Genomic DNA, 115,343 nt, shown 5'->3' on the forward strand with positions numbered 1-115,343 from the left:
CTCAAAAATCCCATGTCGATCACTCCAAATCCCCCCAACCAAAACCGTCGGGGAAGTGTGTTCACATGGGTCAATTCTCAGTGACAATTTATGGGGCTACCGGGTCAGTTCTCAGTGACAATCAACACGATGGTCAAAAACGGCGTGTGCAAACGGTGGAGGAGCAAGAATTCCCGCAATTTTATCACCGCAGGCCAGCCCAGGACCCCAAGGATCAGGAAACACCGGCTGATGATGGCGAGGTCGTAGAGCGCGACGCAGCCGCTGTGCCCGCCCCTCAAGCCGCGCCCGAGAAGCCCGCCCTGGAAGAAGGCCACCATGTCTTTGCCGAAAATCGCAAGGGCGTGAGCTACAGCAAGCTATTCGGCCCTTACCTTGATGGCGCGCGCCGGATCATCGTCACTGATCCCTATATCCGTCTGCGCTATCAGGTGCGCAACATGATGGAGTTCGTTGAAATGGTCATCCAGCGCAAAGCGCCAGAGGATCAAGTCGCCATTCATCTGGTCACCGCACCCAATGAGGGCGAGATCCAGATGCAACGGGAACTGTTGGAAAGCATCTCGGGCGCGATCATCGGCACCGGAGTGGAGTTTACCTGGGCCTTTGACACATCCGGCTCCGCGCACGCCCGCGATATTATCACCGATACCGGTTGGAAGATCGTTCTCGATCGCGGCCTCGACATCTTCCAGCCGCCCATGCGTCGCGAGGGCTTCAACCTCGGCGATCGATTGCAGGAACACCGCATGGCGAAGGGCTTCTACGTGACCTATGTGCGGCAATAGGAACGCAGTATATCATTCTCAACACATGGTCTTTGCAAGCGGCCTCTATCTCAGGTGGGTACGGATTGTTCAGAAGACACAGGTATTTACCAAACCACTAAATGGTGGCACAGCCAACATATTAATCATTTTCGGCCCATAGCAGACATCTGGCTGCGGATCGCCGCGCTGCGTTTGCAACCCGCATTGTCGCCATTCGCTGCAAGTGCAACACTTGAGGCTCGTTCAATATGACAGAGAAGACTTTGCCAGTTTACTTTATAGCTAACGGAGAAGCGCAACTGAGTCCGATAAAGATAGGGCGCACTAATTCACTGAAGCGCAGGATAACCGAACTCCAAACCGGTAACCCCGTTCAGCTTAGGTTACTTGGATATATTGAATCCGAAGACGAGGTTTCGCTCGAAGCAAAGTTGCATCGAAAATTTTGTCAAGAGCGCGGATCTGGAGAGTGGTTTAACATTGAAGCAGAGGAAATCGTACCATTTCTGTTAGCCGCAGGTACCGCAGCTTACGTGCCGCCAGAAGATGCCGTTTTTGAATTCGAGAGTAATGATCGCACTGGTGTTCCATGCTTTGTGAGGGGAGCCGCATGGCTGGACCTTGAGGTCGATGAGCTATGTCCTTCTTGCGGCTGCTTTGGTGGTATCCATTATCAAGGTGGGCCAGCGGGTGATATCTGTCTGCGTTGTGGTTACATGCCTGCTCATCACGAGCCTTCGACCGATAGCGGTCATTCATTACGGGCCAGAATGTTTTTTTGCAGAACTTCGCCAAAGCAGAAATTTGCCTGTTATAATAGCACATAGGCCAAAGGGCTGTAGGGCTCGCCTCCTTTGGAAAAGCAAAAAATGGAACTGAGCAGACAAAGCCCATTTCACATCGGAAGTATCCAGAAAACATAGCTAAACCAAACAGCAATGTTTGAACTTTTTTCCACTGCCACAGGGGCAACGATCATTCCGTCCAGTTTTTCGTTTTCTCATTCGGACCGATAGGTTTTCGAACTTTTGGAGAGGAGCAGCATTGGAAGTGATCGCCTCAAGTCCAAAGTCGAATACGTGGGGCGCACGAACTTTTGCCCCAAATCTCGGCTTCCCAGTCGTCGGTTCCAGTAGCAACCCAAACCAATTTCCCGCCCTCTGAGCATACTTCCGATACAGCATGTGTGAGCTCAGTTTGTCTGACGCTTCCTGGTTTGGAGCGGAATTCACATGTATACTAAGACCAGCGTCTCTGTGCTCAAGGGGGATAGTCAAGTCATGATGGCCACCAGTTCGCCCTGCATCCCTGATCATAAGATCAAGCGCAGAACTCATTCTTCGAACCGAGTCTTCGCCCATCTCCAGAATTGCCAAACCCATGCCAACTGAGAACTGATTGGGGTCATGCTCGACCTCCGCAACTAATTTGCCCAGCCGAGTGTTTTGAAGCTTTGTGAGAATACCCTTAGGTGTGTCTTCCCCCGGCAAACCTTCCCTCCGGACGGTCATTGCGGCGTCAAGCTCACTTGCAACGCTGTCGTCCAGCAGCATCATACTTAAATCACTGTCGATCCACAGGCTTTGACGCAGATAGTACCCAAAGGCAGCCAATTCGTTGGTAACAAGTATTTTTTCACCGAACTGTGCTCTCAAGGTAATGTAGCTGAGAAACCGTAGTGGAGATGGCAGCATTTCGGTCACCACATCGATCAGGAAAAGATCGCAAACCAACGGGGCTCCAATCATGGGGTCAGTCGTTGTATTGAGAAAAGCCCGCGCTTGCATAGCCAATGCCGGATAGTGGTCCGCCAAGACGCACACAGGATAAACGCGCTCAATATTCGAAAGATCAGGTTCCCTTCCATCTGAACAGACATATCGAATGCCTTCTTTCGGAACTGCCTTCGCACAAGTGACTGCTTGATCGTAAGCCTTTTGTACGGCCCGGCCAAAATCATCTTTTAGTTTTTCAAGCTTGCCTTTTCTCGCTGGAAGGGTGAGGCGCTGAGATTTTGCCTGAAAGATCAGAGCGTACTCACCAAAAACCACTAAACAATCCATTTCGCCGATACGCTTCTTTCCTTCGTATACGTCTACGTTGGAAAACACGGAATTGCTTCCAAAGATCGAAATGAGCCGTTCTGTTAGAAATGCCTCCGTGAATTCACCTCGGTTTTTGGAAGCCGACGGAAAGTACTCTTTGTCTTCCGAAAACCAATAGAATGGACTGTCGTAGGTAGCCTCCACAAGCGGATAGTATTGGAACAAATACAGATCGCCGTTCGGAGCTTGCACGATAGGTGTTACTGCTACCTCATTGAAGTCATCAATTTGCAAGTATTCCCTGTGACCTCTTTCGGATTGGTAAGTGAAAGCATGAAGAAACTCGAAGACGTCGTCCTTATTTTTTCCACATCGAGATGCAATGTCATCAATATCGAGCCGAAAGCCCTCCAAAACAGTCCATTTTGACGGATCTTTCTTCCTCATTTCCTCAATAGCGGTTGTTAGAATTTGGTTTTGGGACGCGAAGAGCGCGCGGCAGATGTCACGCGCATCGATAGGTGCATAACCTCTTTTCTCAGCGAGCCAGTCACCGTCTGCAGCGTAGCGCTCAAAAGCCATATCACGAAACTGAAAAACGTAAGCAGACTCCGCCGCATAAAAGACCGCTTCCCGAAGCGCTTCACCGGTAGAAGTCGGGTCAAATCCAGATTGGACAGCTTCGATTGACAAGTCTGCGTAAGCATCGGCCGACAATCGGTCGTGGTATTCAGCCAGAAGGCTATCCGATGACTGGATTAAAGCTGTAAATGTTGCCGGGTCAGGGATTGACCAATCGAGTTCTGCTTTGACCATGCAGCCAATAAGGGCATTGATTTCATTACGTATCAGCCTTTCGAAGGAGTGCATTTTTTCAAAGTGCTTTCCCGAAACATCCTTTCTATAGCGGATGACGTTGTCCCGGAAGCAAAGATAAGCAACTGCATGCACATAGCCCGCGCTCGTGCATAGCTGCACCAGGTCGTCAAATATCTCCCGCTCAGTTCGGGGCTCTATTTTCATGTGTGCTCCACAAGGTTATCAATAAAGTATGCTTACGGATACCTTACTGGCGGATCGTGGACCATGCGTCCATATAAATGAGACCCAAAGGTTGGCGGAGCTCAATTCCATGGTCCGCTCTCGACAATTGGCAGCGATCCGTTTGTAGGCGCAGCGAAGGTCCGGTTTCCGCCCTAAGACCTTCTTTGGGCGAGTGCCGCCTAAGTATTCGCAATGGCCGCGAACCTTAGAAATGCCCGCGGCGCGGACCAGCACGGCTGGCGGCCTTCTCTGTTCTTCAGCTGCCTACTTGAGAGAGCCAGTTTTGATTTTTGTTCTCACGTATGGAGGCGTAGCCTATCGGCACTGCCATCATTTTGAACAGCAAGATCACGATCCGGAACGCCGCGAGAACGGGAGCAGTTAATTACCAAAAGGAGGTTTAGCTATGGCGAAGTTCTCAAAAGGCGACCGTGTTAGCTGGAATTCCGAGGCCGGGCGGGTCAGCGGTCGGATCATCGAAGTTCACGAAACGGACTTCGAATATAAGGGGCATCATCGACGAGCATCGAAAGAAGAACCGCAGTATGAGATCGAAAGCGACAAGACCGATCATATCGCGGCCCACAAGGAAGGCGCCCTACGAAAGCTAAAGTCGTGAGTGGCTTCGCAACAATTGGCCATTCAAATCGTCCGCCGCATGTCGTAATCGAAATGCTGCAGGAGGCCGGAATTCGTCTCGTGGTCGACGTGCGATCTTTCCCGAAGTCCCGAAGCAACCCCGACTACAACGATGACCGATTTCCTGAGCTACTGACTGACTATCAGATCGGTTATCGTCATATGCTGGCTTTGGGAGGTCGACGACCAAAACAGCCTCATGTCGAGAGCCACTTAAATGCTTTCTGGCGCGTGCGGAGCTTTCATAACTACGCTGACTATGCCCTCAGCCCCGAGTTTGGTGAGGCATTTAGAGAACTCGTAGCACTTGGTCAATCGCAGTCGTTGGCCATGATGTGCTCAGAAGCCGTCTGGTGGCGATGCCATCGCAGAATCATCACGGATTGGCTTTTGTTACACGGCGAAGAAGTGTGTCACCTCATGGCGCCAGGGCGCATCGATACCGCTCAGGCCACGGACGGAGCAAAGCTGTCTGAAGATGGTTCGGTCATATATCCAGGTAGCGCGTAAAGCGTCGATTGTATCAATGGCATGGTGGCTGTAGCTAAACGTTCAGGCGCAGCGGCAAAGATCATCTCTTTGACGAACTGGTTCTTTGCCTGTTCTCCGAAATAGGTTTGCACAACGTGCCCTCTCTTGAGGCAGATTGACAGCCCCGTTCTGCGCGATAAGCTTTGGGCATGGTTACGCATGAGAATCATTTTCGGTTTTTGCTTCTGAACCGCCCCCGTCCCCGGGTGGCGCACGCTTAGGCGTTCTTAATACCCCCGGGGCCTTCTCAGATACATCCTTGAGACTGCGATCCTTTGCGGGGGACCATCATGCTTTTCACCAACCCCATGGATCGGCCGACCGCCGATCTTTTAAATCCTTCGTTCAAATGCCCTTCCTTAAAGGGTCGGTTCCATCTGACCCGCTCCGACTGGATCGGGGTTGAGCGGCTATTGAGCCTTGGACTAACGGCCGAGTGTCCGAACCCGACGCTCATCGAAGGGTTTCTGCGCCACAAGCTTCGTCTTGCACGCGCCGCGCCTGAGCCCGCGCCCTCAAACCTCGTCATTGCTGGCAGACGCGTTGTCTTCATGACCAGCGGCGGCAAAGCTCGCAGCGGCATCCTGACGCTGGTGCCCCACGTTCAGCGAGGGGGCATTCCCGTGACCTCTTTTTTGGGGGCGACGATGCTGGGCATGCAGAAACTGCAGAAGACACCGCTTCTGCGGGAAGACGGCTGGGTCGACACGCTTGTGGTGCTGGACGTGCAAGGTGCTTGAGCGCCCGACACCTCGATCCTCAGAAATCCGCACACCTCAAAGGAGAGATAGATGTCCATCCAAACAAAGTCGCGGCGCATCAGGCGCCCGAAGATCGTTCTCAGCAAAACGCGGCTGGCAGAGCTGGAAGCCCTGTCAGAACGCATGATGCGACGCGATCCCGATCTGGCCGAACTGCTGATCGAAGAATTAAGTCGCGCGCGCGTGGTTACACCGTCTCGACTGCGGAGGGATGTGGTCGATCTCGGGCGCCAGTTCACCTACCACGATGAAACCGCGGGCAAGGACCATACGGTCACTCTTGTGCTGCCGCCCGAGGCGGATATTTCCGCAGGCCGCATCTCTATTTTGACCCCAATCGGCGTGGCGTTGATCGGCCTTGTCGAAGGGGCGGCTTTCCATTGGGAAACTCGCGATGGGCAACGGCGGGAACTGAAGGTCCTCAAAGTGTTCACCGACGACCAGAACTCGTTGCAGGAAGCCTGAGATGCGACGCTTCGACATGAGAACCTGCAAAAACCATGCACAACCCGGGGGGTGCGCTTTAATGCTGTGATCGGCATGGCGCACCGTCCGGGGTTGGAGCCGCCGATCGATCGGCACCATTTCTACTGGTCGGAGACATGCCATGACCTTTCATCTTCCATCTAAATGCCCCTCTTGTTCCGCCGCTATTCCTCGTGCGGCAGCCGGACGTTGCCCAAGTTGTCGTTATCCTTTCGCGCGCGCTTTGCCGTGCAACACTGTCCGCTGCCGGCGTTGTAATGCGCCAATCCCCTTACAAGGTGCCACGGCGCTCACCTGTGCAACATGTCGTGGCCGCCGCCCATCCCGCCTTGCAGCATAGCAGTCGGCGTCTACCATCGGATTCAAACTTTTAAGAAAGAAAGTCCTATGCGTCCGTTCCTTAAAGTCTTGAGCTACTTTGCCTCGGTGCTCCCCGCGAGCGCTTTGACGATGAAAGCGGCCAGCCGAATTGACCCGCGAGGTGCTTTTGGGTGCTTCTGAGGCTAAAGGTCGCAAGGCCATTCTGTGAGCTTGATAAGTCGCGCAGGCTGGCCCATGTAGAGGGTATGACCATGTTCAGTTTTCATACGAGGTTCCTGCTCAACGCAGGGAATACACTGAACCGCCTGTAGCCCCGGGCGGAGCAGCGCAATGGAGCGCGTTCCAACCACGGGGTTTGCTCGATCTGAAAATATATCGATGCGACGGAAACCTATGATTTCGGCCAGCCCGACGCGCATGCGGCGCGCTGGCACGAAGGCGTGGGCGACCGTCCGGGTTCAACCTTCTCGTTGAGGAGCCTGACATGTACGCCTACCTTCTGAACACCTCACCCTACATACGGCAGCCGCACCAGCCTCGCCAACCCCTGCGGTCCGAGCCAGCTCGGCCTGGCAAGCTGCGCCGCTGGCTGAACTCCGTTGTCAAACATTGGCAGCGACAGCGGACCATCGCGGCGCTGCAAGAACTCGATGATCGGATTCTCCGCGATATCGGCCTGTATCGCGGTGAGATTTCACACATCGTCCGAGAAATGGAAGCTGATGCGTCAGCGCGGCGAACCGCTGGTTCGGCGCGACCAGAGCGCGTTTGAACGCGCCTCTTTCTCGCATCTTGCGTCGGGGCCCAGACCAGGGGTCCCGGCACGTTCCTCGTTCGATGGCATGAAAGGACCAAGGCCATGATGCTTTGCAAAGCAGATTTCGAAGAATTGTTTCCCGAACTCAGGCGCGTGAAAAAAGAGGAGACTCCCGGCCCGTCGATGGAATGTGTCTCCCGATGGGAGGACGATGGCGGTGCCCCCGTCAGCGTGCGCCCACCGGGCCGCGAACATAGCCGCAGTCAGTTCGCCAACCCGATGTTCGCAGTTCTCCTCGGCATGGCGGCCATTCACTCGGCTATGCAACTGGGGAAGATTGCCATGCCTCCTCGGCCTCAGGAGCTGCCCTCGGTCATTCGATGACCCCGCAAAGCGAAGCCCCTGCCCCTTAACTGCGCGGGGCCCGCGTAGAGGTTTGCACCCCTTTTAAAAGTCCCGGCTTCGGCCGGGGCTTTTTCGTTCCCCTTCGTTCTTGAGGAAAGCGCTACAGCCATGACGCATAGGTTTTTCACCCAGATCGCACCGGTCAAAGCCCTGTTTGGCGCGACAGCTTTGCTGATCGCAGGCAATAGCCTGTTGGGTGTAGTCCTGCCGCTGCGGATGTCGATGGTCGGCTATTCCGTGGCACTAACCGGTGTGGTCATGGCCGCCTACTACTTGGGACTCGCGTTCGGTGGACTTAATGCCAAGCGTGTCATCTTGCGGATCGGCCATATCCGCGCATTTTCCGCCTTCGCTGCGCTGACGGCGGCGGTTTGTCTGTCCTACGGGTTTTTCGAATTTGCCACGGCATGGGCCGTGTTGCGTGTCATCAACGGCATCTGCATTGCCGGCATGACGACTTCCATCGAAAGCTGGCTGAACGATCGCAGCAATAACGAGACCCGCGGGCGCGTTCTGGGGTCCTATATGCTCGTTCTCTATCTGGCGATCGCTACAGGGCAGACCTTGATCAATACCGGGACCGTGGGCGCCAGTGATCACCTGATGATCTCCTCTTGCCTTATTGGTCTTTCGCTGATCCCAATCGCCATGACACGATTGGGCGAACCCGACTTGAACGCCTCGCAACCTCTGGCTCTTCGTCAGTTGTTCGCCGCATCTCGAGTAGGCGTAGTCGGTGCTGGTGTGGCGGGTATGCTTGTAGGATCCTTTTATGCGCTTGGCATGGTCTTTGCCCGGCAGATTGGGTTGACCGTACCAGATGCAGCCCTGTTCATGAGCACGGTTGTGCTTGGCGGTCTGAGCTTTCAGCTTCCCGTGGGGATGTTGGCTGATCGGTTTGACAGGCGGATTGTCATGTCATGCCTATTGCTGGTCGTTGGGATCTCATGGGGGCTGCTGTCGCAAGCTCTGGCGTATGACCTTTCCTTTCCGCTACTGATCTCCGTAACGCTCGCCTTCGGCGGCGCAATCAGCAGTATCTATCCCCTATGTGTTGCGCAGACCTTCGACCGATTGCAAAAACGCGTCTACGTGGCGGCTTCGGGGCGTTTGCTGATGGTCTATTCAATCGGGGCCACGATTGGGCCCCTCTTAGCCTCGGCATTGATGTCGGTATATGGGCCCGCCTCTTTTTTCCTGTTCGAATCCGGCGTAGCCATATGCTACGCGGTATTCGTCTTATTGACCATGCGGACAGGCCGCGCATTGCCCGTGGAAGGGCGAGAGAAGTTCGTGCCCTTGCCAGATATCTCCCCCGCGGCGGTCGCACTCGACCCGCGCACCCCTGAAGACTGAGTAGGCTGAAGCCACTTCGATCCAGCAAGGTCAACGAATTCGCGAACGGCCCTTAGCTGACATTGACTGAACCTTGCGTCGCCGCGCCGCAGCTTCCCCGAAGCGGACACTAAAACAGTTGCGCAGCATTTTGATCCGTTCAATGGCTGCTATGCGGACAAAGCAGACATCTTCTGACTTGCTATGACTAGCAGGACATTTACCTTCGCAAACACAGGTATGGGAGAATGAAACTGTGCAGAAAATAGCGACATCCAATCCGAATTTCATGATCCAACACGCTTCTCCGGATGATGCGGGGCTTGTTGTCGAATACATGAAAAAACTGGGCGCCTATCAAAAGATGTCGGACAAGATCACGGCAACTGAGCCTCAGATCAAACGGCTTCTGAATGAAAAACTGGGCGAGGCGCTGTTTGGATACTACAAGGGCGAAATTGCGGGCTTTGCCTATTTTTGCCAGAAATCATCTGCATTTACTGGACGGTCAGGAATCTATATCGATGGATTCTTCGTGGATACGAAAGTCCGCCATCAGGGTCTTGGCAAGATCATTATGGGGTATCTTTGCTCTCTTGCCCTCGAGAGAAACTGCGAGATGATGGAATGGGGGGTTCTGGACTGGAACAAACCCACCATCGAATTCTACAGAAGCCTTGGCGCCTATAGCGTAGACGAGATGACGATTTTCAGGTTTACGCCGGACGATCTGAAATCAAATGCTCTGGCATTCGAGGGCAAGCCATAACCATCTGTGATAGACGGTTTGGGCTCAGAGCAGACCTTAGCTATGATGAACGCGCGAGGCGGCTCAGCGGACAAAGCTGCCAAAGCTAAGATTTTCCCTATAGGTGCGCAGGTAGATCAAGCCCTATCATCGACCATTCGACCTTTGACTGACACCAGCTCTCATGTGTTGGTCGAACATAGGATTGATCGTCAATCACACCAGCTTTCACAAAAACGGTTTGGGGAAGGTGTTTAGATGTTCCGAATAGTGGAGCACCGCATCCGAGGCAAAAGTTGGGTTAACTCTCTTCCCGCGTCCGAAACCTTAGTAAACGAACCAATTCTACCGGACAGGACTTGAAAGCCGCTTGCTTCGAAAGGGACGGCGACACTGAAGGCAGCGCCAGTGAATTTACGACAATCCGTGCAGTGGCAATAGCTGCCCGTTCCCAATGGACGGCCACATATCAGTCGTGCCTCGCCACAGAGGCAGGTAGCCGTAATTTTATTTGCCATATTACCCTCAAGCCTTCAGGACTTTACCAATATCTCACAGGCCTTCCTCTGCTACTATGGGCTCAAGCCGGACTTCTACTGCGCGCGCGAGCAACGTAAGCAGTGAAGGATGCAGCGGGTGTCCGGTCTGCAACCGTTACTGGACATTCGAACGCGGCGAGGCGGGTGACTGGTCTCAGTCCATGCCGTATCTGTCCCCTATCAGCGCCGTCGACCAAGGCCTGACCAAATCTGCAGATGAACGCGGCAAGGCTACTAATGATTGCACCCCTTAGCCATTTCAAGCAATAGCTTCAGTCCGATCTCAAGCCTGTACCCGATGTGAAAGAAAATCCCTGTAACGTAATCCACTACGTTGAAACCACTGAATTTTTGTGGCTAACTGAACCGACTGCAATCGTAGCATTTTCTGGATAAGCTTTGCAGAACATTATTCGGAAAATAAATTTAAGATAAACAAAAATAGAAGATTTTTATGAATTTCCCCTCAAAAGAATTAGATCAGCTCACGATTGAAGAGGTTGCCAGTATACATGTGGGTACAACTTCACCAATCATGACCAAAAGTCATCGAGTTCTGTCGACGTTGGGTGTAATAGTTGGTGAAATGCGACACGCTAATACGATGAATAACTCGAATATCTTTGTTCCTTTACTCTGTTCATTCTCCATATTGGATCAAATTGGTACTTGCTATCAAGATCCAACCAAGTCCCAGCCTCCATCAAACGTATCTGGGGTTAAGAAATCTCTCCATAATTTTTGCAGTCACGATTATCGCAGTGCTGAAGTGGCAGGGTTATATGCTTTTAGAAATGGACTAATGCATGACGCTTCTTTTACGAGTTGCGACAGAAACGGAAATTGGTAATACTTCAGGTTTGATGCAAATCTTCAGAAGGTGATCGAGCCTGCATCGCGCCAATGGAATGGCCTCGCCAGTGACCTTTCTCATCAAACTACCACCTATGTTAACGGGCAAGAACTTCAAAACATGGTGCAAGTTGCTGTGTCTGGTCTGGCGAGCACATTGCGTTCCAACCCTTCCAACATTGCGATCACGGCGAGCAGAGAGGAATTGATTCACAAGTACCTGCTTTGGATGAAGCGTTCAACTGGTCAGATTTGAAAATATTTCTAATTATATTCCTTCTGGCTCCGAATGTATAATATTGAATGACAGAGAGGTCCGAGAAATGCATTTATGGGCCTGATATACTGGCGCCGCGGAGCCATGTCCGCTTTCCTGTTTAATGCTTCCGTCTGGCCAGGACGCAGCGAATGTCCTGTGTGGATGGCTCCTGCATAGCAAGACATTTTTGATCTGATTTGTGCATTTGTCAGAAGCAGTCATGTGTCCGGCCTGTTTGCGCGGTTTTGACCGCTGGCCCTGATGGGTTCCGCAAACCAAGTTCCTTACAGCTTAGCGGGCTATGACGCCCGGGACATTCGGCGGAGTGTCTTGGTTTTGGCGGCAGACTTATGCACCATCATCTCGCAGGTCTTGCTAACTCGTTGTTCCTTTCTTCTCAGACTGCCGCACGGGGGCTGTAGGGTTCGTCGCGGGTTAGGACAGCCCAGACGATTCGGGCGGTCTTATTGGCCATGGCGACAGTTGCGACACGGGCGGGTTTGCGTTCGAGCAGCAACGTCAGCCACTTGCTGGCACGTTCGGGGTGGGACCGTGTTTGTCGGACCGGTGATGTCATGCCGACGACGAGCAAAGAGCGTAAATACTGGTCGCCCATCTTGGTGATCCGCCCCAGCTTTTCCTTGCCTCCGCTGGATTTATTTGCAGGCGTCAAGCCCAGCCAGGCGGCGAACTCCCGGCCATTGCGGAACTGGTGCCCGTCGCCGATGCTGGCGATGATCGCAGAAGCCGTCACCGCGCCGACGCCGGGTATCGTGCGTAACAAACGGACACGCGCATCTTCTTTAGCCACTTGCTTGAGGCGCTCTTCATACCATCGGATCCGTTTATGCAATGCCATCAACTGTTCTGACAGGTTGCGGATCACCTCATTGGCGATATCTGGCAAATCGAGCACTTCACCCAGTGTGATATCCTCAGCAAACCCAATCACGCGGGCCAGCCCTCTGGGGATGTAGATGCCGAACTCGGCAACCAGTCCTCGCAAGCCGTTGATCAACTGCGTTCTTTGACGAACCAAAAGGTCGCGCGCCCGATGCAGCGACAGCAGGGCTTGTTGCTCAACCGTTTTAATCGCCACAAAACGCATGGTTGGACGTGTCACCGCTTCGCAGATTGCCTCCGCATCAATGGCATCAGATTTCCCACGTTTGACATAGGGCTTCACATACATCGGTGGGATCAAACGCACCTCGTGGCCTAAGGCCGTCAATTCGCGGGCCCAATGATGGGCGCTGCTGCAAGACTCCATGCCGATCAGGTAGGGGTTCAACTTAGCAAAGAACGGCAGAAACTGTGCCCGTCTCAGGGGCTTGTTGAACAACACAACCTCGTTCTCTGCGATACCATGGACTTGGAAAACGTTCTTGGCCAGGTCAACGCCGATTGTGGTAACTTGCATGGGGTGGCTCTTCTCAAAGCAGATTTAGACACCTGCATTATGGCGCATTGCGACGCCGGTTGAAGCAGGAGCCATCCACCCCATCAGCTCTCCGCCCTACCTGTCGCTCATTACCGATCGAGGCAGGCTGGGTCAGGGGTAGGCGCGCCAACTGAGGGGCGAGAGTGCATTCGTTGCGCAATGACCTACGCGCGGGCCGAGATAGAGGTTGTGCCTCAAGTAGCGGGTGGCAAGGCGTTTACCGATGAACTGGAATGTCATCGATCGGTATATCGCGCCGCCTTCAACGGACCTTTCAGCAAAGGCAGCTGCTGCACTTGACTGGGCTTCCTGCGGCAAACTCATGGATTTTCCGAAATTCTTCGCCGCAGGTTTGACGTATCGAAATCCGGCTCATACGTAGCGAAGATGAGGAACCACGAATACCCATCGCCCCTCCATGACACGCCTCGCCTGCGCGAACCTGCGTTTGCGTTCCACTCTCGGCTGGCCGCAGCCGGTGGTGTGAGTGCGGTCGATTTCGGCCAGGATGTCGATCTGCCGTTCGCACAGGTCGTGAAAGGCGTCCCGGATGCTCTGACGCAGCTTGAACAATTGTCCGGCAACGGTCAGGGAGCCCTCTCGTCCTGGACACCTGTTGCCATCGCAGGTCGCCGCCGCAGCATCAACGGCCATCAGTTTCCCGTCAGGCCGCTGTTGACGTCGGAAGTGCGCGGTTGCCCGGCATGCCTTCGCGAGGATATTGAGGGGTCTTCTCTTTCCCGGCATCAGGCGATGACATTTCAGGCACACTGGCTGATCCATCACGTTTCTCTATGCCTGAAGCATCAGTGCAGCCTCGTTCCTCTCTGGAAAGACACCGCACCGACCCTTCGCTACGATACGGCAATGCAGTTTCGGGAAATCGCGGATCAGATTGTATCCGGCGAGATGGATGGAGGGGCGCGTGCGCCGACCGAGTTCGAGATCTGGTTCGACCAACGCCTTGCCGGCGAGCCGCATAAGGAAACGTGGCTCGACGCGCATCCACTTCATGCCGCGTCGGTGTTCTGCCGCCTGCTCGGATATGCGCTTCTCCCGCTCCATGACCTCAAGCCGCGAGATGTAACGCCGAAATGGGAGCATCTCACGTATGACGCGGGTTTCGCCGTGGCTTCCCGGGGTGAGGCAGAGATCCTGGCTCACCTCAAACAGCTGAACGCCCTCGCAGAACCTCGGCTGGGGCCGAAAGCGGTGTTCCCGATGCTCTACGATCGTCTCTCACGCGAACACCGGGACGACCCCGATTTCAGCCCTTATCGCGATCTCATGTCTCGGCATCTGATGGACAGCTGGCCGCTGGGACCTGGTGACGACCTCCTCGGAGAGCCAGTGGGAATCCGGCGGCTACATTCTGTCCGCACGGCATCCGAAGAAACTGGCATCGATATGCGTCGTCTCCGTAAAATGCTGCAAGCTGCAAACATGATCGATCCGGATCTTCCTGACACTTGGGCGACCTTCGATGCAGAAGAAGCTGAGGATCTGTTGGCATCGTTGGTCAGCTTCGTGTCGGCGAAGGAATTCGCCGAGATGCATGGCATCAGTCGATCCCAGTTCGACCTTCTCGTCGAGGATGGTCTCCTGAAGCCTGCCCTGACTGATGCGCAATCGAAGCACATATGGGATCCGCGGGATGGACGGGGCTTTATCGATGGCCTCCTCACCGGGGCAGAGATCATCCAGCAAGCGCAACATGGATGGACTACGGTCGCGAAGTCGGCCCAGCGTCTTAAACTCAGGCCGGCAGAAATCATCCAGGCGATCCGGGAGGGACGGGTCCAGCGCGTGGCGCGCAACGTCCAATTCCACGGCTACGGCTCTGTCCACGTTTACCACCAAGAAGTCGCGCAGGTGCTGGGCAGCGATGAACCTGCCGCCCTGTCTCTCGAGCTGTTCACGAAGTCGATCGGTCTCGCTCGGCCAGTGTACCTCAATCGACTGGTCAAGGACGGCCATGTGCCGTCTACCAAAATGCGCAATCCGCGGACCAAAGCGATGCAACGCTACATCACCGAGAAGGATGCCGCCGTCTTCCATACACGTTTTGTGACGCTCCGCACGCTTGCGAAGGCTCAGGGCGTAACATGGCAAAGCCTGGCTCCGAAACTGCGCGACGCAGGCGTGCTGCCGTTCAGCCCGGAGGGCGTAGACTACGGCTACTTGTACCTCAAGTCCGAGGTCGAGAGAGCTCTGAGCATCTGATCCAGACGAGCAAGCCTGAAATGAAAAGGGCGGCGCACATCGCGCCGCCCTTTTCATATTCAGGGTCGAAAATCAGCCTTTATCCATCGCCGATTCAAAAACGCAGCTTTTGTCGCAAAACCCAACAATGGATGTCGGACGACAAACATGCCTACAGCTCCCCCAAATCACCCACACTTACTATGCCCACAGCTCCCACAAGTCATGCACCCTTCGACCATCCGCATATCGAACTGACCGCAAGACGGGCAGGACTTGCCACGCGGCGCATCGAGGCCGACGACCTTCGCCTGCGGGTCGGTCTTCAGGCCCATGCCCTCGCCCGCGATGAAGCCGGTGGCGATCATGTGGCGCTCGATCACGCCGCCGATGGCCGCAAGGATGGAGGGGATGTACTTGCCCTGCATCCAAGCCCCACCGCGCGGGTCGAAGACCGCCTTGAGTTCCTCAACCACAAAGGACACGTCACCGCCACGGCGGAACACGGCAGAGACCATCCGCGTCAGCGCCACGGTCCAGGCGAAATGCTCCATGTTCTTGGAGTTGATGAACACCTCGAAGGGGCGACGGTGGCCGTTCAGCACGATGTCGTTGATCGTGATGTAAAGCGCATGTTCACTATCGGGCCATTTGACCTTGTAGGTGTTGCCCTCCAGTTCCGCCGGACGGTCCAGCGGGTCGGACATATAGACGATCTCGCCGCCTTCGCTAACCTGATCGGGGCTATCGGCGGGGGCCTTGTCGGTCTTCTCCGACGAGACGCTCAGAACCGAACCGGTCACGTCATTGGGGCGGTAGGTGGTGCAGCCTTTGCAGCCCGTATCCCACGCCTGCATATAGACGTCCTTGAAGGCATCGAAGGAGATATCCTCGGGGCAGTTGATGGTCTTGGAGATCGAACTGTCGATCCATTTCTGCGCCGCGGCCTGCATCTTGACGTGGTCGGCGGGTGGCAGGGTCTGGGCGTTGACGAAATAGTCGGGCAGTGGCGTGTCGCCCTTCAACTCGCGCCACATCTGCACGGCGTAGTCGACAACCTCTTCCTCGGTCCGGCTGCCGTCTTTCTGCAGCACCTTGCGGGTGTAGGCGTAAGCAAAGACCGGCTCGATCCCCGAGCTTACATTGCCCGCGTAAAGGCTGATCGTGCCGGTGGGCGCGATGGAGGTCAGAAGCGCATTGCGGATGCCGTGCTCGCGGATCGCATCGCGCACATCGTCGTCCATCTGCATCATGGTGCCGGAGGCCAGGAATTTTTCCGCGTCAAAGAGGGGGAAGGCCCCCTTTTCTTTCGCCAACTCGACGCTCGCCAAATAAGAGGCACGCGCGATGGCCTTGAGCCATGCCTCGGTCTGGGCCGCTGCCTCATCAGAGCCGTAGCGCAGGCCGACCATCAACAGCGCATCGGCAAGCCCGGTGACACCCAGACCAATGCGGCGCTTGTTCTGCGCCTCAGCGGCTTGTTCGGGCAGCGGGAAGTTCGACACGTCGACGACGTTGTCCATCATGCGGACGGCGGTGGCGACCAACTCGCTCATCGCGTCTTGGTCAAGATGGGCGGCGTCCTCGAAAGGCTGCGCGACCAGACGCGCGAGGTTGATCGAGCCAAGCAAACAGGCGCCATAGGGCGGCAGCGGCTGCTCGCCACAGGGGTTGGTGGCGGCAATGGTCTCGCAATAGTTCAGGTTGTTGGCGGCATTGATGCGGTCGATAAAGATCACGCCCGGCTCGGCGTAGTCATAGGTCGCCTGCATGATCTTGTTCCACAGGTCGCGCGCTTGCACGGTCTTATAGACCTTGCCGCCGAAAACGAGGTCCCACGAACCGTCGGCCTTGACGGCCTCCATGAAGGGGTCGGTGACCAGCACGGACATGTTGAACATGCGCAAACGCGCGGGGTCGGATTTGGCGGCGATGAAATCCTCTACATCCGGGTGGTCGCAGCGCATGGTCGCCATCATCGCGCCGCGGCGCGAGCCTGCGGACATGATGGTGCGGCACATTGCGTCCCAGACATCCATGAAGGACAGCGGCCCCGAGGCATCCGCCGAGACGCCCAGCACATCCGCGCCGCGTGGCCGGATGGTGGAGAAATCATAGCCGATTCCCCCGCCCTGCTGCATGGTCAATGCAGCCTCTTTCAGCATGTCGAAGATACCGGACATGCTGTCAGGCACGGTGCCCATGACGAAGCAGTTGAACAGGGTCACGCGGCGCGCGGTGCCCGCGCCTGCGGTGATGCGGCCAGCGGGGAGGTATTTGAAATCCTCCAGCGCGTTGAAAAACCTGTCTTCCCAAACATCCGCCTTCGATTCGACCTGCGCGAGGTCGCGAGCGATGCGGCGCCATGTGTCCTCTACCGTGACGTCCTTGGCGGTGCCATCGGCCCCTTTAAAACGGTATTTCATATCCCAGATTTGTTCGGCGATCGGGGCGGTAAAGCGGGACATACAACGGTTCCTTTGAGTCGTGAGGGCAGCACGAATGCGACTTAAGAGTTGGCATCGATACAACATGAAGGGCCGATTTCTCAACGCCCAAAATGCACATCTACGGGAATTTATTCTTCAGCCTACCACAATACCTTGCTAGCTCCGAAGGAGAAACTACTATATAGAGGCGCATTCTCGGGCAGCACTGCGGGGGAACTTTTGGATAACTATATCAATCTAATCAAACTTTCGGTCGGCACCGAAGGCGTCGAGGGCCTCGCCAAATGGCAGGCGCGCAAGGACGTGCGGACCAAGGACGGTCTGCCGCGCCATGTCACGCGGATGTGGCCCAAGCGCGAGGCCGAGATTCTCAACGGCGGCTCGATCTATTGGGTCATCAAGGGCGTCATCCAAGCCCGCCAGCGCATTATCCGGCTAGAGGAGATCACCCGCGCCGACGGCATCCGCCGCTGCGCCATCGTCCTCGACCCTGAGATCATCCGCACCCAAAACAGCCTGCGCCGCGCTTTCCAAGGCTGGCGCTACCTCAAACCCGAGGACGCCCCGCCCGACCTGCCCGAAGGCCGCGAGGCAGAGGCCGACCTGCCCGTGGAGCTGAACCGCGCCCTGGCCGAGATCGGCGTGCTCTGAGCCTCACGCGGCGTAGAGCGCTTCAATCTGGTCGCCGTAGAGTTCGTAGATTTTGGCCCGGCGCACCTTCATCGTCGCTGTCACCTCTCCGTCGTCGTGATCAAGCTCCTTGCGCATCAGCCAGACCTTCTTGACCTGCTCGACCCGTGCCAGATCGCGGTTCTGCTTGGCCACCTCCGCGTCGATCAATTCTTGCACCTTGGGATGCTCGGCGAGCGAGCGGAAGGTGGTATAGGCAATCCCCTGCCCCTCGGCCCAGAGCCGCACGGTGTCCATGTCGATCTGCACCAGCGCCGTCACATAGGGCCGCTTGTCGGCCACGGCCACGACCTCCTTGATGAAGGGGCTGGCCTTGATGACATTCTCGATATGCGCAGGCGCGAGGTTCTTGCCCGCCGCGTTGATCATGATGTCCTTTTTGCGGTCGATCAGGGTGATTGAGCCATCGGCCTCCTCGCGCCCCACATCGCCTGTGTGCAGCCAGCCTTCCTGAATGGTTTCGGCGGTGGCCTTGGGGTTCTTGTAATAGCCCTTGAAAATGGTCCCGCCCGAGAACAGCACCTCGCCATCCTCGGCGATGCGGGTGCGCACGCCACTGACCGGGAAGCCGATGCGCCCGTCGCATTGCCCCCATGAGCGCTGGATCGTGCCCACGCCCGAGGTTTCGGACATGCCCCATGCCTCGCGGATATTGACCCCGATGCCGCGCATGAATCCCAGCAGTTCGGCGCTGATCGGAGCGGCGGCAGAGATCGCAAATGTGGTGCGCCCCAGTCCCAGATAGCTGCGGATATGGCGGTAAACGAGCGTGTCCCAAAAGGCATGGGCCATGCGGTCCCCCGCGCTCCATTTGTCGCGCCGGATCATGCCGCGCCGCTGTGCGCCTTTCAGCGCCATCAGCGTCATCGGCCCTTTGATCCGCCCCGCGGTCTGCGCCTGCACCAGCACCCCCGCCTGCATCTTTTCCCAAATTCGCGGCACGCCAAAAAAGACCTGCGGCGCTACTTCGCGCAGATCAAGGGTGATGGTCCGAAGGCTCTCCCCGAAGTTCATCACGAATTGCTGCGCCAGCCCGTTGATCACCGTCACCGCCTGTTCGGCGATGTGGCACAGCGGCAGATAGCTCAGCACATCCGTCCCCGGCGGGTAGTCCCCGAAAACGTCACGCGCCACGCCGACGCCCGCGTGGATATTGCCATAGGAAATCTCCGCCGCCTTCGGCAGCCCGGTGGAGCCGGAGGTGAAAACCATCATCGCCGTGTCGTCGGGCTCGATCCCCGCCTGACGCGCGCGCAGATCGTCGGCGAGACCCGAAAGCCGCGCCCGGCCCCGCTCCAATAGCTCGTCGAAACTGATCAGCCCCAGCAGATCCTCGCCCCGCGTGCCCTTGGGATTGAAGATCACCAACTGCCGCAGCTGCGGCACCCGGTCGCCCAGTTCCTTGATCTTGTCCAGCTGCTCCTGATCTTCGATGAACAGCGCCGTGGTATCCGAGGCATTTACCAGATGCTCCAGTTCCGCCGCCGGACTGGTAGGATACATGCCCACCACGACCCCCGCCGCCGCGTTGATGCCGAACTGCGCCTGCACCCATTCGCTGCGGTTCTCGCTGAGAATGCCGACATGATCGCCCGCCTGCAGCCCCAGATCGACCAGCCCTGCGGCGGTGGCCTGCATGATCTCTTGCAAGCCCGCCCAAGTGATCTCGTTCCAGATGCCGAATTCCTTTTGCCGCATCGCCACGCCCGTGGGGCGGTTCTTGGCATGGTTGTGCACCATGCGGACCAGCGGCGCGAAGTCGCCCTTGAACTCGTCGAATGCCATGGCGGACCTCCCTAGCTGAGCCAGCGTTTGCGGCGCTTGTAATGTTTCACATCGCGGAAGGACTGCCGCGCGCCGCTCTCCTCACCCATGCCGAGGTAGAAAGACTGGATGTCCTTATCGCCGCGCAGCTTCTCCACGTCGCCCTCCATGACGATCTGACCGCTCTCCATGATGTAGCCGTAGTCGGCGACCGAAAAGGCCACCCCGGCGTTCTGCTCCACCAGCAGGATCGCGGTGCCGTCCTCTTGGTTCAGCCGTTTGATCGTGTCGAAAATCTCGGCCACCACCTTAGGCGCGAGGCCAAGCGAGGGCTCGTCCATTAAGATCAACTCAGGCCGCGCGATCATCGCCCGGCCAAAGGCCAGCATCTGCTGCTCCCCGCCCGAGAGATAGCCCGCGATCTGGCGGCGCCGTTCTTTCAACCGGGGGAAGAAGGCATAGACCTTGTCATAGTCCGGCTTCGCCTGCCGCCGGTCCAGCGCGTAGGAGGCGGCAATCAGGTTGTCCTCCACCGTCATCTCGCTGAAGATCCGCCGCCCCTCGCGCACGTGGAACAGCCCCTGCTGCACCAGACGGTCGGGTTGGATCGTCATGATCGACTGACCTTTGAAGCTGATCCGCCCCTCGCCGACCTCACCGTTCTCCAGCGCCAGCAGGTTGCTCGCCGCCTTCAGCGTGGTGGTTTTGCCCGCGCCATTGGTGCCCAGAAGCGTGACGATCTTGCCGTCGGGCACTTCCAGCGACAGCCCGCGCAGCGCCTGCACCGTGTGGTGGTAGGTCACTTCGATGTTCTCGATGGTCAACACGGGCGCCTCCTTTTTCTAGGGTTTGGGGCGCCCGCCGGACGCCCCGCGCTTATCAAACGGTGAACCAATCGGATTTGGGCGTGAACAGCCCATCCTCGGGGTTGTAGCCATAGACCCGGCCCGTCCCGATGGCGTTGTTTTCCATGCTCACCGGCCCGCCAAAGAAGCCACCCGAATCCCAGTCCGAGATTCCCGCCAGCTTCTCGGCGATATTGTCCGGCGTCAGTTCCAGCCCGGCCTCGGCGGTGTCGCGGAAGGCTTTCATGGCGATCTCCAGCCCGCACATGGTCTGGATCGCCCATGTCGACATGTAGTTCTCCAGCGGCGTGCCCGCGAACATCTGCTTGCTGAGTTCGGCATACTGCTGGTAGCGCGGCGCGTCTTCGCGGTCATAGAAATAGCGGTAGGGCATGACGCCTTCATAGCCCGCAAGGAAGGGCCCCGCTTCAGCGGTGATGCGGTCGGCAATCAGCTTTTCCATGCCCCAGAAAGTGCCTTTGAACTTGACCGGCAGACCAAACTGCCGCGCCCCGCCGATCAGCTGCGGCCAAACGCCGGTGACATAGCCCTGAAGGATGCAGTGATCCGCACCCGACTGCGCCAGTTTGGTGACATGCGTGGGGATATCCGCGCCTTCGGCCTTGGTGCTTTCCTCCAGCACGACTTCAAGGCCCAGTTCCTCGGCTGTCTTGCGGCCATGCTCAATCGGATCGCGCCCGAACTCGGTGTTGGAGAAGATGAAGGCGACCTTCTGCCCGCCCTCGTTCTTGATATTCTGCAGCAGGATGTCGAACTGGCTCTGATAGGTCGGGCCCGAGAGATACTGGTAGGGGTGGGTCGCCGGGTCTGCCAGTTCCGAGGCGAAAGAGGTCGAGCCCATGATGCGGGCGTTCTCGCCCTTGAGCTCGGGCGCGATCAGCTTCATCGCGCCGGTGCTGTCGGCAAAATAGCCGATCATGTTCTTGCCTTCAGAGGCCAGCGCCCGCTGGTAGTTGTTGAGCGCATTCTGCGGGACATAGCCCGAATCCTCGGTGACGAAGCGGATCGGCACGCCGGCCACGCCGCCCTCGTCGTTGAACAGCTTGGTCGCCATGGCGAAGGCGGGCGCGACAAGCTGGCCCGCGGTGGCGAAAGGCCCCGTAAGCGGCAGCGATGCGCCCAGCACGTATTCCTTGGGCTGGGCGCGCAGGATCATCGGCGTGCCCATGGCCGCCGTCGCGGCGGCCGTGGTGGCGAGGAAGGATCGGCGGTTCATGGTCATCTGGTCTTCTCCCTGGTGTGGCCTTGTGAATTCTTACCCGCGCGCAAACGGCCAACGGTTTGCGGCGCGCAGGATACGGTCGACGATCTGGTTGATGCCCAAGGGTTCCTTGAGCAGGAACAACACCAGCAGCACGCCAAAGGCGATCTGCTGCAAGGGCGCGCGCAATTGCCCCGCGCCGGCGCTGTCACCGGCCAGCGCGCCAAAGAGCACTTTGATAAGTTCGGGCACCATCACCACGATGATGACCCCGAAAACCGGCCCCATCGTGCGCCCCATGCCACCGATGATCAGCGCCGCCACAAGGTTCAGCGACAGCGCCAGTTCGAACTGTTCGGGCAGGATGCGGGCGTAGAAATAGGCGAAAAGCGCCCCCGCTAGGCCACAATACGCAGCCGAGAGGGCAAAGCTCATCAACTTGTAGCGCAAAAGCGAGATGCCGAGGATCTCGGCGGAATAGTCGCGGTCGCGAATGGCGATGAAGGCCCGGCCCACACGGGTGCGGATCAGGTTCTGCGCCGCCAGCAGCGACACCAACCCCACCGCCGCGATCAGGCCGAACATCTCGCGCTTTGTATCCAGCTCCCAGCCCAGCAGATTGGGCACATTGGTGTTGATCCCCACCATGCCGCCAGTCCAGGGGGCAAAGAGGTCTTCTTCGATCAAAAAGATCACGATGAAATTCGCCGCAAGCGTCGCCACGGCGAGGTAGAGCCCCTTCACCCGCAAGCTCGGCAGGCCGACCAACACGCCGACCGCCGCCGCCAGCGCCACGGCAAGCGGGACAGAAACAAAGGGCATCAACCCCGCCGGGATCACCCCGGCGCCGAGGTTACCGAAGATCGTCACCGCATAGGCACCGATGGCGACGAAGGCGCCATGGCCCAGCGAGACCAGCCCGGTATAGCCAGTCAGGATGTTGATCCCCACCACAGCGATCAGCAGGATGCCCATCTGGCTGGCGATCAGGATCAGGTAGTCGTTGCCGAACAGGGTGAAAAGCGCCAGCGCAAGGATCGATCCGTAAACGAAGGCCTGTTTGTAGCGGTTGTTCAGCACCCGCTCATCGGCGGCATAGCTGGATTTGAGATTTGCGTTGATCATATCCGCTCGACCTCTTTCTGCCCCATCAGGCCGTGCGGGCGCCAGATCAGCACCACCAGCACGGTGACGTAGGGCACGATCTCGGCCCAGCCGCCGCCCATCTGCCACTGGGTCATCGCCTCAAGCACGCCAACGACCATCGCCGCGATCAGCACGCCGACATAGCTGTCGAGCCCGCCCATCAGAACGATCGCCAGCACCGAAAAACCAAACAGGCCAAGGCTCGGCGAAATGCCGTTGCGAGTGGCGAGGATTGCCCCCGCTATGGCCCCGGTGGTGCTGGCCAGCACCCAAGCGCGGGAGAAGACCTTGGGCACTGAAATACCCATGGAATAGGCGGTCGACTGGTCCTCGGCGGTGGCGCGGATGGCGATGCCGCCCTTGGTGAACTTCACGAAGGCGACGATGCCACCGAAAAGCAGCAGAGCCACGACCATGTTCACCAGATCAGTGCCAAAGAGGAAGATCATCGTGCCGAACAACTCAAACCGGATCGGCATGTTGGGCGCGATGTAGGGCACGCTTGCCGCATCCGCCGTCCAGATCAACTGCGCCGCCCCCGACAGGATCGAAATCAGCCCCACCGTGACCATGATCATCGCAAAAATCGATTGCCCCATCAGCGGGCGCATCAACACCCGCTCAATGATCCGGCCCAGAATGGCGTTGCAGACCAGCGCCCCCGCCAACCCCAACAGGATGCGCGGCAGGTTCGCCACCCAGTCCAGCACCGCCGCCACGGGCGAGAACATCGGCAATTCGCCCCGCATCTCGACCATCCAGCCCGGTTGCCACGAGGCCAGCCATGCAGGCGCCCAAGGCTGTCCCGGCACAATCACCGCAAAGGTGAAATAGAAATAGGCCCCGAACATGATCAGGTAGCCGTGGGCGAAGTTGACCACCTTTGTGGCCTTGTAAACGCTGACGATCCCGACGGCGATCAGCGCATAAATCGCCCCCGCCATCAGCCCGTTGATCGCAAATTGAACAAACTGCCCCATTAGAACGCCTCCCCGTGCCGGACTCCGGAATTTTCAAAAAATTCCGGCCCGATTTCTTTGAAAGAAATCGTCATGCCGCTGCCCCCAGATAGGCTTCGATCACTGCCGGGTCTTTGGAAACCTCTTCTGGCGTGCCACTGGCGATCTGCTGACCGAAGTTCAGCACCACGATGCGCGAGCAGATATCCATCACCATATGCATGTCATGTTCGACCAGTAGGATCGTGGTGCCGAACTGCTCCTGCACGTCGAGGATAAAACGCGCCATATCCGCTGTTTCTTCGCGATTCATGCCCGCCACCGGCTCATCCAGCAGCAAGACCTTCGGCCGCATCGCCAGCGCGCGGCCCACTTCAACCCGCTTTTGCAGACCATAAGGCAGCATGGTGATCGGGTATTTGCGGATGTGGTCGATCTCAAGGAAATCGATGACCTGCTCTTCGATCTCGCGGCGCAGCTCCAACTCGGCCTTCTGCGCCGCGCCGAAATAGCGCAGCGCTTGCCAAACGTTGGTCTTGAGCCGCGTGTGGCCGCCCAGCTTGATGTTGTCGAGCACGGTCATCCCGCGAAACAGCGCGATATTCTGGAAGGTCCGCGCCAGCCCCAGCCCTGCGCGCCTGTCGGGGCTGAGCGTGGTGATATCCTGCCCGTCAAAAGACACACGCCCCCGGTCGGGCTTGTAAAACCCTGATATCGCATTGAAAAGCGAGGTCTTGCCCGCGCCGTTGGGGCCAATGACACCGGTGATCTCTCCGGCCCCGGCTTCGAAATTCACCCCCTGCAGCGCCTTGATGCCGCCAAAGGACAGATGCAAATCCTCAATCTTCAGCAATCGCCCACTCCCATGCGGCGACGGCTGCGGCCCCTCGCAAGGGGCGCGTGACATCCGATCATTGACGGATCCTCCCTATGTCCCGATCCCTGCCCCTTTTTGGCGGAGCTTGTGGTATCGGCCTGTTGACACTTTCACCCTATCCGAAGCGCGACATCTCGCAAGTCTCTTGATAAGGCGCGCGGCAAAGCGCCCCCGAGCCGGAGCGACTCGGAAGGTGCAATGCTATGGAAGGGAAGGGAAAAACCCGTGGCCGTGACGCTACGTCAGGTCAATTGCGCGATCAGGGATTTCAGCGCTTTGCGGCTGTGATCCTCTAGGGGCGCCATGCGCGAGCGCCAGAGTGTGGCCTGCGATTGCAGGATCAAACCGTCACTGAGGATCTTGAGGTGATTGGCGCGCAGCGTCTCGCCGCTGGAGGTGATATCGGCAATCGCCTCGGCGGTTTCATTCAGCACCGTGCCCTCGGTCGCGCCTTGGCTGTCGACCAGCGCGTAATCGGCCACACCGTGGGTGCGCAGGAACTCCCGCACCAACCGGTGGTATTTCGTAGCGATGCGCAGGCGGAAGCCATGTTCAGCACGGAAGGCCGCAGCGGCGGCATCCAGATCATCCAGCGTATCGACATCGACCCAAGCCTGCGGCACCGCGATGATCAGGTCGGCATGGCCAAAGTTCAATTCCTCCAGCGGCTCGACCAGCTGATCCCAAAGCGCCAGCTTCTCTTGCACCAGATCGGTGCCGGTCACGCCAAGGTGGATGCGCCCCGCCGACAGTTCGCGGGGGATTTCTCCGGCTGAGAGCAGGACCAGAGAGACATCCTCGATCCCCTCAACCTTGCCCGCATATTCGCGGTCGGAGCCGGTGCGTTGCAAGCTCACGCCGCGCGCGCCGAACCATTCAAAGGTCTTTTCCATCAGCCGCCCTTTGGACGGCACACCAAGTTTCAGCGTCATTGCCCGGCCTCCAGTTCCAGCATCAGACCGGGGCGCATCACACCGCCCACCGCCGGGATTTCATCGCCCTGCCCCAACCGCCGGGTCAGCGCGTCATAGCGCCCGCCAGAGGCGATGCTGGGCAGATCGGGGCGCGCCTCGGCCTTAAACGCAAAAACGAAACCGTCGTAATATTCCATCGAAGACCGCCCGTGGCTGGCCTCGAACAGCAGCGCATCGGTGTCGATCCCGCGCGCGCGCATCGCTTCGGCACGGGCGGCAACGCGGGCCACTGCATCGCCGATGGCGGGCATGTCGACGGCCAGATCACGCAGGCGGCTGAGCGCGTTGGGCAGGGTTTCTTTGATCTCTAGCAGCGCCTCAAACAGATCGACTTGCTGGGCGGAAATCGGAGCGGTCTTGGCATCCTCGCGCAGCGCCGCAACACGCGCTTCGATCTCTGCCTGCGACCGCAGACCGACCTTGGGGGCATCGCAGACCGCCTCTGCCTTGGCCAGCAACGCTTTGCGTCCGGCAGGCACAGGGGTGCGCCCCGCGTAGCGGTCCAGCAGCGCGCGAAAGCGGCGCGGGCGCCAGATGTGACGCATCAATGCCTGTTTGCGCGCGGGCGAGGTATCAAGCCCCTGAACCGCCGCCATCAACACGCCAATATCCCCCGTCACCGGGCGCACCGGCAGCCCCTGCATCGCCTCGGCGATCAGGGCGAAGACTTCGGCATCTGCCGCCGCAGGGTCGGCGCGATCAAAGACCTCAAAGCCAACTTGGATATATTCGTTGGCCCGGTTCGGGTCATGCTCTTGTCGCCGAAAGACCTCTCCCGAATAGGTATAGCGCGCAGGCTCGGCCCCATGGGCCATATGCATCTGCACCACGGGCACGGTGAAGTCGGGGCGCAGCATCTGCTCTCCGCGCAGCGCGTCCGAGGTGACATAGGCGCGCGCGCGGATATCCTCGCCGTAGAGGTCCAGCAGCGTGTCGGCAGGTTGCAGGATCGGCGGCTCGACGAGCACAGCGCCCTGCGCGTCGAAAATCGCGCGTAGCGACGCGGCCCGCGCCAGCGTTTCGGAACGTGTGGGCATCAGCTTGTCCGATCCAGAATATCGCGGACCGCTTTGATCAGATCAGCGCGGGGCACTTCATATTGGTTCTTGCGCTCTTTCCACTCATCATGGCTCGCCTCTTGCGCAAGCTGCGCGCCCAGCACCATGTCCTTGATCTGCACCACGCCGCGGTCTTTCTCGTCACCGCCTTCGATGACCACAACCGGGCTTTGCCGCTTGTCGGCGTATTTCATCTGGTTGCCGAAGTTCTTGGGGTTGCCCAGATACACCTCTGCCCGGATGCCCGCCTGCCGCAACTCGGCGACCATCGCCTGATAATCGGCCATGCGGTCGCGGTCCATCACGGTGACGACGACGGGGCCTTCAGGTACCATTCTTCGTTCGGCCCGCATAGCTAAAGCGGCCAGCAGCCGGTCAACGCCAATAGAGACGCCCGTCGCAGGCACTTCCTGCCCCGTGAAACGCTTCACTAGCCCGTCATAGCGCCCGCCGCCCGCGACCGAGCCAAAGTTCCGCGCGCGGCCTTTTTCGTCTTTGATCTCAAAGGTCAGTTCGGCCTCGAACACCGGCCCGGTGTAGTAGCCGAGGCCGCGTACGACCGAAGGATCAATCTCAACCCGGTCAGGGCCATAGCCACCCGCTGCCAAAAGGTCAGAGATCAGTTCAAGTTCATCCACGCCCTGCACACCGACATCGGAGCCCGCGACCAACTCACGCAGCCGCGCCACCGTCTCGGCACCTGTATCGCGTTTGGCCTGCATGAAGCCCATGACCACATCGGCCTGCGCGTCTTCCAACCCGGCGCCTTTGGTGAAATCGCCGCTGTCGTCTTTGCGGCCTTCGCCCAGCAGGGCCCGCACGCCCTCTGGCCCCAGCCGGTCCAACTTGTCGATGGCCCGCAGCACGATGCCGCGTTCGGTGTCTTTGTCGTCTCCGGCAAGGCCCGCAACTTCCAGCACCCCATTCAGCACCTTGCGGTTATTAACCCGCACGACATAGTCGCCGCGTGCGATCCCCACTTCTTCCAGACAATCGGCCAGCATCGCGCAGATCTCGGCGTCTGCCGCCACCGAAGGCGCACCCACGGTATCCGCATCGCACTGATAAAACTGACGAAACCGCCCCGGTCCCGGCTTTTCATTGCGCCAGACCGGCCCCATCGCATAGCGGCGGTAGGGCATCGGCAGATCGTTGCGGTGCTGGGCATAGACCCGCGCCAAGGGCGCTGTCAGATCATAGCGCAGCGCCAACCAATCACCGGGCTTGTCGCCTTCGGAATCTTCCTGCCACGCGAAAACGCCTTCGTTCGGGCGGTCCACATCGGGGAGAAATTTGCCAAGCGCCTCAACCGTCTCCACGCCCGAGCTTTCGAGCGCGTCAAAACCATAGCGGTGATAGACGGCGGCGATCTTGCTGAGCATCTCGGCCCGATGGGTCACCTCGGTCCCGAAATAATCGCGGAACCCCTTGGGGGTTTGCGCCTTGGGACGGGGGGTTTTCTTGGGCTTTGCCATGGCAAGGATCCTCGGTGCATCAATTGGCCTCGCGTCTAGCCCAAGCCCCCCGCAAGAGCAAGCAACGCGGCATCCCGCCCCTGTCCCGCGCCGCGCGACCGTGCTAGATCGCGCAAAAAGGATGCGCGTCATGACAGAACAGACCCCAGACCAAACGGCAGACCATATCAGCCGCCTCGAAGAGCAGATCGCCCATCTGACCCGCGCGGTCGACGATATGTCAGAGATCGTCACCCGTCAGGAGGATGAGATCGTCACCCTGAACCGCCGCGTGCATATGTTGATGCAGCGCGAGGGGGAACGGGATGCCTCAGGCGGCGGTGCGGTCGTCATGGGCGATGAACGGCCCCCGCATTACTGAGCCGCAGTTTCGCTCAATTCGCTGATTTCATTGCCACGGCGGCCACCGCCCCGTCATGCACCAACACCTCAGACCAACGTGCGGTCTGGCCCAAACGCTCATAGGCGTTGACGAAAAACACCGTTTTGTCGAGCGTACCAATCCGCTTGCCGCAGGGTTTGCCCTTGCCCACGCCACAGACACTGCCCTTGATCGCCTCATAGGCTGCGTCGGTCTCAGCGATGGGCAGGTTTTCCCCACCCGGGCCATAGTGCAACTGCTCATAGACCGAGGGTGTGCCGAACAAGACATTGGCCGCCGTCAACTGGCGCGCGCAATCATCCGCAAAACCGGTGATATAGAAACTGCGCGCCCCCGCGCTGCCGGGTTGCGAATCGAACAGCCGATAGCCCCGCGCCGCAGGTTCTTCGACCATCTTGCCCAAATCCTGCTCTTGCACATCACAGACGCGGGCGACCTCCCCAAAAGGCAAGGCGGTGCCAAAGCCGATCTCTGCAACCTGAGGCGCCGGCGCGGAGGGCGCCATGCCGCAGGCCGAGGGAAGCGCCGCCATGATCAAAAGGCCGATGCGTCGTTTCATGCTGTGCTCCCCGTTGCTTGTCAGGCAGTTAGCGCAACCACCGCTTGCCGTCCACTGACGGGCGGAAAAAGGGCGGGCCTGCGCAGAGGGGCGAGGGGCGAGGTCAGATTTCCTCGACCTCCATCACCCCGTCAAGCGAACGGATCGCGCCCTTGATCTGCGGTGTCACCGGGAACTCGCGCCCCAGATCAACCTCGACCTCGCCGGGCAGGCTTGGGTCCATTAGGCAGAACTGCACCGGGCCCTTCCCCGCCGCTTTGACCGCTTGGCGCGCGCCGTCGAGCACATCGGCCACCGATTGAATGGCCCCCGGCCCATCGATGAAAACGCGCAGCCCCATGCTGCCCGCATCCGCAACCGCCGCGTCGATCGGGCCGATGCCGCGTGCCAAAAGCTTCAACTGGTCGCTTTCCATCGTGGCCTCGACGGTGACGACGACCTTGGAGCCGACCTCCAGATGATCGCGCGACGCCTCCAGCACGTCAGAGAAGATCGTCACCTCGTAGCCGCCTGTGGTGTCCGAAAGCTGCGCAAAGGCAAAGCGATTGCCCCGCGCCGACTTGCGCTCTTGCCGTCCGGCGACCACGCCCGCCAGCCGCGCGTTCATCGCGCCGCGGGTGCTGACCTTTTCGTTCAATTCGTCCAGCGTGAGGAAGGGCAAGCCCGCCTCGCGCGCCCATTTGCGTTTCAGCGGCGGCATGTAGTCATCAAGCGGATGGCCCGAAAGATAAAAGCCCACCGCCTTGAATTCTTCGGCCAACCGCTCCGCCGATTGCCAGTCGTCGCAGGGCAGCATCCGCGGTTCAGGCAGATCATCGCCCGCCTCACCAAAGAGCGACACCTGACTGCTGGCCTTCTGCTCATGGATCGCCGCCGAATAGCTGACCAGCCCGTCGAGCGATTGAAACACCCGCCGCCGGTTGCTGTCGAGCTGATCGAAGGCGCCCGAGCGCACCAGCATCTCAAGTGGGCGCTTGCCCACGCGCTTGAGGTCCACCCGACGGGCGAGGTCAAAGAGCGTGGCAAAGGGCTTATCGACGCCGTCGACCTTGCGCCCCTCGGTCACCAGCCGCATCGCCTCAAGCCCGACGTTCTTCAGCGCGCCAAGCGCATAGACCAGCGCACCATCGACCACTTTGAAGGTCGCATCCGAGCGGTTCACACAGGGCGGCACCCACGGCAGTTCCAGCCGTTTGCGCACTTCCTCGAAGTACACCGCCAGCTTGTCGGTCAGGTGGATGTCGCAGTTCATCACCCCGGCCATGAACTCGACCGGGTGGTTCGCTTTCAGCCAAGCCGTTTGGTAGCTGACCACCGCATAGGCCGCGGCGTGGGATTTGTTGAAACCGTAGTTGGCGAATTTTTCCAGAAGGTCGAAAACCTCTGCCGCCTTCTTTTTATCGACCCCATTGGCCATCGCACCCTTTTCGAACTTGGGGCGTTCCTTGGCCATTTCCTCGGCGATTTTCTTACCCATCGCACGGCGCAACAGGTCCGCGCCGCCAAGCGAGTAGCCCGCCATGACCTGCGCGATCTGCATCACCTGTTCTTGGTAAACGATAATGCCTTGGGTCTCTTCAAGGATGTAGTCGATCGACGGGTGCACGGATTCTAGCTCGCGCTGGCCATTCTTGACCTCGCAATAGACCGGAATGTTCTCCATCGGGCCGGGACGGTAAAGCGCCACGAGCGCCACGATGTCTTCGATACAGGTCGGCTTCATACGCTTGAGCGCATCCATCATGCCGCTGGATTCCACCTGAAAGACCGCGACCGTCTTGGCGCTAGAATAGAGCTTGTAAGTCGCTTTATCATCGAGCGGGATCGTGGCCACGTCATCAACGTGGCCCTCTGGCGGCTCATAGATCTGGCGCCCGTCCGCGGCGATATGCAGATGCCGCCCGCCCGCCTTGATCTGATCGAGCGCGTTCTGGATGACGGTCAGGGTCTTCAGGCCCAGAAAGTCGAACTTCACCAGACCGGCCTGTTCGACCCATTTCATATTGAACTGCGTCGCTGGCATGTCCGAGCGCGGGTCTTGGTAGAGCGGCACCAGATGATCCAGCGGCCGGTCACCGATGACCACCCCCGCCGCGTGGGTCGAGGCGTTCCTGAGCAGCCCTTCGACCTGCTGGCCATAGGTCAGCAAGCGGTCCACGACCTCTTCGTTCTTGGCCTCTTCGCGCAGGCGTGGCTCATCCGCCAGCGCCTTTTCGATGGAGACGGGTTTCACCCCTTCCACCGGGATCATCTTCGACAGCCGGTCGACCTGCCCGTAGGGCATCTGCAACACGCGACCGATGTCGCGCACCGCCGCCTTGGACAAAAGCGCACCGAAGGTGATGATCTGCCCCACCTTGTCGCGGCCATATTTCTCTTGCACGTAGCGGATCACCTCTTCGCGGCGGTCCATGCAAAAGTCGATGTCGAAGTCGGGCATGGAGACCCGCTCGGGATTGAGGAAACGTTCGAACAGCAGCGAATAGCGCAGGGGGTCGAGGTCGGTGATGGTCAGCGCATAGGCCACGAGTGACCCCGCACCCGAGCCCCGCCCCGGCCCCACGGGAATGTCATTGTCCTTGGCCCATTGGATGAAGTCGGCAACGATCAGGAAGTAGCCGGGGAACCCCATGCCTTCGATGATGCCCAGCTCGAAATCGAGGCGCTTTTGGTAGTCCTCCACGCTGACCGCATGGGGGATCACCGCCAGACGCGCCTGTAGCCCCTCGTTGGCCATGCGGCGCAGTTCGGCCACCTCGTCGTCGGCGAACTTCGGCAGGATCGGGTCGCGGCGGTAGGCCATGAAGGCGCAGCGTTTGGCGATCTCGACGGTGTTGCTCAGCGCTTCGGGCAGATCGGCGAAAAGCGTCGCCATCTCGGCCTGCGACTTGAAGTAATGCTGCGCGGTCAGGCGGCGGCGGGGCTGGCTTTGGTCAACATAGGCACCCTCGGCGATGCAGATCAGCGCGTCATGGGCCTCATACATATCCGGTTTTGGGAAATAGACATCGTTGGTCGCCACCAGCGGGATATCCATCGCATAGGCCATCTCGATAAAGCCACGCTCTGTCAGACGCTCAGGCTCGGGCTGGCCGCCGTCTTCGGGGTGGCGCTGCAACTCGACATAAAGCCGGTCGCCAAAGGCACCCTGCAGCCGGGCCATCAACGCCTCCGCCGCCGGGCGCTGGCCGCCTTGCAAAAGCATCCCCACCGGCCCCATAGGGCCACCCGTCAAGCAGATGAGATCGGCGCTCAGCGCCTCAAGCTCCGCCAGCGTCACCTCGGCCACCGCGCCCCCCTTGTCGAGGTAGAGGCAGGAGTTCAGCTTCATCAGGTTTTCATAGCCCAATTCGCTCTGCGCCAGCAGGACCACCGGCGCAGGCGGGCGCGGTTTCTCACCCGGCTGCACCTCGACATAGGCGATATCGACCTGACAGCCGATGATCGGCTGCACGCCCGCGCCCGCCATGGCGACAGAGAATTCGAGGGCGGCGAACATGTTGTTGGTGTCGGTCAGCGCCAGCGCGGGCATGCCCGCATCGCGGCACATGCCGGGCAGTTTTTTCAACCGCAGCGCGCCCTCCAGCAAGGAATACTCGGAATGGCTACGCAGGTGAATGAATCGGGGATCATTGGACATGGCGCATTTTTACGCCACCCACCCCAAAGGCACCAGCACCGGATCGCACCCAGCGCATTTTTCGCCCAAGGTATTTTTTCTTGCCAAAACGCCCCCCGTCCCGCTAGCCTGACCTCTACCTCGCCCGCGCCCGGTTCTACGCCGCATCGAACCCCGCGCAACGATATGGGCCACTTTGTACCGCGGCGGATGAGAACCAATGGACATCACTTTTCTTCTCAATGGAGAAGTCGTGTCACTCTCCAACGTGTCCCCGACCACCACCCTGCTCGACTGGCTGCGCGAAGAGCGTGGCCTGACCGGCACCAAGGAGGGCTGTAACGAGGGCGACTGCGGAGCCTGCTCGGTGATGATCACCGATGAAAACGGCAGCCGCGCGCTCAATGGCTGTATCCTGTTTCTGCCACAGGTGAACGGCAAGGCCGTCACCACGGTCGAGGGCATGGCGAGCGCCGATGGCACGCTTCACCCAGTGCAGGAGACGATGATAGAGCATCACGGCAGCCAATGCGGGTTCTGCACGCCGGGCTTCGTGGTGTCGATGGCCACGGCGCATCTTAATGGAGCGACGGATCATGACGTGCAACTGGCTGGCAACCTTTGCCGCTGCACCGGCTACGCCCCGATTATCCGCGCGGCCGAGGCCGCCGCAGGCGCGCCGGTGCCCGCCCATCTGCGCAGCCTCAAGGACAAACTGGCCCAAGACATCCCGGCGCCCGCCAAAGCCGATGGCGCGCCGCATGTGCAGCCCGAAAACAGTGATGCGTTGGCCGCTTGGTATCTCGACAATCCCGATGCCACGCTGATCGCCGGAGCGACGGACGTGGGTCTTTGGGTCACCAAAGGGTTCCGCGATCTGGGCGCCGTCGCCTTCCTCAACCGCTGCGCCGATCTGCGCGGCATCACCGAGGACGAGACCGGCCTGCGGATCGGTGCGATGACCACGCTGACCGAGGTGGAGGCAAAGCTTGCCCCTCTGCACCCCAGCTTAGGCACCATGCTGCGCCGCTATGGCTCGACGCAGGTGCGCAACGCAGCGACGCTGGGCGGCAATATCGCCAATGGCTCGCCCATCGGGGACGGCCCGCCCGCGCTGATTGCGCTTGGGGCGACCCTGCAGCTGAGGCGCGGTGATGCGCGACGCGAAATAGCGCTTGAGGATTTCTTTCTCGACTACGGCAAACAAAACCGCGCGGCCGGAGAATTTGTCGAAGCCATCCTCATCCCCCGCCAACATGACACCCTGCGCTGCTACAAACTGTCGAAGCGCTTTGATCAAGATATCTCTGCAGTCTGCGGCTGTATTTCGATCACCGGCAACGGGACCGAAATCCTCACCGCGCGCATCGCCTTTGGCGGCATGGCGGCAACACCGAAACGCGCCACTGCGGCTGAGGCGGCGCTGGTCGGCCAACCGTGGAGCGAAGACACCATCCGCAAGGCGATGGCAGCGATCACCGACGATTTCACCCCTCTTTCGGACATGCGCGCCTCTGCCAGCTACCGGATGGAGGCGGCGCAAAACATGCTGCTGCGCTATTTCCACGACGCCAACGGTCAAGCCACCAACCTACAGGAGGTCTCGGCATGAGCGTTGCAAAGTCCCTTCCCCATGACGCCGCAAAGCTCCATGTCACCGGTGCCGCGCGCTATGTCGACGACATCCCCACCCCGCGCGGCACGCTGCATCTGGCCTTTGGCCTCAGCCCCGTCGCGGCGGGCGAATTGACGGCGCTTGACCTCGACGCCGTGCGGTCTGCGCCCGGCGTGGTCAAAGTGCTGACCGCCGATGATCTCGTCCATGACTGCGACACCTCACCGTCGAACCATGACGAGCCGCTTTTGGCGACGGGCGAAATCCATTTCGCGGGCCAGCCGCTCTATCTGGTCGTGGCTACCAACCATCTCGCTGCCCGTCGCGCCGCGCAACTGGGCAAGCCACAGATCACCCCGCGTGATCTGATTTTGACCGTTGAGCAGGCGCTCGCCGCCGACAGCCGGTTCGAAGACGGCCCCCGCATCTACCAGAAGGGCAATGCCGAGGCCGCGCTCTCCAAGGCCAGCCGCCGCCTCTCGGGCCAGATCGAGATGGGCGGGCAGGAGCATTTCTATCTTGAAGGTCAGGCCGCCATGGCCCTGCCGCAGGACAATGGCGACATGCTGGTGCATTCCTCAACCCAGCACCCGACCGAAATTCAGCACAAGGTGGCCCATGCCATTGGCCGCCCGATGCATGCCGTGCGGGTTGAGACGCGGCGCATGGGCGGCGGTTTCGGCGGCAAGGAAAGCCAAGGCAACGCGCTGGCGATTGCCTGTTCTGTCGCCGCATCTCTGACCGGCAAACCCTGCAAAATGCGCTATGATCGCGATGACGATATGATCATCACCGGCAAGCGGCATGATTTCCGCATCGCTTACGACGCAGGCTTTGACGAGACCGGCCGCATCACCGCGCTGGACGTGACCCATTACACCCGCTGCGGCTGGTCGATGGACCTCAGCCTGCCCGTGGCCGACCGCGCCATGCTGCATGCCGACAACGCTTACCATTTGCACGACATCCGCATCACCTCGCACCGCTTGCGCACCAATACCGCCAGCGCCACGGCGTTTCGGGGTTTCGGCGGGCCACAAGGGGTGGTCGGGATCGAGCGGGTCATGGACCATATCGCTCATGAACTGGGCCTCGACCCGCTCGCCGTGCGCCGGGCGAATTACTACACCGACAACGCCCACCGCCCGACCGAGGTGGAGGCCACCGGCACCGCGATCGACAACCGCACCCCACCGGATGCAGAGGCCGATCTATCCTCTCGCGGCGCACCCCCTGCGCCGACAGGCAAACCCGCGATCCCTGAAACCCCATCGGACGTGCAGACCACGCCCTATCAGCAGCCGGTGACCGATTGCATCATCAACGCACTGACCGACCGACTGGTTGAGAGTGCCGACTACAACGCCCGCCGCGCCGCCATCGCCGAATGGAACGCTGCAAACCCGCTTCTGAAACGCGGCATTGCGATCACGCCGGTGAAATTCGGCATCTCCTTCACGCTCACGCACCTCAACCAAGCCGGGGCGCTGGTCCATGTCTATCAGGATGGCTCAATCCACCTGAACCACGGCGGCACCGAGATGGGGCAAGGGCTGTTCCAGAAGGTCGCGCAAGTCGCCGCGTCGCGCTTTGGCGTCTCGCCCGAGGTGGTCAAGATCACCGCCACAGACACCGCCAAAGTGCCCAACACCTCGGCAACGGCGGCGTCTTCGGGGTCTGACCTTAACGGCATGGCCGCTCAAAACGCCTGCGACACGATCCGCGACCGCATGGCCGAGCATCTGGCTGAACGCTACCAGACGACGCCGCATCAGGTGAAATTCACCGACGGCATGGTGCGCATCGGCGGCGAAGAGATCACCTTCGCCGCCGCCGCCGCTTCGGCCTATGAAAACCGCGTCAGCCTGTCGGCCACCGGCTTCTACAAAACCCCCGACATCGAATGGGACCGCATCGCCGGACGCGGGCGGCCGTTCTACTACTTCGCCTATGGCGCGGCCTGCACCGAGGTGGTGATCGACACGCTGACCGGCGAGAACCGCATCCTGCGCGCAGACCTATTGCATGACGCGGGCGCCTCGCTGAACCCCGCGCTGGACATCGGTCAGATTGAGGGCGGATACGTTCAAGGCGCAGGCTGGCTTACGACCGAAGAACTGGTCTGGGACGAGACCGGCACCCTGCGCACCCATGCCCCCTCGACCTACAAGATCCCCGCCTGCTCCGACCGGCCACCGATCTTCAACGTCGACCTATGGGACCAGCCGAACCCGGCGCAGACAGTCTACCGCTCCAAAGCAGTAGGCGAGCCGCCCTTCATGCTGGGCATCTCGGCCTTCATGGCGCTCTCGGATGCGGTATCGGCCTGCGGCGACAACTACGGCGACCTGCAAGCGCCCGCCACCGCCGAGGCCGTGCTCGCCGCCGTTGGAAGGGCACGGAAATGACCGCGATCTACGTCGAGGTCACCGCCACGCGCGGATCAGCCCCGCGCGATGCGGGCACGGCGATGAAGGTCACGCCCGACACCATAGACGGGACCATCGGCGGCGGCGCGTTGGAGCACCAGGCGATTGCCCATGCCCGTCGCCTGCTGGCCGAAGGGCGTTTCGAGGACAGCCAAACCCTGCCCCTCGGCCCCGGCCTTGGCCAATGCTGCGGCGGCGCGGTCAGCCTGCGTTACACCGCCGCGCCGCGACCGCTCGACAATCCCACGCCGCTGGCGCTGAACACCGCTCTTAACAGTGACGTACCACTCTGGCTCTGGGGTGCGGGGCATGTGGGCCGCGCGGTGGTGGCCGCCTGCCCAGCCAACGCTTTTGCCATCACATGGATCGACAGCGCGCCAGACCGTTTCCCCAAAAACGTGCCGCCCCATGTCACCGCCACCCCTGCCGCCGACATGCCGCGCCTTGCCGCACATGCACCGCAAAACGCGCACCACCTGATCTTTACCTATTCCCATGACATCGACCTCGCCCTCTGTGCGGCTTTGCTGAAACGCGGGGCGGAAACTGTCGGCCTGATCGGCTCTGACACAAAAAAGTCACGGTTTTCCCGCCGCTTGCGCGACATGGGGCTGGATCCCTCTGGCATCATCTGCCCAATTGGCGATAAATCGCTTGGCAAGCTGCCCGCCCAGATTGCACATGGTGCGTTGATCGCTCTCATCGCCCGGACCCAGACAAAGGTTTCCGCATGACTGATAAACTTCTTGACCTCTCTGGGTTGACCAAGGCCTACCCCGGCGTCGTCGCGAACGATGACGTGTCCCTGCGGATCGCTCCGGGTGAGGTTCACGCCCTGCTGGGCGAGAATGGTGCGGGCAAGTCTACGCTGGTCAAAATGATCTACGGGCTGGTCAAACCTGACGCGGGCCAGATGCTGATGCGGGGGGAGAGCTTTGCCCCCACCGATCCCCATGCGGCACGACAGGCGGGCGTCGGCATGGTGTTTCAACATTTCTCGCTTTTCGATGCGCTCAGCGTGGCGGAAAACATCGCGCTCGGCATGGAAAACCCGCCGCGCATGCGTGAACTCAGCCAGCAGATCCGCGATGTGTCGGACACCTACGGCCTGCCGCTGGCCCCGGACCGCATCGTCGGCGATCTATCGGCGGGGGAACGTCAGCGGGTTGAGATCATCCGCTGCCTGCTGCAGGAACCTAAACTGCTGATCATGGACGAGCCGACATCGGTTCTGACCCCGCAAGAGGTTGAAATCCTGTTCAAGACCCTGCGCAAGCTCAGCGCAGAGGGCACCGCGATCCTTTATATCTCGCACAAGCTCGAAGAAATCCGCAGCCTTTGCGACAGCGCGACGATCCTGCGTTTGGGCAAGGTTGTTGGCCATTGCACCCCGCGCGAGACCTCGGCGCGCGACATGGCTGAAATGATGGTCGGCTCGGCGCTGAAAACGCCCACGCGCGACAGCAAGGCGCCGGGCGAAGTGACGCTGACGCTGAACAAACTGTCGGCCCGGTCGCCCCATGCTTTCGGCATGCCGCTGCGCGAAATCTCGGTTGAGGTGCGGCGTGGTGAGGTGCTGGGCATCGGTGGTGTTGCGGGCAATGGGCAGGACGAATTGCTCAACGCGCTCTCGGGTGAAACGCTGGTCGGCGCGGGCATGATCACCTTTGACGGGCGCGATATTGGCCTTCTTGGCCCCACCGCGCGCCGGGCTCTCGGCGTGTTGACCGCGCCCGAAGAACGGCTCGGGCACGCCGCCGTTCCGGATATGTCGCTAACTGAAAACGCGATGCTGACCGGTGCCGCCCGCGAAGGGCTGGAGCGTGGTGGCATGCTTGACTGGGGCAAGGCGCGCAGCTTTGCCGAAAAAATCATCAAAACATTCGACGTGCGCACCCCCGGCCCCGGCAATGCGGCGCGCTCGCTCTCGGGGGGGAACCTGCAAAAGTTCGTTATTGGCCGCGAGGTGTTGCAACGGCCCGAGCTGCTGGTGGTGAACCAGCCGACATGGGGTGTTGATGCCTCTGCCGCCGCCGCGATCCGGCAGGCGCTTTTGGACCTCGCCTCCGGCGGGACCGCCGTGATCGTCATTAGCCAAGACCTTGATGAGCTGATGGAGATTTCCGACAATTTCGCCGCCCTGAACGAAGGCCGCCTGTCGCCAACGCGCCCTGCGCAGGGGCTGACGGTCGATGAGATTGGCCTGATGATGGGCGGCGCGCATGGCATGGAGGTGGCGCATGTTTGACGCAGCCTCCGCAACTTTCACTCTGACCATTGGGGGTGATCTGTGATCCGCCTTGAAAAGCGCCCGCAGCCCAGTCGGGCCCTTTCCCTGTCGACGCCGATCATGGCGGTGCTGGCGACATTCGTTTTTGGCGGGCTCTTGTTCGCCGTGCTGGGCAAAGACCCGGTTGAGGCGCTTCAGACCATTTTCTGGCAGCCGATCTTTGGCGAATATGCCTTTTATTACCGCCCGCAACTGCTGATCAAAGGCGCGCCCTTGGTGTTGATCGCCATTGGCCTCAGCCTAGGGTTCAAGGCTGGCATCTGGAACATCGGGGCCGAGGGGCAGTACATCATGGGCGCCATCTTTGGCGCGGCTGCGGGGCTGGCGTTCTACCCCGCAGAGGGCTGGTACATCTTCCCGCTGATGGTGGTCGCGGGTGCCTTTGGCGGATGGCTTTGGGCGATGATCCCGGCCATTCTCAAGGTGCGTTTCGGCACCAATGAAATCCTCGTCTCGCTGATGTTGGTCTATGTCGCCGAACAGTTCCTCGCCTCTATGTCATTGGGATTGCTGAAGAACCCAGAAGGCTACGGCTTTCCCGGCTCGCGCAACCTACAACAATATGCGCCCGCACATAACGCCGAACTCTTCGCCGGGTCGGGCATGCATTGGGGCGTGGTCGCGGCGCTGATCGCGGTGATCTTTGCCTATGTTCTATTGACGAAACACCGCTTGGGCTTTGCCATCCGTGTCACCGGCGAAGCGCCCCGCGCAGCGCGCTTTTCCGGCGTGAACCCGGCGCGGCTGGTGCTGTTTTGCCTTGGCACTTCCGGCCTGCTCGCCGGTCTTGCGGGGATGTTCGAAGTCTCCGGACCCTCGGGACAAATCACCATCGACTTCAACGTGGGCTACGGGTTTACCGCGATCATCGTGGCCTTCCTTGGCCGTTTGCATCCCATCGGCATCCTGCTCGCAGGCGGGCTGATGGCACTGACCTACATCGGCGGCGACATCGCGCAGTCGAACCTTGGGCTGCCCGCCGCAGCGATCCAAGTGTTCCAAGGGATGCTCCTGTTCTTCCTGCTCGCGCTGGACGTTTTCACACATTACCGGCTGCGCTTCGGCGCGGCGGAGGCTGCCTGATGGATCTTTCCGCAATCAACCCGCTTTTGTTCGTCGCAGGCTTTCTGGTCGCGGCCACGCCGCTGATTTTTGCCGCCATAGGTGAATTGGTGGTCGAGAAATCCGGCGTGCTGAACCTCGGTGTCGAAGGCATGATGATCACCGGCGCGATCTGCGGCTTTGCCACGGCGGTCGAGACTGGCTCGCCGCTTTTGGGCTTTGCCGCCGCTGCTGTTGGCGGTGCCGTCCTCAGCCTGCTCTTCGCCTTCCTAACGCAGGTGGCGCTCGCCAATCAGGTCGCCTCTGGCCTGTCGCTGACCCTTTTTGGCCTTGGCCTCTCTGCCCTCATCGGGCAAAGCTACGTCGGGATCAAACCGCCCCGGCTGGGCGATATTGACTTTGGCCCCTTCGCCGACATTCCCGTCATTGGGCCGATCCTCTTTACACATGACATCATCCTCTATCTCGGCATCGCGCTGGTGGCGGGCGTCTGGGCGGTGCTGAAATTCACCCGCGCCGGGCTGATCCTGCGCGCCGTGGGCGAAAGCCACGATGCGGCCCATGCGCTTGGCTATAAGGTCAAGCGCATCCGCACTGCCGCAATCTTGTTCGGCGGGGCCTGCGCGGGCTTGGGCGGCGCTTACATCAGCCTGATCCGCGTCCCGCAATGGACCGAAGGCATGACCGCCGGGATCGGCTGGATCGCCCTCGCCCTCGTCGTCTTCGCCTCATGGAAACCATGGCGCGCGCTCTTGGGTGCCTATCTTTTCGGCGGCATCACTCAGTTGCAGTTGAACTTGCAAGGCGCAGGCGTTGCCATTCCTGTAGAGTATCTGGCAATGTCGCCGTATATCATCACCATCATCGTTCTGGTGGTGCTGTCGGCGGACAAAAGCGCCGCACCGGCCTCACTGGGCCGAACCTTCCACGCCTCAAACTAGGGGCATCACATCTCGCGGTCTCGGCCGCACATCAAGCCCCGGCAAGGGGCACGTAAACAGGGGAAACCTCATGAAACTATCCACCCTTATGACCAGCGCGGCACTTGCGCTCGGCCTTGCTTCGGGCGCTGTTGCCCAAGACAAGACCAAGGTCGGCTTTGTCTTTGTTGGCCCCGTGGGCGACGGCGGCTGGACCTATGAGCATAACGAAGGCCGCTTGGCCGTCGAAGAAGAGTTCGGCGATAAGGTCGAAACCGTCTTCGTCGAAAGCGTTGCCGAAGGCCCCGACAGTGAGCGTGTGATGACGCAGATGGCGCTCGACGGTGCGGACCTGATCTTCACCACGTCTTTTGGCTATATGGACCCCACGATCAACGTCGCCAAGAAATTCCCCGATGTGAAGTTTGAGCACGCCACCGGCTACAAACGCGCCGACAACGTCTCGACCTATTCCGCACGTTTCTACGAAGGCCGCGCCATTCAGGGCCACATCGCGGGCTCGATGACCGAAAGCAACATCATCGGCTACATCGGCTCCTTCCCGATCCCCGAAGTGATCCGCGGCATCAACTCCGCCTATATCCACGCCAAGAAAGTGAACCCCGACGTTCAATTCAAAATCGTCTGGGCCTACACATGGTTTGACCCGGCCAAAGAAGCCGACGCCGCCAAGGTTCTGATCGAACAAGGCGCTGACGTGGTCCTGCAACACACTGATTCCACAGCACCCCAAGCGGCGGCTCAGGAAGCGGGCAATGTGATCACCTTCGGTCAAGCCTCTGACATGGCGCAATACGGCCCCAAGCCGCGCGTGTCCTCGATCATTGACGACTGGGCGCCCTACTACATCGAACGCGTCAAAGCGGTTATGGACGGCACATGGGAGTCGACAGACACATGGGACGGCATCGGGCCGGGCATGGTCGCCATCGGCGAGATTTCTGACGCCGTGCCTGCGGATGTGAAAGAAGAAGCACTGGCGCTGAAGGACAAGATCGCATCGGGCGAATACCACCCCTTCACCGGGCCGATCAACAAGCAAGACGGCTCCGCTTGGCTGGCCGAAGGCGAGACCGCCGATGACGGCACGCTCGCGGGCATGAACTTCTATGTCGAAGGCATCGAAGGCACCATCCCGCAGTAAGCCGAACCGGCTGACAGATGACAGGGGCGTGCGGGCAACCGTGCGCCCCTTTTCCATTGCGGCCCGCGCCGGGGTTGCTAGGCTCGCTTTTCCCTCTTCGTGAAAGGCGTCTGCCATGATCACCGTGCACCACCTCAACCGCTCCCGCTCACAGCGCATCCTTTGGCTGCTGGAGGAGTTGGATCAGCCCTATGACGTCATCCGCTACCAGCGCGATGCCAAGACCAACCTCGCCCCGCCTGAGTTGAAACTGGTGCACCCTCTGGGCAAATCCCCGATGATCGAGATTGACGGCCAGTTGGTTGTCGAAAGCGCCGCCATTGTCGATCTGCTCTGCACCCGCTTTGCGCCAGAGATGATCCCCGAGCGCGACACGCCCGCCTTCCTGCGCCATATGGAGTTGATGCATTTCGCCGAAGGCTCTGCCATGACGCCGATCCTGCTCAACCTCTATGTCTCGCGCTTGGGCGATGCCGCCGCGCCCCTACAACCGCGTATCAGTTCAGAGTTGGACAACCACTACAGCTATATGAACAGCCTCGTGCGCCCCTCCGGCCACTTCGTACAAGATACGCTTTCGGCAGCCGACATCATGCTGAGCTTCCCGGCCGAGGTTGCCATGCGCCAAGGCCGGGCTGCGGATTACCCCGCCCTCAAAGGCTTCATCGAGACGATCCAAAACCGCCCCGCCTACCAACGCGCGCTAGAAAAGGGCGAGCCACAGGACGCCTAGCGCCCCACCGCCTGCCCCGCGCCAAGCCCATTGCGCGCGGGCAGCGCCCATGCCACCAATCGTGCATGAACCAGATGCTCACCAGCCTTGACGGCACCCCCGCCAGCCGCCTCGCCTTCGGCACCATGCAGTTTGGCGGCCGCGCCGATGCAGCAGCCTCTCGCGCGATGTTCGACGCCTGTATTGAAGCGGGGATCACCCATTTCGACACGGCCCACGTCTATACCGACGGGGCGTCCGAGACGCTGCTGGGCCAGTTCGTGAAAGACCGCCGCGACAGCCTGATCGTGGCCACCAAAGCCGCCTATATCGGCGGCGCAGGGCGCGCCAATATCCTCGCCTCTGCCGAGACGTCGCGCCAGCGGATGCAGCTCGATACGCTCGACGTGCTCTACCTGCACCGTTTCGACCCCGACACACCGCTGACCGAAAGCTTCGCCGCGCTGGCCGAGTTGAAAGATCTGGGCCATATCCGTCAAGTTGGCCTGTCCAACTTCGCCGCATGGCAGGTCGTCAAAGCGGCCCATATCGCCGCCGACTTCGGCCTAGAGATCACGGTGATCCAACCGATGTACAACCTCGTCAAACGCCAAGCCGAGGTGGAAATCCTCCCCATGGCCCATGACCTCGACATTCTCGTCGCGCCCTACTCCCCCCTGGGCGGCGGGCTGCTGACCGGGAAATATGCCACCGGAGGCACAGGTCGGCTGAGCGAAGATGAACGCTATGCCGCCCGCTACGGCCAAGAAGCGATGCACGGCGCCGCTGCCGGTCTTGCCGCCCTCGCCCGCGATCTGGGCACCCATCCGGCGACCCTTGCCGTGGCATGGGCAACCGCGCACCCCACGCGGCCGACCCCGATCATTTCCGCCCGATCTTTGGCGCAGCTCGAACCCTCGCTGGCCGCGCTGAACTACCAAATGACGCCACAAACCTACGCCGCCATCGCCGCGCTCTCGCCCACCCCGCCCCCGGCCACCGATCGGCTGGAAGAGCAATCATGAGCCGACTGCCCCCGAGTGCCAGCGTCGCCGAAGACGCAGGCGGCGACCGTCTTTTCGCCCCCGCCGCTGCACGCAATCTCGACGCGCTTTGCGATCTGCTGGCAACCCACGCCCCACAAAAAGGCCGCGCGCTGGAAATCGCCAGCGGCACCGGCCAGCATGTGGTCGGCTTTGCCAAACGCCTGCCGGACCTCACATGGCTGCCCAGCGACATCGACACCGCCCGCCGCGCCAGCATCAACGCCCACGCGGCCGAGGCCGCCCTGCCCAATATCGCCCCGGCCCTGCCACTCGACGCGACCCAGCCCGGCTGGGCGGACGAACATGGCCCCTTCGATCTGATCCTGCTGGTCAACCTGCTGCACCTGATCTCAACCCTGGCCACGCGAACCCTCATCACCGAAGCCGCCGCCGCCCTCGCCCCCGGCGGCACGCTGGTCCTCTACGGCCCCTTCAAACGCGCCGGCCAAACCACCTCCCCCGGCGACACCCGCTTTGACGCCGAACTGCGCGCCGCCGATCCCATGATCGGCTACAAAGACAACATCGACATGGCCCGCTGGCTTAGCGACGCGGGCTTGAGCCCGATCGACAAAGTGGACATGCCCGCCAACAACCTCGCATTCATCGCCAGAAAGCCCAGCCCATGATCCTCCGCCGCGCCTTGTTCCTGTCGCTCCTTGCCCTCGCCGCCTGTGGCAGCCCAAGCACCCCGCCCCCCGCCGATCCCGGCACGCTCTTCCCGGCGCGTTTCGGCGACAGCGACTCGGTGGATTTCAGCGGTCGCAACCCGCAATCCTATCCCGTCCACGGCATCGACGTGGCCCGTTTTCAAAACAACATCGACTGGAATACCGCCCGCAGAAACGGCGTGAACTTCGCCTTCATCAAAGCCACCGAGGGCGGCGACCTCAAAGACATTAACTTCGACACACATTGGCAAGGCGCAGGCCAAGCCGCCGTCAAACGCGGCGCCTACCACTTCTACTACTTCTGCACCTCGCCCGAGGATCAGGCCCGCTGGTTCATCCGCAACGTGCCGCGCACCCCCGGCATGCTGCCCCCGGTGCTCGACATGGAATGGAACCCGTTTTCCCCCACCTGCGCCCACATCCGCCCGCCTGCATCCGAAGTCCGCGACCAAATGCGCCGCTGGCTCGCCGTGGTAGAGCGTCACTACGGCCAGCGCCCGATCATCTACACAACACCAAAATTCTACCGCGAAAACGGCCTATCTGGCTTTAACGGCTATGACTTCTGGCTGCGGACCACCGCCAAAACCCCCGCCGAGGCCTACCCCGGCCAAACTTGGCGCTTCTGGCAATACAGCGCCACTGGCATCGTCCCCGGCATCGGCGGTGACGTTGACCTCAACGCCTTCTCCGGCAACAGCGCCCAATGGCAAAACTGGGTCGCCGCCCGCGCCGCACGCTAAAGCCAAAGGGGGGAACGCATCCCCCCCTCCCTTCATCCTTTCTTGAATACCGCTGCGCCACCTCAGCCCCGCGCGCGCCGCTTGCGGCCGCCCTCAATCCCGCGCGTAATGCCGCGCCACGACAAACAGCCCGCCCACCAACAAAAGCGGCAGCAAGAATATCCGAAACACATGCACGCCCAGCACCGCCAACAGCGCGCCAATCAACTCATCCGCCCGGCTCCAGAGGTTGCTCGCAAGCTGCCGATACTCCGTCAGCCCCGGCTCTTCCTCACCCAAAGCCTCGCTGCCACCGACACGGGCGGTGATCTCCTCGATCACCTCCATATTGCGGTCATAGACCCCCTCGGTCAGCGTCCCGGCCAGCGGCTCCGACACCACCAACGCCAGCGGCAGCGCAAGCCCTAAAAACCCACCGTACCAAGCCAAACGCCGGGGCAGCCCCCCATGCCCACGCTTGCTCAAGGCCCATATCCCAAGCGCGAGGCCCAGCAACCCCAAGCCAATCGCGCTCACCGGGCCAAGCGCCACCGCGATCACTCCGGTAGCCACCATCACGCCAAAAACCAGGCCCGCGATCCGCTCAACCGTGTCGTCAATCGGCTCCAACACCTTCAGGGGCCGCGCCGAGCCGGAGGCAATGAACGACAGCCCCACCTCGATTTCCTGCGCGGTCGACAGAAAGGCGTTCAACGTGCGCAGCGTGACATAGGAGGCCGCCGCCGTCGTCGCCACATCAGCGGCATATCCCTGCGCCGCGCTGACAACCGGATTGTCCCGCAACAGCGCCGCCGTCAGCGCCAGCACACAGAAAAAAGCAAGCAGCGCCCGGCGGATCAACCGTCCGCCCGGATGCGCTGGTTCTTCGGATCATAGGGACTGTCTTCGACCACCTCGGCCTCCCACAGTTGATCAAGCATCTTTACCTTCAACCTCGTGCCTACCACCGCGTCTTGCACTTGCACATAGCCCATGCCGATGCTCTTGCCGAATGCGACCGAATAGCCACCCGAGGTCAGCCGCCCGGTGCGCCGCGCACCATTGTAAAGCACCTCGCGCCCCCAAGGGTCCGCATCCTCTGGCCCGTCGATCAGCACCGTCACGCATTTCACGCGAATGCCGTGATCGAGCATCGCCTGCTTACCGTGAAACTCCTTGCTGAGGTCCACAAAACGCGGCAGATCGGCCTCCAACGGCGTCGCATCGCGGCCCAACTCATTGCCAAAGGCGCGATAGCTCTTCTCCTGCCTCAGCCAGTTCTGCGCCCGCGCACCGACCAGCTTCATGCTATGCGGTTTGCCGGCCTTCTCCAGCGCGTCAAATAGATGGTTCTGCATCTCAATCGGATGATGCAACTCCCAACCGAGCTCCCCGGTATAGGCCACCCGGATCGCCCGCACCGGCACCATCCCCAACTCAATGTTGCGCATGGTCAGCCAGGGGAACCGCTTGTTGCTCAGCACCGTGTCGGGATCTGCATCCCGCACCAAGTCGCGCAGCACATCACGCGACTTTGGCCCAGCAATCGCAAAAACACCCCACTGCGTGGTCACGTCATGACATTCGACATAACCCACCTCAGGCATCTTGTCCGCAATCGCCTTCCGCAGGTAATCGCTGTCATAGGCGCTCCACGCGCCCGCCGAGACAAGGTAATATTCGTCCTGCGCCAGCCGCACGATGGTATATTCCGTCCGCGTCGTCCCTGCCCCCGTCAGCGCATAGGTCAGGTTAATCCGCCCCACCGAGGGCAGCTTGTTACAGGTGAACCAATCCAAGAAAGCCGTCGCCCCCGGCCCGCGCACCAAATGTTTGGTAAAGGCCGTGGCGTCGATCAGCCCAACCCCCTGACGAATAGCCCGCGCCTCCTCCACCGCGTGTTGCCACCAGCCCCCGCGCCGGAACGAGCGGCTGTCGTGATCGCTAAACCCCTCAGGCGCGTAATAATTCGGCCGCTCCCAGCCGTTCACCTGCCCAAACTGCGCCCCCCGCGCCGCCTGCCGGTCATAGGCCGGAGAGGTCCGCAGCGGACGACACGCAGGACGCTCCTCATCCGGATGGTGCAGGATATAGACGTGGTCGTAGGCTTCCTCGTTCTTCCGCGCGGCATATTCCGTGGTCATCCAATCGCCGTAGCGCTTGGGATCAAGGCTCGCCATATCGATCTCGGCCTCGCCCTCAACCATCATCTGCGCCAGATAATAACCCGTGCCCCCCGCCGCCGTGATCCCAAACGAAAACCCTTCCGCCAACCACATGTTGCGCAAGCCCGGCGCAGGGCCGACCAGCGGATTACCATCCGGCGTGTAACAAATCGGCCCGTTGAAATCGTCCTTCAACCCGCAGTTTTCAGCCGACGGAATACGGTGGTTCATCGCCATATACTGATCTTCGATCCGCTCCAGATCGAGCTGGAACAGATCGGCCCGGAAACTGTCCGGCACCCCATATTCAAACCGCGCCGGGGCGTTCTTCTCATAGACCCCAAGGATCCAGCCGCCGCGCTCCTCGCGCACATAGCTCTGCGCATCGGCATCCCGGATCACCGGATGCTCAACATTCCCCGCCGCGCGGTAATCAACCAGCGCCGGATCGCGGTCCATGACAATGAACTGATGTTCCACGGGAATCGCAGGCATCTTGATCCCCAGCATCCGCGCGGTGCGCTGCGCATGGTTACCGCTCGCGGTAACCACATGCTCAGCGGTAATGACGATCTGCTCCTCCGACGGCACAAGGTTCCCGCCCTTCTCCACCATCTTCGTGCAGGTCACTTCCCAATGGGTGCCATTCCACTCAAACGCATCCGCCTGCCACTTGCGCTCAATCGAAACCCCACGCTGACGCGCCCCCTTCGCCATCGCCATCGTCACATCGGCCGGGTTAATATAGCCGTCCGTCTGATGATAAAGCGCGCCCTTCAAATCCGACGTCTCGATCAACGGCCACTTCGCCTTGATCTCATCGGGGGTGAGCCATTCATACGGCACGCCGCAGGTCTCCGCGGTCGAAGCATAGAGCATATACTCATCCATCCGCGCGTCCGTCTGGGCCATCCGCAGATTACCCACCACGGCAAAACCGGCGTTCAACCCGGTCTCAGCCTCTAACGTTTTATAAAACTCGACCGAGTACTGATGGATATGCGTGGTGGCAAAAGACATGTTGAACAACGGCAGCAGCCCCGCCGCATGCCACGTTGAGCCCGAGGTCAACTCGTCCCGCTCCAACAGCATCACATCATCCCAGCCCGCCTTCGCCAGATGATAGGCAATCGAGGTGCCAACCGCGCCGCCACCGACAACCAATGCTTTGACTTGCGTTTTCATCTGCCAATCCCTCTGCCCTAGGCTCCTCCCCGTTGTACGCAGCAAGGCAAGAGACCGCAGGCACCAGCCGACCCAACATGGCCAAAAACCGACCTTACCCCCTCACCAAACGCGCCAATCCCGCGTTGGGGCGCCCCTCCCCCAACTTCATCCTTTTCCAAATACCGTGCACCACATTTCCCGCCGCACAACATCAGGGCAGACCACCCCATCTCACCCCGGCAAGATCTTCCCCGGGTTCAAAATATTATCCGGATCCAGCGCCGCCTTGACGGTCGCCATGACATCCACCGCAGCGCCCAATTCCTTGCCCAGATAGGCCCGCTTGCCCTGCCCGATCCCGTGTTCGCCGGTGCATGTCCCATCCATTGAGATCGCCAGTTCCGCCAGCCAGCTCACAAAGGCCTCGCCCCGCGCCACCTCATCGGCATCGTCCATGTCGATCAGTAGCGAGGCATGGAAGTTCCCGTCGCCTGCGTGGCCCACGATGGGCGCGATCAGCTTCAACTCCTCCGCCCGCGCCTGCGCGGCGACCACGGCATCGGCCAACCGCGAGATCGGCACGCAGACATCCGTCGCCACGGCCTTGCACCCCGGGCGCAGCGCCAGCACCGCCCAATAGCCATCATGGCGCGCCTGCCACAGTTTGTTGCGCTCTTCCGGGGTTGTGGTCGCCGCATAGCCGGTGCCGCCGAATTCTTCGGCCAGCATGCCAAAGGTTTCCGCCTGTTCGACAACCCCTGCGTCAGAGCCGTGGAATTCCAACAACAAAAGCGGGGTTTCAGGCAGGGTCAGCTTGGAATAGGCGTTCACGGCCTTCACCACATCGGCGTCCAAAAGCTCAATCCGCGCCACGGGGAGCCCATATTGGATGACCGCCATCACCGTTTCGCAGGCCGCCTGCACCGTCGGAAAAGAACAACGCGCCGAGGAGATCGCCTCAGGGATACCCTGCAAGCGCAAGGTGATCTCCGTGATGATCCCCAGCGTGCCTTCCGAGCCGACCATCAGCCGGGTCAAATCATACCCCGCCGAAGATTTCCGCGCCCGGCCGCCGGTGCGGATCACCCGGCCATCGGCCATCACCACCTCAAGGCTCAACACATTGTCTTTCATCGTGCCATAGCGCACCGCATTGGTGCCGCTGGCCCGTGTCGCCGCCATCCCACCGAGCGAGGCATTGGCACCGGGATCAATCGGGAAAAACAGCCCCTGATCACGCAGATGGGTATTGAGCGCCTCGCGGGTCACGCCGGGCTGCACCCGACAATCCAGATCGCCAGCGTTGACCTCTAGCACTTGGTCCATCTGCATCACATCGATGCAGATGCCGCCAGCGGGGGCGTTCACATGGCCCTCAAGCGAGGTGCCGGTGCCAAAGGCAATAACCGGCACTTTATGCGCCGCACAGATGCGCACCGCCTGCGCCACGTCGTCGGTAGAGGCCGCCATGACCACCCCGTCGGGTGCCTGCGTTTTGATCCATGTGGTGGTATGGCCATGCTGTTCGCGAATGGCTTGGCCGGTCAGCAGATTGGGCCCAAAGGCTTGTGCCAATTCCTCTAGCGCTGCGGCAATGCCCGCCTCATTGCGCGGCAGTTCTGCGATCTTCGTCAATTCTCATCTCCCAACAGCGCCTGTGCGCCTCTGGAATGCCTGCGGACGCAACTGCGAAAATACGTTCTTTCAATAGCCGCCAGTCCGCCGCCCCTGCGGGCTTACAGCATGGAGGGCACAACCTGATCTGGCGGCCGGTGGCCGTCATCGAAGGTTTTGATATTGATCAAGACCTTCTCGCCCATCTCGATCCGGCCTTCGAGTGTGGCCGACCCCATATGCGGCAGCAGCACGACGTTCTTCAACTCGCGCAGACGGGGATTAATCTCCCGCCCATGCTCATAAACATCCAGCCCCGCGCCTTTGATATCGCCAGCGCGCAGCATCCGCGTCAGGGCGTTCTCGTCGATCACCTCCCCGCGCGAGGTGTTCACGATCACCGCGTCGGGCTTCATCAGCCCCAAACGGCGGGCGTTCATCAGATGAAAGGTGCTGGGCGTATGCGGGCAGTTGATGCTGATCACATCCATCCGGCTGACCATCTGATCAAGGCTGTCCCAATAGGTCGCCTCCAAAGCGCCTTCGACCTCTTCGCGCAGACGTTTGCGGTTGTGATAATGCACCTGCATGCCAAAGGCCCGCGCCCGGCGCGCCACGGCCTGACCGATCCGGCCCATGCCCAGAATGCCCAAACGCCGCCCGCCGACCCGACCGCCCATCAAAGCTGTTGGCGCCCAGCCATCCCAATTGCCAGACTGCATCACCGCCATGCCCTCGGGCATGCGGCGGGTCACGGCCAAGATCAGCGCCATGGTCATATCGGCGGTATCGTCGGTCAGCACGCCGGGGGTATTGGACACCAGCACACCGCGCTGGCGTGCGGTGGCCACATCAATGTGATCAACCCCCGCGCCATAGTTGGCGATCAGTTTCAACCGCTCGCCCGCCTGTGTGATCAGCGGCGCGTCGATTTCATCTGTAATCGTTGGCACCAGCACATCAGCATGACGCATCGCCACGCCCAATTCCTCGCGGGTCATGGGCCTGTCATCTTCGCGTAAAGTTACGTCAAACAGCTCTGACAGCCGTGTTTCCACCGCCTCTGGCAACCGTCGCGTCACTACAACACTCAACCGCTTCTTTGACATGCCTGCTCTCCCGGTCTTGGCGTCGCCTCGTTTCACAGGCATGGTGTCTCATGCAGCGACGAGGCACAAGAACTCGCGCCGGAAAAAGAGCAACAATAAACCGCAGATTTGCACAGCACCGACCCACAGCAGTGAACCGCATAGCAGGCAATTCCATGATAACCGCTTTCCTTCGCAGTGCCCTGATGGTGGGCGCGCTGCTTTTGGCGCAGGCGACCTCCGGCGTCGCACAAGAGGCGCGCGGACAGGTCACCAACCTGCCCCTCCCCCGTTTCGTTTCGATGAAAGCCTCAGAGGGCAACGTCCGCCGCGGCCCGTCGCTGTCGCACCGGATCGACTGGGTATACAAACGCCGCGACCTGCCGCTGAGGATCACCGCCGAACATGGCCACTGGCGCCGGGTCGAAGACCGCGACGGCATGGGCGGCTGGGTGCATTACTCGCTTTTGTCGGGCACCCGCACTGTCTTGGTCGAGCAGGACATGCTGCAGCTTCACGTCAACCCCGACCCAAAGGCCGCCGTGGTGGCGCGGTTGGAGCTGGGCGTGGTGGCGCGCTTGGGCGAATGCACGCTTGAATGGTGCGAGTTGCGTTCGGGCGGCTTTACCGGCTGGGCCCCCAAAGTGCGGCTTTGGGGTGTTGGCCCCAAGGAACTGCGCGAATAACCCCGCCTTTCAGGCCAATTGCATGATCCCGGCGCTTGCGCCACTCTGCCGGCAAAATTCAAGCCGGAGAGAGCGCCATGCAAGCCATCAACTATGAAGAATTCGGAGCCGCCGCGGATGTGCTGCGGCTGACGGAAATCGACAACCCCGCACCACAACCCGGCGAGGTCTGCGTGGCGCTGAGCCATTCGGGCGTGAACCCCTCTGACGTCAAGGCCCGCGCAGGCACACGTCCCGGCGTGACCAAACCACCCTTCCCACAGGTCATCCCCCATAGCGACGGCGCGGGAGAGATCATCGCCGTGGGTGCGGGCGTCGATTCTGCCCGTGTGGGTCAAAAGGTCTGGGTTTGGAACGCCCAGTGGCAACGCGCCTTTGGCACGGCGGCACAGCAGATCACCCTGCCCGCACATCAGGCCGTGCCGCTGCCCAAAGGCGTCTCTTTTGAGACCGGCGCGCAGCTTGGCATTCCGGGGCTGACAGCCTGCCACGCCGTCTTTGGCGGCGGCGGCGTGGCCGGGGAGACGGTGCTGATCCAAGGCGGTGCCGGAACCGTGGGCTACCTTGCCGTGCAACTGGCGAAATGGGGCGGGGCCAAGGTGATCGCCACCTGCAGCCCGCGCGACAATGATCTGGTCCGCGACGCGGGCGCCGATGCGGTGTTGAACTACGCCGATCCCGATCTCGCCGCCGCCGTGTTGGAGGCCAACGGCGGCAAGCCCGTTGACACAATCGTCGAGACAGAGTTCGGCCTGAACATGACAACCGACACCGAGGTCATCGCTCCCAATGGCCGCATCGCCGCCTATGGCTCGGCGGGGGAAATGTCGCCGACGCTACCCTTCTACCCGCTGCTGTTCAAAGCGGTGACCATCGACATCATCCTGATCTACCTGCTGCCCACCGGCCCGCGCGAACAGGCGATCACCCGATTGCATCACGCACTGGCGGACGGCGCGCTGCGCTGTCCAGTTGATACGATCCTGCCGCTCGCTGAGGCCGCCCGCGCGCATGAATTGGTCGAAGCTGGGCGTCGCAGCGGCGCTGTGCTTCTCGATTGTCAGGGGTAGCGCGCTAATTGACCAAGCCACCGCCTTCACAGAGGGGCGGTGGCCCTTTCCTTCGACGGAGACCCCCATGCGCCTGATTGCTGCCCTGCCCCGCCTGCTCTTGTGTCTGTTTCTGCTCGTCGCCCTGCCGCTGGCCCCCGCCTCGGCACAGGACAACGACCAGCCCGAAGGCACCATCGCCGTCGAAGGGAACGCCACGGCAGACGCCGCCATCGCCAACCGCATCCGCGCCATCCTGCGCGAGCTTGAAGGATTTGAGAAGGTCGGCGTCTCCGTGTCCTCGGGCATCGTCACCCTGCGCGGCACCACGCTCGACACCGCCAGCGCCGGACGGCTGAGCGAACTGGCGGGCCGTGTCGAAGGGGTGGTGGCAATCCGCAACGAGGTCCGCGAGAGCACCGATGTGTCGGAACGGCTCAACCCCGCCGTGGACCGCTTCCGCGACCGGATGGAACAGGCCGTGGCATTCCTGCCGCTGGCCTTGGTGGCGCTTGGGGTCTTTGCCCTGATCGTGGTGGCCGGGCTGGCGCTGGCGCGGCTGCGCAACCCGTGGGAACGGCTCGCCCCCAACGCTTTTATCGCTGACATTTACCGCCAGATCATCCGACTGGCCTTTATCATCGCGGCGCTGGTCGTGGCGCTTGATATCCTCGGGGCGACGGCGCTGCTGTCGGGCATCCTTGGCGCGGCGGGGATCGTCGGCCTCGCCATCGGCTTCGCGGTGCGCGACACGGTCGAGAATTTCATCGCCTCTATCATGCTGTCGATTCGCCAGCCGTTTCGCCCCAATGACACGGTCGAGATCGACGGCGACATCGGCAAGGTGATCCGCCTGACCAGCCGCGCCACGATCCTGCTCAGCTATGACGGCAACCATCTGCGCATTCCCAATGCCACCGTCTTTAAAAGTCGGATCATCAACTATTCGCGCAACGCCGAGCGGCGGTTCACCTTTACCCTTTCGGTGGCCAGCGACGCCGATCTGGCCCGCGCCCGAGACTTGGCGCTGGAGGTGTTGAATGGCCTTCCCTTTGTCCTGCCCAGCCCCGAAGCCGCCGCTTGGGTAGAGGAGGTGGCCGATCACTGGATCACCATGCAATTCGCCGGTTGGATCAATCAAGAGACCACCGATCTGGTCGCGGCGCGCAGCGAAGCGATTCGCCTGACGCTGGCCGCCTTTGACGCGGCGGGCCTCACCGCACAGCCTCCCGCCTATCGGCTGATCACCCAAAGCGAATCGTCCCCCACCGCGCAGCACGATTCGCCCCAAACGCCGAGCGCGCCCGCGAATCCCGCCGCCGCACAGCCCGTTGCCCCCCAAACCGAGCGTGAGCTGACCCGCATCGTCGCGCAGGAACGCGCCGAATTGCCCAGCAAAGACCTGCTCTCCGTTGATGCCGCCGAAGAATAGGCTAATTTATCAAAAACGGGTCTTGCACCCCGGGCCAGAGAACTCTAATTAGCGCCCTGTGTTGGGATGTAGCCAAGTGGTAAGGCAACTGTTTTTGGTACAGTGTACCGTAGGTTCGAATCCTACCATCCCAGCCAACACAATCCCCCGATAGCCATCACCAACTACCGCACAGCGCCCCTACGACATCACGTCGCAGACCAAAGCGCCCTATAGCGTTGCGGCGTCAGCCGCGGTATCAGCGCGCATGTCCGCCGTTTCGCGCATATCCTCGCTTAGGGTCAGCCTGACCTTCCTGCTGGTGCTGGCCCTTGCCAGCTTGCCCTTCGCACATCGTGCGACCGCGCAGGTGCAGCAGGACCCGGCCTTTATCGCCTTTATCCAAGCGGGCGGCACGCTGAGCGATCTTTGCGACGGACCGCTTGAAAGCTACAACCACGCGGCTTTGGACTGCGAAGCCTGCCGCATCGTCAATGCGTTGATCTTGCCGACCCCGGCAGATGTCTTGCTGCCGGGCGGAACGCTGCGCTTTGCCACGCCGCGCGCGGCCCGTGCCCTCGGCGCACCGCGCAGCCCTGCGGGGACGCCCCCGCCTGTCCGCGGACCGCCATTCGTCTGAGCCATCGCTTCTTTCGCAATACTCAGACAATGGACCAAGACAATGAAATTTTTCTATACCGCAGCCTTGGCTGCCCTACTTGCCCTGCCCGCCGCCGCGCATGAGTACACTGCCGGTGCTTTGACCGTCGATCATCCGATGGCCTTTGAAACCCCGAAAACCGCCCGCGTCGGCGGAGGCTATCTGACGATCACCAATGGCGGGGACACCGCAGACCGCCTCATCAGCATCAGCGCCGAGGGCTTCGACGAAGTCTCTCTCCATGAGACGACCACCGATGATATGGGCGTCGCGCGCATGTCGCATATCGACGGCCTCGATCTGCCCGCGGGTGAGACGGTGACGCTCAAGCCCGGTGGGCTGCATATCATGTTCATGGGCCTCGACGGTGATCCTTTCGAGGAAGGCGAGAAAATCCCCGCGACCCTGACCTTTGAAAAAGCCGGGACCTTGGAGGTGATATTCAACGTCGAAAGCCGCCGTGGGCATGATGCGGGCGGCATGGATCACGGCGCGCACAGGCAAAAACACTAAACCCAAGCCAGTCGCAGGATGCGCCGCAAGGCGTTGATCGGCCCGCTTCGACATCTCTGCCTCCGGGCGGTGGTGGTGTTGTTTGGGGCGTTCTCGGCGCTTGCGCCCGGAACCATGCCAGAGCGCCAGCAGGACGCGCTGACCATGGTGCTGTGCACAGGTCACGGGGTGGAGACGGTGACCATCGGGCCGGGCGGCACACCGGTTGAGCCTGAACACAAACCCTGCGACTGGAACCAGCCCCCCCTCGCCGCGCTGCGCAAGGGGCTGGCGGTGGCCCCCTTAGCCGCCGCCATCGATCCTGCGCCACCACTGCCCCCTGCCCCCAGCACGCAGCCAATACCGCGCCGCGCCGCCGTCAAACGCGCACGGGCGCCGCCACCGGTTCTCTGACCCTCATCCAAGAAATCAATTCAGTCAGAGGACCAAACATATGGTTTCCATCGATCCTGCAGCCGCGACAGCCCTGCAAAACGACAACACGCAACATGCGAACAGCTTTTACCGCGCCGCTTGGCGCTGGCATTTCTATGCCGGGCTCTATGTCATCCCGTTTTTCATCATGCTCGCCCTGACAGGGCTTGTGATGCTCTGGATCGCCTTTATCGGCGGGCGGGATGGAGAACGGATTGCCGTGCAGCCGCAGGGGGCACCGCTTGCGGTGTCCGAACAAGCCGCCGCCGCGCAGGCCAGCATCGAAGGCGGCACACTCGTCCAATATGTCGCCCCCCGCGCCGGTGATCTGGCCGCGATCTTTCGCGTTGATGCGAATGACATGGCGACGATGGTCGCCGTCGACCCCTATACCGCCGAAATCCTCGCCAGCTTTCCGCGCCGCAGCGGGTGGTATGACATGGCCGACAACATTCACGCCAACCTGCTTTTGGGCGTTACCGGCGACCGCATGATTGAAATCGCGGCCTCGCTCGCGATGGTGCTGATCGCGACAGGGCTCTACCTCTGGTGGCCGCGCGGCACCGGATGGCGCGCGGCGCTGCTGCCCCGTTTGGGTCGTGGGCGAGCGCTGTGGAGGTCGCTTCATGGGGCGATCGGGCTTTGGGTCTCGGTCGTGCTGTTCTTCTTCCTGATTTCGGGTCTGTCATGGGCCGGAGTCTGGGGGGAGAAAATGGTGCAGGCATGGAGCCAGTTCCCGGCGGAGAAATGGGATGCGCCGCTGTCGGATGACATCCACGCCAAGATGAACCACGGCCCCAAGGAAGTGCCATGGGCACTGGAGCAGACCCCGATGCCTGCCTCGGGCAGCGATGCCGGTGTGACGGGGCTGGCCGAAGGCACACCCGCCACGCTTGACACGATCGATGCGCTGGCGCGGCAAATCGGGTTTGATGCGCGGTATCAGATGAACCTGCCGCAGGGCAAAGAGGGTGTCTGGACCCTAAGCCGGGATACGATGAACACCGATGCGACCGACCCCACCAGCGACCGCACGGTACATATCGACCGGCACACGGGAAACATCCTCGCCGATGTGCGCTATGCAGATTATTCGCTCGCGGGCAAGGCCATGGCCCTGGGCATTGCGCTGCATATGGGCACCTTGGGCTGGCCGAGTGCCATGGCCAATACACTGTTCTGCCTGTCGGTGATTTTCTTATGCGTCTCTGGCGTGGTGATGTGGTGGAAACGCCGCCCGGCAAACCCGGCGGGCTGGCTCGCGGCCCCGCCTCCGCCGCGCAATATGACGCTTTGGAAAGGCGCGGTTGTGGTCGGGCTGGCTGTGGCGCTGGCCTTTCCCATGGCGGGGATCACCCTGCTGGTCGTCGGGCTGCTGGATTGGTTGTTGCTGCGCCGTATTCCAGCGCTGAAACGCATGGTTTCCTGAAATGCCGCCCGCCCCTTCGCGGGGGCGGGCACCCTCGCGGCCCTCAGGCCGTGTGCTGTTTGATCATCTCTTTATAAAGCGCCTGAATGCGTTTGGTGACGGGCCGTTCTCCGCCGCCGATGGTCTTGCCGTCAATCTCTGCCACCGGGGTCTGCGCACCAAAGGTGCCGGTGAGAAAGGCCTCATCCGCGCCATAAGTTTCGTAGAGCGAGAAGTTCTTCTCCCGCATCGGAATGCCGTTTTCATGGCACAGGTCGATCACCTTCTGCCGCGTCACCCCGTTCATGCAGTAGTCCCCGGTCGAGGTCCAAACCTCGCCCCGGCGCACGATGAAGAAGTTGCAAGCGTTGGTGGTGTTCACGAAGCCATGCGGGTCGAGCATCAGCGCCTCATCCGCGCCCGCTTCCTCGGCCTGAAGGCAGGCGATGATGCAGTTGAGCTTGGAATGACTGTTAAGCTTGGGGTCTTGGCTATGTGGCAGCCCGCGCACCTGCGGGACGCTCGCCAGACGAATGCCCGCAGACTGCAGGCGATCCACGGGTTTGGAATGCTCCATGATGATCACCAGCGTCGGGCCGGTGGTGCTGAGCGAGGGGTGCTGGAAGGGTTTATCCTTGATCCCGCGGGTCAGCATCAGGCGGCAGTGCACGTCACTGTGCATATCGTTCGCCTCTGCCGTGCGGCGCAGGGCCTCGGCGATGCCGTCTTTGTCCAGGCCCACGTCGAGCGAGATTGCTTTGCAGGAATTAAAGAAGCGGTCCATATGCTCATCGAAGAAGGCCCATGTCCCGTTGTACAGGCGCATGCCCTCCCAAATGCCGTCGCCCAGCATGAAACCCGCGTCATAGACCGAGACCTTGGCTTCATCGCGGTGGACGATGTCGCCGTTGACGTAAATTTTGATGTCGCGGTTGCGGGCGTCTTCGTCGGCGGCGTGGGTGGTGGTGTGGTCGGTCATGGGAGGGGTCCGTTTATGAGGGCGGTTGGCGTATTGATAGCAAAGCCGTTCAGGACTACCACCCCGGGCCCGGGACAAGCCGAAGGCGCCGGGCCATCGCCTGCCCGCCCGTCACGCCGGAGGCGTGCCAGCCTATATGGGCGCACCTTTGGTGCGACCGGGTAGGCGATTTGGTGAGGCTGGGTGTGCCCTCGCGGACCGCACATCAAAGCCGAGAAATAAAGTGGCACCAATTTACGTCAGATCGCCGACCCGCGGGCAGGCGCTGGCCCTCACACCCGCCAGTTCAGCACGCGCCGTTCCACGAAGGCCACCACCGAAGACACCGCAACGCCCAGCAGCGACAGGATCACCACACCCGCAAACAACCGCTCAAGGTCATAAAGACTTCCCGCCTGCAAAATATACGCCCCGATCCCATATTCCGCGCCCAGCATCTCGGCAGCCACCAGCAAAATAATCGCGATGGTCAGCGAAATCCGCAGCCCCGAGAGGATCCCCGGCATCGCGCCGGGCACCACGATTTTCGAAACAATCGACCACCAACCCAGACCAAAACTCTGCCCCATGCGGATCAACACCCGGTCCACATTGTCGACCGCCGCATAGGTGGCGACCACCGTGGGCGTGAAGGTGCCAAAGGCAATGAGCGCGTATTTACTCGCCTCATCAATGCCGAACCAAATCACAAACAGCGGCAACAGCGCGATCTTGGGAATGGGGAAAATCGCCGCCACCAAGGGCACCAGCCCTGCGCGTGCCAAGGAAAACAGCCCGATCAACACGCCGATCCCGATCCCCAGCGAAGCACCAATCAGCGCGCCTATGGCCAAACGAGACAGCGAGGGGCCGAGGTGTTTGAACAACATCCCCGACTGATAAAGCTCTTGAAACGTCAGCAGCACATCGCTGGGTCGAGGCAACGTCAGGGCCGAGATAAAGCCGCTGCGAGTACCCCATTCCGCCAACAGGATCAGCACCACGAAAACCGCAAGCCCCACGCCGCGCCGCGTGCCGGGCTGGAAACCACCGCCGCGAAAAGTGACTTCGCGGGCATTCACATCCGTCATTTCAGCCATCAATCAACTCCGCATCCGCCGCCGCAGCCTCATCACGCATCAGCCCCCATAGGTGCTGTTGTTGGGCCTCCAGCACCGAATCGCCGTGACGCCGCTCGGCCAGCGGCATGTCTAGGTTCACCACCTCGCGCAGCTCCCCCGGACGGCGCGAGAGCACGACGATCTTATGCCCCAGCCGCACCGCTTCAGCGAGGTTGTGGGTCACATAGACCGCCGTGAACGGCTGCCGCGTCCAGAGCGCCACAAGGTCGTCCATCAACAATTCGCGGGTCTGGCTGTCGAGCGCGCTCAGCGGCTCGTCCATCAGCATCACCGCCGGGTTCACCGCCAGCGCACGGGCAATCGCCACGCGCTGCTTCATCCCGCCCGAAAGTTGCTTGGGCAGGGCATCGGCAAAATCGGTGAGCTTGGTCCGCGCCAGCACATCGGCGATAATCGCTTCGCGCTGCGCCTTGCCCAACCCGTGGTCCTCAAGCACCAGCGCCACATTGCCCCGGACCGTGCGCCACGGCAGCAGGGCGAAGTCCTGAAAAATATAGGTCAGCGGGTTCAGACAGCCCTCGGGCGCATCGCCCATTTGCAGCACACGGCCTTCGCTGGGCCGCTCCAACCCGCCCAGCATCCGCAGCAGGGTGGATTTGCCGCAGCCGGAGGGGCCAACGATGCAAACGATCTGGCCAGAAGGAATATCGAGCGTGATGTCACGCAGCACTTGGGTATCGCCATAGTAATGGCTCACGGAGGAAAGCTTGAGGTCCATGCCGCCCTTTTCCGGCAAAAACGCCCCGCGCGCAATGTGCGATCCGCGTCCCGGCGCAACCGCCCTGCGCCAGTGACGCACTTAAGGCTGCTCACCCTCTTTACTGCTCAGCCCATCCACCGCGATCCCGGCGGTAAAACCATGCACCAAGGTCGACACGAGGATCGCAAAACCCACCATCGCCCAAAGCGGCTCTTCGTCCAAAAACTCCACCTTCCCCGCCGCATAGGCAAGGTAGTAGATCGACCCGATCCCCCGGATGCCATAAAGCGCCACAACCCAGCGAGGGCGCGTCTCTAGCGACGATCCCAAAAGCGACAGCCACCCCGCCAAGGGGCGCACGACAAAGATCAGCGCCAGCACGATCACCGCGCCCGAGAGGGTTAAATCGCTCAGCAAGGCGGGCAGCACCGCGCCAATCGCCACCAGCAACAGCGCCGTCAGCGCGTGTTCAACGGCGGCAGTGAAATCATGCAAACGACGGTGGAATTCGTGGTCCGCCTCAACCCGCCGGATCACCAGACCGGCCACCGCCACGGCAATAAAACCATAGCCTTCGACCAGTTCCGTCGTGCCATAGCACAAGAGCACCCCCGCCAAGGCCACCACGCCCGAGGAGGTCTCGGCCAGAACCGCCTTGCGCGGCACGACGAACAGCACCTGCCCCAAGGCCCAACCGCCCGCCGCGCCCATCACGGTGCCGACAGCGATGCGCCAAAAGACATCGCGGGCCAGCCACTCCACGCCCCAAGTCGCCGGGGCCAAGCCCTCGGCCGCGACCAAAATCCCAAGGTAGACGAAGGGAAAGGCCAAACCATCGTTCAGCGCCGCCTCTGTTGTCAGGGCAAAGCGCACCGGATGTTCGCCCCCTTCCTGCGGAGGGCCAACCTGCACGTCAGCGGCCAAAACCGGATCGGTGGGTGCCATCACCGCGCCCAGCAAGATCGCCCCGGCTGCGGTCATCCCGGCAAAGGCCCAGCCCATCACGGCGACCGACAGAATCGTTAGCGGCATGGTCAGCGCTAACAACCGCGCCGTTGGCCCCCAGCGGGACCAGTCCGAAAGCTTGTCGATCCGCAGCCCCGTCGCGAAGAGAGCAACGATCACGCAAAGCTCCGACACGATTTCCCATGGAAAGGGGGTGGCGCGCGGATCGGGAAAACTCGGCATCCCGGGGACAAGCGCAAAGATCCCCATGCCCAAAAGGATCAGCAGCCCCGAGGCCGCAGGCTCTCGCCGACTGAAAAAGCGGGGCAGCCAATGGGCAAGGATCACCACGGCGCCGACGGCCCCCAAGGCGAAATGATAGCCGTTCAGGGCGAAAAAACTGCCGTCGCTCACTGCACATCCCCTTTTATGGTCAGGGGTTTGGCCCCGCATCAGCACCAAAGGTATCTTGGCGCGGCTGCATTGCCAGTGATGCCTGCCGGAAATCCCACCCTGCGGGAGCAAAAGGTAAAGGCGCGCCCGTGGGGGACGCGCCTTTCAAAGCAATCATATCACGCGGGTGAAGCGTTTAGCTGCCCATCGTCTCGACATAAGAGGTGTCGATCAGCGTCTCCAGGGTGATGTCGCTGTCGACCAGCCCTTCGGACTGGAACCACTCCAACTGGTCGCGCACAGAGGCGACGTTCAGCTTGGCACCTTCGTTCAGGCGCATGGTCCCGTTGATGATCGATGGCGCTGCCTTGTCGCGCGGGCGGTCGGTGTAGACATATTTATGGATCAGATCGACCATCTCATCCACGCCCGCATCTCCGCCATCCTTGGCGATCATCGCGGCGTTATAATCGGCCACGCCCTTGGAATACCCGGCGAGGAAATTCTTGGTCATCTCCTGCTCATCACTGGCGTTCTTGGTCGAGGTGAAAACGGTCGTCACCTGATAATCCGGCAGATAGGTCGCCACATCGCCGATGATATGCACAGCACCCGACCCGGCCAACGGCTTGGCGATATGCGGCACGATCGACCACGCATCGATCTGGCCCGACTTCAGCGCACCGATCACCGCGCCGACCTTTTGCAGCGGCTTGAACTTGAGGCTGATCCCCTCGGCCTCGGCCATTTTGGCGCCCATGTAGTGGAAGGACGAGCCCGCCTGCGTCATGCCAAAGCTTTTGCCATCCAACATGCCCGGTTCGGTGATCCCCGCCTGATAGGCCGCATCAGAAACGAGGAACTTCTGCCCGTCGATGCCCTGCTCTTCTTGCAGGCCGCCGCCGATCACCTTGACCGCGCCCTTTTGCGCCAAGGACACCAAGCCGCCCGAGATCGCGGTGATCGCATAGTCCACATCGCCGCTGGCAATCGCCACGGCCATCGGCTGCGCGGCCTCGAAAAAGCGCAGTTCAACGTCTAGCCCGGCCTCTTTGAAATAGTCCCGCTCAAAGCCGACAAAGCTGCCCGCGTGGCTGGTAAAGCGCAGCGCGCCCACGGTGATCTTGCGGTTCTGCGCCAGCGCCGGTGCCGCCAGCCCCACAGCGGTTGCGGCGCTCAAAGTTGCGATGGCCTGACGGCGGTTGAACAGGGTCATGATCTCACTCCTCCAATTTTGCCGCAGCATGGTCGGCGGCCAGACCGAAAGTCAAGCGAGAGCGCCCTCGGCGACCACAACCAGGACTGGCATATCTTCTCAATGCGTGGCATCGATTTGCCATGAAGCTCTTTTCATCCAAGACCCGCCCCATGCACCTCGGCCCCTTCCCGTTGGAGCGGCTGCGCCGGTTGCATGCCCCTCATGACCAACTGCCGGGCACGCCCATGCCGGTGTTGCGGTTTGAGCGGCCCGAGACGCCGCAGAGCATCTGCAACGCCATGGCGCCCTTCCAAGCGATGATGGACGTGCTGCGCGATGGGCCGGTCAACACGGCGGGCGCGGTGATCCCCGAAAGCCCGGTGGAACGAGCCAATCATTTCAAATCATTCGGTTATTACAACGATGCCTCGATGATGGGCGTCTGCGCCCTGCCCCAAGCTGCGCGGCTGCCCACGCCGCGCCGGAGCGAAGGCACCGCGCAATTGGCTGATGACCTGCGCAACCGCCAGACCAAGACGCTCGCCGCTGGGGTGGATGTCATCATGGCGAACCTGCGCGATGCTGTGGACGCGCCAGAGACCTCGATCGACGCTCACAGCCACGCGCTGGTGGTCCTCACCGCCCACCCCCGCGACCCGCACGAAGATGAGCCGGGCAGCGATTGGATCATCGACGCCCAAACCGAGCGCGCCTGCCTGCGTGGGACTGAAAATGCCACCGTGCTCGCCGAATACATCCGTCAATTGGGCTTCGCCGCCAAGGTGCATTCCGCCACCACCGCTGATGTGAACCTCGGCCAACTGGCCGTGGCGGCGGGGCTTGCGGTTTGGGAAGACGACATTCTGCAAGCCCCGTGGATCGGTCCGCGCTTCGGGCTGGCGGTGGTGACGACCGACATGGAGCTTGCGCCCGATATGCCGCTCGCCCCGCTCTCCGAACAACCGTGGTCGGTGCTGAAAGGCCCGCACTGGCTTCTTGGCACCCACGGCGGCGTCAGCGCCCGCGATGTCGATCCTTATGCACGGCGCGATTATGCCGAAGGCCCGCACCCTTTCGAGACGCTTAAACGGGTGGACGAACCGACAACCTATATCGACGCGCCCAACGTCCCGCGCGTGCCGAAACGTGGCGATCTTTTCGCACGCGGGCAGTTCGGCGACATGGGGCCGAAGGTGCAGAACGCCATGAAAGGCGGGCATCATGTGGTAAAATCCGCCCCTTCGGCCGCGCAGCGACGCTTGCTGGGCGCGCTAATCTTGCTGCAAGACGGGCCGGTGAACGACGCCGCCCCTGCGATGACAGACAGCGCCCGCAATGCCGCCAACCTCAAGGCGGCAAGCTATTTTCTGGGGGCCGATGCTGCGGGTCTCTCGGCCTGCCCTGATTGGACGTGGTACAGCCATGATGCCACCGGCACCCCGATCACCCCGCCGCATGACCAAGCGCTGAGCCTCATCATCGACCAAGGCTTTGACACGATGGAGGGGTCTTCGGGCGACGATTGGATCGCCGTCTCGCAATCCATGCGCGCCTATCTGCGGTTTTCTATGCTGGGTGGCGTGATGGCCCAGCATCTGCGCAACCTCGGCCATTCCGCCAAAGCGCATACGGTGATGGACGGCGATGTTTTGCAACCGCCGCTTCTATTGCTGGCGGGACTGGGCGAAGTGTCGCGGATTGGTGAAGTCATCCTGAACCCGTTCCTCGGCCCGCGCCTGAAATCCGGCGTGGTCACGACCACCCTGCCGGTCGCCCACGACAAGCCCATCGACTTCGGCCTGCAAAGGTTCTGCGAAGCCTGCAACAAATGCGCCCGCGAATGCCCCTCGGGCGCAATCACCGCCGGGCCGAAGAAGATGTTCAACGGCTACGAAATCTGGAAATCCGACAGCCAGAAATGCGCCACCTACCGGATCACCAACCAAGGCGGCGCGATGTGCGGGCGCTGCATGAAGACCTGCCCGTGGAACCTCGAAGGGCTCTTCGCCGAGACCCCCTTCCGCTGGGCCGCCTCCAATATCCCCGCCGCCGCACCGCTGCTGGCCAAGCTGGACGACAAGGTCGGCAAGGGCCGCCTGAACCCGGTGAAAAAGTGGTGGTGGGACATCGAGCGCAAGCCCTCGGGCCAGTTCGACACGCCTGCCCAGCCAGTGAACGCCCGTGACCTGCAGCCCGATCTGGACCTCAAGTTCGAGGACCAAACGCTCGCCGTCTACCCCGCCCCGCTGGCCCCGCACCCATGGCCCTACCCCGATCCGATGAACCGCGAGGCCGGGATTGCCGCTCACGCCGCGCTGCTGAGCGCCGATGAACACCGGCGCAAGACTGCAGCGGGCGAGACGGATCACTTGCACCTCTACAAAGTTGGCAGCGACACCCCCGTGCTCGACCTGCGGATCACGCAAGTCACCCGCCTGAACGCGACCACCGCCCTTTATGACATCGCCCACCCCGAAGGCCACGAACTGCCCGCATGGACCGCGGGCGCGCATCTTGATCTGGTCGTCGCGCCGGAATTCCTGCGCCCCTATTCGCTGCTGGGCGACCCTTCCGACCGTACGCGCTACCGCATCGCAGTGCTGCGCGAAGACGCGGGCCGCGGTGGATCAGCCCTGCTGCACCGGGTCTTCACCAAGGGGCGACGCATTTTCGTGGGCAAGCCGGTGAACCATTTTGAACTGGTCGAGGACGCGCCGCATAGCCTGCTCATGGGCGGCGGCATCGGCATCACGCCGATGATCGCCTTTGCCTATCGTCTGCACGCCCTTGGGCGGCCATTTGACCTGCATTATTCCGCCTCTACCCGCGAAGCCGCTGCCTTTGCCGAGGAACTCGCGCAGGCCCCTTGGGCCGACCGCGTGCATCTGCATATCTCATCTGAGAACACCCGCGCCGACCTATCTGCAATCATGCAATGCGCATTACCGGGCACCCATGTCTATACCTGCGGGGCGGATGCTTACATGCAAGCGGTCATGGCCGCCGCCGAGGCTGCGGGCATCCCCGAAGACGCCCGGCATCTGGAGTATTTTTCGACCCCCGAAGTGCCGGACTATGTGAACTACGCCTTCACGCTGAAACTCACCTCGGGCCGCGAAATTCCCGTCTCGAAGGACGAGACCGCCGCCGACGCCCTCATCGCAGCAGGTGTGCCAGTGGACCTGAAATGCAGCGATGGCATCTGCGGCGTCTGCAAATGCGGGTTGCGGGGCGGCGCGGTCGAACACCGCGACTTCGTGCTCTCGGCCAAGCAGCGCGAGGGCGCGATCGTCCTATGCCAATCCCGCGCGGCCAAGCCGGATGGCGTGTTGGAGGTCGATCTCTAGCCCCTCTTTCCCCGATCGCAGTCAAGGGTTATGAGGGGCCAACCTCTGCAACAAAGGCGCTGTCCCATGACCTTCGACCGTTCGATCAAGATCGCCCCCTCTATCCTCGCCGCTGATTTCGCCAATTTTGGTGCCGAATGCGAAGCCATTGAGGCCCAAGGCGCGGACTGGGTGCATGTGGATGTGATGGACGGGCATTTTGTGCCCAATATCACTTTCGGCCCCGCCATGTGTGCGGCAATCCGGCCCCATATCAAGGGCGTGATGGACGTGCATCTGATGATCTCGCCCGTCGATCCCTATATCGACGCTTTCGCCAAGGCCGGTGCCGATGTGATCACCGCCCATGTTGAGGCCGGCCCGCATATCCACCGCACCCTGCAAGCGATCCGTGGCGCGGGCGTAAAAGCGGGCGTGGCGCTGAACCCCGGCACGCCAGCAAGTGCTGTGGCAGACATTCTCGACATGACCGATCTGATCTGTGTGATGACAGTGAACCCCGGCTTCGGCGGGCAAAAGTTCATCGATATGACCGCCAAGATCCGCACCCTGCGTGAGATGATCGGCGACCGCCCAATCCACATCGAGATTGACGGCGGCGTTGACCCCAAGACCGCACCACTGGTGGCGCAGGCCGGGGCCGATGTGCTGGTGGCAGGCTCGGCGGCTTTCAAGGGCGGGTCCGTCAGCAACCCCGCGCCTTACGGCGAAAACATCCGCGCGATCCGCGCCGCGGCCGAAGGCACCTACGTCTAAGAACACCTCGGGGCGCGGAGCGAACCGCGCCCTTCCCGCCTACGTAAGTTGATCAGCAAAAGCCGTCAGCAAACGATGCTTGAGGATCTTGCCCGTGGGCGCTGCGGGCAAATCCGTCGCGATGATGATCTGCGCGGGGCGCTTGTAGCCGGTCAGCCGTTCTTTGACAAAGCTGCGCAACTCTTCAACCGTCACATCGTCGCCCGGTGCCACTTGCACAAAGGCCAGCACTTCCTCATCCCCGTCCCGCTGTCGTCCGACCACCGCCGATTGCACCACACGCGGGTGATCGTTCAGCGCGGCCTCGACCTCGGGCGGATAGACGTTAAAGCCGCCGTGGATGATCAGCTCTTTGCTGCGGCCCAGAATATGCAGCCGCCCATTCTCATCGAGCTTGCCCAGATCGCCGGTGTGCAGCCACCCTTCGGCGTCGATTGCTTTGTCGGTCTCTGTCGGGTTGCGGTAGTAGCCCTTCATCACATGGGGGCCGCGCACCAACACCTCCCCTTCGCCTGTGCCATTTCCCCCGGGGGCTTGGTCGTCGATCTTGCATTCGGTGCCGGGTGTGACCGGACCGACGGATGTGTCGGGCGAGCCGAGCGCGTTGCTGGTGGCCGACGCGCCGGAACAGGTCTCGGTCATACCAAATCCGTTTTGCAGCGGCAGTTCATAGAAACCTTCCGCTTTGCGTTTCCATGCCGGGTCAAGCGGTGCGCCCCCCGAAGAGACATAGCGCAGCGTGGGGCTGGCCAGTTTCGCCATGCCGCCCTCGCGGGAGTATTGCATCACCAGCGCGTGCATCTGCGGCACTGCTGGCAGGATCGTCACGTCTTCATGGGTCGCCGCATGGAGTTTCGCCGCCGAGAAACGCGACTCTTGCCGCACCTTCGCACCCGCGCTCACTGCCGCCATCAACACAGAAACCAGCCCGAAAACATGGGTCATCGGCAACACGCCATAGACCACATCGCCGGGCACCATTTGCCGCAGGTCCGCCGAGGCCCGCGCGCCAAAGCGCAGGTTGGAATGGGTCAGCATCACCCCCTTGGGGTCGCCCGTGGTGCCAGTGGTATAAAGCAGCACCGCCACGTCATGCAGATCGGCGTCGGGGCTGCTGGGCAGCGGTGTGGCAAGGTGCAGGCTGCCGAAAGCGCCCGAGACCTCACACGCGTTTAGCCGCGCCGCATGGGCCGCCGCTTCGGGCGAGACATCACAGGTCAGCAGCACCGCCGCGGGGGTGGCGTGATCGATGATGCGGGTGACTTCGGCTTCGGTCTGGCGGGCGTTCACGGGGATCGCCACCGCGTCCAACTCCCACGCGGCATAGAGCGAGGCCACCGCCGCAACGCAGTTTTCCACCATCAAAAGCACGCGGTCGCCCGCCTGCACCCCGGCGCTGCGCAACTCAGCGGCCAAAGCCACACGCGCGCGGTCCAGATCGGCATAGCTCCACGCGGCGCCGCTGGCGTCACTCAGCGCAGGCGCCTCTGGTCGGGTCGCCAATTGCTCCGCTAGAAAATCCTGTACCCTGGCATTCATGGGTGTCTCCTCCTGCCTATCCGCGACCCCCTCCTCCGACGGCCGCTGCCCGGCTAAAACCGGGGCTTTCGTTTTTCCAAAAAGGCCGCGATCCCTTCGGCGGCCTCATCCCCGCCAGCCGCTTGGGCCATGGCGTTGCGTTCGGCATCAAGCTGGTCCGCCTCCTCGGCCTCATAGGCCTGCGCCACCAACTGCCGGATCGCGCCTTGGGCGGCACGCGGCCCGGCGGCGAGCGTATCGGACAGCATCAAGGCCTCGTCCAAGGCTTTGCCTTTGGCGCAGATACGGTTGACCGCGCCGAGTTCGGCAAAGCGCATTGCCATAACGGGACGGCCCAAAAGGCACATCTCCATCGACAAGGGCCGCGGCAAAAGCCGCGCCAGTGAGGCCGTCAGACCGGCATCCGGCACCAACCCCGCCTTCACATAGGCGGCAGTAAACTGCGCCTCTTCACAGGCCACGATCATGTCGCAGGCCAGCGCCAGCGACAGCCCCGCCCCGGCAGCGCCACCTTCGATGGCGGCAATGACAGGCACCGGACAAGCACGCATGGCGCGGACCAATTCATGCAGCCCATCCACCCGCTCGCGGCGCTCAGCCTCGGACAGTTTGCGCCGTTCGATCAGCACGTTGAGGTCACCCCCCGCGCAGAAAAACCGCCCTTCGGAGGTGAGGATCACCGCGCGGATGCGCGGGTCTTCGGCCATGCGCATCGCCTCTTCAATGGCTTCATAAAGCTCTGGCGTGAGCGCCCCACGCTTCTCGGCGTTGCCGTTCCAGACGATCAACCGATCACCGCGGTCTTCGATCCGTGCGCTCATGTTTTTGCCCTTTTGAAAACGCCCGTCGCACGCGACAGCAGCTTGCCCTCGGCATCATGCAACTGGGCCTCGGCATAGAGGATTTTATACCCCCCGCCCGTGACGCGGCCCGTGGCGATGACCTGCCCCTCGCGCACCGCCAAGATGTAATCGGTGGTCAGCGACAGGGTCAGCATCGGCACGAAAGGCCCGCTCATCGCGCAGTGCCGCGCACAGGCAAAGCCTGAGGCCACATCCAAGAGCAGCGTATGCAAGCCGCCGTGCAGCACGCCCGAAACGTTCAGATGCTGCGGGCCCAGATCAAGTGTGACGCGGGTGCTGCCATCGGGGTTCGACAGGTCGGGTTGAAACCCGATGAGCTGCTGAACCCCGCTGGTCGGTGCCTCATGCGGCGGATAGTGCAATGAACCGCTCCAGATGATGATCAACGTCGCCAAAGCGGTGGTCCGCCATGGTGATGCGCTTGGCGATATGGGCCAGTTCGTACTCTTGTGTCATGGCAATGCCGCCGTGCATCTGGATCGTGTCCTCGGCCACCAGACGGCCCACGCGGCCCATCAGGTTCTTGGCGGCTGAGACATGACGCTCGCGGCTGGCGCGGTCGTCGGCAAGATGGCCAGCGGCATTGATCACGGCAGAGCGGGCCTGTTCGAGGTCGATAAACAGGTCCGACATCCGGTGCGCCAGGGCTTGGAAGCTGCCAATCGGGCGGCCAAACTGCTTGCGGGTGCCAAGGTATTCGCGGGTCAGATCACAAGCGGTTTCCATCGCGCCCAGCGTTTCCGCGCAGAGCGCGGTGGTGGCCACGGCCACACGGGCCTCGATGGCGTCAAACGCTTGGCCCGCCTCACCCAAACGGGCGCTTTCGGGCAGGGTCACATCGTCCAGCGTGACTTCGGCGGCGCGGCCACCGGCCAGCAGGGCATAGCCCGTGACGGTGAGCCCTTTGGTATCCGCTGGCACAAGGAAGAGCGAGATGCCCGCCTGATCGCCCGCTTCACCACTTTCGCGGGCAGAGACCACCAGCATGTCGGCAGCCTCGGCATTCGCCACCACGGCCTTGCGACCGTTCAACACGATGGCACCGCCGCTTTGCGACGCGGTGGTGGTGACGCGCTCAAGGTCATAGCGGCTGGTCGGCTCACCATGGGCAAAGGCCAGTTGCAACGTACCGCCGATCAGCGCCTCGATATGTTCCTGCTGCGCTTCACTGCCCAGATCGGCAATTAAGCCGCCAGCCAGCACGGCGCTGTCGAGCAAGGGCTCGACCACACCGGCGCGGCCCAGTTCTTCGAACACGGTGGTCACGTCGAAACCCGCGCCGCCAAAGCCGCCTTGCTCTTCGGTGAAAAGCGCGCCGATGACGCCCAATTCGGCCAAGCCGGTCCAGATGTCAGCAGAGAAACCCGCTTCGCTTTCCAGAATTCCGTTGCGCGTGGCGGTGTCGTATTTATCCCGCAGGAAGCGGCGCAGGCTGTCTTGCAGCATCTGGCGTTCTTCGGTCAGGTCGAAATTCATTTTGCACCTCCCAGCGTTGTCTTGGCGATGATCTGCCGCTGGATTTCGTTGGAGCCGCCAAAGATCGACAGCTTACGGTTGTTGAAATACTGCGCGGCCACCGGGCCGGCCTCGTTCGGATCGGGCAGCGCGTCGTTGCTGCCTGCCACCGCTTCCGAGGCGAAGGGCATCGCATAGACGCCAGCCGTACGGCGCGCGAGATCGTTGATCTCCTGACGGATGATCGTGCCTTTAACCTTGAGCATCGAGGATTCCACCCCCGGTGCCTGCCCTGCGGCGGCCTTGGAGATGATCCGCAGGTTGGTCGTCGCCATCGCCATCAGATCAATCTCGGCCTGTGCCACACGGGCGGCGAAATGCGGGTTCTCGATCAGCGGACGGCCCCCGGCCATTTCGGATTTGGCGATGCGTTTCACGGCCTGAAGACCGGCTTGGGAGAAGCCCACACCGGCGATGTTGGTGCGCTCATGGGTCAGCAGGTACTTGGCGTAGGTCCAGCCCTTGTTCTCTTCGCCGACGAGGTTCTCGGCGGGCACTTTCACGTTGTCAAAGAAGACCTCGTTCACCTCGGCGCCGCCATCCAGCAGGATGATCGGGCGCACGGTGATGCCCGGCGTGTCCATGTCGATCAGCAGGAAGGAGATGCCCTCTTGCTGTTTCACGTCCTTGTCGGTCCGCACGAGGCAGAAGATCATATTGGCGTGTTGGCCCAGCGTGGTCCAAGTCTTCTGACCGTTGACGATGTAATGGTCGCCGTCCTTCACCGCCGTGGTTTTCAGCGAGGCGAGGTCCGACCCGGCGCCCGGCTCAGAGTAGCCCTGACACCACCAGTCTTCGCCCGACAGGATGCGCGGCAGCCAGTAGTCCTGCTGCTCTTTCGAGCCGAACTTCTGCAGCACCGGGGCCAGCATCGACAGGCCAAAGGGCACGATGCGCGGCGCGTGATGGGCTGCGGCCTCTTCCTCGAAAATATGGCGCTGCACGGCGTTCCACGCGGCCCCGCCGAATTCCTTGGGCCAGTTGGTGGCCAGCCAGCCTTGATCGTTCAGGATGGCGTGCCAGCGCTCGTGATCATCCTTCGAAAGCTCCTGCCCACGGCGCACCTTTTCGGAAAGCTCGCTTGGCAGTTTCTCGGTGAGGAATTGACGCACCTCCTCGCGGAAGGCGCGTTCTTCGTCTGTATAGCTCAGGTCCATGTCGGCCCCCTTTAGTAGATTTCGAAGAGGCCAGCCGCCCCCATGCCGCCACCGATGCACATCGTCACGACACCCAGTTTCGCGCCGCGGCGGTGGCCTTCGCGCAGAATGTGGCCGGTCATCCGCGCCCCGGTCATGCCGAAGGGGTGGCCGATGGCAATGGAGCCGCCGTTTACGTTGCACTTGTCGGGGTCGATGCCGAGTTTATCGCGGCAGTAGAGCGCTTGGCTCGCGAAGGCTTCGTTCAGCTCCCACAGGTCAATGTCATCGACGGTCAGCCCGTGACGTTCCAGCAGACGCGGCACGGCAAAGACCGGGCCGATGCCCATTTCATCGGGTTCACAGCCCGCGACGGCGAAGCCTTTGAACGCGCCCATAGCTTGCAGACCCTGCTGCTCAGCCTCTTTGCTGTCCATCAACACGAGGGCTGCGGCGCCATCGGAAAGCTGGCTGGCGTTGCCCGCGGTGATGAATGCCCCCTCGCCGCGCACAGGCGTCAGACCCGCAAGCCCTTCGAGCGTGGTGCCGGGCCGGTTGCATTCATCGCGGTCCACAGTGACCTCGCGGGTGGAGATCTCCTTGGTCTCCTTGTCCTGCACGCCCATGATGGTCTGCATTGGCACGATCTCGTCATCAAAGAGACCGGCCTCTTGCGCGGCAGCGATCAACTGCTGGCTGCGCAGACCGTAGGCGTCCTGATCCTCGCGGGAGATGCCATAGCGTTTCGCGACGATGTCGGCGGTGTCGATCATCGCCATATAGACCTCGGGCTTATGCTCCTTGAGCCAAGCCTCTTTCACCGATTTCACATCCGGCTGGATCAGCGAGATGCTCTCGACCCCGCCTGCAACCATCGGGCCTGCGCCCTCTTGGCAGATTGCGTTGGCGGCCATGGCGACGGTCTGCAGACCGGAAGAACAGAAGCGGTTCACGGTCACGCCCGAGGCGGTCACCGGCAGGCCCGCGCGCAGGGCAATCTGCCGCGCGATGTTCGAACCCGTGGCCCCTTCGGGGTAGCCGCAGCCGATCATCACGTCTTCGATAGCCGAGGGATCGACGCCCGAGCGTTTGACCGCTTCGGCGACGACATGGCCACCCATGGTGGCGCCGTGGGTCATGTTGAACGACCCGCGGAAGGATTTGGCCAGCCCGGTACGGACGGCGGAGACGATGACAGCCTGTTTCATTTGGCAGCTTCCTTGTTCAGATCATCAAAAGTGCGGTTGGTTTTGACCAGTTCGACCAGCAGAGGGGCCGGTTGCCAGAACCACGGGTCTTTCTCGGCAAAGCCTTCGATCGCGGCGAGGACATTGGGCAGGCCCTGAATATCGGCCCATTTCATCGGGCCACCCCAGTAGCGCGGGAAGCCGTAGCCAAAGAGCAGCGTCATATCCACGTCGAGCGGGCGTTTGGCGATGCCCTCTTCCAGCACCTTGGCAGCCTCGTTGACCATGGCGCACATGTAGCGGCGCACGATCTCGGCCTCGGTAAACTCGCGCGGGGTGATGCCGCGCTCCTTCTGCTCTTCCTCGATCAGGCGGCTGATTTCCGGGTTCGGCGTGCCGCCGCGTTTGCCCTTTTCGTAGATGTAGTAGCCTTGGCCGGTCTTCTGGCCGAAGTGGCCCTGCTCGCACAGACGGTCGATATAGGTCGGCACCCGCTCCTCGGGGTGACGCGTGGCGGCCTTGCGCTTGCGCGTGGCCCAGCCGATGTCGAGCCCGGCCAGATCGGCCACCGCGAAGGGGCCCATGGCAAAGCCGAACTTTTCGAGCGCCGCGTCGATCTTGTAGGGGCTGGCACCGTCGAGCACCATGTGGTCCGCCGCGGTGCGGTAGGTGGCGAGGATGCGGTTGCCGATGAAACCATCGCAGACGCCCGCGCGCACGCTGATCTTGCCCAATGCCTTGCCGAGCGCAAAGCCCGTGGCGACCACATCTTTTGCGGTCTTGTCCGCGACGACGACCTCGAGCAGTTTCATCACATGCGCGGGCGAGAAGAAGTGCAGCCCGATGACATCCGCAGGGCGCGAGGTGCTGGCGGCGATCTCGTTCACGTCCAGATAGGAGGTGTTGGAGGCCAGCACGCAGCCCGGCTTGCAGACCGCGTCAAGCTTGCCGAAGACCTGCTTTTTGACGTCCATGTCCTCGAACACGGCTTCGACAACGAGATCGACGTCCGACAGGCTCGCGTAGTCGGTGGAGACCATGAGCGCCTCACCAGTCAGCGTCTCGAACTTCGCTTGGTCGATTTTGCCGCGTTTCAGCGCGCCTTGGAGGTTGCCGGAGATACGGTCGTGTGCGGCCTTGGCGGCTTCGTCCTTCATCTCGATCAGCACGACCGAAAAGCCCGACAGCAGCGCCGCCGTGGCGATGCCCGCGCCCATCGTGCCGCCGCCGATCACGCCGATTGCTTTCAACTCGCGCGGCTCGACACCTTTAAGTTCGGGCAGGTTGCTAACAGCACGCTCAGAGAAGAAGGCGTGGATCATGCCCTGCCGCTGGTCGGTGTTCATCAGTTCCGAGAAGATGCGGCGCTCAGCCTTCATGCCTTCTTCGAAGGGTTTTTCGACACCCGCCTGCACGGCGCGCACGGCCTCGGCGGGGGAAATCTGGCCGCGGCCCTTTTTCAGAGTTGCCTCATAGGCGGCATCCCAGTCGATGGGCGCAGGCGCGGGCATGTCGCAGATCGGGCGCCGCTCGGCACCGCTGTCGAGCAACTCGCGGACATAGGCGAGGCCCACTTCCTGCGGATCGCCCTCTTCCACACGGTCGACGATGCCCATCTCCAGCGCCTGCGGTGCTTTGATGTGGCGGCCTGTGGTGATCGCGTCGAGCGCGGGTTCGACACCGATCAGACGCGGCAGGCGTTGTGTCCCGCCTGCGCCGGGGATCAGGCCGAGGTGCACCTCAGGCAGACCGACGCGAGCCGAGGGCTGGGCGATGCGGTAATGCGCCGAGAGCGCCACTTCGAGGCCACCACCAAGGCTGACGCCATGCATGGAGGCCACGACCAAAAGCGGGGACGCCTCAATGCGGCTGCAGAGGTTCGGCAGATGCGGCTCCATCGGCGGCTTGCCGAATTCGGTGATGTCAGCGCCCGCGATAAAGGCGCGGCCCTCGCCCACGATCATCACCGCGCGCACGCCGTCTTCAGCCTCGGCGCGGTCCATACCCTCGGCCAAACCTTGCCGCACGGCCTGGCTCAGCGCGTTAACGGGCGGGTTTTCGATGCGCAGCACGACGATGTCGTCATGGCGGGAATAGGCGATCTTGACAGTCATGTTGATAACTCCTTGTTCTATCCGCGCCGGGACAGGGCCGGTGCCCGTCCGGTGCGTTGTTCGATGCCGCTGACCACGTCACGCAGCGCTGGCCCCACTTGTGACAGAATGCGGCTGTCGGGCAAGTCACCCGGCAAAGCGCCGCAGGTGAAGGCCACCGGTTCGCCGAATTCCCCTGCGTAATAAGGCACGCTCACGGCGTTGATGCTGCGGGCATAGCGGGTTTCGGGTGGGGCGAGGACAAAGCCCTGCGCCAGCAGTTGTTCATAGCCATCGCGGCGGAAATCGCGCAGCCGGTCGTCAGGGTTAAGCGCTTCAAAACGACCTTCGTCGAGGCTGGCCAGCGTAGCGAGGCCCGAGGACGAGCCATAGACCGGGATGCGGTGCCCCGGCTCTAGCCAGATGGTCGAGGCGGTATGCGGACGCCATGTGCGCACCAGCATCATCCGGTCGCCATCGCGTACGGCGATCAGCGCCAGCGTGCGGGTCTCGTCGGCCAATTGCTGCATCGCGTCCGAGGCCATATCGACAAAGCTCACCGCGACAGAGGCGACCGAGCCGAGCGCAATCGCCGCAGGCCCGAGCCGGAATTTGTCGTTGCGCCCGCCGTGGGCAAGATAGCCCAGTTCACACAGCGTATAGGTCAGCCGCGAAACGGTGGGTTTCGGCAGCCCCGTCCGCTCGGCGATCTGGGCGTGCGACAGCCCGCTGTCACTGGCGCGAAAGGCCCGCAGAATCCCGAGGCCCCGCGCCAGTGTGTTGGCGAACTTGCGGTCGGTGACAGTATCCGACGCCGTCTGCATCATCGCGCGGCCATCGGGATCAAGAGCGAGATCATTGGGAAGGACATGATGAGGATCAGCACGATGAAGTCGACGCTGAGGAACCGAGTGATGCCCGCGAAGATTTTGTCAATCGGTGCCTCACGGCCCACCACATTGGCGATGACAAAGACGTTTAGGCCCACAGGCGGTGTAATCAGGCCGATCTCCAGCAGTTTGATGACCACGACGCCGAACCAGATGAGGTTGAGGTCATAGCTTTCCACCAGCGGGATCATCAGCGGCAGGGTCAGCACCATGATACCGATTGGATCAAGGAACATACCCAGCAGCAGATAGATCAGCGCGATGCAAAGCATCAGCACAACCAGCGACATTTGCGCGTCCGACACGAAACCAACGATGGTGCCCGCGACGCCAGTCAGCGCAACAAAGGCCACAAAAATCTTTGCACTGGCAGCAATCAGGAAGATAGCAGAAGTCTGAACACAGGTTTCTTTTACCGCCTCCCAAAGGCCTGCCCAATCCAGTTTGCGCTGCGCGAAACCGATCAGCGTGGCGGAAACGACGCAGACGGCGGCGGCCTCGGTCGCGGTGAAGATACCGCCGTAGATGCCGCCGATGATCAGCACGAACAGCAAGATCGCGGGCCAGCTATCAAGGGCCGCCTGCCAACGCTCACGCGCGGTGTAGCGCTGGTCGGTCGAGGGTGCGACCGCTGGATCGCGCCAGACCCAGACGGCAATGACCAACACAAAGCCCGCCAGCGTCAGCAGCCCCGGCAGAACACCCGCGAGGAACAGCGACGAGATCGAAGTCTCGGTGAAAATGCCGTAGATGATGAACAGAACCGACGGGGGAATGAGCGAGCCCAAGGTGCCCCCCGCCGCGACCGAAGCCGTGGCCAGACGCGGGTCATAGCCCATGCGCAGCATCTCGGGCGTGCAGATTTTACCCATGGTCGAGGCGCAGGCGATGGATGAACCGGTGATCGCGGAAAACCCGCCGCAGCCCATGACGGAGGCCATGGCCACCCCGCCCGGCAGGCGGGTCAGCCAAACCTTGGCCGCGTGGTAGATTTTCGTCGTGATATCCGCGCGATATGCGATGTGACCAAGCGCCACGAAAAGCGGGATCATCGACAGATCGTAAGAGTGAATGAGGTCAAAGGAGTTCGAAAACACCATCGAGGTGGTCGCCTTGATCGCACGTTCAGGCATGAAAGTGCCGGTGCGGAAGGCGAAGATAAAGAAGGTAGCGACGGTTGCCACTGCCGCCAGCGTGAAGGCAATTGGCACGCGCAGGGCGAGCAGGATCAGAACCGCCGCAAAGGCGATCATACCGATGGTTGAGGCATCCATTACAGCACGTCCTTCTCGGCCAGAAGGTCGGCCGCATGTTGTTGTTCGTCAGAGACCACACCGCCCGAAAGCACGGTGCGCCCGTCACGCCAGGCAAGTTCCGCCAGCCGCAGGAAGGTGGCGACCATGCCGATGAGGAACAGCAGCCGTCCGGGCCATTTTGGCAGGTTGAGATCGCCGTAGAAGAAGCTGCCCTTCTCCACCACGGCGAGGAACTCGCGCGCCCCGGCAAAGATCAGCGGCGACAGCGCCAGCATGCCGATCACCGACCCCGCGACGATCAGCACCGAGCGCGCGCGGTCCGGAAAACGGTCGGTCACAAAGGCGACCGAAACATGCGCGCGCGCAGCGGTCGCGGCGGCGAGGGGCAGCAGGATGGCGGCAACCATGAGCTCGCGCACCATGGTCACCGAATCCGGCACCTGACTGGCAAAGAGCGCGCGGGCGATCACGTTGGAGGTGATCAGCACCCCCAAGGCAATCACCGCCAAAGCGCCCAGTCCCAATAGGATCTTCTCCAGATTTACCAACATATGCTGCCCCTCCCTAGGTTAGCGATCAGTTGCTTTTGGCATCCCAAGGGTAGCCATTGGCATCGCGCTCTTCGGTGTATTTGGTGATCAGACCCTTATACTCCTCAAGCAGTTCTGCACCCGGCAGGCCCGTGGAGTCGGCGGTCTGGACCCATTCGTCGAGGAACTTCTTGCCCGCGTCGACCAGCTGTGCGCGGTCTTCTTCGGGCAGGGTGATGACCTCAACGCCCTGCTCTTTCATCGAGGCAATGGCGGCATCGTTGGCCTCGGTGATCATGCGGCCAAATTCATCGGCCATCTCGGCGCCGACCGTGGCCAGCGTTTCCTGCTGCTCAGGCGTCAGGCTGTCGTGCATGTCTTTGTTCATAAAGATGCCCAAGCCACCAACCTGACCCCAGTCGAGGATCGTGTAGCTGTCCATGACCTCGGCTTGCTTCAGCGCCGCGACGGCATAGCTGTAACCCTGCGAGCAGTCGATCAGACCGGTGTCGAGACCTTGGTAGGCGTCATAGATCGACATGTTGACCATGTTCGCGCCCTGCTCGCCAAAGACCTTGCCGTAAGCGCCCACACCGCGGACTTTCTTGCCCGAGATGTCGTCCACGGATTTGATCGCGCCGCCCTTGCAGCCGATGTTGACCTGGCTGGTGGTCCAGGTGCCGATGTAGACGAGGTTCTTCTCGGCCAGATCTTCCTGAATGGCCTCGCTGGAGCGCATCAGCTCATCGGTGGCGCGCATGCCGACCCAAGCGTCGGGGTTGTTCACCGGCAGATCGGCGATGCCGTAACCGGCCATTTCTTGGGGGTAGTAAACCGCGATGACCGAGCCGGTGTCGGCCACGCCATCGGCGATGGATTGCACAGCGGCGTTGGCTTTGAACAGCGCGCCACCCCACTGGATGTCGAATCGCATGTCGCCGTTTGAGCGTTCGGCGACCTGATCGGCGAACCACTGCAAAGCGTCGGCGCGTGCACCGCGGTTGGGTCCAGCTTCACCGTGAATCAATACAGTTTCAGCGCTTACCGCGCCACCAGCCAGCGCCAGAGCTGCGGCGCAGCTCAGGTGTTTAAAGATTGTCATGTAGGCTCCTCCCAGAGACTTGTTTCGCAATGCAAAACATAGTTTCGCATTTGTCGCAGGTTACGCTAGTCCGCGGACCGAAAGCGATCAAGCGAAACTTCAGCCATCTGAAAACGGAGCGGTTAGGCTGTTGAATTTGTTAAGCGAAAAATGAGCGCGGGCGGCGGTGTGGGAGACAAACGCCCCGCTCTGCACCCCGGAATCGGCTGATCTGATGGATCGGCCCTGTCCGGGAAAACGGTCACGCCGCTGGGGCGTGACCGAAAGGGTTCGAGATTAATACCAGTCACCGAATTTGACTTCGACATCGGTGCCGACCCGTTTGGCGAACTCTTCGGGGTCTTGCGTGCCGCCGTCTTTGCCCCGGAAGTGATAGGGGTAGACGTAAGTCGGTTTAAACTCAGCCACGGCAGAGGCAGCGGCGTTGGAATCCATGGTGAACGGCAGGTTCATGCACACGAATGCCAGCGAGATATCGGTCAGCCCGCGCATCTCGGGCGTGTCTTCGGTGTCGCCCGAAATATAGACGCGGAAGCCGTCGAAGCCGAGGATATAGCCGTTGTCGCGCCCCTCTGGGTGAAACTTCTTGCGCTCTTCGGTGATGTTATAGGCTGGGATCGCGTCGATCGGCAGGCCGTTAAACTCGGTGCTTTCGCCATTGGCGATCTTGCTGGCTTTCGCGGCAAGCGCCCCGGGCAGCATGTCGAAAACGGCGGGGTTGGTGATGATCTGCACCTCATCCCCGGCCAGCGCGGCCAGCGTATCGGCATTGTAGTGGTCGCCATGCTCATGGGTGATGAGGATCAGATCGGCGGCGGGGAAGTCGCTGTATTCGGCGGGCTCGCCCACTGGATCGACATAGATCACCCCCGCGGGCGTCTCCAACACGATAGAGGCGTGGTCGACGGGATGCACCGTGATCGGGCCTGCGCTGGTGTCGAATGTGTCACCGCTATGCGCGGCGGCATGGGCGGCGAAGGGCAGCAGGGTTACGATGCCAGCGGCGGCGGCGGAGGTGGCAAGGAAATGGCGGCGGGTCTGGGACATTTCAGGCTCCTGTTGGTTACTGGAACGGGACATAGCTGCCCCGCCCCGCATTTCAACGCAGCGCCCTTCTTGCGGCAAGCCTATGCCGGACGCAGACCCAGAATCTCACGCGCTTGTGCAGGCGTGGCGATAGGGCGGTCGAATTTCGCACATAAATCAGCCGCCCGCTGGATCAGCGCGGCGTTGGAGGGCGCCAGCCTGTCGCGGTCCAGCCGCACGTTGTCCTCCAGCCCCGCGCGGGTGTGCCCACCCGCGGCGATGGCCCATTCGTTCAACACAATCTGGTTCGGCCCGATCCCGGCGGCACACCACTGCGCATCGGGCGCAAGGCGGTTCAGCGTCTGGATGTAGAAATCAAAGGTCTCACGGTCCACCGGCATGGCGTTTTTCACGCCCATGACGAATTGCACGTAGAGCTGGCCGGGAATGCGCCCGTCGCGGTTCATCTCGGCGGCCTTGTGGATGTGGCTGAGATCAAACGCCTCGATCTCGGGTTTGACCGCGTGGGTTTTCATCTCCGAGGCCAGCCAATCGACCAGTTCCGGCGGGTTCTCATAAACGCGGGTCGGGAAGTTGTTGGACCCGACCGAGAGCGAGGCCATGTCGGGCCGCAGCGAGAGCATCCCGCCCCGCTCCCGCCCCGCGCCCGAGCGCCCGCCGGTGGAGAACTGGATGATCATGCCGGGGCAATGCTTTTGCACGCCTTCCATCAGCCGCGCGAACTTCTCGGGGTCGGAGGACGGGGTCTCGTCGTCGTTGCGCACATGGGCGTGACAAATGGAGGCCCCGGCTTCGAAGGCTGCGTGGGTCGACTCGACCTGCTCGGCGATCGAGATCGGCACGGCGGGGTTGGCGGCTTTGGTGGGCACGGAGCCGGTGATGGCGACGCAGAGGATGCAGGGGGTGGTCATGGGTGGAGGTCCTGTGGAGGGAAAGTTATTTGCGTGGAATGTCACATACCCCGCAGGCGGTGTACATTGGTTAGCGGATAGGATGAGAGGTCAGTGTCCACCACCGCGCCCGAACCGAGGGGCGGGGAAAAGCGACGCGCCCTCCCCCTGGGGGCGGTTCGGGCGCTGCCAAACCCTTGGGGTTTGGTACGATCTCTCACTATCCCCCCAGTATACATAGAAAGAATATGTTGGCATTTCTACCGTCGCATAGCTATATATGGGGTAAGATCTGAACCTAGGCTCAACCTAGTAGTAGGATCTTTTGGCGGGCAGGAAACTGTCCGCCCTTATTTTATATAACGACGACACCCAATTCGTTCTTACTGCTAGCCAAAGTATTTAGAACTGGTTCAAGTCGTTCAAAATACTTCACGGCCCGCTTGCGCCGTATGTAAGAATTAGGCTTCAAGCTTTGATGTAGAAAATAGGCAGCGACATCGCATGCTTGGATCGGCAGCGAGGCTTTTGAGTCCCTTTCAGAAGGATCTTCGATAATTCGCTGTATTGGAATATTCCTATAACCGCTACGTCCTCGATTGGGCACCGGGTTATGCACGGCCATTTTCCTCATCATACTGGAAAGCTTTTTCCCGGCGGTAGCATCTGTAAACACAATTCCGAAAGACCTCTTATAGCCACCCGGATAGTTGCCATGGGTTAGCGTGTTCTCGAATCTCTGGAAAAGCGTTCGCCAAGCTGCTTCGAATATACCGTAGCTATCTGGCTTGTCTCTTTTATCTACCACGATGTTAGTTATAGAAATTGAATTTAGCTTAGCTAACTCGTCTAGGTAGTTCCGCAAAATTGATAGGCGTTCATGCTTCTCGAGACCCTAGGCATTTTTTCGGATGAACTCGGCAGTGTGTATTTCCGCCCTGATAGGAAAATTATATACTTCTTTGAGAGTGCGGCGAAAAGCAAGCTGGGCATCAATAAATTGGCGCCATTCGCTTTCGTGAACAACGATACCCGAAAGGCAGAAATAATCAGTTTGCTTTGTATTGTTCCCTGGGTCCCCACTTTCGTCCACATACATCAAATACATACAAAAATTCCATTGGTCACTCTACTCGCTACAGGTTGCACCTCATCCGAATGATGCGCAAGATCAACTTATGAGAGACCAACGGAGGCAAAAAACCACCTTGACGAGACAATTCAGGCAGATTCAGCCAATACTACATGTAGAAGCACGCCTGCCGAAAAAAGTACTTCAGCGTGCGGGAACGCGCATTGCTGCGCAATACGCTGCCTCCCGCGCGCCCTAAAAATGGCCACCTGCCGGGGCTCCGCCCGTTCACGCCTCAAACGCTCCCCCGGAGCGTTTGCCGGGGCCTAGGCCCCGGACCGGCGTTCACCCATCCATCTTCAGTGCGGAAATAAACGCCTCCTGCGGGATATCCACTTTCCCGAACTGGCGCATTTTCTTCTTACCGGCCTTCTGCTTCTCCAGCAGCTTCTTCTTCCGCGTGGCGTCACCACCGTAACACTTCGCCGTCACGTCCTTGCGCATCGCGGAGAGTGTCTCGCGGGCAATGACCTTGCCACCGATGGCCGCTTGGATCGGGATCTTGAACATGTGGCGCGGGATCAGGTCTTTGAGCTTTTCCACCATCGCTCGGCCACGCATCTCGGCGCGGTCGCGGTGCACCATGGTCGAAAGCGCGTCGACAGGCTCGTCGTTCACAAGGATCTGCATCTTGACCAGATTGTCCTGCCGGTAGCCGATCATCTGGTAGTCAAAACTGGCGTAGCCCTTGGTGACCGACTTCAGCCGGTCGTAGAAATCAAACACCACCTCGTTCAGCGGCAGGTCATAGACGACCATCGCCCGCGAACCAGCATAGGTCAGGTCTTCTTGAATGCCGCGGCGGTCTTGGCAGAGTTTCAGCACGTCGCCGAGGTACTCATCGGGCACTAGGATCGTCGCCTTGATCCGCGGCTCTTGCATGTGGTCCACCAGCGTCATGTCGGGCATGTCGGCGGGGTTGTGCAGCTCCTGCATCTCTCCGTCTTTCATGTGGACGTGATAGATCACCGAAGGCGCGGTGGTGATGAGGTCGATGTCATACTCACGCTCAAGCCGGTCGCGGATCACTTCGAGGTGCAGCAGGCCAAGGAAACCGCAGCGGAAGCCAAAGCCAAGCGCGGCAGAGGTTTCCATCTCATAGGTGAAGGAGGCATCGTTCAAGGCGAGCTTTTCGATCGCATCGCGCATGTCCTCGAAGTCATTGGCATCGACCGGGAAGAGACCACAGAACACCACCGGCACCGAAGGCTTAAAGCCCGGCAGCGGGGTCTCACACTTGCGCTTCTCATGGGTGATCGTGTCGCCGACGCGGGTGTCGCGGACCTGCTTGATCGAGGCGTTGAGATAACCGATCTCGCCGGGGCCGAGGCTTTCGACGCCGGTCATCTTGGGCCGGTAAACGCCCACATCATCCACGTCATAGGTGCCGCCGGTCTTAATCATGCGAATGCGGTCGCCCTTTTTCAGGGTGCCGTCGATGATCCGGACGATACAGATCACGCCGAGGTATTGGTCATATTTACTGTCCACCAGCATCGCTTTGAGCGGCGCATCGGGGTCGCCGCCCTTAGGGGCGGGCAGTTTATTGACGATCGCTTCCAGCACGTCGGGGATGCCGACGCCGGTCTTGGCAGAGATCAGGCAGGCCTCGGAGGCGTCGATGCCGATCACATCCTCAATCTGTTCGCGCACGCGGTCGGGGTCAGAGGCGGGCAGGTCGACCTTGTTCAAAACCGGCACAATCTCATGATCCGCATCGATGGCGGTATAGACATTGGCCAACGTCTGCGCCTCGACGCCCTGGGTGGCGTCGACCACCAGCAGCGAGCCTTCGACCGCATGCATGGAGCGCGCGACTTCATAGGCGAAGTCGACGTGTCCGGGCGTGTCGATCAGGTTCAACACATAGGTCTTGCCGTCCTTGGCAGGGTATTCGATGCGGACGGTGTTGGCCTTGATGGTGATGCCCCGCTCCCGCTCGATATCCATGTTGTCCAGAAGCTGGCTTTGCATGTCGCGTTCGGCGACCGTGCCGGTGAGTTGGATCAACCGGTCGGCCAGCGTGGATTTGCCGTGGTCGATATGCGCCACGATGGAGAAATTGCGGATGTTTTCAAGCGGTGTCATGCAAGGGGATATGGCGCAGTGCCGCGCCTGCGTCAATTGGCCTTGAGCGTGCCAGAGCCCGCTTCGCGCCCTTCACGGCGCTTTATCGCAGGCCAAGGCGCTTTGCCCCCCAAAGGAGAATTGCGCGAAGCCCCATTTTCCGGCATAGTGACGGGCAGAGCAGACCGGGCCGACAAGGGGAAAACCCCATGGTCCAAAACAATAGGGCAAATCAATGCGGACAGTTGCAAGTTTGATGGCGCTCGTCGTCTTGGCGGGTTGTGGCGGATCACGTTATTCCAGCGATGCCGCCGTGGGACGTTTCTCCCCGACGCCGGTGCTTTTCGCCACGGGACCCATTCAAAAGGCTTGTCTGGCCGATGGGCGCCGCGGCTCCAGCCATGCGCGTTGTGGCTGCGTACAAGCGGTGGCGGATCAGACGTTGTCGCGCTCGGATCAGCGCCAAGGCGCCAAGATTTTCCGCGATCCCCACCGTTTGCAGGAAATGCGTCAGTCCGACAACAAAAGCGACAACGCCTTCTGGAGCACTTGGAAAGCCTATGGCCAGAGCGCCGCCGCGGCCTGCTCCAACACCTGATAGCTCAGCTTTCGCTGGGCGGCGGGCCGAAGCGATCAATCAGCCGTCCGACGATCTGATCGCGGGCGGCGCGAAACTGGGTGAGCTTGGCCTCGCGGCTCTCACCCAGTCCCGTGGGATCAAGGATCGGCCAATATTCCACGTCGAGATGGTAAAACCGCGTCAGTTCCAGCGCCCGGCGCTGGCTGGCGGGGCTCAGCGCGATGACCAGATCGAATGACCCCAGATCGTCGCCCCATTCTTCCATCTCATCGAAACTGCGGCTGCGGTGCCGGTCCAACTCCACATCCAATTCACTGCACACGGCGATGGAAAAGCCGTCGATCTCCATGTCGTTCTTGACGCCCACGGACTGCACATAGGTGCCGGTGCCGTAGAATTTCTTCATCAAGCCTTCGGCCATGGGCGAACGGACGGCGTTATGGTCGCAGCAGAAGAGAACGGATTGAGGCAGCAGCTGCGTCATTTATCCGCCGAAATGCAAAACGCAGATCAGGGTAAAGAGCCGCCGCGCGGTGTCGGTGTCGATCTCGGCCTTGCCCGACAGGCGCTCTTGCAGCACGCGGGAGCCTTCGTTGTGGATGCCGCGCCGCGCCATGTCGATCGTCTCAATCTGGCTGGGGGGCAGTTTCTTGACCGCCTCGAAATAGCTTTCGCAGATTTGGAAGTAATCCTTCACCACCTGCCGGAAGGGGCCGAGCGAGAGATGGAATTCGGCGGCCTTTTCAGCCGCTTCGGTCTCCACATCGAAGACCAGCCGCTTGTCACGTATGGACAGGGACAGATGATAGGGCCCTTCGGGCACTGGGCCCTTCTCTCGTTCAGGCAGGACAAAGCTGTTCTCTTCCAGCAGGTCGAACATGGCCACCTTACGCTCCTGATCAATCTCAGGCGTGGGGGGCGGCATGTTCGCGTCATCAAGCGCGATATGGGTGATGCGGGTCATGGACGCATCCTTTTTGCTGGCGATACCATTTCGTGGATAGCGCAGCGGTGGGAAGGGGGCAATGCGCGAGAGCATGCCCGGTGGCAAATGTCGCGCCCGGTGGGCACAGCGGGCAGCGCCCTGCCTCCTGCGCAGGCGGCTTCTGCGCCCCCTGCCCCCCCCCGGTGCTCTAGTCGTTCAGCTTGCGCAGCCGCGCGGTGACCGACAGGCCATGCGCCTCAAGGCTCTCTGACTGGGCCAAACGTTCTGCCGCCGGGCCGATGGCTTTGAGGGCTTCGGGCGACATCTGGGCCAATGTGGTGCGCTTCATGAAATCCAACACCGATAGCCCCGAAGAGAAGCGCGCCGACCGCGCCGTGGGCAGAACGTGGTTCGGCCCGCCGACGTAATCTCCAATCGCCTCGGGCGTCCATTGGCCAAGGAAGATCGCGCCCGCATGGGTGATCTTTTCCGACAGCGCCTTTGGATCCGCCACGCAGAGTTCAAGGTGTTCCGGCGCGATCCGGTTGCTGAGCGCCGCCGCGGCGTCGAGGTCAGCCACGGTGATGATCGCACCATTGTCGCGCCAGCTTGCGCTCGCGATGGCGCGCCGCTCAAGGGTGAGTAGGCGTTTTTCGACCGCCTCTTCCACCGCGCGGGCAAAGGCGGGGTCGGTGGTGATCAGAATGCTCTGCGCGCTCTCGTCGTGCTCGGCTTGGCTAAGCAGATCGAGGGCGATGAAATCGGCATCGTTGTCGCCATCGGCGATGACGAGGATCTCGGAGGGGCCGGCGATCATGTCGATGCCGACTTTGCCAAAAACGCGCCGCTTGGCGGCAGCGACGAAAGCGTTGCCGGGGCCGGTGATCTTGTCCACCGGGGGGATCGTATCGGTGCCATAGGCCAGCGCCGCCACGGCCTGCGCGCCGCCGATGCGGTAAATCTCATCCACCCCGGCGATGCGGGCGGCCAGCAACACAAGCGGGTTCAAAACGCCATCGGGCGTGGGCACGACCATGGCCAAACGCTCGACCCCCGCCACCTTGGCCGGGACCGCGTTCATCAGGACCGAGGACGGATAGCTCGCCAGCCCGCCCGGCACATAAAGGCCAGCGGCGGAAACCGGCGTCCAGCGCCAACCCAGCGTGGCGCCGTCGGGATCCGTCCACTCTGCGTCTTCGGGCAGCTGCCGTGCGTGATAGGCGCGGATGCGGTCGGCGGCCAGTTCCAGCGCCTTGCGGTCCTCGGGGGAGACTTCGGCAACGGCGGCATCAACCTCGGCAACACTGATGCGCAGGCTGTCGGGGGTAAGGGTCACGCGGTCGAACTTTTGCGACAGGTCGATCACGGCAGCATCGCCCCGCGCACGCACATCGGCGATGATCTCGGCCACCACGGCATCGACATCGGGGCTGTCTTCGCGCTTGGCGTTCAGCAGTTTGTCAAAGGCCGCTTCGAAATCGGGGGCGGAGGCATCAAGGGTGACGGGCATGGGATCAGGCTTTCGAAAAGGGGGCCGCCGCAGCGGGCTGGCCCAAAGGTATCAAGGCGCGGAAGGACGGCGCAGGCTGGGCTCGGCCCGCAGGCCCGATGTTTTGACAGCGGCACTGGGGGCGGCGCGCTGCGCCAAACGCATGGCGCGGGTATCTTGGGCGTTGTCGAACACGGCGCGCGCGACATGGGCTGCCAGAATGGCAAACAGCCCGCCCGCAATCGCCGCGGCAGGGGCCAAAAGCCCCGGCAAGGTGACCGTGCCCAACAGATGCCGCACCGCCAGCGCCACGCCGAGCAGCAGCAGCGCCCAACCGGTCGCCTCGGTCATCAGGGCCGCCACGCGGCCCCGCGTAAATCTCGTCTGCTTTAGTTCAGGCATCTTGCGATCCTTGCCACCGTGACGGGATGTCACTCGGGGTGAACGGGCTTTTTCTTTGAAGGGGCCACATAGGGACGTGTCACATCCTTGAGCGTCACTTCCAGCGCCTCAACCTCCAACCGGATCGCACCATCCCCGGCCAAGGTCAGCGTGACATGACCCGAAGGCGCATCGGTTTCCTCGAACGTGATGTCGAGCAGGGATAGGATGGTATCGGCATCGCCCTTGGGCACGCCTTGGCTTGCCACACGCTGCACGTTGTTGAACATCAGCACCGATTGCACCCGCTCGGGCGCGTGACGTGCAGCCCCCGTATCCTCATGCCGCAGCCGGTTCAGCAGCAGCGCGAAACGCGCGCCCGTGCGGTGCCAGCGCATTTCCGAGGCAGGAAATACCGCATCTTGCGTGAGCGAGGCGATCACCGTGAGATCCTCGGCGTCCAATGCGCCGAGGTTCAACGGCGCTTCGCGGCCATCTTCGAAACGTGCATCTTCGGTCATTTGCTGCTGATCCTTTCGATATCCGCCCCCACGCCGCGCAGCTTGGACACCACATGCTCATAGCCGCGATCAAGATGGTAGACCCGGCTTACCGTGGTCTCTCCGTTGGCGGCCAACCCGGCGAGGATGAGTGAGATCGACGCCCGCAGATCGGTCGCCATGACCGGCGCGCCTTTGAGCTTTTCAACCCCGGTGACCTTGGCCGTGCCGCCGTGCACATCAATCCGCGCGCCCATGCGGATCAATTCCGGGGCGTGCATGAAGCGGTTCTCGAAAATCTTCTCTTCCAGTACAGAAGTCCCTTCGGCAGTGCAGAGCAACGCCATCATCTGTGCCTGAAGGTCGGTCGGGAAGCCGGGGAAAGGCTCTGTCGTGACATCCACCGCCGAGATGCGGCCATTGCGCCGCGCCACTTTGAGGCCAGCCTGCGTCTCAGTCACCTCGATCCCTGCCGCATCCAGCTTTTCGCAGAACGCCTGCAACAGGTCGATCCGCCCGCCCAGCAGTTCCACTTCGCCGCCGCAAAAGGCTGGCGCCAGCATATAGGTGCCAAGCTCAATACGGTCGGTCACCACCTTATGGGTCGCGCCATGCAGGCTGTCGACGCCCTGAATGGTGATGTTCGGCGTGCCATCGCCTTCGATTTGCGCGCCCATGGCCCGCAGACAGTCCGCCAGATCGACGATCTCAGGCTCCCGCGCGGCGTTGTTGATAACGGTGGTCCCCTTGGCCAGCGTAGCGGCCATCAAGATATTCTCGGTCGCCCCGACAGAGGCAAAGGGGAAATCGATCACGGCGCCCTTAAGCTTGCCGCCCTCGGCCTTGGCGTAGAGATAGCCATCGCGCAGATCGATCTCTGCCCCCATCTTGGCCAGCCCATCGGTATGGATATCCATCGGACGCGCGCCAATCGCGCAGCCGCCGGGCAGCGAGACTTCGGCATGGCCTTCCCGCGCCAGCAACGGACCCAGCACAAGGTTAGAAGCGCGCATCTTGCGCACAATGTCATATTCCGCACGGGTATTGATTGGCCCGTGGCTGGCCATCGTGATGACTTTGCCGTCTTGCATTGAGGTGACTTCCGCCCCCAGAGAGCGCAGCAGTTCGGTCATGGTGCGGATGTCGCTCAGCCGCGGCGCGTTGGTCAACGTCAGCGGCTCTTCGCTCAGCAATGTTGCGGGCATCAGCGCCAGACAGGCGTTCTTGGCCCCCGCGATGGGAATTTGCCCGTTCAGCGCACCGCCGCCTTTGACCAGAATGGAATCCATCGTTCAGCTGTCCTTTTCCGACCCGTCGGGGCCATTGCCTGTATCCTGCGCCACATCCTCGGCCCGCGCACGGGCCTGCGCCTTGCGCCGGGCCATATTGGCCTTGAGCGCAGCCTTCAGCCGCGCCTCCCGCGCAGAGGGTGTTTTCGCGTTCTTTTCCGGGGCGTTTTGCTTTGCCATGCCGCCTATCTAGCGCAGGGTGCAAGAAGGGTCCAGATCAGGGGTTGCACCCCCTTTCGATTGCGGCTAATCACCCGCCCACGGCGCTGCTGTAGCTCAGAGGTAGAGCACTCCCTTGGTAAGGGAGAGGTCGAGAGTTCAATTCTCTCCAGCAGCACCATTTACCTTTTACTCCGCTAGATATGACACCCCTCGCATGGGCGTTAGTCTCTCGACTTACGCCCACCGCCGCGGATCCGCAGCACCGCGCCGATTCGACACCCCAGCCCCGATTACACGCGACCGGGATGCCCAAATCTCAGATCACGTTACGAAGCCTCGAAGGCACCGCAGGCAATGCGCGAGCCCGCATCGCCGGAGGGCTGCGATTCGTAGTCGTCCGCACCGCTGTGAATAATGAAAGCCGCGCCGTCGTCATCTTGGATCATGGTCTCGATATCGAGCAGATCGAGAAAGACTTCGGCCTGAAGCACGCCATCTTCCCCCACTACCATATTGGGCATGTCACCCGGATGCGGCCCACCTTCGACGAGCACACCATGCTTATGGTCCCCCGCGATATGACCCCCAGCAGATTTGAAATCATCTGCGGAACAATCGCCGGTTTCATGCAAGTGCACGCCATGGGTGCCTGTGGGCACGCCCGTCACGTCTATCTTGACCAAGGTCCGGCCCGAGGCGGTGGTGTTCAGGGTAACACTGCCCGAGATATCATCCGAATTGCCCGCCACCTGAGCGGATGCTGCCGTTTGCATATGGCCTTCGGCCTGCGCCGCCACGGCGCCCGTTGTGGCCAAAGCGGCCCCGAGTAGGATATTGCGCAGATACATGGCTTCCTCCGTTGGGTTATATGTCGATGACGGCTCAACCCACCCGGCCCGCGTCGGGTTCCTCTTGATGCAGGGCAAGGCTTACCCCTATAAGCGGCCGAGTGCTCCCTTAGCTCAGCTGGATAGAGCAGCCGACTTCTAATCGGCAGGTCGAGGGTTCGAATCCTTCAGGGAGCGCCAATTTCCGCCACGCCTACCTGCGCCCCGGCTACCGGGCGCGAACCCGCCTACCCGCGCGCGAAATCGTCAATCGCTGCTGCGATCAGATGCGGAAAAGTGGGTTTGCCGAGCATGGCAATCGGTTCAAGCGCTCTCAGCCGTGTTTGGGTCGGTTCGTCCAGGTTGCCGCTCATGAAGATGCAGCGGATATTGTGTTCGCTCAGCAACCACCGCGCGAGGTCCTCGCCGGATTCTCCATTCGCCAGACGGAGGTCCATGAACGCCAAGTCCGGACGGGACTGCGTCACCACCTCCCGGCAGGTCGCGAAATCCTTGACCGGGCCAAGAACGGAATGCTGAAGCTGTTCGAGCTGCATCTGAAGGTCTAGCGCAATCAGAAATTCATCTTCGACGATCAGAATATTCACCGGGAACTACCCGGCAGGCATGGGGATCTCAATCTCGACGCAATAACCATGCTCTGTTGCCCTTTTCTCCATCGTCGCCCCAAGCTGGCTAACAATGCCCGCCACGATCTTCGAACCGAGACCGACCCTCTCTAGACCTTTCGCGCTACCGATCCCATCGTCCGATACCGTCAAGGTCAAAAGGGTTCCCTCTTGGTGCAAACGAACATCTACCCGGCCCTGTTCCCGCTCAATGAAGGCATGTTTATGCGCGTTGGTCACAAGCTCATTGATCAGCAGCGCAAGGTTGATCGCCAGATCCGTCGGAAGAACGACCGCCTGCGCATCGACGACTTTCTCAATCTGCTTACTGTCGGTCTCTGTGCTGGTTGAAAGAAAGTCAACGAGTTGCGGGATATATTCACCGACATCCACATGGGTAACGTTCTGAGATTTATAGATAAGTTCATGAACCGAGCTTACGGCATGCACCCGCAAAGAGGCCTGCTGCAGGCTGTGTTTGACATGGTCGTCTTCCACCGATGCGGCTTCGAGACGCAGGATGCTCGACACCAGATGCAGGCTGTTCTTGATCCTGTGGTTTACATCCCCGAGCAGCGTTTCTTTCTGCTCAAGCAGTTTGTCCCTCTCGGTCAGTGTTTTCTGCAAGACCTCTTCGCGCTTTTTGGTATGGGTCAGATCGAGGGACGCACCGATGAACCGCGCGGGTTTGCCATATTCAAAAAGCACTTCGCCACGTGTGTTCAGCCATCGAATATCCCCTTGGGGCAAGACAATCCGATAGTCGGCGTTCAACGTGGGATCACTGACCGTGACCTCTTCCAAGCTCTTTTTCACATGCTCCAGATCATCGGGGTGTATACGCTTAAAAAGCTTGGTGATCGGGAAGGTTCCCTCGGTATCGGGATAGCCGAAAAGGTCGGCCAACTCATGCGATACATTCGCGGTGCCGGTCTGAAGGTCCAGCTCCCCATAGCCGATCCCCGACACCTGCTTTGCCAGATTGAGCCTTATCGCCTGGTCGCGGCGACCAATGAATTCCGAGGTGACATCTTCGACATGGTGGATCAGCGCGATCAACTGGCCGTCCTGAAAAACAGGCGCGTTGAACGGCTGCCAATACTTTTCTTCAAAGGCCCCATCGGCGCTGTCGCGAATGGGGATATTGTATTTCTGAACGGCCATCCGATGCGGCTTGCCAGTGGCGACGACAATCTCAAGCGACTTGCGCAGATTGTTGGTGCCATCCGCCGTCGCATCAGAAGGATCATCCGGAAACGCATCGAACAGCAATTTGCCAATGAGATCATCGGCTTTTGACCCGGTGATGCAGAGATACCGGTCATTCACGTCGATGATCATAAAATTAGTATCTAAAACAAGATAGCCATGGGGGGACGCTGCAAAAATTGCAGATCTCGGCACGCGCGCATTCGCCGATTTGCTAACGCCCATAGGCCTGCTCCTCCGGTACTTACCATCTTCACTATTGATCGTAGCCCTTTAATTTAAAACATAAAAGCAAAGAGGTACTAATATAAGTTAAGTTGCACCAACTGCACAGACCTGGGGGATCGCACGCATTTTCGGAAATATGGGGGCGACGTATGCGCGGAGAAAAACTTGCGCTCGGTTTCCACAGCCCCGCCAAACGGAAGGCGCTGCCACTCAGCGATTGAGACGGTAGACGATGCCATTCAAGCCGTAGCGCGCGCCAAAATTCGCGCCTGCCCCGCCACAGCCCCCGTTACGCCGCGGCGAGCGCATTCTCCGCTCTAATCTCCGAAGCGCAATCCGGCAGAGCCACGGTGAACTTCGTCCCGACGCCGACAGCACTTTCCACTTGAATGTCCCCCTCATGCGCCGCCGCGAGCTTCTTGCTGATCGCAAGGCCAAGCCCCGTGCCGCCATCGGCGCTTTTGGCAGCCGTTTCCGCTTGAATGAAGGCTTGGAAGATCCGCTGCAAATCCTCTTCCGGCATCCCGCAGCCGTTGTCTTCGACCTCAAGCCGGCAGGTATCGCCAACCCTCGTGGCCCGCATGTGAATGCTGGAGGCCGATGAAAACTTCAGTGCATTGCCTAAAAGGTTGATCAGGATCTGTTTGCAGCGCCCACGGTCGGCGAAAACGTCGAAGTCATCACATTCGATTTCCAGCACCGCCTGCTTTTCCTTGGCCAGCCCCTGAAATTGCTCCTCCAACTCGGCCAGCAGTTCGCCCGCGTTAAAAGAGGTTTTGTTAAGCTTGATCGAGTTAAGCTCAATGCTGGTATAGTCGAGGAGTTCATTGATGATGGTCAGCAAATGGTCGCCCGCGGATTTGATACGGCCGCCGTAACGCTCTGTCTGGTTGCCCAGTTCTTCAAAATGCACCTTCGAAATCTGCTCGTTCGGTTTCAGCTTGGCGATGGTGTGACCTTTGAGGCTCGTCAGAAAGCTGGCGTAGCCGTTGATGATCGTTAGCGGCGTGCGCAACTCGTGGCTCAGAACGCTCATGAACTCTGACTTGGCGCGGCTGGCATCGCGGGCCTCATCCCGGGCCTGGCGCAACTCGACGATGTTCTCCAACCGTGTGCGGTTTTCGATGAAATAGGTGAACAGCCCACCCATTACGATCATCGCAGCCGTCCCTGCGATAACCAGCGCCAGCAGTCTGTACTCATCAGGGTTGCTATGGCCGCCGATCAAGGTTGTCGGTGTCACATGAAAAGCAGCCATCCCGGTAAAGTGCAGACCCACGATCGCCAAAGCAAAGCTCGCCGTCATTTTCGACCGGGCGTATTTGTCGCCCTGCGCGCCAAAGAACAAAGCCACGGTCGACAGCACCATGGCCAGCAGAACCGAGGCGATAAGATAGCTCTTATCCCAGTGAATGATCCCCTCGATCCGATAGGCGACCATCCCGGTGTAATGCATGGCCGAGATCGACAGCCCCAAGATCACCCCGCCGATCACGGTCGTGACCCGCCTGCGAAACATCCCCGCAATGAGAATGCCGACCGTAGACCCGGTAATCGCGATCACCAACGAGGCAAAGGTAAGGCCGAAGTCGAAGCTTACCGGCGCATCGGGCTGATAGGCCAACATGGCGATGAAATGCGTACACCAAATGGCGATGCCAGAGGTCACGGCGGTCAGGAAATACCACAACAACGCCTGACGCGGTGTCTGCTTGAGCCCGTGCCGGTAGAGATTTGCAATCACCCAGCTGCCGAATGCGCACAACAGCGCGGCAAGCAAGACCAACGTCATATCGTGGTCAGAGTGCATAGAGTGAGCCACTGTAAGCATTTTTTAAACCTCAAGATAATGCAGCCAGTGTTGCGCGAGGAATACGTCGAAACCGTGTTCGAGTGGGTTCTTTTTGGCGGTAATTTCATATAGTAAAACCCTGATACGTGCTGCGCAGCCGGGGAAGCCCTTCCTTGGGTTCATCTGCCGGTTTCTGCGGCCCGCCGCTGCGCGCTTGCCCCACCGCGCAGCCCACTCTGAACGCCCCTTCGCCCCTGCTGAGAGATGCAATCGCACCGCCCAGCGGGTGAAAGAGACGGTACTAAATGACGCCCTTCACATCCAAGGGTTGCGCCGCCCTGCCTTAATACGCCACTACAGCGCCAAACTTGCGCCGCATTCCAATGCTGATCTGCGCATATTCAATTTGGTTCATAGGTAACTCCGCCATGCTAACGTGTTTTCAGGGGCTAATGCTTGACCCGGTCTATTGGGCCGTGCTTGCCGTCAGCGTGATCGCTGCGGCAGTCGCCCTATGGACGCTCAAGTTTCAAGAGTTTCATGGCAAGGTTTACTATGCGCTAACCTTTGTCGGGATGATCTGGACCCTGATGATGGTCGGGGCTGAAGCCGCAACGCCCGGTTACGCCTGCCAGATGCAACAGGCGCAACTGGCGTGGCTAGGGCATGGACTGGTCCCGGTCGCCTGGTCCTTCTTTATCTTCGAGTATGTCGGCCCCTCAAGCCATGCGCGTGGCCGGGCGAGCCTTTTCGCTCTGATCGCCGTGCCGATGGCGGCCTTTGTCCTCGCCGCGACGAACGACTGGCACCACCTGATCTATACCGCCGAGACCGCGATCCAGCCCGGCGAGGATCAGATCACCTTTGAACATGGCGCGGGATATTTCCTTGTCCTTGCGGTGCTCTATTGCTTTGTAATGGCGACGCTTATCTGGCTGGGGCGCGCATTCTTGCGGGCGAAACGGGCCGCTTGGCCGCTGCTGACGATGCTGGTGGTGATCACGCTGATCCCACTGGGCGCGAACGCGGCCTATGCCCTGTTCGGCTTCACGGTCCTCGGCCTTGATCCGACGGCCTTCATGTTCACCTTGGGCATCTTCGCCTTTTCATGGCTGCTGGTGACCAACAAGACGATGGACATGCCCTCTGTCGGGCAATCAGCCCTGTTTGACACGATGAGCGAACCACTCATCCTATTGGACGCACGGCGGCACGTCATTCGCTCGAACGCCGCGGCCAAGCGCAGCGGGCTTTTGACGGCTTCCTCCTTGGGCAATGATCTGATCGCGGGGATAAAGGCGCAAAGGGAGCAGACCGCCTCCGCCCATATCACCTGCGATGAACGCCTCTATGAGCCGCGCATTCACCCCATCGAAAACCCGCTCTCCCCCGCCGGCCCCGCCATTGGTTGGAGCGTCACCTTCGTCGATGTCACCGACCGGATCGCCACGACAACGGCCCTTGAACAAGCGCTGAAAGAGGCCGATGAGGCCAACCGGGCCAAGGATGAATTCATCTCGGTCGTGAGCCATGAGTTGCGCACGCCACTGACCTCACTGAAGGGCGGCCTGGCATTGGCGCTCAGCGGCAAACTGGGCGAGATCAAAGGCCCGCTGCGCTCCTCGCTCGACATTGCCCATCGCAACGGGGTCCGCCTGTCCCGTCTGGTCGATAATATCCTGCTGGTGCAAAAGCTTGAGGTACAGGCGCTGGCGCTTGAGTGGCTGCCCGTCGACCTGTCCGCCCTGCTGCGCGAAAGCATCGATGAAAACCGCATGTACGCGCATGAGCGCGGCATCAGGCTGGATATCGGCAAGATCACTCAGCCTGCCGTTGTCTTGGGTGATGCCTTTGCGATCCGGCAGGTGGTCGACAATCTGATCTCGAATGCGGTGAAATTCTCCAACGTGGGCGACACCGTAGAGGGCAGGCTGACGGCGCACCAAGGCCGGGTGCGAATCTCTATCCGCGATCATGGGCGCGGCATCCCTGAGGGGATGGAGGAACGGGTCTTTGGCCGCTTCGGACAACTTGACGACGACGGTCAGAAATCGACCCAAGGCTCCGGCCTTGGCCTGCATATCTCCCGCCAACTGGCGCGGCAGATGGCGGGTGATCTGTTCTACGAAAGCGAGGCCGGTGTCGGATCGACCTTCCATGTCGAATTCGGCATCGGGGCCGAGGCAGAGCCCGCCCCGCAAGCGGCCCCAAGCGCGCTGCAAAGCACCGACTAGGCGCACCCTCGCGGCTAAAGTTCGATGCGGATGTCGTGGATCCACAGTTTCGGCGGACGCGACAGGACAAAGACCACCACATCGGCCAGATCATCCGGCTCGGTGAAAATGTGGTTCGGCACGTCCTCTCCGGCCTTGGCGAACATGCCGGTATTGGTGCCCGACTGATAGAGCCCGCCAACCCGCACGCCGGTGTTTTCCTCATCCGCCTTCAGCACCTCGGTAAAGCCGCGTACGCCGTATTTCGTGGCCGTATAGACCGACTGCCCCGCCTGCGCCACGACACCGGATTTCGAAACGACATTGAGGATGATCGCCTCGTCATTGTCGCGCAGCGCAGGCAGCGTGGCCTGTGTCATCTGCATCAGTCCGGTCAGGTTGGTTTGCACCGTGGCCTGCAGCATCTCCGGCGCGATTGTGTCGAGCGGCCCGGCCTTGTGCCAAATCCCGGCGTTGTTGATCAGGATATCGAGCCCGCCAAAACGCGCCAGCACCTGCGCCGCGGCATGGTCGATCGCCGATGGGTCTCGCAGATCGCAGGTCAGCCCTACGGCCTCGGCCGCGCCTGCGGCTGTGCAGGCCTCGGCCACCGCCTGCAACCGCGTCTCATCGCGGCCCAGAATGGCCAGCCGCGCCCCTGTCTCTGCCAGTTTCAGGCAGATGTGCCGCCCGATCCCGTCGCTGCCGCCGGTGACCAAAATACGTTTGTCGCGCAGTTCCATGTCGTTCTCCTATACTTCGCGGCGGCTTACCGCGTGGCGAAGCCACCGCCAAGCCCTGCCCGCGCGGTCGGTCAGATCGTGATGATTTGCGCCCGGATTGCCTTGGCCACCGCATGGGTCTTATTGGTCACCTGCAGCTTTGCGCAGGCATTATAGAGGTGGTGGTTCACCGTGCTGGCCGCCACCGTCATGATCTGCCCTGTCTCCCACGCCGTTTTGCCCACGGCGGCCCATTTTAGCACTTCCTTCTCGCGGGTACTTAACCGCGGCCCCGGCGGGGCGCTGGCGATATTCGCCACGATGTCGCTTTGGATTAAACAGCCCAGATAGATCGCATCGGCGATGATGCCGCGCTTGTATTTGCGCCATTCATGGATGCGCAGGTCAGAGTTCAGCGTCAGCACCGCCTTACCGTGCAAATGGTCCCGAATGGGGATCGACACACCGTTTTGACGCACGCCAAACTCCATCGCCTCCCCAAAAAAATTGCGGGCGGTTCGGTCGACCTTGGGCAATTCGCTCCAATCTACGGGCAAGGTGCCCTCAAGGGATTGGTCGACCACCGGGTCAATCAGATGATAGTTTTCCTCTTGGTAGCGCGTCAGCCAAGCGGGGTCATAGGTTGTGTGAATAACCGGATCGCTGTTGCCGGGGTTGGTTTTGTGAAACCCCAGATAGGACAGGTTGTTCAGCCCCATCTCCTGCGCCAAAACCTGCAACATCTCGGTCGGTTTGATGTCTGGTCGTTGCTCTTTCAGGAGGAGGTAGCGGTCGGAAAGCGGGGTCACCATAGGGCGGCGTTCAAAAGCTCATTTGGTTAAAAACTGAGCACCTTGATAGAACGCCTCAACCACCGAGGGAACATCACCGCCGTGAATGATTTCTCGGAATGAGGGAAACGGGCCGAGACGTTGCATTTTTGTCCCTATGACCAAGGGGCAAGGCAAAGGACCGCCCGACCAAAGGTCGGAACGTTCGCCCCCACGGTCGAGGCCGTGCAGGGCATAAAGCGGCCCCTGCCCGAAAACCTATGCGCCCTCTACAACAACAAAAGCGTCCAACTCAGCGGACAAGGGCGCGGCGTCCCGAAGCAGGGGCCGGAACAGAGCCAAATGGCAGGCCCTGTCAAAAGATCGCGTCAACCTGAGCGCGCATCTCTTGTTTGGCTATCATTCAGCGCAGCCGCAAACCCCGATAACAAGATTCGCGCGTTCGATCCTCAAGCATTTGTTATGGTTTGATTAAATTTCCGGCAGTTCTTGACTGATTGGGTATGGGCGCGCCTGTAAACCTAGTAAAATTTATAGTCAGGGGTGAATCGCCAAGGCCAAGCATCGCTTTCATGCGCCTACAAGATTGCGCTGTTACAAAATCTTCACTGGCAATCGGAAATCTAATTCTGTAATTCACGAATTATGGAACAACTGATCCCCAATCGCCTCGCCACACTCGGCCATCCGCAGCGTCTCGCGCTTTTTCGGCTGCTGATGCGCCGCTACCCGGATCGGGTGCCAGCGACCGAACTGGCGCAGGCGCTTGGTCTCAAGCCCAACACCCTCTCGACCTATATCGGCGCCCTGATGCAGGCCGGGCTGGTGACCCAAGAACGGCAAGGCACCTCTCTGCGCTATGCGATCGATATTGCGGCGGCTCGAGACACCATCGGCTACCTGCTGAACGACTGCTGCCGCGGACGGCCAGAGATTTGCCTCCCCCTCACCTCTTCAGATGGAAACGCTCCCATGACCGACGACAAGTTCAATGTCCTGTTCATCTGCACCGGCAACTCCGCCCGGTCGATCTTTGCCGAAAGCATCCTGCGCGACCTCGCGGCGGACCGTTTCAACGTCTACTCCGCAGGCACGCGGCCACAATCCGCATTGAACCCCTTCGCCGTCGAAGTGCTCAAGCAAAAGGGCCATGACGTGACGCAGCTGCGGTCGAAACATATCTCTGAGCTTCAGAGCGAAGACGCGCCCGATTTTGATTTCGTTTTTACCGTTTGCAATCAAGCGGCTAACGAAGAATGCCCCACATGGCCCGGCCAGCCGATCACCGCCCATTGGGGCCTACCCGATCCGGTCAAGGTCGAAGGCTCCGACGCGGAAAAGAGCCTCGCGTTCCAACAAGCCTATGGCACGCTGCGCAACCGGATGTTGGGCTTTACCAGCCTGCCGCTGACCTCGCTCGACCGTATTTCGCTGCAAAAGGCGCTCGATGACGCGGGCCAAACCGACAAAGAAGGATTCTCCGAATGACCACCTACGCCATCAACGGCCTTGGCCGCATCGGCAAGCTTGCCCTGAAACCGCTGCTGGATCGGGGTGCCAAAATCGCATGGATCAACGACGCGGTGGGCGACCCAGAGATGCACGCGCATCTGCTGGAGTTCGACACGGTGCACGGGCGCTGGCAGGCTGATTTCGCCCATGACACTGACAGCGTGAGCATCAACGGCACCCGCCTGCCCTTCATCGGCACGCGCGACCTCAGCGCGCTGCCGCTCGACGGGGTGGATGTGGTGATCGACTGCACCGGGGTTTTCAAGACCGAAGCCAAGCTGGCCCCCTATTTCGATGCCGGCGTGAAAAAGGTCGTCGTGTCGGCCCCTGTAAAAGACGGTGATGCGGCCAATATCGTCTATGGCGTCAACAACGGCGCCTATGACCCCGCGCGGCACAAAATCGTCACGGCGGCAAGCTGCACGACCAACTGCCTCGCCCCAGTGGTGAAGGTGATCCACGAAGCGCTGCGGATCAAGCACGGGTCCATCACCACGATCCACGATGTGACCAACACACAGACCATTGTCGACCGCCCCGCCAAAGACCTGCGTCGCGCACGCTCGGCCCTGAACTCGCTGATCCCGACGACCACCGGCAGCGCCACGGCGATCACGCTGATCTACCCCGAACTCAAAGGCCGCTTGAACGGCCACGCGGTGCGGGTGCCACTGCTCAACGCTTCGCTGACCGATTGCGTCTTTGAAGTAGAGCGTGAGACGACGGTCGAAGAGATAAACGCCCTGTTCAGAGCCGCCGCCGAAGGGGATTTGAAAGACATCCTCGGCTATGAGGAACGCCCGCTCGTCTCAGCCGATTACACCAACGACACCCGCTCAAGCATCATCGACGCGCTCTCCACCATGGTGGTGAATGGCACGCAGGTGAAAATCTACGCGTGGTACGACAATGAGATGGGCTACGCGCACCGTCTCGTCGATGTGGCGCTGATGGTCGGGGCAAGCCTGTGAGCCAGAGCGCGACCCGCCCCGAGGGGCTATCGGCCTATATCGCGGTCACGGCGGCCTATTGGGCCTTTATGCTGACCGATGGCGCGTTGCGCATGTTGGTGCTGCTGCACTTTCACCGGCTTGGCTTTTCGCCCGTGCAACTGGCTTATCTCTTTGTTCTTTATGAGATCGCGGGCGTTGTTACCAACCTCTGCGCGGGCTGGATCGCGGCGCGCTTCGGGCTGGCATCCACGCTTTATGCGGGGCTGGGCTTGCAGATCGTGGCGCTGCTGGCGCTGGCGCAGCTTGATCCGTCTTGGGCAGTCGGTGCCTCGGTGGTGTTCGTTATGCTGGTGCAGGGTGCAAGCGGGGTGGCCAAGGATTTGGCCAAGATGTCATCGAAATCCGCCGTCAAGCTTCTGGCCCCGGCTGAGGATGGCGGGCTGTTCCGCTGGGTCGCGCTGCTGACCGGCTCCAAGAACATGGTTAAGGGTCTGGGCTTTCTGCTCGGCGCGGCGTTGCTGGCCACGCTCGGGTTTGTCTGGGCGGTGCTCGGCATGGCCGCGATCCTTGCGCTGATCCTGATCGCCGTGCTGACCGCCATGCCGCCCGGCCTGCCCAAGGGGCGCAAGGGGGCGAAGTTCTCCGAAGTCTTCTCCAAATCCCCCAACGTGAATTGGCTCAGCGCGGCGCGGGTGTTTCTGTTCGGCGCGCGGGATGTGTGGTTCGTGGTGGGCATCCCCATCTATTTCTACGCGGTCCTCTCGGACGGCACGGAAGAAAGCAACCGCGCGGCCTTCTTCATGATCGGCACATTCATGGCGGTTTGGGTGATCCTCTACGGTTTAATGCAGATCTATGCGCCGCGCTTGCTGCGGGCGAAATCTCGCCCTGCAGGTGAGTTGATCCTAGCCGCGAAGGGCTGGGCGTGGGCATTGGCCGCCGTGCCTGCGGCGCTGACACTCGCCGCGCTGTTCAGCGACGGGCCGCAGACATGGCTCACCGCGACGCTGGTCATCGGCCTGCTAGCCTTTGGCGCGGTCTTTGCGGTGAATTCGTCCCTGCATTCCTACCTCATCTTGTCCTTCACAAAGGCCGAGCGGGTGACGATGGATGTGGGGTTTTACTACATGGCCAATGCCGCCGGGCGGCTGTTGGGCACGTTGATGTCTGGGCTGAGCTATCAAATTGGTGGGCTGCCCCTGATGCTGGGGGCGGCGGCGATCATGGTGGCCCTGTCGGCGCTGCTGGTCGGGTTCTTAAAACCCGACCAAGGCTGACCGTTAGCCTGCTTTGCTGGCGCGACCGTTGCTTTGATCAGCCTGCGTATAGGCGTTCATCGCCGCGACGGCGCCTTCGTCCCAGATGAGCGTGAGCCAAGCGGCAAAGGCATCACGGAAGGCATCGGCCTGCGCCAGATCACCATAAAGGCGGTCTTGCTCTAGCCACGCTTCGGGCCGTTCCCGCGCGGCCTGCGCCACGCTTTGCAATGCGTCCCAGATCGGATCATTCGCCACGATCTCGCTGCCGTTTTCGCGCGTGCCTGCACACATCCGCGCCCAGAGCGCTTCGACTAAGGCCAAGCCAGAGACTGAACGCCCCGCCGCCAGTTGATCCCGCAAGATCGGCAGGACAAAACCGGTGTGCCGTGCAGAGCCATCAAATGCGACGCGGCGCGTGGTGTCGACGATACGCGGGTTCGAGAACCGCTGTTCGATCAGCTCAAGATAGGCCAACGGCGTCATCCCGGGCACCGGGGCGACTGTCTGGGTAATCTCTTCGGCCTGTACGCGGTGGAACATCGCACGGATCGCCGGATGCGCCATGGTGGCCGAAATCGTCTCGATCCCCAGCACCTCACCGACGTTGGCCAAAACCTGATGGCCCGCGTTGAGGATGCGGATCTTCATCTTTTCATAGGCATGCACATCGTCCGAGAAGGTAGCCCCCACCTGATCCCAGTTGGGCCGGCCTGCGCAGAAATCGTCTTCGATCACCCATTGGCGGAAGGCTTCATGCGTGACGGGGGCCGCGTCGTTCACGCCAAACTCCCGCGCCTGCGCGATCTCGGCCGGGCCGGTGGCCGGGGCGATGCAATCGACCATGGAGTTGGGGAAACTGGCGTTCGCCTCGATCCAATCGGCCAGCGCCGGGTCGGACAGCCGCGCGAGCGACACGACCGCTTGGCGCAGGATATCGCCATTACCTTGCAGGTTGTCACAGCTCAGTCCCGTAAACGGCCCCTGCCCCGCATCGCGGCGCAGACGCAGGGCCGCAACGATGGCCCCAAAGGCGGTGCGCGGGGTCTCAGGGTTCGCCGCGTCATGGACGATATCAGCGTGGGTAGCGTCGAACCCCTTGCTCACCGGGTCAATGTAATAGCCGCTTTCCGTGACCGTCAGCCCGACGATGCGAATGGCCGGATCGGCCATGGCGCGGATCAACGCGCCGTTACCCTCTTCAATCGGGAGATAGTCGATCATGGAGCCCACAACCTCGGCCGAGGTCTGCGCGGGGTCGAGTTCGATCAGCGTCGTCAGACAGTCCTGCGCCAAGAGCTTCTCGCGCATCGCCGCATCATAGGGGCGCACCCCCGCACCAAGGATCGCCCAGTCTTGGGCTTGGCCGTCCTGCATCAAACGGTGCAGATACCACGCCTGATGCGCGCGGTGAAAATTGCCCACGCCGATATGCACGATACCGGGGGTCAGGGCGCTGCGGTCATAGGTGGGGTGGGCGATGTCGAGATCACCCAGCGTCGCGTTTGAGAGGTCTACCAATTTATCCATGATCCACATCCTTGTAGGGCCGCGCACCGGGGAGAGGGTGCGGGGGTCGGCCTGTCGTTCCTGTCGCTTGCACTACTCGACCCGAAGGCCTTGTGCGTCGAAACGGTGCAGCTTGTCCGCCTGCGGGGTGAGGAAAATCCGGTCGCCATGTTTGACCGGCAACTCCCCATCCACGCGCACGGTCATCGGGCCACAACCTGCGACACCGTGGATGTGCAAGAAGGTGTCAGAGCCCAGATGCTCGGCCACGCCGATTGTGCCTTCCCAAGCGCCCTCGGTCGTGGACACGTCGAAATGCTCTGGCCGGATACCGATGGTCGGCGCGCCGCGTGCTTCGGCTTCGGCGCCTTTAATCAGGTTCATCTTGGGCGACCCGATGAAACCCGCGACGAATTCGTTGCGCGGCTTGTAGTAAAGCTCAAGCGGGGTGCCGACCTGTTCGATATAGCCCGCGCGCAGCACGACGATCTTGTCGGCCATGGTCATCGCTTCGACCTGATCGTGGGTTACGTAGATCATCGTTGTCGCCAGCCGCTTGTGCAGCTCGCTGATTTCCAGACGCATCCCCACCCGCAGCGCGGCATCGAGGTTCGACAGCGGCTCATCGAAGAGGAACGCCGAAGGCTCCCGCACAATGGCACGGCCAATGGCGACCCGCTGGCGCTGACCGCCCGACAGTTGGCCCGGACGACGATCAAGGTAGTCAGTCAAGTTCAGCGCTTTGGCAGCCGCTTCGATCCGACGGTTTTGTTCATCCGCAGGCAGCCCGGCCATTTTCATCGGAAAGGCGATGTTCTTGCGCACCGACATATGCGGGTAAAGCGCGTAGGATTGGAACACCATCGCCAGACCGCGTTTCGCGGGCGGCACATGGGTCGCATCCGTGCCGTCGATGTCGATATGGCCCGAGGTGATATCCTCCAACCCCGCGATCAGCCGCAGCAGTGTGGATTTCCCGCAGCCCGAGGGGCCGACGAAGACGGTGAATTCGCCGTCTTCGATGGTCAGATCAAGGGGCGGAATGACTTCCACGTCGCCGAAGCTTTTGGAAACCTGATTAAGTTTAATTTGTCCCATGTGACTGTCCCTTGCTTACTTGACTGCGCCGAAAGTCAGGCCGCTGACGAGTTGTTTCTGGCTGAACCAGCCGAGGATGAGGATTGGCGCGATGGCCATGGTGGAGGCCGCGCTGAGTTTCGCGTAGAAAAGACCTTCGGGGCTGGAATAGCTCGCGATGAAGGCGGTGAGCGGTGCCGCTTTGGCCGCGGTGAGGTTGAGCGTCCAGAAGGCTTCGTTCCATGCGAGGATGAAGTTCAAGAGTAGCGTGGAGGCAATGCCGGGGATCGCCATGGGCGTGAGGACGTAAAGCACCTCTTCACGCAGGCTTGCCCCATCCATCCGTGCCGCTTCCAAGATCTCGCCGGGGATTTCGCGGAAGTAGGTGTAGAGCATCCAGACGATGATCGGCAGGTTGATAAGCATCAAGATGATGACCAAAGCGATCTTGCTGTCGAGCACGCCAAACTGGATGCAGAGCAGGTAGATCGGGTAGAGCACCCCCACCGCGGGCAGCATCTTGGTCGAGAGCATCCAAAGCAGGATATCCTTGGTCCGCTTGCCGGGCACAAAGGCCATCGACCATGCGGCGGGCACCGCGATCAGGATGCCAAGGACGGTCGAGCCCCCGGCGATGATGATCGAGTTCCACAAGAAGCGCCCATAGTTCGAGCGTTCCAGAACCGCCTCGTAGTTCGCCAGCGTCCAATCGAAGCCGAGGAAGATCGGCGGATCGGCGATGGCCTGTGCTTCGGTCTTGAAGCTGGTGAGGATGGTCCAAAGGATGGGGAAGAAGATCAGGAAACCGATGCCCCATGCGATGGCCGTGTTGACGATCTTGCGTTGTCTGGTGACTGCGCGTGCCATGATGTCTCCTCCTCAGGCGTCCAGGTTCTTGCCGACGATGCGCATCAGGAAGATGGCAACGATATTGGCGAGAATGATTGCATAGACACCGCCTGCCGATCCAAGGCCGATGTTCTGGCTTTCCAGCACCCGCTGGAAGATGAGATAGGTCAGTGTTTTGGTCCCAAAGGCACCGCCCGTGGTCACGAATATCTCCGCAAAGATCGACAAGAGAAAGATCGTCTGGATCAAGATCACCACGGTGATCGCGCGGCCCAGGTGCGGCAGGGTGATAAAGGCGAAACGTTTGCTTGCGGGGGCGCCGTCCATCTCAGCAGCGTCAAGCTGCTCGCGGTCGAGCGACTGGATCGCGGTGAGCAGGATCAGCGTCGCAAAGGGCAGCCACTGCCATGATACGATGATGATGATTGACGTCAGCGAGGCTTGGCTCATCCATTGCACCGGGGTCGCGCCGAAGAACTCCCACAGATGCGCGAAGAGACCATAGTTCGGGTCCATAAACATGTTCTTCCACACCAGCGCCGAAACGGTTGGCATGACAAAGAAGGGCGCGATGACGAGGATGCGGACAAAGCCCTGCCCCCACATCGGCTGGTTCAAAAGGATGGCGAGCAAGATGCCCAAGCCCACCGTGATCGCCAGCACACCGCCGACGATAATCAGGGTGGTCATCACCGAGGGCCAGAAGGCGCTCGAGGTGACGAAACGCACGTAGTTGTCGAACCCCACCCAGCCCAGATCACCGCCGCGCATCGGCAGGTATTTCTTGAAGGAAAAATAGAGCGTCATGGTCAGCGGGATGAGCATCCATCCAAGGAGCAAGACCACCGCAGGGGCCATCATCAGGCGTGCCGCTGATCGGGAATGTTGGGTAGCCATCGGGCACATCTCCTCTGCTGGCGGCGGATGCCGCGTTTAGGTGAAGGGTATCATATTTTGTGGTGGGGCGAAAAAGGGCGGCGGTGGCCGCCGCCCTTTGTGCCGATGAAGCGGCGGCTTAGCGGTAGCCGGCGGCTTCCATTGCGTCGTTGGTCAGGGCTTGTGCCTTCTCAAGTGCCTCTTCGACGGTCTGCTGACCGGCATAGGCGGCAGAGAACTCTTGGCTCACGTCGGTCGCGATGCCTGCAAACTCTGGGATCGCGGCGAACTGAACACCGACGTAAGGCGTCGGATCGACGGTGGAGTTCTCAGGATCAGCCGAGAGGATCGAGTCGAGCGTCATCTGTGCGAAGGGCACTTTCTGGTACTCGGGGTTCTCATAGAGCGACTTGCGCGCGCCGGGAGGAACGTTGGCCCAGCCTTCGTTTTCGGCAACCAGCTCGATATAGTCCTTCGAGGTGGCCCATTCGATGAACTCTTTCGCGGCATCTTCTTTCTGAGTGCCCGCCGGGATCGCCAGCGCCCATGCCCAGAGCCAGTTGGAACGTTTGCCAAGACCTGTGTCCGGTGCCAGCGCAAAACCAACCTTGTCGGCCACGGTGGAATCGTCGGGGTTGGTCACGAAGGACGCCGCCACGGTGGCGTCGATCCACATGCCGCATTTGCCCTGCTGGAAGAGCGAGAGGTTCTCGTTGAAGCCATTGGAGGCATAGCCCGCCGGGCCGCTTTCATCCATCAGGTCTTTGTAGAAGTTGATCGTGTTGGCCCAAGCCTCGGTGTCGAACTGGGCGTTCCAGTCCTCATCAAACCAGCGTGCGCCAAAGGAGTTGGACATCGCCGTGATCAGTGCGCCGCCCTCGCCCCAACCGGCCTTGCCGCGCAGGCAGATGCCGTTGATGTCGTTTTCACGATCGGTCATGGCGGCGGCGGCTTCGCGGATGAATTCCCATGTCGGGTCTTTCGGCATTTCCATGCCGGCTTTTTCCATCAGATCAGTGCGGTACATGATCATGGAGCTTTCGCCGTAGAAAGGTGCCGCGTAAAGCGTGCCGTCGTGGCTCAGACCACCGGCCATGGCGGGCAGGATATCGTCTGCGTCATAGTCTTCGCTGAGGTTGTCCAGCGGCACCAGCCAGCCGTTCGCACCCCAGATCGGCGTCTCGTACATGCCGATGGTCATGATGTCGAAAGAGCCGCCCTTGGTCGAGATGTCGGTGGTGACGCGCTGGCGCAGCACGTTCTCTTCCAACGTGACCCACTCCACTTCGTGGCCGGTCTCTTCGGTGAATTTGTCGGTGTAGCCCTGCATCCGGATCATGTCGCCGTTGTTCACGGTGGCGATGGTGATCGTTTCAGCAAAAGCGCCGCCGCCCATGATCAGGGATAGGGCCGTCGCAGCGTGCAATGATTTATTCGAGAACATCAATAGTTCCTCCCTCTATAGATGATGGAACGAGACTAACGGCCTACATAACGCGCAGTCAAATTAAATTTTACGCGCGATAACTATTTTCTGAGCAACTTGCGAACTCAATAGCTTAAGCAGAGGCGCGCATCACCAATTTGCCGTCAAACAGCGTCTCCTCGCGCTCGGTCAGGCGGGTTTCGCTTTCGATAATGCGGAACAGCGTGCTGGCCGCCCGATTCGCGATGGCGCCGTAATCCTGCGCGATGGTGGTCAACGGCGGGCAGGTGTAGCGCGAGAACGGGTGGTCATCCTGCCCCGCGATCCGCATGGCGCAGTCCTTGCCATGGCCCACCCGCAGCCCCAACTCATAGGCCGCCGACAGCATCCCGATAGCCAAACGGTCATTCGAGCAGAGCACCGTATCGGTCTCAAACGCCCCTGCCGAAATCAGCCGCCCGCCCTCGGTCGCGCCGATCTCTTCAAAATTCCAGCCCTCGCCCGGCACCTGATGGATATGCGGGGCAAAGCCGTGCCGCTCCATTGCCTCAAGATAGGCTTGGCGGCGCTTGTTGGCGTTCGGGTTGCTGGGTGTCTTCATTTCGAAAAAGCAGGGCGGCTCTCCGCTGCGGCACAGATATTCGACAATTAACTCGACGCTTTGAAAATTGTCGGTACCCACGAAAGCCTCACAGACCCCTTCGACATTGGCGTCAAAGGTCACGACGGGCACGTCCCGGCAAAAGCGCGCGATCGCCTCCCGGTCCGAGGCTTTGCCGAAGGGCGCCAAAAGCACGCCCGCAGGTTTCAGCGCCCGAAGCGAGTCAAGATTGGCCCGCTCCTGCGCCGGATTGCCGTGCGAGCTGAGCAAGATCGGACTATACCCCGCCGCCAGACAGGCCAGTTCCACCTCGCGCCCGATCTCGGAAAAGAACGGGTCGGAGAGGTTGGGCACGACAACGCCGATGTTGCGGGTTTTGCGACGGTTTTGGTTCACCGCATAGACATTGGGGCGATAGTCATACTGGCTCAGCGCCGCTTCAATCTTCTCGCGGGTCGAGCGCCGCACGCTGTCGGGATCGTTAAAGTATTTCGACAGCGTGGGCCGGGAAATGCCACTTACAGCAGCAAACTCCTCCATATTGCGGATTTTTTGCTGCCCCATCTTAACCCTCCCTTGACGTAACGCTGCGCGCGTAAACTAAAGTCAATATAGAGATAAGTTCGCTTGGCCAGCAAGGGTTTGATGGCCGCAGGCTTTCCATGGCCGCCGCCAAAGCCAAACTGCCACCAGCCTTTAGGGGATTAGCCCGCCTTTCCCGATTGCGCTGCTGCATGTGCCAGCGCTTCGATCCCCGCCCAGTCTTGCGCGTCGATCAGCTTTTTCGGGGCCACCCAACTGCCGCCCGCGCAAAGCACATTGGGCAGGCTCAGGTAGCTTTCCACATTGTCGGGGCTGACGCCGCCGGTCGGGCAAAAGGTGATCTGCGGTAGCGGTGCGCCGATGGCTTTGACCGCAGGTGCCCCGCCAGAGGCTTCGGCGGGGAAGAATTTCAGCATGTCATAGCCACGTTCCAACAGCCGCATCGCCTCGCTCGCCGTGGCGGCACCGGGTAGCAGCGGCAGGTCTTCTTCCTCGCAGGCGGCGATCAGCGCATCTGTGGCACCGGGCGAGACGCCAAAGGTCGCCCCTGCCCGTTTCGCCGCGCGCACGTCTTCGGGGGTGATCAGCGTGCCCGCCCCCACATGGCCGCCCGTGACTTCGGCCATGGCCGCAATCGCGTCGAGTGCGGCAGGCGTGCGCAGGGTGACCTCTAAGGCGGGCAACCCTCCGGCAACCAACGCCTCGGCAAGCGCACGGGCATGGGCCGCGTCGTCGATCACCAATACGGGCACGATCGGGGCCAGTGCGCAGATGTCGCGGGTGCGACGGCTCGCGTCTTTCGCAGTGAGGGTCATGGATCAGCCTCCAAAAATGGTCGCGCCGGTGGTGGCAGACCCGACAGTGTTACGGAACATGGCAAAAAGCTCGCGCCCCGTGCCGGCGTGATAGGCCGAAAGGTCCGCCGTGACATTGGGGCGCGCGTCGAAGCCCTCGGTCAGAACATCAAGCGTGCCTGCCACCGCGTCAACGCGCAACAGATCACCATCCCGCACCCGCGCGATGGGGCCGCCATCGACCGCTTCGGGGCTGACGTGGATCGCCGCGGGCACCTTTCCCGATGCGCCAGACATGCGCCCATCGGTGACCAGCGCCACCTTCTGACCGCGCCCCTGAAGGATCGACAGAAGCGGCGTCAGGCTGTGCAACTCAGGCATGCCATTGGCCTTTGGCCCTTGGAAACGGACGACGACAATCACGTCGTCGGTCAACTCGCCCGCTTTAAACGCTGCCTTCACCTCATTCTGATCCGCAAAGACCCGCGCCGGGGCTTCGATGATATGGTGCTCGGGTGCGACGGCAGAGACTTTCATACAGGCCGTGCCCAAAGACCCGGCCATGCGCCGCAGCCCGCCCGTCGATTGGAAGGGATCGCTGGCAGGGCGGAGGATCTTCTCGTTGAGGCTTTCGCCTGCGCCCTTTTCCCAAACCAGACCGTCGGCCTTTAGCTTCGGCTCAGACGTATAATGCTCCAACCCCTGCCCGGCGACGGTATGGGTGTCAGGGTGCAGATGGCCAGATTTCAGCAATTCGCCGATCATATAGCCCAAGCCGCCCGCCGCGTGGAAATGGTTCACGTCTGCCAGACCGTTGGGATAGACCCGTGCCAGCAGCGGCGTGATGTCGGAGATTTCCGAGAAATCCTCCCAATCCAGAATGATCCCCCCAGCCCGCGCCATGGCGATGAGGTGGATCAGCAGATTGGTCGACCCCCCCGTGGCATTGAGCCCGACGATCCCATTCACAAAAGCCTTTTCGTCCAGAACCGAGGCCACTGGCGTGTAATCATTGCCCAGAGCGCTGAGCGCCAACGCCCGTTTCGCGCCCTCTTGGGTCAGCGCATCGCGCAGCAATCCGCTCGGCGGCACGAAACTGGCCCCCGGCAGGTGCAGCCCCATGAACTCCATCAACATCTGGTTGGTGTTGGCGGTGCCGTAAAAGGTGCAGGTGCCCGGCCCGTGATAGGCGGCCATTTCGGCGGCCATCAGCGCGTCGCGCCCAACTTCGCCCGCGGCGAACTGCTGGCGCACCTTGGCTTTTTCGTCATTCGACAGCCCGCTTTCCATCGGCCCGGCGGGCAGGAAGACGGCAGGCAGATGCCCAAAGGCCTGCGCCGCGATCACCAGCCCCGGCACGATCTTGTCGCAGACCCCAAGAAAGACAGCCGCGTCGAATGTGTTGTGGCTGAGTGCCACCGACGCCGCCAGGGCGATCACATCGCGCGAAAACAGCGACAGTTCCATCCCCGCCTCGCCTTGGGTCACCCCGTCACACATGGCAGGCACCCCGCCCGCCACCTGCGCCGTGCCGCCAGCCGCGCGCACGGCCTCGCGGATCAGATCGGGGTAGCGCTCAAACGGCTGATGCGCCGAGAGCATGTCATTATAGGTCGTCACAATGCCAAGGTTGCCTGCACTGGTGGTCGCCAGCCGATCCTTGTCTTCGCCAGACGCGGCATAGGCATGGGCCTGCCCGCTACAGGACAGATGCGCGCGGGCCGGTCCCTTGGCGCGGGCGGCTTCCATCCGGTCGAGGTAGGGGCGCCGGGTCGCCTCACTGCGGGCGATGATACGGTCGGTGACGCGGTCAATCGTGGAATGCAGGGTCATTGGTCGTCCTTTCTTGTGATCTCGCGCCAGCGGCGGCCGTCGCGGTGCATCAGCATCAGCGCCTCTTCGGGGCCTGAGCTGCCGGGGTCATAGGGGTACGGAGGTTGCCGGGTCTCTTCCCAGCCGTGAATGATCGGGTCGGCCCAAGCCCAAGCGGCTTCGACCTCATCACCACGCATAAAGAGGGTCTGATCGCCACGGATCACATCCATGATCAGCCGTTCATAGGCGTCTTGCGGAGTGCCCTGTTCGCCCAAGGCATCAGCAAAGGTCATATCGAGCGACACTTCGGCCAAGCGCATGCCGCCGGGACCGGGGTCTTTGATGGTGTTGCGCAGGGTGATGCCTTCGTCCGGCTGCAGGCGGATGATCAAAGCGTTGCCTTTATGGCCCTCCATCGCCGGGAAGATCATATGCGGCGGGTCGCGGAAGATCACCGCGATTTCGGAACTGCGCCCGCGCAGCTTTTTGCCCGTACGCAGGTAGAATGGCGTGCCCGCCCACCGCCAGTTGGCAATTTTGACCTTCATGGCGATGAAGCTTTCAGTGCGGCTGTCGGGATCGCCCGCATGATCGCGGTAGCTGCCCTCGCCCTGTGCGGCGCGGTATTGGCCGCGGGCGATGTCCTTCGGGGCGACCGGCTCCAACGCCTCGATCACCTTCACCTTCTCATCGCGCACCGCGTTGGGGTCAAAACGCGAAGGCGGCTCCATCGCCGTTAGACACAACAGCTGCATCAGGTGGTTTTGCACCATGTCGCGCATGGCGCCCGATTTATCGTAATACTCGCCCCGCCCTTCAACGCCGAGGCTTTCGGAAACGGTGATTTGCACATGGTCGATATGGGTGGAATTCCACAGCGGCTCCCACAGGGCATTGGCGAAACGCAGCGCCATAAGGTTCTGCACCGTCTCTTTGCCGAGGTAATGGTCGATGCGGTAAATCTGGCTCTCATCGAAATTGGCCCGCAGATCGGCGTTCAGCGCCTGCGCGGTTGCCAGATCATGGCCAAAGGGCTTTTCGACGACGATCCGGCTGTCGCGGGTGGCGATGCCGTGGTCATGCAGCTTGCCGCCGATCGTGCCGAATAGCGACGGCGAGACCGAGAGATAGAAGGCCCGCACAACATCGTCGCGCATCAGGTCTTTCAGCCCCGACCAGCCCGCATCGCCCGCCGCATCCACACGCATGTAATGCACCATGGCAAGGAACTGCTCCAAGGCGGCGCTCTCTTGCGCCAGCTTCGGGGCAAACTCCAAAAGGCTGTCGCGGATCATCTTGCGGAAAGCATCGGCATCAAGCTCGGAGCGGGCCGCACCCACGATCCGTGCGCCCTCGGGCATCTGGCCGACGGTGAAACGGTGAAACAGACCGGGCAGGATCTTGCGCCGGGCGAGGTCGCCGGTCGCGCCGAAAATGACAAGGTCGAAAGGGTCAACGGGAATTACGCGCGATACCATGGCGTCAGCCCTCCTGCCTGCGTTGATGCGCAGCGGCGCCATGTTTTCGATTGCTCAAAGCCATCGCCTTCCCTCCTGAGCCCTCCTTCGAGCGATCACTGGTAGCGCTAACATATCTGAGCGAAAAAGATAGCCGGTTCTTCAACATTTCATATTTCCTCTACCCAAGGTGCGTTCGCCCCGGCGCGCGAAACGGTCACGGCGGCGACGCGCGCGCCATAGGCCAGCGCCTCGGTCAACACCTCGGGCGAAAGGGTGTCGAGCGCGGATTTATGGAGCTGCCCCAGCTCAGACATCTTCGCCAAAACGCCTGCGTTAAACGTATCGCCCGCCCCCACCGTATCGACGATTTCGGCTTTCACGGCGGGCACTTGCACCTCTTCACCATTGGCCAGATAGCCCATTGCCCCCTCGCCCCCACGGGTCAGGATGACAACCGACGGCCCCTTGGCCAACAACTCGGCCACCTTATCGCGCAGCGACAGGGGCGCCGGGTTGATCCAGTTCAGATCCTCATCCGATACCTTCACGATGTCCGACAGCGCCAGCATCCGGTCGAGCCTTTGACGGTAACGCTCGATATCCTTGATGAAACTGGGGCGGATGTTGGGGTCGATCATCACCGCGCGGCCTTCGGCGTTGCGCGCCAGCAGATCTGCATAGGCATCCGCGCCCGGCTCACAGGCCAAGCTGATCCCGCCAAAATACAGCGCCGAGACTTCAGCCGAGAGCGCGGGCATATCCCCCGGCGTGATCATGCGCCCGGCCGAGTTTTCGTCATAGAAATCATAGGTCGCATGGCCACCGACCAGCCGAACAAAGGCCAGCGTCGTCGGACGGTCGGACACCACCAGATGCGAGACATCCACATGGCTGGCTTTCAGCCCATCGACCAACTGCCGCCCGAACATGTCAGACGACAGGCCCGACAGCATCCCCACCTGCGCCCCGAGCCGCCCCAAGGCGATGGCCGTGTTAAACACCGCTCCGCCCGCATGGGGCACAAAGCCGTCGGGGCCTGCGGTAGTTGGGGTTGGGATCATATCGATCAGGGCTTCTCCGCAGCAAAGGATCATCTGTCAGCCTTTCAAAAATGCGTCGCGGTCGACGAGGAAACGGTCCGAAAGCGGCAGGCTTGCCGCGCCAAGCGCGCGGGCGTCGCTGCCAACGGTGCCTTCGCGCAGGGCCGGAAGGGTGACGCCCGGCAGGGGCTGGGCGGCAAGATGGCGGCGGGTGCGTGCCACTACATCCGCGCGAATTGTCTCAGGAAATGATCCGTCGATCATCACCGTGTCAAAATCGATCAAGCATGTTGCGGCGCGGATCGCCTGCGCCAGCGCCTCGGCGGTGGTGTTGAGCCATGGGTCCAGAATGTCGGCGGAAAGATCCCAAGCCGCCAGATCGCTCCACGGGGCGCGGCGGGTCTCTCCGGCCTTCTGCAACGCCGCCTCCAAGACCGCCAAAGACGCCACATCGACCAATTGCCGCGCCGCACCGCCGACCAGCGGCATGGAGCCGAGCGCCCCCGCATTGCCGCTTTTGCCGGTGTAGAGCTTGCTATCCAGCACCAGCCCACCGCCCACGAAATAGCCGATGTAGAAATACAGAAAATCGCGCGGTTTGTCCTGCGCGCCAAAGACCAGTTCCGCCCCGCAGGCGGCGGAAGTATCATTGCAAATGGAGATCGGAAGATCGACCACCTCCGCCAAATCGGCTTCGATATCAAAGTCCTGCCAGGCGCTCAGATCGCCGCCGGCGACCTCCCATTCCCACATGCCGAACGGCAGGGCGACCCCCAGCCCCGCCACCCGCGCCTGCTGGTCAGCGGTCAAAGAAGCGAGCGTGTCTTGCAAAGCGCGTCGCGCAAATTCCATGACCGCAGCGGGGGTGGGATGGGCATAGACCTCGCCGCTGCGGCGCGTCACTTGGCCTTCGAAGTCGGTCAGGATCAACGCGACACTGCGCCGCCCGACCTTTAGCCCCAGAAAGAAGGCCCCCTCCGCGTTTAGGCTGATCGGCACCGAAGGCTGCCCCACCCGGCCCCGCACCCGCGCGCCTTTTTTCAGCAGCCCATCCGCTTCGAGGGCGCGCATAATGACGGATACAGTCTGCGCCGACAGGCCGGTGAGCCGAGCAATCTCAGCCTTGGACGTAGGGCCGCTGCGCCGGATAAGCGACAGGACGAGCCGTTCGTTATAGGCCCGCATCCCGCTCTGGTTCGAGCCGCGCGCGGTCCGGTCGGCGAATGTCTGTAGCTGCTGCAAACTG

The 115,343-nt window shown here is 61.2% G+C and carries 100 protein-coding genes, 3 tRNA genes and 2 pseudogenes; 42 read left to right on the forward strand and 63 right to left on the reverse strand.

Features of this window, described 5'->3' with window-relative positions:
• Together J3456_RS10830 and J3456_RS10835 are read left to right on the forward strand one after the other, a co-directional pair.
• Positions 1-788: MIT C-terminal domain-containing protein (locus tag J3456_RS10830; RefSeq protein ID WP_349580262.1), on the forward strand; the 788-nt coding region annotated here is incomplete at its 5' end.
• Between the two features lie 230 nt (positions 789-1,018).
• Positions 1,019-1,597, forward strand: a complete 579-nt coding sequence (locus J3456_RS10835) for a GIY-YIG nuclease family protein (protein WP_349580263.1) — start codon at positions 1,019-1,021, stop codon at positions 1,595-1,597.
• A 96-nt stretch (positions 1,598-1,693) separates the two neighbouring features.
• Here the strand turns inward: J3456_RS10835 and J3456_RS10840 are convergent, their stop codons facing one another.
• Complete coding sequence (locus J3456_RS10840) at positions 1,694-3,838, reverse strand: YecA family protein (protein WP_349580264.1); 2,145 nt, start codon at positions 3,836-3,838, stop codon at positions 1,694-1,696.
• A gap of 427 nt (positions 3,839-4,265) precedes the next feature.
• Here J3456_RS10840 and J3456_RS10845 point away from each other — a divergent pair, with 427 nt between their 5' ends.
• From J3456_RS10845 to J3456_RS10880, 8 genes are all read left to right on the forward strand, one after another.
• Complete coding sequence (locus J3456_RS10845) at positions 4,266-4,478, forward strand: hypervirulence associated TUDOR domain-containing protein (protein ID WP_349580265.1); 213 nt, start codon at positions 4,266-4,268, stop codon at positions 4,476-4,478.
• A complete protein-coding gene (locus tag J3456_RS10850; RefSeq protein ID WP_349580266.1) occupies positions 4,475-5,008 on the forward strand; it encodes a DUF488 domain-containing protein in 534 nt (177 codons plus the stop codon). The genes J3456_RS10845 and J3456_RS10850 overlap by 4 nt, the downstream gene beginning before the upstream one ends.
• Before the next feature lie 311 nt (positions 5,009-5,319).
• On the forward strand, positions 5,320-5,769 hold the full coding sequence (locus J3456_RS10855) for a hypothetical protein (protein WP_349580267.1): 450 nt from the start codon (positions 5,320-5,322) through the stop codon (positions 5,767-5,769).
• A gap of 51 nt (positions 5,770-5,820) precedes the next feature.
• On the forward strand, positions 5,821-6,255 hold the full coding sequence (gene rnk / locus J3456_RS10860; protein ID WP_349580268.1) for a nucleoside diphosphate kinase regulator: 435 nt from the start codon (positions 5,821-5,823) through the stop codon (positions 6,253-6,255).
• Positions 6,256-7,081: 826 nt separating this feature from the next.
• Positions 7,082-7,369 (forward strand): DUF1127 domain-containing protein, encoded by a 288-nt coding sequence (locus J3456_RS10865; protein WP_349580269.1) that lies wholly within the window; start codon positions 7,082-7,084, stop codon positions 7,367-7,369.
• 87 nt (positions 7,370-7,456) lie between these two features.
• Positions 7,457-7,738 (forward strand): hypothetical protein, encoded by a 282-nt coding sequence (locus tag J3456_RS10870; protein WP_349580270.1) that lies wholly within the window; start codon positions 7,457-7,459, stop codon positions 7,736-7,738.
• 129 nt (positions 7,739-7,867) lie between these two features.
• Positions 7,868-9,115 (forward strand): MFS transporter, encoded by a 1,248-nt coding sequence (locus tag J3456_RS10875; RefSeq protein ID WP_349580271.1) that lies wholly within the window; start codon positions 7,868-7,870, stop codon positions 9,113-9,115.
• 268 nt (positions 9,116-9,383) lie between these two features.
• Positions 9,384-9,863, forward strand: coding sequence for a GNAT family N-acetyltransferase (locus tag J3456_RS10880; protein WP_271689169.1), 480 nt, complete (start codon positions 9,384-9,386; stop codon positions 9,861-9,863).
• 97 nt (positions 9,864-9,960) lie between these two features.
• On the opposite strand, the pseudogene J3456_RS19420 reads toward J3456_RS10880, so the two are convergent.
• Together J3456_RS19420 and J3456_RS10885 are read right to left on the reverse strand one after the other, a co-directional pair.
• A pseudogene (locus J3456_RS19420) lies at positions 9,961-10,360 on the reverse strand (GFA family protein).
• A 1,529-nt stretch (positions 10,361-11,889) separates the two neighbouring features.
• Positions 11,890-12,912, reverse strand: coding sequence for an IS110 family RNA-guided transposase (locus tag J3456_RS10885; protein ID WP_349580272.1), 1,023 nt, complete (start codon positions 12,910-12,912; stop codon positions 11,890-11,892).
• Positions 12,913-13,156: 244 nt separating this feature from the next.
• Here J3456_RS10885 and J3456_RS10890 point away from each other — a divergent pair, with 244 nt between their 5' ends.
• Complete coding sequence (locus tag J3456_RS10890; protein WP_349580273.1) at positions 13,157-13,315, forward strand: hypothetical protein; 159 nt, start codon at positions 13,157-13,159, stop codon at positions 13,313-13,315.
• A gap of 5 nt (positions 13,316-13,320) precedes the next feature.
• Positions 13,321-15,156 carry a TniQ family protein gene (locus J3456_RS10895; RefSeq protein WP_349580274.1) on the forward strand — a complete coding sequence of 612 codons (1,836 nt, stop codon included), beginning with the start codon at positions 13,321-13,323 and terminating at the stop codon, positions 15,154-15,156.
• A gap of 167 nt (positions 15,157-15,323) precedes the next feature.
• On the opposite strand, the gene J3456_RS10900 is transcribed toward J3456_RS10895, so the two are convergent.
• Positions 15,324-17,603: an adenosylcobalamin-dependent ribonucleoside-diphosphate reductase gene (locus J3456_RS10900; protein ID WP_259947730.1), complete on the reverse strand. Its 2,280-nt coding sequence runs from the start codon at positions 17,601-17,603 to the stop codon at positions 15,324-15,326.
• Positions 17,604-17,804: 201 nt separating this feature from the next.
• On the opposite strand from J3456_RS10900, the gene J3456_RS10905 reads away from it, so the two are divergent.
• On the forward strand, positions 17,805-18,236 hold the full coding sequence (locus J3456_RS10905) for a DUF1489 family protein (RefSeq protein ID WP_349580275.1): 432 nt from the start codon (positions 17,805-17,807) through the stop codon (positions 18,234-18,236).
• 3 nt (positions 18,237-18,239) lie between these two features.
• Here J3456_RS10905 and J3456_RS10910 read toward each other — a convergent pair whose 3' ends face one another.
• From J3456_RS10910 to hisS, 9 genes are all read right to left on the reverse strand, one after another.
• Positions 18,240-20,060 carry an AMP-dependent synthetase/ligase gene (locus J3456_RS10910; protein WP_349580276.1) on the reverse strand — a complete coding sequence of 607 codons (1,821 nt, stop codon included), beginning with the start codon at positions 20,058-20,060 and terminating at the stop codon, positions 18,240-18,242.
• Positions 20,061-20,071: 11 nt separating this feature from the next.
• On the reverse strand, positions 20,072-20,866 hold the full coding sequence (locus J3456_RS10915) for an ABC transporter ATP-binding protein (RefSeq protein ID WP_349580277.1): 795 nt from the start codon (positions 20,864-20,866) through the stop codon (positions 20,072-20,074).
• Between the two features lie 52 nt (positions 20,867-20,918).
• Positions 20,919-22,127 (reverse strand): ABC transporter substrate-binding protein, encoded by a 1,209-nt coding sequence (locus J3456_RS10920; protein ID WP_349580278.1) that lies wholly within the window; start codon positions 22,125-22,127, stop codon positions 20,919-20,921.
• 33 nt (positions 22,128-22,160) lie between these two features.
• Entirely contained in the window at positions 22,161-23,231 is a 1,071-nt protein-coding gene (locus tag J3456_RS10925) for a branched-chain amino acid ABC transporter permease (RefSeq protein WP_067938217.1), read from the reverse strand.
• On the reverse strand, positions 23,228-24,232 hold the full coding sequence (locus tag J3456_RS10930; protein WP_067629500.1) for a branched-chain amino acid ABC transporter permease: 1,005 nt from the start codon (positions 24,230-24,232) through the stop codon (positions 23,228-23,230). The genes J3456_RS10925 and J3456_RS10930 overlap by 4 nt, the downstream gene beginning before the upstream one ends.
• 70 nt (positions 24,233-24,302) lie before the next feature.
• On the reverse strand, positions 24,303-25,118 hold the full coding sequence (locus tag J3456_RS10935; protein ID WP_349580279.1) for an ABC transporter ATP-binding protein: 816 nt from the start codon (positions 25,116-25,118) through the stop codon (positions 24,303-24,305).
• Positions 25,119-25,330: 212 nt separating this feature from the next.
• A complete protein-coding gene (gene hisG, locus J3456_RS10940; RefSeq protein WP_349580280.1) occupies positions 25,331-26,020 on the reverse strand; it encodes an ATP phosphoribosyltransferase in 690 nt (229 codons plus the stop codon).
• Positions 26,017-27,099, reverse strand: a complete 1,083-nt coding sequence (locus J3456_RS10945; protein ID WP_349580281.1) for an ATP phosphoribosyltransferase regulatory subunit — start codon at positions 27,097-27,099, stop codon at positions 26,017-26,019. Before J3456_RS10945 ends, hisG begins: the two co-directional genes overlap by 4 nt.
• Entirely contained in the window at positions 27,099-28,595 is a 1,497-nt protein-coding gene (hisS, locus tag J3456_RS10950; protein WP_349580282.1) for a histidine--tRNA ligase, read from the reverse strand. The genes J3456_RS10945 and hisS overlap by 1 nt, the downstream gene beginning before the upstream one ends.
• A gap of 166 nt (positions 28,596-28,761) precedes the next feature.
• Here hisS and J3456_RS10955 point away from each other — a divergent pair, with 166 nt between their 5' ends.
• A complete protein-coding gene (locus J3456_RS10955; protein ID WP_120352147.1) occupies positions 28,762-28,956 on the forward strand; it encodes a SlyX family protein in 195 nt (64 codons plus the stop codon).
• Between the two features lie 13 nt (positions 28,957-28,969).
• Here the strand turns inward: J3456_RS10955 and J3456_RS10960 are convergent, their stop codons facing one another.
• Both J3456_RS10960 and dnaE read right to left on the reverse strand, forming a co-directional pair.
• Positions 28,970-29,536 carry a hypothetical protein gene (locus J3456_RS10960; protein ID WP_349580283.1) on the reverse strand — a complete coding sequence of 189 codons (567 nt, stop codon included), beginning with the start codon at positions 29,534-29,536 and terminating at the stop codon, positions 28,970-28,972.
• A 103-nt stretch (positions 29,537-29,639) separates the two neighbouring features.
• Positions 29,640-33,176: a DNA polymerase III subunit alpha gene (gene dnaE, locus J3456_RS10965; RefSeq protein ID WP_349580284.1), complete on the reverse strand. Its 3,537-nt coding sequence runs from the start codon at positions 33,174-33,176 to the stop codon at positions 29,640-29,642.
• A 199-nt stretch (positions 33,177-33,375) separates the two neighbouring features.
• On the opposite strand from dnaE, the gene xdhA reads away from it, so the two are divergent.
• The 11 genes from xdhA to J3456_RS11020 all read left to right on the forward strand — a co-directional run bounded on the left by xdhA (position 33,376) and on the right by J3456_RS11020 (position 45,808).
• On the forward strand, positions 33,376-34,767 hold the full coding sequence (xdhA, locus tag J3456_RS10970; RefSeq protein ID WP_349580285.1) for a xanthine dehydrogenase small subunit: 1,392 nt from the start codon (positions 33,376-33,378) through the stop codon (positions 34,765-34,767).
• Positions 34,764-37,178 carry a xanthine dehydrogenase molybdopterin binding subunit gene (xdhB, locus tag J3456_RS10975; protein WP_349580286.1) on the forward strand — a complete coding sequence of 805 codons (2,415 nt, stop codon included), beginning with the start codon at positions 34,764-34,766 and terminating at the stop codon, positions 37,176-37,178. Before xdhA ends, xdhB begins: the two co-directional genes overlap by 4 nt.
• Positions 37,175-37,933, forward strand: coding sequence for a xanthine dehydrogenase accessory protein XdhC (gene xdhC / locus J3456_RS10980; protein ID WP_349580287.1), 759 nt, complete (start codon positions 37,175-37,177; stop codon positions 37,931-37,933). The genes xdhB and xdhC overlap by 4 nt, the downstream gene beginning before the upstream one ends.
• Positions 37,930-39,447 (forward strand): ABC transporter ATP-binding protein, encoded by a 1,518-nt coding sequence (locus tag J3456_RS10985; RefSeq protein ID WP_349580288.1) that lies wholly within the window; start codon positions 37,930-37,932, stop codon positions 39,445-39,447. Before xdhC ends, J3456_RS10985 begins: the two co-directional genes overlap by 4 nt.
• 42 nt (positions 39,448-39,489) lie before the next feature.
• Positions 39,490-40,572, forward strand: a complete 1,083-nt coding sequence (locus J3456_RS10990; RefSeq protein WP_349580289.1) for an ABC transporter permease — start codon at positions 39,490-39,492, stop codon at positions 40,570-40,572.
• Complete coding sequence (locus J3456_RS10995; protein WP_349580290.1) at positions 40,572-41,492, forward strand: ABC transporter permease; 921 nt, start codon at positions 40,572-40,574, stop codon at positions 41,490-41,492. The genes J3456_RS10990 and J3456_RS10995 overlap by 1 nt, the downstream gene beginning before the upstream one ends.
• A gap of 70 nt (positions 41,493-41,562) precedes the next feature.
• On the forward strand, positions 41,563-42,636 hold the full coding sequence (locus J3456_RS11000; RefSeq protein ID WP_349580291.1) for a BMP family ABC transporter substrate-binding protein: 1,074 nt from the start codon (positions 41,563-41,565) through the stop codon (positions 42,634-42,636).
• A 115-nt stretch (positions 42,637-42,751) separates the two neighbouring features.
• The gene (locus J3456_RS11005) at positions 42,752-43,369 is read left to right on the forward strand and encodes a glutathione S-transferase family protein (protein WP_349580292.1); all 618 of its coding nucleotides are present in this window, start codon (positions 42,752-42,754) and stop codon (positions 43,367-43,369) included.
• Between the two features lie 65 nt (positions 43,370-43,434).
• A complete protein-coding gene (locus J3456_RS11010) occupies positions 43,435-44,373 on the forward strand; it encodes an aldo/keto reductase (protein ID WP_349580293.1) in 939 nt (312 codons plus the stop codon).
• The gene (locus J3456_RS11015; RefSeq protein ID WP_349580294.1) at positions 44,370-45,023 is read left to right on the forward strand and encodes a DUF938 domain-containing protein; all 654 of its coding nucleotides are present in this window, start codon (positions 44,370-44,372) and stop codon (positions 45,021-45,023) included. Before J3456_RS11010 ends, J3456_RS11015 begins: the two co-directional genes overlap by 4 nt.
• On the forward strand, positions 45,020-45,808 hold the full coding sequence (locus tag J3456_RS11020; protein ID WP_349580295.1) for a glycoside hydrolase family 25 protein: 789 nt from the start codon (positions 45,020-45,022) through the stop codon (positions 45,806-45,808). The genes J3456_RS11015 and J3456_RS11020 overlap by 4 nt, the downstream gene beginning before the upstream one ends.
• 93 nt (positions 45,809-45,901) lie before the next feature.
• Here J3456_RS11020 and J3456_RS11025 read toward each other — a convergent pair whose 3' ends face one another.
• The 4 genes from J3456_RS11025 to J3456_RS11040 all read right to left on the reverse strand — a co-directional run bounded on the left by J3456_RS11025 (position 45,902) and on the right by J3456_RS11040 (position 51,842).
• Entirely contained in the window at positions 45,902-46,648 is a 747-nt protein-coding gene (locus J3456_RS11025) for a hypothetical protein (RefSeq protein ID WP_349580296.1), read from the reverse strand.
• Positions 46,645-49,137, reverse strand: coding sequence for a GcvT family protein (locus J3456_RS11030; RefSeq protein WP_349580297.1), 2,493 nt, complete (start codon positions 49,135-49,137; stop codon positions 46,645-46,647). Before J3456_RS11030 ends, J3456_RS11025 begins: the two co-directional genes overlap by 4 nt.
• 213 nt (positions 49,138-49,350) lie before the next feature.
• Positions 49,351-50,754 (reverse strand): FAD-binding oxidoreductase, encoded by a 1,404-nt coding sequence (locus tag J3456_RS11035; RefSeq protein WP_349580298.1) that lies wholly within the window; start codon positions 50,752-50,754, stop codon positions 49,351-49,353.
• A 101-nt stretch (positions 50,755-50,855) separates the two neighbouring features.
• Positions 50,856-51,842, reverse strand: a complete 987-nt coding sequence (locus J3456_RS11040; protein WP_259947679.1) for a 2-hydroxyacid dehydrogenase — start codon at positions 51,840-51,842, stop codon at positions 50,856-50,858.
• A gap of 155 nt (positions 51,843-51,997) precedes the next feature.
• Here J3456_RS11040 and J3456_RS11045 point away from each other — a divergent pair, with 155 nt between their 5' ends.
• From J3456_RS11045 to J3456_RS11080, 8 genes are all read left to right on the forward strand, one after another.
• Complete coding sequence (locus tag J3456_RS11045; protein WP_120350271.1) at positions 51,998-52,507, forward strand: SH3 domain-containing protein; 510 nt, start codon at positions 51,998-52,000, stop codon at positions 52,505-52,507.
• A gap of 77 nt (positions 52,508-52,584) precedes the next feature.
• On the forward strand, positions 52,585-53,577 hold the full coding sequence (locus tag J3456_RS11050; RefSeq protein WP_349580299.1) for an NADPH:quinone reductase: 993 nt from the start codon (positions 52,585-52,587) through the stop codon (positions 53,575-53,577).
• A gap of 67 nt (positions 53,578-53,644) precedes the next feature.
• A complete protein-coding gene (locus J3456_RS11055) occupies positions 53,645-54,988 on the forward strand; it encodes a mechanosensitive ion channel domain-containing protein (RefSeq protein ID WP_349580300.1) in 1,344 nt (447 codons plus the stop codon).
• A 62-nt stretch (positions 54,989-55,050) separates the two neighbouring features.
• A tRNA-Gln gene (locus tag J3456_RS11060) sits at positions 55,051-55,125 on the forward strand.
• A gap of 110 nt (positions 55,126-55,235) precedes the next feature.
• On the forward strand, positions 55,236-55,607 hold the full coding sequence (locus tag J3456_RS11065) for a hypothetical protein (protein WP_349580301.1): 372 nt from the start codon (positions 55,236-55,238) through the stop codon (positions 55,605-55,607).
• A gap of 42 nt (positions 55,608-55,649) precedes the next feature.
• Positions 55,650-56,141, forward strand: coding sequence for a copper chaperone PCu(A)C (locus J3456_RS11070; protein WP_349580302.1), 492 nt, complete (start codon positions 55,650-55,652; stop codon positions 56,139-56,141).
• Between the two features lie 18 nt (positions 56,142-56,159).
• A complete protein-coding gene (locus J3456_RS11075) occupies positions 56,160-56,534 on the forward strand; it encodes a hypothetical protein (RefSeq protein WP_349580303.1) in 375 nt (124 codons plus the stop codon).
• A 40-nt stretch (positions 56,535-56,574) separates the two neighbouring features.
• Entirely contained in the window at positions 56,575-57,984 is a 1,410-nt protein-coding gene (locus J3456_RS11080; RefSeq protein WP_349580304.1) for a PepSY-associated TM helix domain-containing protein, read from the forward strand.
• Positions 57,985-58,027: 43 nt separating this feature from the next.
• On the opposite strand, the gene J3456_RS11085 is transcribed toward J3456_RS11080, so the two are convergent.
• From J3456_RS11085 to J3456_RS11105, 5 genes are all read right to left on the reverse strand, one after another.
• The gene (locus J3456_RS11085; RefSeq protein ID WP_349580305.1) at positions 58,028-58,942 is read right to left on the reverse strand and encodes a D-amino acid aminotransferase; all 915 of its coding nucleotides are present in this window, start codon (positions 58,940-58,942) and stop codon (positions 58,028-58,030) included.
• A gap of 272 nt (positions 58,943-59,214) precedes the next feature.
• Positions 59,215-60,021 (reverse strand): ABC transporter permease, encoded by an 807-nt coding sequence (locus J3456_RS11090; protein WP_349580306.1) that lies wholly within the window; start codon positions 60,019-60,021, stop codon positions 59,215-59,217.
• Positions 60,014-60,781: an ABC transporter ATP-binding protein gene (locus tag J3456_RS11095; RefSeq protein WP_349580307.1), complete on the reverse strand. Its 768-nt coding sequence runs from the start codon at positions 60,779-60,781 to the stop codon at positions 60,014-60,016. The genes J3456_RS11090 and J3456_RS11095 overlap by 8 nt, the downstream gene beginning before the upstream one ends.
• Before the next feature lie 81 nt (positions 60,782-60,862).
• On the reverse strand, positions 60,863-62,122 hold the full coding sequence (locus tag J3456_RS11100; RefSeq protein WP_349580308.1) for a cation:proton antiporter: 1,260 nt from the start codon (positions 62,120-62,122) through the stop codon (positions 60,863-60,865).
• A gap of 175 nt (positions 62,123-62,297) precedes the next feature.
• Positions 62,298-63,317, reverse strand: a complete 1,020-nt coding sequence (locus J3456_RS11105; protein ID WP_349580309.1) for an ABC transporter substrate-binding protein — start codon at positions 63,315-63,317, stop codon at positions 62,298-62,300.
• A gap of 122 nt (positions 63,318-63,439) precedes the next feature.
• Between J3456_RS11105 and J3456_RS11110 the strand changes: the two genes are divergently transcribed.
• A complete protein-coding gene (locus J3456_RS11110; protein ID WP_349580310.1) occupies positions 63,440-66,646 on the forward strand; it encodes a 4Fe-4S double cluster binding domain-containing protein in 3,207 nt (1,068 codons plus the stop codon).
• A 66-nt stretch (positions 66,647-66,712) separates the two neighbouring features.
• Complete coding sequence (gene rpe, locus J3456_RS11115; protein ID WP_349580311.1) at positions 66,713-67,402, forward strand: ribulose-phosphate 3-epimerase; 690 nt, start codon at positions 66,713-66,715, stop codon at positions 67,400-67,402.
• Positions 67,403-67,441: 39 nt separating this feature from the next.
• Here the strand turns inward: rpe and J3456_RS11120 are convergent, their stop codons facing one another.
• The 15 genes and pseudogenes from J3456_RS11120 to lepA all read right to left on the reverse strand — a co-directional run bounded on the left by J3456_RS11120 (position 67,442) and on the right by lepA (position 84,670).
• Complete coding sequence (locus J3456_RS11120) at positions 67,442-68,941, reverse strand: class I adenylate-forming enzyme family protein (RefSeq protein WP_349580312.1); 1,500 nt, start codon at positions 68,939-68,941, stop codon at positions 67,442-67,444.
• Positions 68,942-68,994: 53 nt separating this feature from the next.
• A complete protein-coding gene (locus J3456_RS11125; protein WP_349580313.1) occupies positions 68,995-69,762 on the reverse strand; it encodes an oxepin-CoA hydrolase, alternative type in 768 nt (255 codons plus the stop codon).
• Positions 69,759-70,166 carry a PaaI family thioesterase gene (locus J3456_RS11130; protein ID WP_349580314.1) on the reverse strand — a complete coding sequence of 136 codons (408 nt, stop codon included), beginning with the start codon at positions 70,164-70,166 and terminating at the stop codon, positions 69,759-69,761. The genes J3456_RS11125 and J3456_RS11130 overlap by 4 nt, the downstream gene beginning before the upstream one ends.
• Positions 70,147-71,280, reverse strand: coding sequence for an acyl-CoA dehydrogenase family protein (locus J3456_RS11135; RefSeq protein WP_349580315.1), 1,134 nt, complete (start codon positions 71,278-71,280; stop codon positions 70,147-70,149). Before J3456_RS11135 ends, J3456_RS11130 begins: the two co-directional genes overlap by 20 nt.
• A complete protein-coding gene (locus J3456_RS11140) occupies positions 71,277-72,476 on the reverse strand; it encodes an acyl-CoA dehydrogenase family protein (RefSeq protein WP_349580316.1) in 1,200 nt (399 codons plus the stop codon). Before J3456_RS11140 ends, J3456_RS11135 begins: the two co-directional genes overlap by 4 nt.
• Positions 72,477-72,487: 11 nt before the next feature.
• The gene (locus J3456_RS11145; protein WP_349580317.1) at positions 72,488-73,663 is read right to left on the reverse strand and encodes an acetyl-CoA C-acyltransferase; all 1,176 of its coding nucleotides are present in this window, start codon (positions 73,661-73,663) and stop codon (positions 72,488-72,490) included.
• Positions 73,660-75,756: a 3-hydroxyacyl-CoA dehydrogenase NAD-binding domain-containing protein gene (locus tag J3456_RS11150; protein ID WP_349580318.1), complete on the reverse strand. Its 2,097-nt coding sequence runs from the start codon at positions 75,754-75,756 to the stop codon at positions 73,660-73,662. Before J3456_RS11150 ends, J3456_RS11145 begins: the two co-directional genes overlap by 4 nt.
• Before the next feature lie 17 nt (positions 75,757-75,773).
• The gene (locus J3456_RS11155; protein ID WP_349580319.1) at positions 75,774-76,562 is read right to left on the reverse strand and encodes an IclR family transcriptional regulator; all 789 of its coding nucleotides are present in this window, start codon (positions 76,560-76,562) and stop codon (positions 75,774-75,776) included.
• Complete coding sequence (locus J3456_RS11160) at positions 76,559-77,899, reverse strand: TRAP transporter large permease (protein ID WP_339636230.1); 1,341 nt, start codon at positions 77,897-77,899, stop codon at positions 76,559-76,561. The genes J3456_RS11155 and J3456_RS11160 overlap by 4 nt, the downstream gene beginning before the upstream one ends.
• A complete protein-coding gene (locus J3456_RS11165) occupies positions 77,899-78,432 on the reverse strand; it encodes a TRAP transporter small permease (protein WP_349580320.1) in 534 nt (177 codons plus the stop codon). Before J3456_RS11165 ends, J3456_RS11160 begins: the two co-directional genes overlap by 1 nt.
• A gap of 25 nt (positions 78,433-78,457) precedes the next feature.
• A complete protein-coding gene (locus J3456_RS11170; protein ID WP_349580321.1) occupies positions 78,458-79,513 on the reverse strand; it encodes a C4-dicarboxylate TRAP transporter substrate-binding protein in 1,056 nt (351 codons plus the stop codon).
• A gap of 276 nt (positions 79,514-79,789) precedes the next feature.
• Positions 79,790-80,560 (reverse strand): MBL fold metallo-hydrolase, encoded by a 771-nt coding sequence (locus tag J3456_RS11175; protein ID WP_349580322.1) that lies wholly within the window; start codon positions 80,558-80,560, stop codon positions 79,790-79,792.
• An 80-nt stretch (positions 80,561-80,640) separates the two neighbouring features.
• A complete protein-coding gene (locus J3456_RS11180) occupies positions 80,641-81,471 on the reverse strand; it encodes a 3-oxoadipate:acetyl-CoA acetyltransferase (protein ID WP_349580323.1) in 831 nt (276 codons plus the stop codon).
• Between the two features lie 334 nt (positions 81,472-81,805).
• A pseudogene (locus tag J3456_RS19425) lies at positions 81,806-82,558 on the reverse strand (DUF3800 domain-containing protein).
• Positions 82,559-82,867: 309 nt separating this feature from the next.
• Positions 82,868-84,670 (reverse strand): translation elongation factor 4, encoded by a 1,803-nt coding sequence (gene lepA, locus J3456_RS11190; protein ID WP_349580325.1) that lies wholly within the window; start codon positions 84,668-84,670, stop codon positions 82,868-82,870.
• 214 nt (positions 84,671-84,884) lie between these two features.
• Here lepA and J3456_RS11195 point away from each other — a divergent pair, with 214 nt between their 5' ends.
• On the forward strand, positions 84,885-85,247 hold the full coding sequence (locus tag J3456_RS11195; RefSeq protein WP_067623915.1) for a hypothetical protein: 363 nt from the start codon (positions 84,885-84,887) through the stop codon (positions 85,245-85,247).
• Positions 85,248-85,251: 4 nt separating this feature from the next.
• Here the strand turns inward: J3456_RS11195 and J3456_RS11200 are convergent, their stop codons facing one another.
• From J3456_RS11200 to J3456_RS11230, 7 genes are all read right to left on the reverse strand, one after another.
• The gene (locus J3456_RS11200) at positions 85,252-85,713 is read right to left on the reverse strand and encodes an arsenate-mycothiol transferase ArsC (protein ID WP_349580326.1); all 462 of its coding nucleotides are present in this window, start codon (positions 85,711-85,713) and stop codon (positions 85,252-85,254) included.
• Positions 85,714-86,217, reverse strand: a complete 504-nt coding sequence (locus J3456_RS11205; protein WP_260012785.1) for a UPF0262 family protein — start codon at positions 86,215-86,217, stop codon at positions 85,714-85,716.
• A gap of 145 nt (positions 86,218-86,362) precedes the next feature.
• Positions 86,363-87,664 carry a histidinol dehydrogenase gene (gene hisD, locus J3456_RS11210; RefSeq protein WP_349580327.1) on the reverse strand — a complete coding sequence of 434 codons (1,302 nt, stop codon included), beginning with the start codon at positions 87,662-87,664 and terminating at the stop codon, positions 86,363-86,365.
• Positions 87,665-87,715: 51 nt separating this feature from the next.
• Positions 87,716-88,045 (reverse strand): hypothetical protein, encoded by a 330-nt coding sequence (locus tag J3456_RS11215; protein WP_349580328.1) that lies wholly within the window; start codon positions 88,043-88,045, stop codon positions 87,716-87,718.
• Positions 88,046-88,074: 29 nt separating this feature from the next.
• Positions 88,075-88,545 (reverse strand): DUF2948 family protein, encoded by a 471-nt coding sequence (locus J3456_RS11220; RefSeq protein WP_349580329.1) that lies wholly within the window; start codon positions 88,543-88,545, stop codon positions 88,075-88,077.
• Positions 88,542-89,813, reverse strand: coding sequence for a UDP-N-acetylglucosamine 1-carboxyvinyltransferase (gene murA, locus J3456_RS11225; RefSeq protein WP_349580330.1), 1,272 nt, complete (start codon positions 89,811-89,813; stop codon positions 88,542-88,544). The genes J3456_RS11220 and murA overlap by 4 nt, the downstream gene beginning before the upstream one ends.
• Before the next feature lie 3 nt (positions 89,814-89,816).
• Complete coding sequence (locus J3456_RS11230) at positions 89,817-89,993, reverse strand: hypothetical protein (RefSeq protein WP_162931795.1); 177 nt, start codon at positions 89,991-89,993, stop codon at positions 89,817-89,819.
• Positions 89,994-90,078: 85 nt separating this feature from the next.
• Between J3456_RS11230 and J3456_RS11235 the strand changes: the two genes are divergently transcribed.
• A tRNA-Thr gene (locus J3456_RS11235) sits at positions 90,079-90,153 on the forward strand.
• A gap of 148 nt (positions 90,154-90,301) precedes the next feature.
• Here the strand turns inward: J3456_RS11235 and J3456_RS11240 are convergent.
• Complete coding sequence (locus J3456_RS11240) at positions 90,302-90,823, reverse strand: superoxide dismutase family protein (protein ID WP_349580331.1); 522 nt, start codon at positions 90,821-90,823, stop codon at positions 90,302-90,304.
• Positions 90,824-90,926: 103 nt separating this feature from the next.
• Between J3456_RS11240 and J3456_RS11245 the strand changes: the two genes are divergently transcribed.
• Positions 90,927-91,003, forward strand: a tRNA-Arg gene (locus J3456_RS11245).
• Between the two features lie 47 nt (positions 91,004-91,050).
• Here J3456_RS11245 and J3456_RS11250 read toward each other — a convergent pair.
• The 3 genes from J3456_RS11250 to J3456_RS11260 form a co-directional block, all read right to left on the reverse strand.
• Positions 91,051-91,410 carry a response regulator gene (locus J3456_RS11250; protein WP_349580332.1) on the reverse strand — a complete coding sequence of 120 codons (360 nt, stop codon included), beginning with the start codon at positions 91,408-91,410 and terminating at the stop codon, positions 91,051-91,053.
• Positions 91,411-91,416: 6 nt separating this feature from the next.
• Positions 91,417-92,865 carry a PAS domain-containing sensor histidine kinase gene (locus J3456_RS11255; protein ID WP_349580333.1) on the reverse strand — a complete coding sequence of 483 codons (1,449 nt, stop codon included), beginning with the start codon at positions 92,863-92,865 and terminating at the stop codon, positions 91,417-91,419.
• Positions 92,866-93,157: 292 nt separating this feature from the next.
• Entirely contained in the window at positions 93,158-94,678 is a 1,521-nt protein-coding gene (locus J3456_RS11260; protein WP_349580334.1) for a sensor histidine kinase, read from the reverse strand.
• A 410-nt stretch (positions 94,679-95,088) separates the two neighbouring features.
• On the opposite strand from J3456_RS11260, the gene J3456_RS11265 reads away from it, so the two are divergent.
• A complete protein-coding gene (locus J3456_RS11265; RefSeq protein WP_349580335.1) occupies positions 95,089-96,894 on the forward strand; it encodes a sensor histidine kinase in 1,806 nt (601 codons plus the stop codon).
• A 14-nt stretch (positions 96,895-96,908) separates the two neighbouring features.
• Here the strand turns inward: J3456_RS11265 and J3456_RS11270 are convergent, their stop codons facing one another.
• Positions 96,909-97,616 (reverse strand): SDR family oxidoreductase, encoded by a 708-nt coding sequence (locus J3456_RS11270; RefSeq protein WP_349580336.1) that lies wholly within the window; start codon positions 97,614-97,616, stop codon positions 96,909-96,911.
• 71 nt (positions 97,617-97,687) lie between these two features.
• Entirely contained in the window at positions 97,688-98,407 is a 720-nt protein-coding gene (locus J3456_RS11275) for a helix-turn-helix transcriptional regulator (protein ID WP_349580337.1), read from the reverse strand.
• Positions 98,408-99,031: 624 nt separating this feature from the next.
• Here J3456_RS11275 and J3456_RS11280 point away from each other — a divergent pair.
• The 3 genes from J3456_RS11280 to arsJ are packed head-to-tail and all read left to right on the forward strand — an operon-like array spanning position 99,032 to position 102,128.
• Positions 99,032-99,874 (forward strand): arsenate reductase/protein-tyrosine-phosphatase family protein, encoded by an 843-nt coding sequence (locus J3456_RS11280; protein ID WP_349580338.1) that lies wholly within the window; start codon positions 99,032-99,034, stop codon positions 99,872-99,874.
• On the forward strand, positions 99,871-100,869 hold the full coding sequence (locus J3456_RS11285) for an ArsJ-associated glyceraldehyde-3-phosphate dehydrogenase (protein WP_349580339.1): 999 nt from the start codon (positions 99,871-99,873) through the stop codon (positions 100,867-100,869). The genes J3456_RS11280 and J3456_RS11285 overlap by 4 nt, the downstream gene beginning before the upstream one ends.
• On the forward strand, positions 100,866-102,128 hold the full coding sequence (arsJ, locus tag J3456_RS11290; RefSeq protein ID WP_349580340.1) for an organoarsenical effux MFS transporter ArsJ: 1,263 nt from the start codon (positions 100,866-100,868) through the stop codon (positions 102,126-102,128). Before J3456_RS11285 ends, arsJ begins: the two co-directional genes overlap by 4 nt.
• 3 nt (positions 102,129-102,131) lie before the next feature.
• On the opposite strand, the gene J3456_RS11295 is transcribed toward arsJ, so the two are convergent.
• The 11 genes from J3456_RS11295 to J3456_RS11345 all read right to left on the reverse strand — a co-directional run bounded on the left by J3456_RS11295 (position 102,132) and on the right by J3456_RS11345 (position 115,282).
• Positions 102,132-103,637: a mannitol dehydrogenase family protein gene (locus J3456_RS11295; RefSeq protein WP_349580341.1), complete on the reverse strand. Its 1,506-nt coding sequence runs from the start codon at positions 103,635-103,637 to the stop codon at positions 102,132-102,134.
• Positions 103,638-103,709: 72 nt separating this feature from the next.
• Positions 103,710-104,714, reverse strand: coding sequence for an ABC transporter ATP-binding protein (locus J3456_RS11300; RefSeq protein ID WP_349580342.1), 1,005 nt, complete (start codon positions 104,712-104,714; stop codon positions 103,710-103,712).
• A gap of 15 nt (positions 104,715-104,729) precedes the next feature.
• Positions 104,730-105,560 (reverse strand): carbohydrate ABC transporter permease, encoded by an 831-nt coding sequence (locus J3456_RS11305; RefSeq protein ID WP_349580343.1) that lies wholly within the window; start codon positions 105,558-105,560, stop codon positions 104,730-104,732.
• Between the two features lie 12 nt (positions 105,561-105,572).
• Entirely contained in the window at positions 105,573-106,439 is an 867-nt protein-coding gene (locus J3456_RS11310; RefSeq protein WP_349580344.1) for a carbohydrate ABC transporter permease, read from the reverse strand.
• Between the two features lie 118 nt (positions 106,440-106,557).
• Positions 106,558-107,862 carry an ABC transporter substrate-binding protein gene (locus J3456_RS11315; protein ID WP_349580345.1) on the reverse strand — a complete coding sequence of 435 codons (1,305 nt, stop codon included), beginning with the start codon at positions 107,860-107,862 and terminating at the stop codon, positions 106,558-106,560.
• Between the two features lie 115 nt (positions 107,863-107,977).
• A complete protein-coding gene (locus tag J3456_RS11320; RefSeq protein WP_349580346.1) occupies positions 107,978-109,009 on the reverse strand; it encodes a LacI family DNA-binding transcriptional regulator in 1,032 nt (343 codons plus the stop codon).
• Between the two features lie 140 nt (positions 109,010-109,149).
• The gene (gene eda / locus J3456_RS11325; protein WP_349580347.1) at positions 109,150-109,803 is read right to left on the reverse strand and encodes a bifunctional 4-hydroxy-2-oxoglutarate aldolase/2-dehydro-3-deoxy-phosphogluconate aldolase; all 654 of its coding nucleotides are present in this window, start codon (positions 109,801-109,803) and stop codon (positions 109,150-109,152) included.
• Positions 109,804-109,806: 3 nt separating this feature from the next.
• The gene (gene edd, locus J3456_RS11330) at positions 109,807-111,615 is read right to left on the reverse strand and encodes a phosphogluconate dehydratase (RefSeq protein WP_349580348.1); all 1,809 of its coding nucleotides are present in this window, start codon (positions 111,613-111,615) and stop codon (positions 109,807-109,809) included.
• Positions 111,612-113,075, reverse strand: a complete 1,464-nt coding sequence (zwf, locus tag J3456_RS11335; RefSeq protein ID WP_349580349.1) for a glucose-6-phosphate dehydrogenase — start codon at positions 113,073-113,075, stop codon at positions 111,612-111,614. Before zwf ends, edd begins: the two co-directional genes overlap by 4 nt.
• 149 nt (positions 113,076-113,224) lie before the next feature.
• A complete protein-coding gene (locus J3456_RS11340; RefSeq protein ID WP_349580350.1) occupies positions 113,225-114,151 on the reverse strand; it encodes a carbohydrate kinase family protein in 927 nt (308 codons plus the stop codon).
• Positions 114,152-114,154: 3 nt separating this feature from the next.
• The gene (locus J3456_RS11345) at positions 114,155-115,282 is read right to left on the reverse strand and encodes an ROK family transcriptional regulator (protein WP_349580443.1); all 1,128 of its coding nucleotides are present in this window, start codon (positions 115,280-115,282) and stop codon (positions 114,155-114,157) included.
• Positions 115,283-115,343 lie beyond the last annotated feature (61 nt).

This window comes from Sulfitobacter sp. NFXS29, from assembly GCF_040148765.1.
Taxonomy (GTDB): domain Bacteria; phylum Pseudomonadota; class Alphaproteobacteria; order Rhodobacterales; family Rhodobacteraceae; genus Sulfitobacter.

Coding starts and splice junctions, on each gene's coding strand:
- J3456_RS10835 (WP_349580263.1), top strand. CDS start 1,019: ATGACAGAGAAGACTTTGCCAGTTTACTTTATAGCTAACGGAGAAGCG.
- J3456_RS10840 (WP_349580264.1), bottom strand. CDS start 3,838: ATGAAAATAGAGCCCCGAACTGAGCGGGAGATATTTGACGACCTGGTG.
- J3456_RS10845 (WP_349580265.1), top strand. CDS start 4,266: ATGGCGAAGTTCTCAAAAGGCGACCGTGTTAGCTGGAATTCCGAGGCC.
- J3456_RS10855 (WP_349580267.1), top strand. CDS start 5,320: ATGCTTTTCACCAACCCCATGGATCGGCCGACCGCCGATCTTTTAAAT.
- rnk (WP_349580268.1), top strand. CDS start 5,821: ATGTCCATCCAAACAAAGTCGCGGCGCATCAGGCGCCCGAAGATCGTT.
- J3456_RS10865 (WP_349580269.1), top strand. CDS start 7,082: ATGTACGCCTACCTTCTGAACACCTCACCCTACATACGGCAGCCGCAC.
- J3456_RS10870 (WP_349580270.1), top strand. CDS start 7,457: ATGATGCTTTGCAAAGCAGATTTCGAAGAATTGTTTCCCGAACTCAGG.
- J3456_RS10875 (WP_349580271.1), top strand. CDS start 7,868: ATGACGCATAGGTTTTTCACCCAGATCGCACCGGTCAAAGCCCTGTTT.
- J3456_RS10880 (WP_271689169.1), top strand. CDS start 9,384: ATGATCCAACACGCTTCTCCGGATGATGCGGGGCTTGTTGTCGAATAC.
- J3456_RS10885 (WP_349580272.1), bottom strand. CDS start 12,912: ATGCAAGTTACCACAATCGGCGTTGACCTGGCCAAGAACGTTTTCCAA.
- J3456_RS10890 (WP_349580273.1), top strand. CDS start 13,157: ATGAACTGGAATGTCATCGATCGGTATATCGCGCCGCCTTCAACGGAC.
- J3456_RS10895 (WP_349580274.1), top strand. CDS start 13,321: ATGAGGAACCACGAATACCCATCGCCCCTCCATGACACGCCTCGCCTG.
- J3456_RS10900 (WP_259947730.1), bottom strand. CDS start 17,603: ATGTCCCGCTTTACCGCCCCGATCGCCGAACAAATCTGGGATATGAAA.
- J3456_RS10910 (WP_349580276.1), bottom strand. CDS start 20,060: ATGGCATTCGACGAGTTCAAGGGCGACTTCGCGCCGCTGGTCCGCATG.
- J3456_RS10920 (WP_349580278.1), bottom strand. CDS start 22,127: ATGACCATGAACCGCCGATCCTTCCTCGCCACCACGGCCGCCGCGACG.
- J3456_RS10925 (WP_067938217.1), bottom strand. CDS start 23,231: ATGATCAACGCAAATCTCAAATCCAGCTATGCCGCCGATGAGCGGGTG.
- J3456_RS10930 (WP_067629500.1), bottom strand. CDS start 24,232: ATGGGGCAGTTTGTTCAATTTGCGATCAACGGGCTGATGGCGGGGGCG.
- J3456_RS10935 (WP_349580279.1), bottom strand. CDS start 25,118: ATGTCACGCGCCCCTTGCGAGGGGCCGCAGCCGTCGCCGCATGGGAGT.
- hisG (WP_349580280.1), bottom strand. CDS start 26,020: ATGACGCTGAAACTTGGTGTGCCGTCCAAAGGGCGGCTGATGGAAAAG.
- J3456_RS10945 (WP_349580281.1), bottom strand. CDS start 27,099: ATGCCCACACGTTCCGAAACGCTGGCGCGGGCCGCGTCGCTACGCGCG.
- hisS (WP_349580282.1), bottom strand. CDS start 28,595: ATGGCAAAGCCCAAGAAAACCCCCCGTCCCAAGGCGCAAACCCCCAAG.
- J3456_RS10960 (WP_349580283.1), bottom strand. CDS start 29,536: ATGAAACGACGCATCGGCCTTTTGATCATGGCGGCGCTTCCCTCGGCC.
- dnaE (WP_349580284.1), bottom strand. CDS start 33,176: ATGTCCAATGATCCCCGATTCATTCACCTGCGTAGCCATTCCGAGTAT.
- xdhA (WP_349580285.1), top strand. CDS start 33,376: ATGGACATCACTTTTCTTCTCAATGGAGAAGTCGTGTCACTCTCCAAC.
- xdhB (WP_349580286.1), top strand. CDS start 34,764: ATGAGCGTTGCAAAGTCCCTTCCCCATGACGCCGCAAAGCTCCATGTC.
- xdhC (WP_349580287.1), top strand. CDS start 37,175: ATGACCGCGATCTACGTCGAGGTCACCGCCACGCGCGGATCAGCCCCG.
- J3456_RS10985 (WP_349580288.1), top strand. CDS start 37,930: ATGACTGATAAACTTCTTGACCTCTCTGGGTTGACCAAGGCCTACCCC.
- J3456_RS10995 (WP_349580290.1), top strand. CDS start 40,572: ATGGATCTTTCCGCAATCAACCCGCTTTTGTTCGTCGCAGGCTTTCTG.
- J3456_RS11000 (WP_349580291.1), top strand. CDS start 41,563: ATGAAACTATCCACCCTTATGACCAGCGCGGCACTTGCGCTCGGCCTT.
- J3456_RS11005 (WP_349580292.1), top strand. CDS start 42,752: ATGATCACCGTGCACCACCTCAACCGCTCCCGCTCACAGCGCATCCTT.
- J3456_RS11010 (WP_349580293.1), top strand. CDS start 43,435: ATGAACCAGATGCTCACCAGCCTTGACGGCACCCCCGCCAGCCGCCTC.
- J3456_RS11015 (WP_349580294.1), top strand. CDS start 44,370: ATGAGCCGACTGCCCCCGAGTGCCAGCGTCGCCGAAGACGCAGGCGGC.
- J3456_RS11020 (WP_349580295.1), top strand. CDS start 45,020: ATGATCCTCCGCCGCGCCTTGTTCCTGTCGCTCCTTGCCCTCGCCGCC.
- J3456_RS11030 (WP_349580297.1), bottom strand. CDS start 49,137: ATGAAAACGCAAGTCAAAGCATTGGTTGTCGGTGGCGGCGCGGTTGGC.
- J3456_RS11040 (WP_259947679.1), bottom strand. CDS start 51,842: ATGTCAAAGAAGCGGTTGAGTGTTGTAGTGACGCGACGGTTGCCAGAG.
- J3456_RS11045 (WP_120350271.1), top strand. CDS start 51,998: ATGATAACCGCTTTCCTTCGCAGTGCCCTGATGGTGGGCGCGCTGCTT.
- J3456_RS11050 (WP_349580299.1), top strand. CDS start 52,585: ATGCAAGCCATCAACTATGAAGAATTCGGAGCCGCCGCGGATGTGCTG.
- J3456_RS11055 (WP_349580300.1), top strand. CDS start 53,645: ATGCGCCTGATTGCTGCCCTGCCCCGCCTGCTCTTGTGTCTGTTTCTG.
- J3456_RS11065 (WP_349580301.1), top strand. CDS start 55,236: ATGTCCGCCGTTTCGCGCATATCCTCGCTTAGGGTCAGCCTGACCTTC.
- J3456_RS11070 (WP_349580302.1), top strand. CDS start 55,650: ATGAAATTTTTCTATACCGCAGCCTTGGCTGCCCTACTTGCCCTGCCC.
- J3456_RS11075 (WP_349580303.1), top strand. CDS start 56,160: ATGCGCCGCAAGGCGTTGATCGGCCCGCTTCGACATCTCTGCCTCCGG.
- J3456_RS11080 (WP_349580304.1), top strand. CDS start 56,575: ATGGTTTCCATCGATCCTGCAGCCGCGACAGCCCTGCAAAACGACAAC.
- J3456_RS11085 (WP_349580305.1), bottom strand. CDS start 58,942: ATGACCGACCACACCACCACCCACGCCGCCGACGAAGACGCCCGCAAC.
- J3456_RS11090 (WP_349580306.1), bottom strand. CDS start 60,021: ATGGCTGAAATGACGGATGTGAATGCCCGCGAAGTCACTTTTCGCGGC.
- J3456_RS11095 (WP_349580307.1), bottom strand. CDS start 60,781: ATGGACCTCAAGCTTTCCTCCGTGAGCCATTACTATGGCGATACCCAA.
- J3456_RS11105 (WP_349580309.1), bottom strand. CDS start 63,317: ATGACCCTGTTCAACCGCCGTCAGGCCATCGCAACTTTGAGCGCCGCA.
- J3456_RS11110 (WP_349580310.1), top strand. CDS start 63,440: ATGAAGCTCTTTTCATCCAAGACCCGCCCCATGCACCTCGGCCCCTTC.
- rpe (WP_349580311.1), top strand. CDS start 66,713: ATGACCTTCGACCGTTCGATCAAGATCGCCCCCTCTATCCTCGCCGCT.
- J3456_RS11120 (WP_349580312.1), bottom strand. CDS start 68,941: ATGAATGCCAGGGTACAGGATTTTCTAGCGGAGCAATTGGCGACCCGA.
- J3456_RS11125 (WP_349580313.1), bottom strand. CDS start 69,762: ATGAGCGCACGGATCGAAGACCGCGGTGATCGGTTGATCGTCTGGAAC.
- J3456_RS11135 (WP_349580315.1), bottom strand. CDS start 71,280: ATGAATTTCGACCTGACCGAAGAACGCCAGATGCTGCAAGACAGCCTG.
- J3456_RS11140 (WP_349580316.1), bottom strand. CDS start 72,476: ATGGACCTGAGCTATACAGACGAAGAACGCGCCTTCCGCGAGGAGGTG.
- J3456_RS11145 (WP_349580317.1), bottom strand. CDS start 73,663: ATGAAACAGGCTGTCATCGTCTCCGCCGTCCGTACCGGGCTGGCCAAA.
- J3456_RS11150 (WP_349580318.1), bottom strand. CDS start 75,756: ATGACTGTCAAGATCGCCTATTCCCGCCATGACGACATCGTCGTGCTG.
- J3456_RS11155 (WP_349580319.1), bottom strand. CDS start 76,562: ATGATGCAGACGGCGTCGGATACTGTCACCGACCGCAAGTTCGCCAAC.
- J3456_RS11160 (WP_339636230.1), bottom strand. CDS start 77,899: ATGGATGCCTCAACCATCGGTATGATCGCCTTTGCGGCGGTTCTGATC.
- J3456_RS11165 (WP_349580320.1), bottom strand. CDS start 78,432: ATGTTGGTAAATCTGGAGAAGATCCTATTGGGACTGGGCGCTTTGGCG.
- J3456_RS11170 (WP_349580321.1), bottom strand. CDS start 79,513: ATGACAATCTTTAAACACCTGAGCTGCGCCGCAGCTCTGGCGCTGGCT.
- J3456_RS11175 (WP_349580322.1), bottom strand. CDS start 80,560: ATGTCCCAGACCCGCCGCCATTTCCTTGCCACCTCCGCCGCCGCCGCT.
- J3456_RS11180 (WP_349580323.1), bottom strand. CDS start 81,471: ATGACCACCCCCTGCATCCTCTGCGTCGCCATCACCGGCTCCGTGCCC.
- lepA (WP_349580325.1), bottom strand. CDS start 84,670: ATGACACCGCTTGAAAACATCCGCAATTTCTCCATCGTGGCGCATATC.
- J3456_RS11195 (WP_067623915.1), top strand. CDS start 84,885: ATGCGGACAGTTGCAAGTTTGATGGCGCTCGTCGTCTTGGCGGGTTGT.
- J3456_RS11200 (WP_349580326.1), bottom strand. CDS start 85,713: ATGACGCAGCTGCTGCCTCAATCCGTTCTCTTCTGCTGCGACCATAAC.
- hisD (WP_349580327.1), bottom strand. CDS start 87,664: ATGCCCGTCACCCTTGATGCCTCCGCCCCCGATTTCGAAGCGGCCTTT.
- J3456_RS11215 (WP_349580328.1), bottom strand. CDS start 88,045: ATGCCTGAACTAAAGCAGACGAGATTTACGCGGGGCCGCGTGGCGGCC.
- J3456_RS11220 (WP_349580329.1), bottom strand. CDS start 88,545: ATGACCGAAGATGCACGTTTCGAAGATGGCCGCGAAGCGCCGTTGAAC.
- murA (WP_349580330.1), bottom strand. CDS start 89,813: ATGGATTCCATTCTGGTCAAAGGCGGCGGTGCGCTGAACGGGCAAATT.
- J3456_RS11230 (WP_162931795.1), bottom strand. CDS start 89,993: ATGGCAAAGCAAAACGCCCCGGAAAAGAACGCGAAAACACCCTCTGCG.
- J3456_RS11240 (WP_349580331.1), bottom strand. CDS start 90,823: ATGTATCTGCGCAATATCCTACTCGGGGCCGCTTTGGCCACAACGGGC.
- J3456_RS11255 (WP_349580333.1), bottom strand. CDS start 92,865: ATGGGCGTTAGCAAATCGGCGAATGCGCGCGTGCCGAGATCTGCAATT.
- J3456_RS11260 (WP_349580334.1), bottom strand. CDS start 94,678: ATGCACTCTGACCACGATATGACGTTGGTCTTGCTTGCCGCGCTGTTG.
- J3456_RS11265 (WP_349580335.1), top strand. CDS start 95,089: ATGCTAACGTGTTTTCAGGGGCTAATGCTTGACCCGGTCTATTGGGCC.
- J3456_RS11270 (WP_349580336.1), bottom strand. CDS start 97,616: ATGGAACTGCGCGACAAACGTATTTTGGTCACCGGCGGCAGCGACGGG.
- J3456_RS11275 (WP_349580337.1), bottom strand. CDS start 98,407: ATGGTGACCCCGCTTTCCGACCGCTACCTCCTCCTGAAAGAGCAACGA.
- J3456_RS11280 (WP_349580338.1), top strand. CDS start 99,032: ATGGAACAACTGATCCCCAATCGCCTCGCCACACTCGGCCATCCGCAG.
- J3456_RS11285 (WP_349580339.1), top strand. CDS start 99,871: ATGACCACCTACGCCATCAACGGCCTTGGCCGCATCGGCAAGCTTGCC.
- J3456_RS11295 (WP_349580341.1), bottom strand. CDS start 103,637: ATGGATAAATTGGTAGACCTCTCAAACGCGACGCTGGGTGATCTCGAC.
- J3456_RS11300 (WP_349580342.1), bottom strand. CDS start 104,714: ATGGGACAAATTAAACTTAATCAGGTTTCCAAAAGCTTCGGCGACGTG.
- J3456_RS11305 (WP_349580343.1), bottom strand. CDS start 105,560: ATGGCACGCGCAGTCACCAGACAACGCAAGATCGTCAACACGGCCATC.
- J3456_RS11310 (WP_349580344.1), bottom strand. CDS start 106,439: ATGGCTACCCAACATTCCCGATCAGCGGCACGCCTGATGATGGCCCCT.
- J3456_RS11315 (WP_349580345.1), bottom strand. CDS start 107,862: ATGTTCTCGAATAAATCATTGCACGCTGCGACGGCCCTATCCCTGATC.
- J3456_RS11320 (WP_349580346.1), bottom strand. CDS start 109,009: ATGGGGCAGCAAAAAATCCGCAATATGGAGGAGTTTGCTGCTGTAAGT.
- eda (WP_349580347.1), bottom strand. CDS start 109,803: ATGACCCTCACTGCGAAAGACGCGAGCCGTCGCACCCGCGACATCTGC.
- edd (WP_349580348.1), bottom strand. CDS start 111,615: ATGACCCTGCATTCCACGATTGACCGCGTCACCGACCGTATCATCGCC.
- zwf (WP_349580349.1), bottom strand. CDS start 113,075: ATGGTATCGCGCGTAATTCCCGTTGACCCTTTCGACCTTGTCATTTTC.
- J3456_RS11340 (WP_349580350.1), bottom strand. CDS start 114,151: ATGATCCTTTGCTGCGGAGAAGCCCTGATCGATATGATCCCAACCCCA.
- J3456_RS11345 (WP_349580443.1), bottom strand. CDS start 115,282: ATGCGGGCCTATAACGAACGGCTCGTCCTGTCGCTTATCCGGCGCAGC.